Here is a 115343-nt window from a genome sequence, read left to right on the forward strand (position 1 = left end):
CGGAGGGCAGCTGCACCACGCGGCCCGTCTCGTGCCCGTGCAGGGCCAGCTCGCGGTCACGCCGCTGCAGCGCCAGGCAGACGCGCTTGGTGATGACGAACGCGAGGACGGGCCCGACGAAGAACAGGATGCGGAACGCCCAGGTGATGTCGTTGATGGACAGGTCGAAGTGCGTGGCGATCAGGTCGTTCGAGCCCGCGGCCACGAGGATCAGGAACTCGACGACGATCGCGACGCCGATCCCCGTGCGGACCGGGACGTTGCGCGGCCGGTCGAGGACGTGGTGCTCCTTCTTGTCGTTGGTCGCCCAGGCCTCGATGAACGGGTAGACGGCGAGCAGCCCGAAGAGGATGCCGGGGATCACGAGCCCGGGGATGAGGACGTTCAGCGAGAGCGTGTACCCGCCGATCACGACCTCCCAGCCCGGCATGAGGCGCAGCGCACCCTCCATGAAGAGCATGTACCAGTCGGGCTGGGCGCCCGCGGAGACGGGGGAGGGGTCGTACGGCCCGTAGTTCCACACCGCGTTGATCGAGAGGAACGCGCCCATCAGCGCGAGGACGCCGAAGGTGATGAAGAAGAAACCGGCCATCTTGGCCACGTAGTTCGGGAACGCCGGGTAGCCGACCACGTTGTTGTTCGAGTGCCCGGGCCCGGGGTACTGCGTGTGCTTGTGCACGACCATGAGGATCAGGTGCACGGTCACCAGCGCGATGATCAGGCCGGGGATCAGCAGGATGTGCACGGTGAACAGCCGCGGGATGATGACGGTGCCGGGGAACTCGCCGCCGAAGAGCCCGTAGCTCGCGTAGGACCCGATGATCGGGATCGCCTTCGCCACGCCGTCGGCGATGCGCAGGCCGTTGCCGGAGAGCACGTCGTCGGGCAGCGAGTAGCCGGAGAAGCCGGCCAGGAGCGCGAGGATCAGCAGCGAGAAGCCGACCAGCCAGTTGAGCTCGCGCGGCTTGCGGAACGCGCCCGTGAAGAACACGCGGAACATGTGCACCACGGCGCCGCCGATGAAGACCAGCGCGGCCCAGTGGTGCATCTGCCGCATGAGGAGGCCGCCCTTGACCTCGAAGGACATGTAGACGGTGGACGCGAACGCCTCGGACATCGCGACGCCCTGCATGCTCTCGGGCTGCGCGTCCTCGGGGTAGGTCGTGTGCGCCATGGACGGGTCGAAGAACATCGTCAGGAAGATGCCGGTCAGCACCAGCACGACGAAGCTCCACAGCGCGATCTCGCCGAGGAGGAACGACCAGTGGTCCGGGAAGATCTTGCGGGCGAGGAGCTTGACCGCCTTGCCCGCGGAGACCCGGGTGTCGAGGTAGTCCGCCGTCGCCGCCATCGGCTTGGAGGGCTGGTACCCGCGCGCGCGGGTGGTGGACGTGCTCACTTCAGACGCTCCCAGAAGCTCGGGCCGATCGGCTCGCGAAAGTCGCTGCGCGCGACGAGGTAGCCCTCGGTGTCCACCGTGATCGGCAGCTGCGGCAGGGGCCGCTTGGCGGGGCCGAAGACGACCTTCGCCTCGTCGCCGATGTCGAACGTCGACTGGTGGCACGGGCACAGCAGGTGGTGGGTCTGCTGCTCGTACAGCGCCACGGGGCAGCCGACGTGCGTGCAGATCTTCGAGTACGCGACGATGCCGTCGTAGGACCAGTCCGCCTTCTCCGGCGACTCCTTCAGGTCGCGCGGGTCGAGGCGGACCAGGAGGACGACGGCCTTCGCCTTCTCCTCGTAGTAGTGCTCCTCCTCCGTCAGCCCGTGCGGGATGACGTGGAAGACGGAGCCGATGGTGACGTCGGAGGCCTTGATCGGGGTGTCCTCCGGGTCACGAGCCAGGCGGCGGCCCACGGAGCCGTCCGGCAGCGAGCCGAAGGTGCCCTCGGGGGTGTCGCCCCAGATGGTGTGCCTGAACTTCGAGACGTTCCAGTCGTCGCCGAGGTTGCCCACGAGCGGGACGAGGATCGGCAGCGGCGCGAGGGCGGCGGCGCCGGCCAGCGCCCCCTTGAGGACGGGCCGGCGGGCGATGCCGGAGTCGTTGACGCCGTCGACCATCATCTGGGCGGCCACGCGGCGGCCCTCGTCGTCCAGGCGCTGCGCGTGGCGCAGCTCCACCCGGACCGTGTCGTTCATCAGCGCCTTCGCCCAGTGGATGGCGGCCATGCCGATGCCGAGCATGCCGAGGCCGAGGCCCGCGCCGAGCACGGCGGTGGACAGCCGCAGGTTGAACAGCGTGCCGTCCAGCGGGATGAGGAAGTACGCCACGAGCGCGGCGACGGACGCGAGCACCGAGACGAGGAAGAGCAGGACGACGATCCGCTCCGCGCGCTTGTTGGCGCGCGGGTCGACGTCGGTCAGCCGGGGCTTGTGCTGCTCCAGGCCGGGGTTCGGGAAACGCTCCGGCACCTCGGGGGAGGCGGTGGCGTCGTACTGGTCGAGGGTGCTCACGAGGACTTCGCTCCGATCCACACGGCGAAGCCGATGAGCCCGCCGATGCCGATGACAAACGCCCACACGAACTCGGCGACGGGGCCGAGCGCGCCGAGCTTGAGGCCGCCGGGGGAGGTCTCGCGCTGCTCGTACAGGAAGGCGATGATGTCCTGCTTGCCCTGCGGGTCGATGTTGGCCTCGTTGAACACGGGCATCGACTGCGGGCCGGTGAGCATGGCCTCGTAGATCTCGGTCGGCGTGGAGTCGTCGAGGGACGGGGCGTACTTGCCCTCGCTCAGCGCACCGCCGGCGCCGACGGCGTTGTGGCACATGGCGCAGTTGGTGCGGAAGAGCTCCATGCCGCGGGCGGGGTCGCCGCCGGCGGGGTCGACCTGCTCCGCGGTGGGGATGGCGGGACCGGGGCCGAGGGAGGCGACGTACGCCGCCATCTGGGTGATCTCCTCGGTGTTGAACTGCGCGGGCTTCTCCTCGGCCTGCGGGGAGTTGTTCGCCATGGGCATCCGGCCGGTGGAGACCTGGAAGTCCACGGAGGCGGCGCCGACGCCGATGAGCGAGGGGGCGATGTCCGTGCCCTGGGCGTCCAGGCCGTGGCAGGTCGAGCAGTTGGCCTGGAAGAGCTCCTTGCCCTGCTGGGTGTCCTGGGCGTTGCCCGTGGTCGCCGCGGTGGCGGGCTTCGGGGCGAGGGCGGCGTACAGGCCGCCGATCAGGAGCAGGGCGAGCAGCACGAGGAGGGCCGGGGCGTACCGGCTCCTCCTGCTGGCGGCGAGTGCCTTCACGATGGTGGTTCCTCGTTCGGGTCGGGGGCGGGCAGGTCGGTGAGGAAGGGCGCGCGCGCCGGTCACCTCAGGATGTAGATGATGAAGAACAGGGCGATCCAGACCACGTCGACGAAGTGCCAGTAGTACGACGTGACGACCGCGCTGCCCGCCTCGAGGTGCCCGAACCGCTTCGCCGCGAAGGCGCGGGCCAGGACGAACAGGAAGGCGACGAGACCGCCGATGACGTGCAGGGCGTGGAAGCCGGTGGTGATGTAGAAGACGGAGCCGTAGGAGCCCGAGGAGATCGTCAGCCCGTGCTCGACGAGCTCCGCGTACTCGGTGACCTGCCCGGCGACGAAGAACGCGCCCATGAGGAAGGTCAGCGTGTACCACTCGATCATGCCCCAGCGGGCCACGTTGAGCAGCGAGCCCGTCCGCGAGGCCTGGAAGCGCTCGGCGGCGAAGACACCCATCTGGCAGGTGACCGAGCTCAGCACGAGGACGGTGGTGTTGGCTGCCGCGAACGGGAAGTTCAGCACGCTGGAGGAATCGGCCCAGATCTCCGGACCTGCGACGGAGCGGTGCGTGAAGTACATCGCGAAGAGACCCGCGAAGAACATCAGCTCGCTGGAGAGCCAGACGATGACGCCGACCGACAGGGTGTTCGGGCGGGTCACCTGCACGTGGGCAGCGCTCGGGGCGACGGTGGTGGTTGACGACACGCTGTCATTATGGCCCAGGTCAAGGCCTGGATCGCCAGTCAATGACCGGGCGAGTCGCCCCGGAGGGGCGGGACGAGCGTGGTTCCGCCGAAAACCTGCGCGGCGGGGCCTCGGTCCCGCGCCGGTGGCGGCCCCGTGGGCGGGCGACATGTCCGGTCCGCCCGGTTGCCGGCGGGTGTCGTCAGGCCCGTCGCCGGCGCGCCGGACGGCGCCCGCAGGCGGCACGAGGTGCCCGGCCGGCGGCGCCACGGGCCCCGCGAGGTGTCCGGCGGGCGGGGCGCCGCGGGGCCAGGTGCCCGTGCCCACTAGCATGAGCGCCAGGACGGTGACGCGTGCGCCCCGCCCGCGACCATCAGCACCGGCGCGGCCCCATCCGCGCCGCACGGGACCTGCCCTGGAGGACGACGATGACGAGCACCCAGACCCCACCCGCGCCCACGGCGGAGGAGACGGGGACCGTCGACCTGCTCATCTACAGCGACGACGTCGACACCCGGCAGGCGGTGATGGCCGCCGTCGGCCGGCGCGCCGCGAAGGACCTGCCGCTGATCCGGTGGACGGAGGCGGCCACCCACGCGGGCGTGGTGAAGAAGGTCGAGGAGGGCAGCTTCGCCCTGCTCGTGCTCGACGGCGAGGCCGCCAAGGTGGGCGGCATGGCCGTGTGCCGCCAGCTGAAGAACGAGGTCTACAACTGCCCGCCCGCGCTCGTGCTGACCGCCCGGCCGCAGGACGCCTGGCTCGCCGCGTGGGCCGAGGCGGACGCGATCGTCTCCGCCCCGCTGGACCCCGTGGAGCTGCAGGAGGCAGTCGCCTCCCTGCTGCGCCGGGTCGCGAAGTGACCGCGGCGCAGGACGGCCGGCACGACAGCGAGCCGACCTGGCCCGGCCTGCTGGTCCAGCTCGTCAACCGCCGCGACCTCACGGCCGACGAGACCGCGTGGGCGATGGACCAGGTGATGGAGGGCCTCACCACCCCCAGCGTGCTCGCGGGGTTCCTCACCGCGCTGGCCACCAAGGGCGAGACGGTCGACGAGCTGCGCGGCCTGGCCGACGCGATGCTCGACCACGCCCTCCCGATCGACGTGCCGTCCGAGGTGGTCGACATCGTGGGCACCGGCGGTGACCGGCTGCACACCGTGAACATCTCCACGATGGCGTCGCTCGTCATCGCGGCCGCCGGCGTCGGCGTGGTCAAGCACGGCAACAGGGCTTCCAGCTCCTCGTCGGGCTCCGCCGACGTGCTGGAGGCGCTCGGGGTGGACCTGAACCTGGAGATCCCCCGCGTCGAGGAGGTCTTCCGCGAGCTCGGCATCACCTTCCTCTTCGCCAACCTCTTCCACCCGTCCATGCGGCACGCGGCCCTGACCCGCAGGGAGCTCGGCATCGGCACGGCGTTCAACCTGCTGGGGCCGCTGACGAACCCCGCCCGCCCGCGGGCCGGCGCGATCGGCGTCTCCGACGCGCGCACCGCCCCGCTGGTGGCCGGGGTGCTCGCCGGCCGCGGGAACCGCGCCCTGGTGTTCCGGGGCCGCAACGGCCTCGACGAGCTCAGCGCCACGGCGGTGAACGAGGTGTGGGAGGTCCGCGACGGCTCGGTCACGGAGCACACCCTGGACGCCGTGGCCGAGCTGGGCCTGACGCCGGCGACGGTGGAGCAGCTGCGGGGCAAGGACCCGCGGTACAACGCGGGCGTGGCCCGGGAGGTCCTGGCCGGCAGGACGGGACCGGTGCGCGAGGCCGTGCTGCTCAACGCCGCCGCGGCCCTCGTCGCCGACGGGACCCTGCCGGGCACCTCCGGCGAGGGCGGCCTCGCCGACCGCCTCACGTCCGGCGTCGAGCACGCGACGCGCGCCGTCGACTCCGGCGCGGCGGCCGACCTCCTGGAGCGCTGGGTCGCCCTGACGCGCTAGCCCGCGCCGGCAGCAAAAGCCCCCGGGACGGGACCGTCCCGGGGGCTCTGCTCGTCCGGGTGGCCGGCCACGCGGTCCCCGCGAGCCGGTCCGCCTGCGGCACGCGGCCGGCCCGGCGGGCCGTCAGTCCAGGCCGATGTGGAAGGCCTGCTCGAGGTCGTGCTGGGAGTACGCCTGGAAGGCGATGTACGTCTTGGTCCCGACCACACCGTCCACCTTGCCGAGCTGGTCGGCGACGACCTTGGCGAGGTCCTCGTGCTCGCGCACCCGGGCGATCGCCACGAGGTCGACGTCCCCGGTGACCGAGTAGACCTCGCTGATGCCGTCCAGGTCGGCCACCTCCTGGGCGACCTCGGGGATCTTCGCGACGTCGGCGTCGATGAGCACGATGGCGGTCAGCATGTTCGCTCCTTGGGCTGCGGGCCGCGCCGGGGCTGCGCCGGACGCGGGTTGGGACGCTTCCATCATCCCCTGGCCGGGAGCTGATGTCGTGCAGCCCCGCGCACGGGGCACGCCAGCGGCATCACACCCGGCTCGACCTCCACCAGGCGCACGCCGGGCTGCTCGAGCCAGGAGGCGACCAGCTCGGACTCCTCCACGGGGGCGGCGCCGCACGCCGTCGCCGGCGGTGGGACGGCCTCCGCCGTCGCCCGCAGCGCCTGGGCGACCGGCATCGGGTCCGCGCCGGGCTCGCTCGCCGCCGTCCCGGCGAGCCTGCCGTGGCGCACCAGGACGAACTCCCAGCCGCCCCGGTCCCGGCGGCGGGCCGCGAGGATCTCCGGCGTGGTCACGAGGGGCCGGAGCCGCTCGCTGCGGCGGGCGCCGGCCAGCAGCGCCTGGAGACGGTCGCGGTGCGTCGCCGCCTCCTCGTAGCGCTGCTGCGCGGCCAGCGCGCGGATCTTCCCGCGCAGCACGCCCACGACGTCGTCCACGTCTGTGCCGAGCACCGTCCGGGCCCGGGCCACGACCCCGGCGTAGCCCGCGACGTCCTGGCCGCCCACGCACGGGGCCCCGCACCGGCCCATCTCGGCCAGCGCGCAGGCGCTCGCGCCGGCGCGCGGGACCAGCGGGAGCCGAGCCGTGCAGCGGCGCACGGCCACCGCCTCCTGCACCGCCTCGAGCGCCTCGGTGGCGGCCCGGTGGGAGGTGAACGGTCCCAGGGCGGCGCCCAGCTGCTCGGCCGGCAGGTGGCGCACCAGGCTCAGCCGCGGGAAGGGCTCGTCGGTGAGGCGCAGCCAGGGTCGCCGCTCCGGACGGCGGGAGCGGCGGTTGTAGGGCGGGTCGAGCTCGGCGATGAGCCGGAGCTCGCGCACCTGCGCCTCGAGCACGGTCGCGCACGGGATGGTGCGGACCCCGGTGGCGACGTCGAGCATCTCGCCGATGCGCGCGCGCTTCTCCGCGGCGGTGAAGTAGCTCCGCACGCGCCGGTGGAGGTTGACCGCGGTGCCGACGTAGAGTACCTCCCCGCCGGGGCCGACGAACTGGTAGACGCCGGGGCCGTGCGGCAGCCCGTCGGCCATCGTGGCCTTGCGCCGGCGCTTCTGGGGGACCGGGTCGCTGGCGGTGTGCAGGTCCTCGAGGTGGGTGACGCCCAGCGGCCCGAGCCGGCCGAGCAGGGCGTGCAGGACGTCGACCGTCGCGCGGGCGTCGTGCAGCGCGCGGTGGTCGGGGGTGACGGCGGTGGAGAACAGCGCCGCCAGGGTGGACAGCTTGTGGTTGGGCGCCTCGTCCTTGGTGACGACCCGGCGGGCGAGCTTGACGGTGTCCACGACCGGCGGGCGGGGCCAGGTCAGGTCCATCCGCTCGGTGGCGTGGCGCAGGAAGCCTGCGTCGAAGCCGGCGTTGTGCGCCACCAGCACCGCGCCGCGGCCGAAGCCGGCGAACTCCAGGAACGCCGGCAGGACCTCGGCGATCGGCGGGGCCTGGATGACCATCGCGTTGGTGATGCCCGTGAGCACGGTGATGGTCGGCGGGATGGGCATCCCGGGGTTCACCAGCGTCTGGAACTCGCCCAGCACCTCGCCGCCGCGCACCTTCACGGCGCCGATCTCGGTGATCTCCGAGCCGGCCGGCGAGCCGCCGGTCGTCTCGAGGTCGACCACGACGAAGGTCACCTCGTGCAGGGCGGTGCCCAGGTCACCGAGCCCGAGCTGGACGGGCGTCCCGCTGACGCCGGCCGACCGGGTCGCGTCGTCCAGGGGGAGTCGGCCGCCCGGGGCGGCCGCGAGGAGCGAGCGCTGCATGGGCGTCACCGTACGTGCGCCCACCGACACGGCCCGGGAGGCGGCCGGGTGTGCCGCCGCCTCCCGAGCGCCTACTGCCCGGCCGTGGCCTCGAACTCGCGCTTGGTCGAGGCGTCCGCGTAGAACGCCTCGATGGTGCCGGCGAAGTCGGCGAGGACCTTGTCCCGCTTCACCTTCAGCGACGGCGTGAGGTAGCCGTTCTCGACCGTGAAGTCCCCGGGGAGCACGTGGAAGGCGCGGATGGACTCCGCGCGCGAGACCCGGCCGTTTGCGCGGTCGACGGCCATCTGCAGGTGCTCGCGCACGAAGGGGTCCTCGGCGGCCTCCTCCACGGTGAGCGGCTCGCGGCCGTGGTTGGCGAGCCAGCCCGGCAGCATCTCGGCGTCGAGGGTGATCAGTGCGCCGATGAACGGGCGCTGGTCGCCCACGACCACGCACTGGGAGACGAGGGCGTGCGCCCGGATGGAGTCCTCGAGCGGGGCCGGGGCGACGTTCTTGCCGCCGGCGGTCACGATGATCTCCTTCTTGCGGCCGGTGATGCGCAGGTACCCGTCGGAGTCCATGGAGCCCAGGTCACCGGTGCGGAACCAGCCGTCCGTGAACGCCGCCGCGGTGCCCTCGGGGTCGTTGTGGTACCCGCGGAAGACCGGGATGCCCTTGACGAGGATCTCGCCGTCCTCGGCGATCCTGACGGCGGTGCCGGGCAGCGGCGGGCCGACGGTGCCGATCTTGATCTTCTCGGGCCGGGTGACGTTGGTCGGCGCCGTCGTCTCGGTCAGGCCGTAGCCCTCCAGCACGATGAGCCCCACGCCGCGGTAGAAGTGGCCGAGCCGCTCGCCCAGCGGTGCGCCGCCGGAGACGGCGTACTCCGCCTGGCCCCCCATGGCTTGGCGGAGCTTGTGCAGCACGAGCTTGTCGGCGAGCCGGTGCTGCGCGCGCAGGACGGCGGACGGCCCGCCGGCGTCGAGGCTGCGCGAGTAGGCGATGGCGACCTTCGCGGCCCACCGGAAGATGCGGAGCTTGAGCCCGCCCCCCGTCTTCTGCTCGGCACCGTTGTAGACCTTCTCCCACACCCGGGGCACCGAGAGGATGAACGTGGGCCGGAAGGTCGCGAAGTCGGCGACGGCCTGCTTGGTGTCGGGCGTGTGCCCCAGCGGCCGGCCGGCGAGGAGCACCAGCACCTCGACGAACCGGGCGAAGACGTGCGCCAGCGGGATGAAGAGCAGCGACCGGGCGCCGGGCGGGGCGAAGACGACGTTGATCGCCTCGATGGCCTCGAGGGAGAGGTTGACGAAGTTGCCGTGCGTGAGCTCGGCGCCCTTCGGCCGCCCGGTCGTGCCCGAGGTGTAGATGATCGTCGCGAGGTCGTCGAGGCCGACGGCGGCGCGGCGCTCCTCCAGGACGGCGTCGGGCACGTCCCGCCCGAGCTCGGTGAGGGTCGCGAGCGCGCCGTCCTCGATCTGCCACACCTCCCGCAGCGCGGGCGTGCCGCCGTCCTCGTGCCGCGCCTGCTCCACGGTGGCGGCGTTGTCGGCGTTCTCCACGAACGCGACCACGGCCCCCGAGTCGGAGAGGATCCACTGCGCCTGCGCGGGCGAGCTCGACTCGTAGATCGGCACCGGCACCGCGCCGACGTGCCAGGCCGCCAGGTCGATCAGCGTCCACTCCAGGCGGGTGCGGCACATGATGCCCACCGCCTGGCCGGGCTCCACCCCGGCGGCGACGAGCCCCTTGGCGATCTCCTCCACGCGCGCGAGGGTCCAGGTGGCGTCGTGCTTCACCCACTGCCCGCCCACCTTCTCCTCGTACAGCACCTGGGTGGGGCGCTGCCGGGCGTGGTCGACCAGGTAGTCGGTGATGCTGCGCGAAGGGTCGACCTCGACCCGGCGGGGTACCGCGAACTCGTCCATGCTGTCTCCATCGGCAGTAGGGCATGCGCAAACAGCCTATCGGCCCAGGTCACGGCATGGACAGTTTCCGCCCGACGGCGCGGCGTGCCTCTCGCGCACCGCGGGGGCGAGCCGGGACGATCAGGAGCAGCCAGGACGACGAGGAGAGACAGCATGCAGGCAGTGGGCGTGGACATCGGCGGCACGAAGATCGCCGCGGGCGTCGTCGACGAGGACGGCGAGGTGCTCGCCAGCACCCAGCACGAGACCGACCCGGACGACCCCGCCGAGATCGAGCGTGCCGTGGTCGCGGCGGTGTCCGAGCTGCGCGCCGACTTCGAGGTCGGGGCCGTGGGCGTCGCGGCGGCCGGGTTCATCAGCCCGCGTCGCGACGCGGTGCTCTTCGCGCCGAACATCGCGTGGCGCGACCACCCGCTGCGGGACCGGCTCTCCGCCGGGATCGACCTGCCCATCGTCGTGGAGAACGACGCCAACGCGGCCGGCTGGGCGGAGTTCCGCTTCGGGGCCGGCCGCGACGCCGAGCACATGGTGATGGCGACCGTCGGCACGGGGCTGGGCGGCGCGATCATCGTCGACGGACGCCTCCTGCGGGGCGCCTTCGGGGCCGCGGGGGAGATCGGCCACATGCAGATGGTCCCGCACGGCCACTACTGCGGCTGCGGGCACGAGGGCTGCTGGGAGATGTACGCCTCCGGGCGCGCCCTAGGCCGGGCGGCGCTCGCCGCCGTGGTCGCCCAGCCCGACCGGGCCGGCGCGCTCGTCGCCGCGGCCGGCGGGGCCGGCAACAAGATCAAGGGCGTGCACGTGACCGCCGCCGCCGAGGCGGGGGACCCGCTCGCCGTCGAGCTCCTCGCCGAGCTCGGCTACTGGCTCGGCGCCGGGATCTCGGACCTGGCCGCGATCGTCGACCCCGAGGTCGCGGTCGTCGGCGGGGGCGTCGCCGCGGCGGGGGACCTGCTGCTCAAGCCCGCTCGCGAGTCCTTCCGGGACCACCTCTCGGCCCGCGGCTACCGCGGCGAGCTGACCATCCAGCTCGCGGAGATGGGCAACGAGGCCGGGATCGTGGGCGCCGCGGACCTCGCGCGGCACTGAGCGCGCCGCCGGCGACGCCCGGACGACCCCACCGGCTGGTGCGTCGACCGCGCCGGCTGGTGCGGTCACACGACCGCGCCGTCGTCGCGGTCGTCGTCCCGCCGCGCGGGCATGCGCCACAGCAGCAGCGCGACGCCGCCCACCAGCGCCGCGCCCAGGCCCCCCAGGACGCCGTCCGGGAGCGGGCGCCAGACGACGGCGAGCACGAAGCCGAGGAGCACCGAGCCGACGGCGAGCACCCAGCCCAGCGTCAGCGCCGGGTCGGCGTGGGTGAGCGGCTCGGGCTCCGGCGGCACGTAGCCCTCGTCCTCGTCGTCCTCGGCGGGGGAGTAGTCGCGCGGGCCGGGGAGCGGGACCGGCGCGGCCGGGCCGGACGGGCCGGCCCGGAGCTCGGGCGCGGCCTCGCCGGCGGGCGTGGGCGAGGCGGCCGCGGCCGCGTCGGGGCCGGACCTGCCGAGGCGCGTGCCGCCGTCGTCGGCGGGCACCTGCAGCTCGCCGAGCTCCGCCGTCAGCTCCGCCCACCGGGCCGCGACGGTGGCGTCGTCGAGGGACTCGTGCGGGTCCTGCTCGCCGTCACGGGTAGGTCCAGGCATGACAATCACTCTAGAGTGAACACCCGACGCCGCGGTGCTCAGCGGGCGGCGGCTCGCGAGCGGACGGCGGAGGTCAACCAGGGTGTTCTACGGGTTCATGAAGGCGACGCTGGGGACGCTCCTGCGCGTCGTCTACCAACCGTGGATCCGCGGCGCGGAGAACATCCCGGCCACGGGTCCGGCGATCCTGGCCTCCAACCACCTGGCCGTCATCGACTCGTTCTTCCTGCCGCTGATGATCAGCCGGGAGATCGTCTTCCTCGGCAAGCAGGACTACTTCACCGGCAAGGGCCTCAAGGGCCGGTTCGTCGCCGCCTTCATGCGCGGCGTGGGCACCATCCCGGTCGACCGCTCGGGCGGCAAGGCGTCCGAGGCTGCCCTCTACACCGGCCTGCGCCGCCTGCGCGAGGGCGGCCTCTTCGGCATCTACCCCGAGGGCACGCGCAGCCCCGACGGGCGGCTCTACCGCGGCAAGACCGGCGTCGCCCGGCTCGCCCTGGAGTCCGGGGCGCCCGTCGTCCCGGTGGCCATGATCGGCACGAACATCGCCCAGCCCATCGGCAAGCGCATCCCCACGCTCCACCGCATCGGCGTCGTCATCGGCGAGCCGCTGGACTTCAGCCGCTACCGCGGCCTGGAGAACGACAGGTTCGTGCTGCGCTCGATCACCGACGAGATCATGTACGAGCTCATGCGCCTCTCCGGCCAGGAGTACGTCGACATCTACGCCGCCACCATGAAGAACCGCCTCGCCGCGGCCAAGAAGGAGCCGGGCAGGAAGCACGCCGAGGCGGTGGCGGAGGCCGCCGCGCAGGCGCCGGTGGGCGCCCCCGGCGGGCGCCCGGTGCCCGACGTCGCCGTGCCGGAGCCCGACGAGGCCGAGCTGGCCGCGGGCGCGGCCGCCGCCGCTGCCGCCGCCCACCGCCTCGCGGCCCAGGACGGCGGGGAGGGCGCGGGCGGGCAGGACCAAGAGGCCCGAGCCGGGCGCGGCTAGGCACCGCCGCGCCGCGCCGCGCGCCCCGTGGCGGTGGGGGTGCGCGCCCCTAGGATGAGGCACGGGCCGGCAGCCTCGCGGCGCGACCGTCCCGGCCGGGCGCCCGCCCCGGCCCCGCCAAGTTCAGCAACGGAAGGTTCTCGATGTCGGTCCGTCGTGTTGCCCTGCTCACCGCCGGTGGCTTCGCCCCGTGCCTCTCCTCTGCCGTCGGGGGGCTGATCGAGCGTTACACCGAGATCGCCCCCGAGATCGAGATCGTGGCCTACCAGCACGGCTACCACGGCCTGCTCACCGGCAACAAGATCGTCGTGGACGACGAGGCGCGCGCCCGCGCGGGGGTGCTGCACCGCTTCGGCGGCAGCCCGATCGGCAACTCCCGCGTCAAGCTCACCAACGCCAGGGACCTCGTCGCGCGGGGCCTCGTCCAGGAGGGTGAGAACCCCCTCCAGGTGGCGGCGGAGCGCCTGCGCGAGGACGGCGTCGACGTGCTGCACACGATCGGCGGCGACGACACCAACACCACCGCCGCCGACCTCGCCGCGTACCTCGAGGAGAACGGCTACCACCTCACGGTCGTCGGGCTGCCCAAGACCATCGACAACGACATCGTGCCCATCCGGCAGTCCCTCGGCGCGTGGACCGCCGCGGAGGAGGCCAGCGAGTTCGCCCAGAACATCATCGGCGAGCACCGGGTCAGCCCCCGGATGCTGATCGTCCACGAGGTCATGGGCCGGCACTGCGGGTGGCTCACCGCCGCGGCCGCCCGCTCCTACCGCGGCTGGCTGGACACCCAGGAGTGGGTGCCCAGCATCGGCCTGAGCAAGGAGCGCTGGGACATCCACGCCGTCTTCCTGCCCGAGATGCAGATCGACGTCGCCGGCGAGGCCGAGCGGCTGCGCGGCGTCATGGACGAGGTGGGCAACGTCAACATCTTCCTGTCGGAGGGCGCCGGCGTGCCCGAGATCGTCAACGAGCTCGAGGCGGCGGGCGAGGAGGTCCAGCGCGACCCGTTCGGGCACGTGAAGCTCGACACCATCAACCCGGGGCAGTGGTTCGCGAAGCAGTTCGCCGAGCGGATCGGCGCGGAGAAGGTCATGGTGCAGAAGTCCGGGTACTTCTCGCGGTCCTCCCGCGCGAACGGCGAGGACCTCCGGCTGATCAAGTCGATGACCGACCTCGCCGTCGAGTGCGCGCTCAGGAGCGAGTCCGGCGTGATCGGCCACGACGAGGAGGACGGCGACCGGCTCAAGGCCATCCCGTTCCCCCGGATCGCGGGGGGCAAGGCGTTCGACGTCTCCCAGCCGTGGTTCGGCGAGCTCATGGCGGGCATCGGCCAGACCGTCGTGCCGGCGCACGCCGCGGCGCACTGACGCACCTGTGGTCGCCGGCCCGGGCGGCCGGCGGCCACCGCCGCCGCGGCGGCGCTCGGCCGGCGAGCCGCTTCCGGCTCATGGACGCGCGTCCGGGAGGGGGCCGCGCGGCACCTATCCTGTCCTGGTGAGCATCAAGGCACCTGAGGACGTCCTGGCCGGGCTGCAGCACTGGCGGAACCTGCCCGCCGCGCACCAGCCCGAGTGGCCGGACGCGGCCGAGCTGAGCGCCGCGACGACCGAGCTGCGGGAGTGGCCCCCGCTGGTCTTCGCCGGCGAGGCGGACAGCCTGCGGGGGAAGCTGGCCGCCGCCCAGCGCGGCGAGGCCTTCCTCCTCCAGGGCGGCGACTGCGCGGAGACCTTCGCCGAGTCGACGGCCGACCGGATCCGCAACAAGATCCGCACCATCCTGCAGATGGCCGCCGTCCTCACGTACGGCGGCGGTCTCCCGGTCGTCAAGATGGGCCGGATGGCGGGGCAGTACGCCAAGCCGCGCAGCAACAACCTCGAGACGCGGGACGGCGTGACGCTGCCGGCCTACCGCGGCGACGCCGTCAACGGCCACCCCTTCACCGAGGCGGCCCGCACCCCCGACCCGCAGAGGCTGCTGCGCGCGTACCACCACTCCGCCACGACGATCAACCTCATCCGGGCGTTCACCCAGGGCGGCTACGCCGACCTGCGCCTCGTGCACGACTGGAACCGCGGGTTCATGTCGAACCCCGCCTACGCCCGCTACGAGGTGCTGGCCGGCGAGATCGACCGGGCCATGCGGTTCATGAACGCCGCCGGGGTCGACTTCGACGCCCTGAAGACCGTCGACTTCTACACCTCCCACGAGGCGCTGCTGCTGGAGTACGAGTCGGCCATGACGCGCATCGACTCACGCACCGGCACGCCGTACAACACCTCCGGCCACTTCCTGTGGATCGGCGAGCGCACCCGGCAGGCCGACGGCGCCCACGTGGACCTGCTGTCCCGGGTGCGCAACCCGATCGGCGTCAAGCTCGGCCCGACGACCACCGGCGACGACGCGCTCGCGCTCGTCGACCGTCTCAACCCCGACGGCGAGCCGGGCAGGCTCACGTTCATCACCCGGATGGGCGCCGGGAGGATCCGCGACGTGCTCCCCGGGCTCGTCGAGCGGGTCACCGCCGACGGGCGCCCGGCGACCTGGGTGTGCGACCCCATGCACGGCAACACCATCACCTCGCCGTCCGGGTACAAGACCCGCGAGCTGGCCACCGTCCTCGACGAGGTCCACGGCTTCTTCGAGGTCCACCATGCCCTGGGGACCGTGCCGGGCGGCCTGCACGTCGAGCTCACCGGGGACGACGTCACCGAGGTGCTCGGCGGCAGCGAGGAGGTCGACGACGCCGCCCTGGCGCGCCGGTACGAGACGCTGGTCGACCCGCGCCTGAACCACCAGCAGTCGCTGGAGATGGCCTTCGACGTCGCCGAGCTGCTGCGCGACCGCTGAGACCGTGACGCCGGACGCCGTGTCACCCGACGCCGTGCCGCCAGGCGCCGGCCTCCACCGGACCCTGCCGCCGGGCCAGCACCTGGTGCGCGAGGCGCCGGTGATGCACTACGGGCCGGTGCCGAGGCGGCGGCCCGACCGGTGGCGGTTCACCGTGGGCGGCGCGACGGAGAGCGGCGAGGAGCACACCTTCACCCTCCCGCAGCTGCTCGGACTGACCCGGGCGGAGGTGGTCGCGGACCTGCACTGCGCGACGGGGTGGTCGGCCGCGGACCTGTCGTGGTCGGGCGTCCTCGCCCGTGATGTCGTCGACCTCGCGCCGCCCCGGACGGACGTCGAGCACGTGCTGGTCTTCGCGGAGTACGGCTACAGCGCGACCGTGCGGCTGGAGGACCTGGTCTCCGGCCGCACGCTCCTCGCGACCCACCACGACGGTGCGCCCCTCAGCGACGAGCGCGGCGGGCCGATGCGGCTGATCCTGCCCCACCTGTACTCCTGGAAGGGCCCGAAGTGGGCGCGGGGGTGGAACTACCTCACGGAGGTGCAGCGGGGCTTCTGGGAGGAGCGCGGTTACCACCTGCGCGGGGACGTGTGGTGCGAGGAGCGGTACACCCACCAGGAGTGACGCGGGCCGGGTCATTGCACCAGGGCCCTGGCTACCCCGCGGCCCCACGGAACACCCGCGGCCGCCGCTGGTGAGCGCGGGCGCCGTCGTCATCAGGGACCCGCACGCCCGGTGGCGCGCCGGGTCGGGGCCTGAGCGGCCGGCCGCGGCGCCGGGGTCAGACGACCGTGAGCGTGACGACGCTGCCGCGCGGCAGCATCGTGCCCGCAGCGGGGTCCTGGGCGCGCACCGTGCCGAAGAAGCCGCCGAGGATCTCCTCCACGTCGACCTCGAAGCCGGCGCTCTCGAGCGCCTGCTGCGCCTGCTCGACCTGGCGGCCCACGACGTCGGGCACCGCGAAGAGCTCGGGCCCGCGCGAGACCACGAGCGAGACGGCGTCGCCGCGGTAGAGCTGCGCGGAGCCCGCAGCGGGGTCCTGGCTGATGACGCGCCCCGCGGCGACGTCGTCGGAGAAGGCCTCGGTGACGCTGCCGACGACGAGGCCCGCGTCCTCGAGGGCCGCGACGGCGGACTCCCGGGTCTGCCCGGTCACGTCTGGCAGGTCGACGGGCTCGCGCCCGGCCGAGACGACGAGCGCCACCGACGTCGTGTGCGGCACCACCTCGCCGGCGGCCGGGTCGGTGGAGATCACCGCGCCCGCGGGGACGCTGGCGTGGTACTGCTCGCTCACCTGTGGCTCGGGCAGACCGGCGTCGCCCAGCGCGGCGACCGCGTCGGCGAGGGTGGCACCGGCCGTCTCCGGGACGGTGACCATGAGGATGCCCTCGGAGACGGACACGGTGACCTCGGTGCCCTTGCGCACCTCGTCGCCGGCCGCGGGGTCGGTCGCTATGACGGTCCCCTCGGGCACCGTGTCGTGGTGCGTGCGCGCGACGTCCGGAACCAGCTCGGCCTCGCGCAGCGCCGTCACGGCCTCGTCCTCGGTCAGACCGGTGACGTCGGGGGTCGGGACGGCCTCGCCCGGTCCCGCCTGGAACCACCACAGCGTGCCGGCGCCGGCGGCGACGAGGAGCACCAGCAGGGTGACGACCAGGCGGGTCCAGCGGAAGGGGCGCCGGGCGCGGGACGCCGGGGGCTCGGGGGCCGGCGCGATCGCGCCGATGGGCAGCGCCACGGTGCCCCGGCCGCCGGGGAGCTCGGTGGCCCGCGTGGCGTCCGGCTCCGCGGGGGCGGCCTCGGCGGCCACCGCCTCGGGTGCCGCGACGTCGGCCGCCGGCCGGCCGGCCGTGGCGATCTCGGCGCGCCGCTCCAGCGTGGCGGGGTCGAGCGCGGCGAGGCAGCGGCGCACGAGCGCGAGGGCGGCGTCGGCGTCGGCGGGGCGCTCCTCCGGGGAGCGCGCCGTGAGGGCGGCGACGACCTCGTCGACCTCGACCGGCAGCCACCGGACGGCGGCCGAGGGGGCGGGCACCACGGAGTTCACGTGCTGGAACGCCACCTGGATGGGGGCCTCGCCGGTGAACGGCTGCGAGCCGGTGATGAGCTCGTAGAGCAGGACGCCGACGGCGTAGACGTCCGCGCGCGGGTCGGCGTGGCCGTCGGTGACGATCTCCGGGGCGAGGTAGGCGACGGTGCCCAGGATGGTCCCGGTGGACGCGGCGGTCGCCTCGCTGACCGCGCGGGCCAGCCCGAAGTCGGCGACCTTGGGGCGCCCGTCAGCGGCGAGCAGGACGTTCTCGGGCTTGATGTCGCGGTGGACGAGCCCCGCGCGGTGCGCGCTGCCGAGGGCGTCGAGGATCTGCCCCACCAGCCGGAGCGCCTGGCCGAGCGGCAGGGCACCCTGCCGGCGCAGCACGGTGCGCAGGTTGGGGCCCTCGACGAACTCCATCGTGAGGTAGATCGCGTCGCCCGCGTTGCCCTGGTCGTGCACGGCGACGACGCCGGGGTGGCTCAGCCGGGCCGCGGCGCGGGCCTCCCGCCGGAAGCGGGCCACGAAGTCGGCGCTCTCCGCCAGGTGCGGGTGCATCACCTTGACGGCCACGGTGCGCTCGAGGCGACGGTCGACGGCGCGGTAGACGGTGGCCATCCCGCCGCGGGCGACACGCGCGGTCACCTCGTACCGGTCGTCGACCAGGCGGCCGATCATCGGGTCGAGGGTAGCGGTGTCCACAGACGCCAGCCTAACCGGCGCCGGACGCAGAACCCCCGGCAGCCGGGCATGTCGTCGGCGACATCGTGCCGCGGGGCCTGGCCGCCAGGGTGGGCGCCCGGCGTCAGAAGCGCTGCATGTGGGCCTTGACGCTGGCCACGTAGCGCTTGGTGTCGGAGAACATCCCGTTGCGCTTCACCGAGCCGGCGCCCTGGTAGTAGCTGGCGATCGCCGTGTCCAGGTCGGGGCTCGTCCGGACGAGCTGGCGGATGATCGCGACGCCGGCCACCACGTTGTCGTACGGGTCCAGCAGGTTCAGGTCGCGGCCCACCAGGTCCGAGGCCCACTCGCCCGAAGACGGGATCACCTGCATCGTGCCGATGGCGTTGGCGGGGGAGACGGATGCGTGGTTGAAGCCGGACTCCTGGTAGGCGTGCGCCTGCGCCAGGACCGGGTCGACCCCCATCTGCCGGGCGACGCTGGCGACCATGGCCTGCATCTCGGCGCGGGAGGGCACGCCCATGGCGAGCAGCTGGCCCTTGTTGGCGTTGGCCGCGGCGACGGTGGAGTCCGGGTACACCCGGCCCAGGAAGGTGTTCGGCACGAGCTGGTTCGACACCGGCGTGGCGGCGGTCGGGGCGGCCGTGCCGGGGACCTTGAGCGTCTGGCCGACGTAGATGAGTCCCGCGTTGCCGAGCTGGTTCGCCTGGACGATCGCGCTCACGGTGGTGCCCCAGGACTTGGCGAGCCCGGAGACGGTGTCGCCGGCGCGGACGGTGTAGGTGCTCGCCGCCGGGGTGGCCGCCGCCGGGGCGGCCGGGGTGGGCGCCGACTTGGCCGGCGCGGCGGCGGAGCCGCCGATGGTGAGGGTCTGGCCGACGTAGATGACGGCCTTCGGGCCGAGGTCGTTGGCCGCGACGATCGCCGAGACCGTCGTGCCGTACCGCTGGGCGAGCCCGGAGACGGTGTCGCCCGCCACCACCTTGTGCGTCGTCCCCGACGACGGCGCGGCGGCCGGAGCCGCCGGCGCGGGGGCGGGAGCCGCCGGCGCGGGCGCGGGAGCGGCGGCAGGCGCCGAGCTCCCCGGGATGGTCAGGCGCTGGCCGGCGAAGATCAGGTGCGCCGAGCGCAGGCCGTTGGCGCTGACGATCGCGGACACGGTGGTGCCGTACTGCTTGGCGATGCCGGACACCGTCTCTCCCGCCCGGACGGTGTGGGTGCCGCCGGCCGTGGCGGCGGGCGCCGGGGCGCTCGTCGCGGCGGGTGCCGGGGACGTGCCGGGGGAGGGGACCCTGAGCATCTGGCCCACGCGGATCAGCGCGCGGGAGTCCAGCCCGTTCGCCTGCACGATCGCGCTCACCGACGAGCCGGTGCGCAGCGCGATGTGGGAGACGGTGTCGCCCGCCTGCACGCGGTAGGTCATGAACGGCGCCGCGGCTGGGGCGGCGCGCAGCGCCGTCGCACCGACGGTCGCGCCGTGGAGGTTCGTCGCGGGCAGGCTGGGCGCGGCCTGCGCCTGTGCCGCCGGGACGGCCACGCCCACCGCGGTGGAGGCGGCAAGGGCCAGGCCCACGCCGGCGCGGCCCGCGTTGTTGCGTGCGGCGGTGCGGGATCGTTCGGCCTTCGACATCGGTCCTCCATCGAGATGTACAGAAGTGACGGCGGGAGCTGCCCGCCGCCGACCACTCCGACGCCCCCCGTCGACCGTGGCTCGGTGACTTTCTAGACTGCTGTTGCTCATGGTACGGCTGTTAACGGGTGTGACAGTAGCGACTGATGTGTCCAGGAGACAACCCCCGTCCCGAAACGGGCCTAATCTGGCACCCGTGACGACTGCCCACGAGGAGCCTTCGGGCTGGTACTCCGTCCCCGAGCTGGCCGACCTGTTCGGCGTACGGCTGCGTGACGTGCGGACGATGCTCAGGGAGAGACGCCTGCTGGCCGTCCCGCACGGGCCCAACGCGGCGGCGTCCGTGCCCGCGGAGATGGTCCTCGGGCCGGAGGAGGCCGAGGGGCCGTGCCCGCTGCCGTCGCTGCGGGGCACGCTCATCCTGCTGGGCGACGCGGGCCTCGGTGACGACGAGGCGATGCGCTGGCTCTACACGGCCAACGACGAGCTCGGCTCCACGCCGATGACCGCGCTGCGTGAGCGCCGCACCCATGCGGTGCGGCGGGTGGCGCAGACGCTGGCGTTCTGACCGCGGCGCCGGGCGTCGGCGCCTGGTGGGCGCGGCCCTTCTGCCAGCGCCGTCGGTGCGTCAGGCGCTGCGGCGGGTGAGCGCGGTGGCGAGGCTCTCGAGCAGCCGCGCCGCCTCGGCCGGAACCCCGGCCTCCCCGAGGGCGCGCAGGCCGGCGTCCTCCCGCTCGGCGATGAGCTCCTCGTGGGCGTCCAGGGCGCCGGACCGGCGGATGAGGTCCTGCAGCGCGGCGACCTCGCCGGCGGTGAGGTCCGCGTGGCCCACCCGCGAGCGCACGAGCTCGCGGTCCGCCGGTGTGGCCCGTGCCATGGTCATCGCCAGCAGCACCGTGCGCTTGCCCTCGCGGAGGTCGTCGCCGGTGGGCTTGCCGGTCACCGCGGGGTCGCCGAAGACGCCGAGCTCGTCGTCCCTCAGCTGGAAGGCCTCGCCGAGCGGTCCGCCGACGGCGCGCAGGCGCTCCAGGAGGGCGTCGTCGGCGCCGGCGAGCGCCGCGCCCAGCAGGAGCGGGTGCTCCACCGAGTAGCCCGCCGACTTGTGCCGGATGACCTGCCGCGCCCGCTCCACGGCCCCGGCGTCGTCGTCGCCCCACGGCACGTCCTGCGAGCGGACGTCCAGGTACTGACCGAGGGCCACCTCGGCGGTCATCACGTCGTAGATCTCGCGGGCGCGCCGGCCGGCGTCCGCGGGCACGAGCGCCCGCGCCCGCTCGAGCTCCATGGCCGAGACGGCGAGGAGCAGGTCGCCGAGCACGATCGCCGAGGCGCTGCCGTAGTCGTCCGGGTCCCCGAGCCACCCCCGGCCGGAGTGGTCCGCGGCGAACCGCCGGTGCGCCGCCGGCAGCCCGCGGCGGGTGAGCGAGCGGTCGATGACGTCGTCGTGCACCAGGGCGGTGCCCTGGAAGAGCTCGAGCGCAGAACCGGCCAGGACGACCGGGCGCGTCGCCTCCTCGCCGCTTCCGCCGCCGGCGGCCAGCCATCCCGCCGCGCACAGCTGCGCGCGCAGCCGCTTGCCGCCGCCGAGCAGCTCCCGCGCCGGGGCGACGAAGTCGGTCAGCGCCGCTCCGACGGCGGCGAACCGCCCGGTGTGCTCGTCCAGGGCCACCAGGACGCGGTCGGAGACCATGTCGCGGACGTCGGCTACGGAGACTGGCATGGGACGAGCCTACGGGGGCGCGCACCCGGGGCGTGCGCGCACACCCGCGGGGCTCGTCCGGGGCGGCACCGCGGGCGCGTGGCTCCCCGTGCGCGCCCACGAGACCGTCCACAGGAGGCTCGGGCTGGCGTGCGTCCACACCGGCGGGGCGGCCCCGGCGGCCCGGGCGCTGCGATGGCGGCATGGACAAGATCCTCCGGCTGCGGGAGCCGCGTGACCTCCTCGCGCTCGTGCCGTACCGGCTCGGGTTCCATCCCGAGCGATCCACCGTCCTGGTGTCGGTGGTCGTGACCGCGGCCGGGCGCGACGAGGTCGGCCTCGTCGCACGCGTCGACACGGCCGACCTCCTGCACCCTGTCGGCGGTCCAGGGGTCGCGCGCGGGCTGGCCCGGCACCTCGAGGAGGACGGAGCGGACGCCGTCCTGGCCGTCTTCTACACCGACCTCGACGCCGGGGAGCGGTCGCTCTCGCCCGAGCTGGCGCAGGCCAGGGAGGTCCTGCAGAAGGCGCTCGGGCGTGTGCTCGACCCGTGGGCGGTGGGCCCGGACTCATGGGGCCACCTGGCTTGCGCGGGGTGCTGCCCGGCCCAGGGCCGTTCCCTGCAGGACCTCACGGGCTCCGAGGTCGCTGCGGTGATGGTGCTCGCCGGCAGGTCCGCGGCGCGCCGGCGCGACGACCTTGCGGTCGGGCGCGCCGCGGCCGGACCGCGCGCGGTGGCAGCGCGGGCCGCGGAGCACGCGGGGGTGGCCCGCCGCCAGGAGCGGCCCGGGGCGCGGCGGCTGGACGCCTCGGGGCGGTGGGACCGCGCCCTCGGGGCGGCGGAAGCGCGCGTGCCGGGTCCCGCGGTGCTCGGCGGGCTGCTGGACTCCCTGGCGGACCGGGTGGTGAGGGACGCCGTGCTCGCCCGCACCCTCGACGGCGGGAGCCGCCCGGTCCGCCACTACCTGGACGCGCGCCAGGTCGCGCGAGCGTTCGACGCCGCGGGGCCGCCCGTCCCGGGTGCGGTCGAGCCGGCGATGGCGCTCGCCGGCGCCGTCGCGGCCCACGCCCCGGACGGCGGCGCCGCGCCCGCCCTGGGCATGCTCGCGTTCCTGGCGTGGTGGTCGGCCGACGGCGCCCGGGCCGACGTCCTCGCGCGCCAGGCGCTCGACGAGGAGCCCGGTTACGCGCTGGCCGAGCTTGTGGTGACCGCCCTGCTCCAGGGCATGCCACCACCGTGGTACCGGCGCCGCGCGTGACGCGCGCGGCGCCCCAGCCGGGAGCGCCGTCCGCCGGTGGCCGTGCGCGGCCACCGGACCGGGCCTGGGACGGCCGGTCATCTAGTACCGTCGCTCACGATTCAGCCGACGGATCGCGGGCGGCGCCCGCGCGGATGGGGGACTGCATGTCGATCGTGGTGGGCTACGTCTCGACCAAGGAGGGCGACGCCGCTCTGGCCGCCGCCGTCGCCGAGGCCCGCCGCCGCGGGAACAAGCTCGTCGTGGTGCTCTCCAGGCGCGCGCAGGACGAGGACCCCGCGGCCCTCGAGGCCGAGGCGGACACCGTCCGTGACCGCCTCGACGACGCCGACGTCTCGTACGAGGTGCGTCAGCTGCGCCGCGGGTCGGACGTCGCCGACGACCTCGTGTCCACGGCCGTCGAGGACGGCGCCGAGCTCATCGTGATCGGCCTGCGCCGCCGATCCCCGGTGGGCAAGCTCATCCTCGGCTCGAACGCCCAGCGCATCCTGCTCGACGCCCCCTGCCCGGTGCTCGCCGTCAAGCCCGAGCCTGCGCCCTGAGTCCAGCGGCGCCGCCGCGCAACCGGCGGTGGCCGCCGGACCGATCCGCCCCAGAACAGGAGCCACAGATGCCCTACCCGACCGACCGGAAGTACACGACCGACCACGAGTGGATCACCGTCGACGACGACGTCGCGAGGGTCGGCATCACCGCCTACGCGGCCGAGGCGCTCGGCGACGTGGTCTACGTGGACCTGCCGGAGGTCGGCGCCACCGTGAGCGCGGGGGAGAGCTGCGGCGAGATCGAGTCCACCAAGTCGGTCTCGGACCTGGTCGCGCCCGCCACCGGCGAGGTCCTGGAGGTCAACGCCGCAGCCGTCGACTCCCCGGAGTCGGTCAACGCCGACCCCCACGGCGAGGGGTGGCTGTACGCGATGCGCGTGACGGAGCTGCCCGAGGACCTCCTGGACGCCGAGGCGTACACGGCGCTGGTGGAGGGCGAACCCGCCTGACGTCCGACGGCCGCGCGGCCCCGGGATCGGGAATGCGTCGGCGGACAGGGGCGTTGGACATGCCGTACGCCCGCGACGCACCGGCGGCCGCCGTCGGTGCTCTAGGCCGCCCTCCCGGGAGGTGTTGCACGGGAATCGGATAACCCGCGCCCAAGACCGCCCCCGGACGTTATAATTGTAGGGCTGCCGCGTTGTCGCCGGCTCAGCCGCGTCCCCCGCCGAAAGGTTCTCTGTGTCGTCCACCCCTGCCTCCAAGTCCACCCGCACGACCCGGACCACCCGGCCCGCTGGTGCGGGGGCCGCTGCTGAGGCCTCGGTCGAAGAGGCCACCGGGGAGGCCGCCGCCACGAAGAAGACCTCGCGCACGGCCGCGGCCACCGGCGAGACCTCGGCCACCGCCAAGAAGCTGGCCGCCCGCAAGGCGCCCGCCCGCAGCAGCGCCAAGTCCGCCGCCAAGCCGGCCGCCCGGGCGACCAACCTCAAGGCCGTCCCCGACGCCGCCCAGGAGACCAAGCCCGGGGACGAGGAGCCCACGGTCGAGGAGACCGGCTTCGTCGTGTCCGACGCGGACGACGACGACGCCCCGGTCCAGCAGGTCGTCACCGCCGGCGCGACCGCCGACCCGGTCAAGGACTACCTCAAGCAGATCGGCAAGGTGGCCCTCCTCAACGCCGAGCAGGAGGTCGAGCTCGCCAAGCGGATCGAGGCCGGCCTGTTCGCCGAGGAGAAGCTGGCGAACGAGGGCGACAAGCTCGAGCCGAAGCTGCGCCGCGAGCTGCAGTGGATCGCCAACGACGGGCACCTCGCCAAGAACCACCTGCTCGAGGCCAACCTGCGCCTCGTCGTCTCCCTGGCCAAGCGCTACACCGGCCGCGGCATGCTGTTCCTGGACCTGATCCAGGAGGGCAACCTCGGCCTGATCCGCGCGGTCGAGAAGTTCGACTACACCAAGGGCTACAAGTTCTCGACGTATGCCACCTGGTGGATCCGCCAGGCGATCACGCGTGCGATGGCCGACCAGGCCCGCACCATCCGCATCCCCGTGCACATGGTGGAGGTCATCAACAAGCTCGCCCGCGTGCAGCGCCAGATGCTCCAGGACCTGGGCCGCGAGCCCACCCCGGAGGAGCTGGCCAAGGAGCTCGACATGACGCCCGAGAAGGTCGTCGAGGTCCAGAAGTACGGCCGCGAGCCGATCTCCCTGCACACCCCGCTCGGCGAGGACGGCGACAGCGAGTTCGGCGACCTCATCGAGGACTCCGAGGCGGTCGTGCCCGCGGACGCGGTGAGCTTCACGCTCCTGCAGGAGCAGCTCCACGCCGTGCTGGACACCCTGTCCGAGCGCGAGGCCGGCGTCGTGTCCATGCGGTTCGGCCTGACCGACGGCCAGCCGAAGACGCTCGACGAGATCGGCAAGGTCTACGGCGTCACGCGCGAGCGCATCCGGCAGATAGAGTCCAAGACGATGTCGAAGCTGCGCCACCCCAGCCGGTCCCAGGTGCTGCGCGACTACCTGGACTGATTCCCTAAGGGGGATCGGGTTGTCAAGCGGTCCGCCTGTTGACGGGCTGTGTGGGCCCGGTCAACGATGAGGAGCGAGGAAGGTCGCCCCGTTTGCCGACACTGCGTGTGTCTGGCTGTGACTGTCCGGTAGGGACTGTCTGGGGGGCCTTCCTCGCTTTCTTGCTGCGGCGGCGGGCGCGGACCTCGGCCGGCACCGTCCAGTGCTGGCGGACGATGGCCTTGGCCTCCTCGGCGCTCACTGGGCGCCCGTCGGTGTCGCGGATGACGTAGGGCTCGCCGCGTCGCATGACGGTCCAGAACCGTTCGGCCAGGTGGGCGGCGACGACGCACAGGGCGCCGAGGTGGTCCTTGCCGCGTTCGACCATCTGGACGTAGTACAGGCGGGCGAGCTGGGGGTCTTGGTGGCGGGCGGTGTCCGCGGCGCGGATCAGGGTGGTGCGCAGCAGCGAGGAGCCGGCCTTGGACATCGGCTGGCCCTTGCGGTCGGTCTCGCCGGTCTCGGAGGCCCTGGGGGCCAGCCCGGTGTAGGAGCGAAACGCCTTGGCGTTGCGGAACCGGGCTGCGTCCCCGGTCACGGCGACCAGCGCGGGACCGCTGATCTCGGCGACGCCGGGCAGAGAGCGGGCCAGCTCTTCTGGGTCGACCTGCTGGTAGTAGGCCTCGCGGTGCTGGGCGTGTTCGGCGAGCTCGGCCTGGACGGCGCGCAGCAACCGCACCTCGGTGGCGATCTCGGCGGCGAGGTCGGCGAAGGCCACCGCGGGGTGCTCGCCGTACAGGGCCAGGGAGGCGCGGGCGGCCTCGAGCCATTGCTGGGCCCGGTCGCGGCCCTGGTGGCCGTGCGAGGCCCTCGTGATCAGCGTGGTCAGGCGCGTGAGCCCGGCCCTGGTCAGCGCCCGCGGGTCGGCGTAGCGCTCCAGGACCGCCAGATCGGCGACGCCGAGGTCACCGGTCAGCGGCGACATCGGCAGCACCTGGCGGGCCAGGTCCTTGATGCCCCGCTTGTGCTCGGCCCCGGCCCGGGTGAGCCGGTCGGTGGCCCGCACCCGCCGGTCCAGCCCGGCCCGCTCCGCGCCGGGCAGCTCCAGGGGTCGCAGCCCGGCCGGGTCGAACAGCGGCAGCCGGGCCAGGGTCTCGGCGTCGATGCCGTTGGTCTTGGTGTGCCGGGACAGGAAGCGGCGCAGGTCGGCGGCCTTGGCCGAGCTGACCCGGTGGACCAGGTGGCCGCGGGTGGCGAAGAACACCGCGATCGGCAACCACGCCGGCCCGGTCGGCTCCATCACGACCTCCAGCCGGGTGCCCGCCTCGGCGCCGGCCAGCGCGGCCTGCTCGATGCCGGTCAGGCTCTCCACGGTCGGCCAGGCCTTGCGCCTGGCCACCGTCGCACCGGTCTCGTCCAGCACCCGGACCGTATGGGCGGTCGCGATGCCCAGGTCGATGCCCACCAGGCGCCGTGTCGCCATCTGATCTCCCCTTCGTCGGTGACGGTTGACACCGGCCCGTCCGGGGTGGAGCGACGCACTACGGCCACGGTCCCAAGGAAGACACGCGGCCAACCGCGGCTCCCACTCATGTGCTGCAACCGGCACCGGCCTCGGCGGACCGGGCCACTTCCCTCAACCGGGGCATCCGTGGCCGGCCGGGAGTGGCAATCAGGCCAACGGGGCAAGCACTCCACGCGGAGCACCTCCCCAGAGCGGATCTCGACGCCACCACCCGGACCAACCGGGATGACCTACGCATACCCTGGGACCCCGACCACGTGGTGGCTCCACGCCGCCGATGTCCCTTACATGAGCAGGACGACGACGAGGCCCGCACCTTCCCCGGAAGGCGCGGGCCTCGTGCTGTCCGGTGGCGGGAGCCGTCGCGGCGCGCGGCGCTCAGCGCTCGTGCGTGTGGCGTGCGGTGGCCACCTGGAAGATGCCGAAGCACATGAGCCCGACGGTGACCACGCCGGTCAGCACCGCGCCGAGGGGCAGGGCCAGCAGCGCGCCGAAGGCAGCGTCGACGCCGCCCGCCTCATCGGGGTCGTGCCGGACCGCCGCGGCGAGGACCAGCCCGCCCAGCACGCACACCGACACGCCCCGGGCGACGTTGCCCACGCGGCGCACCCGGCGGTCCAAGGCGGGGTCGAGGTTCCCGGCGAACGTGCCCGTCCAGCCGCGATAGACGAACCAGGCGCCGAGGCCGACCGTCACGATGCCTGCGCTGGCCACCAGCACCATGACGAGAGGCAGCGCGCGACCCGCGGTCGTGCTCGCCAGCTCCCCCGAGGCGCCTGCTGGGAGGCCTCCGGGCGGCTGGACGAGCCGAGGGCGACCTGGAGCGCGAGCCAGCCGAGGAGGAACCACAGGACGCCCAGGGCGGCGCAGGCGAAGCGGCCCAGGGAGCGCAGCCACCGGGGCGCCGGGGCGGCCGGCGTCAGGCCTGTCTCGCGGGAGGCGTCCTCCACCTGGCCCGACGGCATGGGCACACAGAACCACGACGATCCCCGGCATCCCGGGTCTCGGGGGATCGGCATGCCGCCGCCCGGCACGCAGAAGGCCGCCACCCGGTCGGGCGGCGGCCTCCTGGAGCTGCAGGCGTCAGCGGGCGGCGGCGTTCTTGTCCTCGTGGAGCCTGTCGGTCTCGTCGTGGATGCTCTTCGCGACACCGGCGAGGGCGTCGGCGTGCCGCCGCGCGTGGTGGGCGCAGAAGAGCAGCTCGCCGGACTCCAGCTGCACGCGCACGTACGCCTGCGCCCCGCAGGCGTCGCACCGGTCCTGAGCGGTGAGTTCTGGCGTGGTCGTTGTTGCGGTCATGTGAGCATGCAACCAGACGCGCCCGAGATCCATGCCGCCGAATCGGCGCGGTTCGCTCCCGGCGTAGTCCGGCAGGTCGGCCGGCGAGGGACGCACGTCCCCACCAGCGCGCCCGCGGGGCCTCACCGGGGTCCCGCCGGGGAGATTTTTCCCCACCAGACGCGGGTCGGTGCCGGTCCGTGTGGGTGGGCGAACCTAAGGTAGGGCGCGTGTCAACCGCCACCGCGAACGCCGCGTCGAGCTACACCGCCCGCCACCTCTCCGTGCTGGAGGGGCTCGAGGCGGTGCGCAAGCGCCCCGGCATGTACATCGGGTCCACCGACTCCCGCGGCCTGATGCACTGCCTGTGGGAGATCATCGACAACGCTGTCGACGAGTCCCTCGAGGGCCACGCGAGCAACATCGAGATCATCCTCTACCCGGACAGCTCGGTGGAGGTGCGCGACGACGGCCGCGGCATCCCGGTGGACACGGTGGAGTCCGTGGGCCTCAGCGGCGTGGAGGTGGTCTTCACCAAGCTGCACGCCGGTGGCAAGTTCGGCGGCGGCTCCTACGCCGCCTCCGGCGGCCTGCACGGCGTGGGCGCGTCGGTCGTCAACGCCCTGTCGGCCCGTCTCGACGTCGAGGTGGACCGGGGCGGCAAGACGTACCGGATGAGCTTCCACCGCGGCGAGCCGGGCACCTACGACGACAGAGCGGGCCTGTCGCCCGAGTCGCCGTTCGAGCCGTTCACCGCGTCCTCGGAGCTGGCCGTGGTCGGCAAGGTCCCGCGCGGTCGCACGGGCACTCGGGTGCGGTACTGGGCGGACCGGCAGATCTTCCCGGCGTCGGCGCACTTCTCCTACGAGGACCTCATCGACCGCGCCCGGCAGACCTCCTTCCTGGTCCCGGGGCTGACCCTCACCGTGCGCGACGAGCGGCGCCTGCCCGGCACCCCGGGCGAGCAGGGCTCAGCGGAGGAGGTCTTCCGGCACGACGGCGGCGTGGTGGACTTCGTCGACTTCCTCTCCCCGGACGGCTCGGTCACGGACACCTGGCGGCTGCGCGGGACGGAGACGTTCAACGAGACCGTCCAGCAGCTCGACGACAAGGGGCACCTGCGGCCTGTGGACGTCGTGCGCAGCTGCGAGGTCGAGGTGGCCCTGCGCTGGGGGATCGGCTACGACACGACCCTGCGGTCCTTCGTCAACATCATCGCCACCCCCAAGGGCGGCACCCACCAGGCCGGGTTCGAGCAGGGCCTGCTCAAGACGCTGCGCAAGCAGATCGAGACGAACGCGCGCCGGCTGAAGGTCACCGCCAAGGACGGCAAGATCGAGAAGGAGGACGTCCTCGCCGGGCTCACCGCCGTCGTCACGGTCCGGTTCCCCGAGCCGCAGTTCGAGGGCCAGACGAAGGAGGTGCTCGGCACCGCGCCGATCCGCTCGATCGTCGCCAAGGTCGTCGACCGGGAGCTGACCGCCCTGCTGACCTCGTCCAGGCGCTCCGAGAAGACCCAGGCCGCGGCACTCCTCGACAAGGTCGTCGGCGAGATGCGGGCCCGGGTGTCGGCGCGCATGCACAAGGAGATCTCGCGGCGCAAGAACGCCCTCGAGACCTCCACCCTGCCGGCCAAGCTGGCCGACTGCCGCAGCGAGGACATCGACCACACCGAGCTGTTCATCGTCGAGGGGGACAGCGCGCTCGGCACCGCCAAGCTGGCCAGGTCCAGCGACTTCCAGGCGCTGCTGCCCATCCGCGGCAAGATCCTCAACGTCCAGAAGGCCTCCCCGGGCGAGATCCTGAAGAACGCCGAGGTGGCCTCGATCATCCAGGTCATCGGTGCCGGCTCCGGCCGCACCTTCGACGTCTCCCAGGCGCGCTACGGCAAGGTCGTGCTCATGACGGACGCCGACGTCGACGGCGCCCACATCCGCACTCTGCTGCTGACGCTGTTCTTCCGGTACATGCGCCCGCTGGTCGAGGCCGGCCGCGTCTTCGCCGCCGTCCCCCCGCTGCACCGCGTGGAGATGGCGGGCAGCGGCGGGAAGAAGGGCGAGGTGATGTACACGTACTCCGAGGCCGAGCTGACCGCCGTGCTGAAGAAGCTCGAGCGCTCGGGCAAGCGGTACAAGGAGCCGATCCAGCGCTACAAGGGTCTGGGTGAGATGGACGCCCACCAGCTCGCGGAGACCACGATGGACCCCGCGCGGCGCACTCTCCGGCGCATCTCCATGTCTGACGAGGCGGCCCTGAACGAGGCCGAGCGCGTCTTCGAGCTGCTGATGGGCAACGAGGTCGCCCCGCGCAAGGACTTCATCGTCGCGGGCGCCCACGCCATCGACCCGGACCGCATCGACGCCTGACGACGTCCGAGGAGCTCGGGCCGGCCTCACCGATCCGGGGTCGCGTGAGGTCGCCCCTGTCCGCCTAGGTCGGCCGGGAGGGAAGCGACGAGGGCGGCGACGCGGTCGAGGACGCCGGGGACCTCCGCGGCGCGGCTACGCCCGGAGGAGCGCCCTGAACCGCCATCTGCCGAGGTCGGTGGCGGCGAGCACGGGTGGCTCGCGTGCCCGGTATCACCGCCCGGGCGCCGGGTTGGGCGCGCGGTGCTCGCCTAGGATCGGGACCATGCCATCCGCCGTCGACCGCCCCGCCGGGCCGCTCGCCGAACGTCTGCACGTCCCGGACGTCGCCGAGCTCCCGCCGCCCCACCTGGGACTGACGTGGCGCGCGCTCACCCCGGCTGATGACGAGGCCGTCCGCGCCCTGGCGGACCGCTGCGCGCCCGTCGACCGGCCTGTGCGCCGGCAGCTCCCGGGCCAGCAGGTGGCCGCGCTCGCCACCTTCGGGGACGTCGTGGCCCACTCCCTCGGCGGCTTCGACGGTGCCGGGGAGCTGCGCGCCATGGCGCTGGTCTACCTCACCCCCGGCGCCGAGCGCGTGCTCACCGCGTACCTCAGCGCGTCCATCGACCCCGGGTGGCGCGGCCGCGGGATCGGCCGGGCGCTGCTCGACTGGCAGGACGCCCGCGCCCGCCAGCTGCTGGCCGCCGACGGCCGGGACCTCCCGGTGCGCATCGCCGCCTACGTGGACGAGCACCTCGCGGACCGGCGCAAACTCTACGTGGCCGCCGGGTTCAGCCCCAAGCGGGTGGTCCAGCGGATGAGCCGCCCCGTGGCCGGCCCGCTGCCGGAGGCGCGGCCGCCGGCCGGCGTGCGGATCGTCGACTGGTCGTCCGAGCTCGACGAGGCGGTCCGCGGCGCCCACAACGAGGTGTTCGCGGTCCGCTGGGGGGCCGAGCCGATCGGCCCCGGGCGGTGGGCCCTCGACCGCCGTGACCTCGTGCCGTCCTGGAGCAAGGTCGCCCTGACCGAGGACGGCGAGGTCGCCGGGTACGCGCTGACGTGCCGCCACGAGGAGACCCCCGCGGCCGGCGAGGGCTGCACCGAGAAGATCGGCGTGCGCGGGCCCTACCGCCGGCAGGGCGTCGCCAGCGCGCTGCTCTGCGCCGTCGTGCGCGCCCTGGCCGCGGACGGGACCGAGGTCGCCACCCTCGAGGTCGACGCCGTCGAGGGCTCGGGGGACCACCGGTTCTGCGAGCGGCTCGGGTACGAGCGGCGGGGCGCCCGGATCCTGTACACCATCGAGACGTGACGACGCCGCGCCGTCCCGGCACCAGACGCGACGCCCGCGCAGCCGACCACGTATGGTCTTCGACGTGTCCGCCGCGGTCGTGAGCCCGGGGGAGGGGACGCCCGGGCGGGCGTCTGCCCCCCTGTCCGAGCGTGCCCGGGCCCCCCAGACCCTCGCCACGCCGAACGGCGTGCCCGGCCTGCGCTGGGGCGCGCTGGACGTCGCGGACCTCGCCGCGCTCGAGAGCCTGATCGGCCGTATCGAGGAGGCCGACGACCCGCCGTACCGCACGTCCGCCGAGGAGGCGCGGGAGTACTTCGAGGCCACCCACTCCTGGAGCGCCCTGGGCGCCTGGGACGAGGCCGGCACACTCCGCGCCTTCGGCTTCGTGCGCATCCGGCGGGGCGACGAGACGCTCCTGCGCGCGTTCTGCTCGGGCGGGGTGGACCCGCACTGGCGCGGCAGAGGCGTGGGCAGCGCCCTCATCGACTGGCAGGTCGGCCGCGCGCGGCAGATGCTTGCCGCCTCCGGCAAGGAGGCCCCGGCGCGCATCGTCGTCCACGTGGACGAGGGCATGGCCGCGCTCGAGCGGCTCCTCACCGCCCGTGGCTTCACGCCGCGCCGGTGGTACATGGAGATGCGCCGCGACCTGTCCCGGCCGATCCCCGAGGTGACGCTGGGGCCGCACCTGGCGGTGGTGCCGTGGTCGGAGGAGCTCGACGACGCCGTCCGCCGGGCGCACAACCGCGCCTTCGGGGACCACTGGGGCTCCCAGCCGCACACGCCCGAGTCCTGGCGGCAGGGCCGCACCCACTTCGCGCCCGCCTGGAGCTTCGTCGCGCTCGACCGCAGCTCCGACCGGGCCCAGGTGGCCGGCTACATCATGTCGGGCCGCTACGAGCAGGACTGGGCGGCCATGGGCTGGACCGAGGGCTACACGGAGATGATCGGCGTGCTGCCCGAGTGGCGCGGCCGCCACGTCGCCTCCGCGCTGCTGACGGCGGCCATGCGGGCGTACGCGGCCGACGGCATGGAGTACGCCGGCCTCGACGTCGACGCGGACAACCCCACCGGCGCCGCCGGGCTCTTCGTCCACCTGGGCTACGAGCGCACCCGCGGCTCCGCCATGTACTCGATCGAGATATAGGGCGGACGCCGCGGTCAGGTGCGCCGTGAGGTCACCGGCAGAAGTGACCGCTCGGCGGCGCGTCAGCCGATCGCGGCGACGGGCACCGGGAGGGCGTGCCCCGAGCCGTCGCGGCGCTCGTCGACCGGGGGCAGCTCCACGGCCTGGCCGCCGGCGCCGACGGCGCGCGCCGGCTCGGGCCCGACCCACGCCAGCTGCAGGCGGTCCTCCCCGCGCAGGAAGCGGTGCGCCCGGACCCCGCCGGTCGCCCGGCCCTTGGCGGGGTAGCGGTCCAGCGGGGTCACCTTGGCGCTGCCCGGGACCGTGCCGGGCAGCGCGTCGGACGAACCGGCCACGGTGACGAGGACGGACGCGGAGACCGAGTCGCCCGCGACCACGCCGAGGTGGATGACGGTCGCGCCGTCGGCGAGCCGCACGCCCGCCACGCCCTGGCCCGCGCGGCCCTGGGGCCGGACCACGGAGGCGTCGAACCGCAGCAGCTGGGCGTCGGAGGTGACGAGCACGAGCTTGTCGGCGTCGTTGGCGTGACCGGTGCCCACCACCCGGTCGCCGTCGCGCAGCGAGATGACCTCCCAGGCGTCCCTGTTCGCCGGGTGGTCCGGGTTGACCCGCTTGACCACCCCGCCGGCGGTCGCCAGGACGAGCGGCGGCGCGCCGGCGTCGAGCCTGGCCAGGCCCACGATCTCCTCGCCCTTCTCCAGCGTGAACAGCTCGGTCACGGGCACCCCGCCCGACAGGCTCGGGGCGGCGCCGGTGCTGGGCAGCGCGGGGGCGTCCAGCACGTCCACCCGCACCAGCCGGCCGGCCGAGGTCACCGCCGCCACCTGCCCGCGGGCCGTGCTGGGCACGGCGTGCGCGACGGCGTCGTGGGAGCTCCGCGGCCCCGTGCGCAGCGGCGCGTCCGGCGAGGAGGTCCGCGCCAGCAGCCCGGTGCCGGAGAGCAGCACCCAGCACGGCTCGTCGGCGATCTCCAGCGGCAGCGCGCCGGCGCGCCCGGACGGGCCCGCGGCGGCCGTGGTCGCCGGTCCGCCCGCGTGCTCGAGCAGCACCGTGCGCCGGGGCGTGCCGAAGCTCTTGGCCACCTCCGCCAGCTCGTCCGAGACCAGCTGGCGGAGCAGCTCGTCGGAGTCGAGGATCGCCTGGAGCTGGGCGATCTGCCTGGCCAGCTCGTCGGCCTCCGCCTCGAGCTCGAGGCGGGAGAACTTCGTCAGCCGGCGCAGGCGCAGGGCGAGGATGTACTCGGCCTGCTGCTCGGAAAGGTCGAAGACCTGCATCAGCCGCGTGCGCGCCGCCTCGGCGTCGTCGGAGGAGCGGATGACCGCGATGACCTCGTCGATGTCCGCAATGGCGATGAGCAGGCCGGCCACCAGGTGGGCGCGCTCGTTCGCCCTCGTCAGCCGGTGCGCGGTGCGGCGGCGCACCACGGACAGGCGGTGGTCGACGTAGACCTGCAGCAGCTCGCGCAGGCCCAGGGTGCGCGGCTGGCCGTCGACGAGGGCGACGTTGTTGATCCCGAAGGACTCCTCCATCGGGGTGTGCTTGTAGAGCTGCTCGAGCACCGCCTCGGGGTTGAAGGCGTTCTTGACCTCGATGACCAGTCGCAGCCCGTGGTGGCGGTCGGTGAGGTTCTGGACGTTGGTGATGCCCTGGAGCTTGCGGGCCTGGACGGCGTCCTTGATCTTCTCGATGACACGCTCGGGCCCCACCATGTACGGCAGCTCGGTGACGACGATGCCCTTCTTGCGGGGCGTCACGTTCTCGACGCGGGCGGTGGCCCGGGTTCGGAAGCTGCCCCGGCCGGTCGCGTAGGCGTCGCGGATGCCCTCGAGCCCGACGACCTTGCCGCCCTCGGGCAGGTCCGGCCCCGGGACGAACCGGATGAGGTCCTCGAGCGTGGCGTCGGGGTGCGCGACGAGGTGCCGGGCAGCGGCGACCACCTCGACGAGGTTGTGCGGCGGCATGTTGGTGGCCATGCCGACCGCGATGCCGGTGGCGCCGTTGACCAGCAGGTTGGGGATGGCCGAGGGCAGCACGCCCGGCTGCATGATCTGGTTGTCGTAGTTGGGGACGAAGTCGACGGTGTCCTCGTCCAGGTCCGACGTCATGGCCAGCGCGGCGGGCGCGAGCCGCGCCTCGGTGTACCGGGGGGCGGCGGGGCCGTCGTCGAGGGAGCCGAAGTTGCCGTGCCCGTCGACCAGGGGCAGCCGCAGCGCGAAGGGCTGGGCCAGGCGCACCATGGCGTCGTAGATGGCGCTGTCCCCGTGCGGGTGGAGCTTGCCCATGACCTCGCCGACGACGCGGGCGGACTTCACGTGCCCCCGGTCGGGCCGCAGCCCCATCTGGTCCATCATGAAGAGGATCCGTCGCTGGACCGGCTTGAGGCCGTCGCGCGCGTCCGGGAGGGCGCGCGAGTAGATGACGGAGTAGGCGTACTCCAGGAAGGAACCCTGCATCTCCGCGGAGACGTCGATGTCGACGATCTTCTCCGGGACACGCTCGGGCGGCGTGGGGGTCTTACGGGCCATGAGGGCGATTGTCCCCGATGCCGGCCCGTTGCCGGCGCACCGACCGCGGTGTGGTTGGCCTCATGTCGCTACGCTCGGCGCCATGGAGCGCGGTGCGGACCCGGAGTACCCCTGGCACTGGGCCGCCGACGTCATCCTGCGCGACGGCGCCACTATGCACATCCGCCCGATCCGTCCCGAGGACGCCGAGGCGCTGCAGCGCATGCACGTCGCCCAGTCCGCCCAGTCCATCTACTTCCGCTTCTTCGCGCCGCTGCCCCGCCTGGGCGAGCGGGACCTGCACCGGTTCACGCACGTCGACCACCATGACCGGGTCGCGCTGGTGCTCGTGCAGGGGGAGGAGATCCGCGCGGTGGGCCGCTTCGACGTCGTCGAGCCGGGCGTCGCGGAGGTCGCCTTCAACGTCGCCGACACCGAGCAGGGCCGCGGGCTCGGGTCCGTGCTCCTCGAGCACCTCGCCGCCGCGGCCCGCGAGCTGGGCATCGAGCGCTTCGTCGCCGACGTGCTGCCCGCCAACGCCCGCATGATCCGGGTCTTCACCGACGCCGGCTACGAGGTGACCCAGCGCATGGAGGACGGCGTCATCTCGGTGTCCTTCAGCATCGAGGAGACCGAGCGGTCCTGGAAGGTCATGGCGGAGCGGGAGCGCCACGCCGAGGCGCAGAGCATGCGCGGCCTGATGCAGGCCGGGTCCGTCCTGCTGCTCGCCATGGGGCCCGCCGACGAGGAGGGGCAGGTCCTCGCCCGGCACGTGGCCCGCTCCCTGACGGCCTCGCAGTTCACCGGGCCCGTCCACCTCGTCGGCCTGGCTGACGCCGCCGTCCCGGCCGGCAGGGGCGGGGCGCCCGACGGCGGGCCCACCGCCGTCCCGGCGTCGCACGGCAGCATCCGCCGGTACGCGACGCTCCAGGAGGTGCCGCCCGGCGTCGACCTCGCCGTGGTGGCGGGGCCGCCGGACGCCGTGGTCGCCGCCGTCCCCGCGCTGCACCGGCTCGGCGTGCGGGCGCTCGTCGTCCTCTCCCACGGCTTCGGGGAGTCCGGCCGTGAGGGCATGGCGCGCCAGCGCGAGCTGCTGCGCCGGACACGGGGGGCCGGCATCCGGCTGGTCGGGCCCGCCTCCTACGGCGTCGTCGGCGTGGGCCCGGCGGGGCGGTACAACGCGACCCTGTGGACGGAGGAGGAGGCGCCGGGCACCGGCGGCGTGCGGCCCGGGCGGGGCGGCGGGATCGGGCTGTTCACCCAGTCCGTCGCCGCCGGCCTCGGGCTGCGCTCGACCGCCGCCCGCCGGGGGCTGCCGGTGACGACCTTCGTCTCCGCGGGCAACCGGGTCGACGTCTCAGGCAACGACACCCTGCAGTTCTGGTCCACGCACGACGCGACGGCGGTCGGCACGCTGTACCTGGAGTCCATCGGCAACCCGCGCAAGTTCTCCCGCATCTCCCGCCGTGTCTCGGCGGCCAAGCCGGTCGTGGCGGTGGTGTCCGGGCAGACCGGTCAGGCCACACCGCCCGGCCACGCGGTGCGCACCTCCCGCCAGCCCCGGCGGGTGCTCACCGAGCTGGTCCGCCAGTCGGGCCTCGTCCGGGCGCGCACCACCCGCGAGGCGCTGGACATCGCGGCGCTGCTGCTGTGCCAGCCCATCCCGGCCGGGCCGCGCACCGCGATCGTGTCCTCCTCGGAGACGCTCGCCGGGCTGGTCGCCGACGTGCTGCGCGCCGAGGGGCTGGAGGTCGCCGGCCAGCCGGTGCCGCTCGCGCCCATGGCCGGCGGGGAGGAGTACGACGCGGCGCTGCGGGAGCTGCGCGAGCGCGAGGACTTCGACGCCGTCGTCGTCGCCCACTCCCCGGCGCTCGGCACGCGCGACACGGACGTGGCCGCGGCGGTGGCCCGCGCGGCGGCGGCGGACGGCCGCACCTGGGTGGCGAGCGTCTACGGGCTGCACGGGCTGACGCCGGAGCTGACCCACGACGGCGTGGTCGTGCCCTCCATGAGCACGGTCGAGGACGCCGTCACGGCCCTGGCCGGCGCCGTGGGGTACGCCAGCTGGCGCACCGGCGCCGGCGACCCGCTCGTGCACCCGCCGGGGATCGACCCCGCCGCGGCCCGGCGCGTGCTGGCCCCCGTGCTGGCGTCCGTGGGCCCGGGGGAGCGGCGGGAGCTGGACGCGCCCACGGTGGCGGCGCTGCTGGCCTGCTACGGGATCGACGTGCTGCCCGCGACCCACGTCGCCGGCGAGGCCGAGGCGGTGGCCGCGGCGGAGCGGATCGGGTGGCCCGTCGCGCTGAAGACGGCGGACCGGGTCCTGCGCCACCGCGTCGACCTCGGCGGCGTGCGCCTGGAGCTGGGGGACCCCGACGCGCTGCGCGAGGCCATGGCGCAGATGGGCCAGCGGGTCGAGCAGCTGCTCGGCCGCCCGACCACCTTCGAGGTGCAGGCCATGGCCCCGCCCGGGGTCGCCTGCGTGGTGCGAGGTACGGAGGACGACCTGTACGGGCCGGTGGTGGCCTTCGGGCTGGCGGGCGACGCCACCGAGCTGCTCGAGGACGTCTCCTACCGCATCCCGCCCCTGACGCGGCGCGACGTCAGCGAGATGGTCCGCTCGGTGCGCGCGGCGCCCCGGCTGCTGGGCCACCGGGGGCTGCCGGTCTCCGACGTCGCGGCCGTCGAGGACGTCGTCGCCCGGGTCTCCATGCTCACCGACGACCTGCCGGAGGTCGCGGAGGTGCTGCTCAACCCGGTGATCGTGGGCGAGCGGGGGGCGTGCATCACGTCGGCGGTGGTGACGGTCGCCCACCCGGTGCGCCAGGACGCCGGCAGGCGGGCGCTGCCGGTCCCGCCCGAGGAGGTCCCGGCGGGCGGCTGATGCCCGCCGACACGCGTCACCACCAGCGGGGGACGACGCGGGCGCGGCGCAGTGGGATGATGTCGGGGTGCCGGACCTCAACCTCGCCGACCAGCTCCGCTCCGAGCTCGACCTCGCGGGCTACTACCCCGACCTCGTCGCCGGGGTGATCGACGTCGCGCTCGCGGACGAGCGGGTCGTGTCCTACCTCGTCCACCCCGAGACCACGTTCGACGAGACGGAGGTCTTCCGGCACCTCACCGCCGTCGTGCTCACGCCCACGCGCCTGGTCGTGGCCCACGTCGACGACGGCCCCGGCCCCGACGGGCGCCCGTCGGCGCTCGCCACCACCGAGTCCGTGCCGCTGCGCGAGGTGCGCTCGGTGGCGCTGACCCACGGGGTGAGCGACCCGGCCCGCACGCGGACCATGCGCACCCAGGAGCTCACCGTCGCGATCACCTGGGGCACCGCCGACCAGGTCGACCTCAAGCCCGACCACTGCGACGACCCCGAGTGCGACGCGGACCACGGCTACGTCGGCACCATCACCCCGGAGGGGCTCGAGCTGCGCATCAGCGCCCAGGCCGAGGGCGCCGGGGCGCTGAGCGGCGCGCTCGCCTTCGCCCGGGCGCTGTCCGCGGCCACCGCCGGGAGCACGGGCCGCGCGTGATCGACGAGTTCCTGCCGCCCGCCCCGGACGGCCTGCACCTGCGCGCCGTCATGCCGGCGGCGCTCGACGCCGTCGGCCTGACCACCACCTCGCACGGCCGGGCCAGCGGCGAGGACCGCGCCCTGCTCGGCCTGCCGGCCGCCGACAAGGTGTGCGTCGTCCTCGTCGACGGTCTGGGCGCCCGGATGATCGCCGAGCGCGGCGGCCACGCGCCGTTCCTGCGCGCCCGGCTGCCCGAGTCCCAGGTGCTCACGAGCACGTTCCCCTCCACCACCGCGGCGGCCATCACGGCCGTGGGCACCGGTGAGCTGCCCGGCCTCACCGGCATGCTGGGCTTCTCGGTGCGCGACCCCTCCGACGGCGGCGTGCTCAACCTCATCCGGTGGGACGACACCGCGCTGACCCCGCGGTCCTGGCAGCGCTGCGACACGCTCTTCGAGCAGCTCGCCGCGCGGCGGGCGGGCGGCGAGGACCTCCGCGAGGTCGTCAGCGTGGGGCCCGCCCGGTTCGTCGGCTCCGGCCTGACCGAGGCCGCCCTGCGCGGCGCGAGGAACGTCTCGGCGGAGTCGCTCGCCGACCGCGTGGACGCCGCGTGCGCGCAGCTGCGCCGCGCCGACGTCGCCGCCGTGTACCTGTACTGGGGCGACGTCGACCACGTCGCCCACGAGCAGGGCTGGGGCTCGCTGGAGTGGGGCGAGGAGGTCGAGTCGGTCGACGGCGAGCTGTCGCGGCTCGCGCGGCGGCTCCCGTCCGGGACGCTGCTGCTCGTCACCGCTGACCACGGCATGGTCGACGTCACCGACCGCATCGACGTCGCGGCCACCCCCGCCCTGGCCGCCGACGTGGAGCTCGTCGCCGGCGAGCCGCGCGCCAACCACGTCTACACCGCCCCGGGGACCGCCGAGCGGGTCGCCCGCCGGTGGGCCGACGTCCTGGGGGAACGGGCCTGGGTGGTCGAGCGCGCGGAGCTGATCGACATGGGCCTGCTCGGGGTGGTCGCGCCCGACCGGCTCGACGTGGTGGGCGACGTCGTCGCCCTCATGCGCGGGCGGCACGCCGTGCTCGACTCGCGCACGCAGACGCCCGGCTCGCTGTCGCTCGTCGGCATGCACGGGTCCCTCACCCCCGACGAGGTCGAGGTGCCCCTGATCTCGGTGGTGGTGTAGTGGCGCAGCTCGTCTTCTTCTCCGGGACGATGGACTCCGGGAAGTCCACGCTGGCCCTGCAGATGGACCACAACCACGCGGCCCGCGGCCGCGAGGGGCTGATCTTCTCCCGCAACGACCGCGCCGGGCAGGCGGTGCTCTCCTCCCGCCTCGGCCTGGCCGTGCCCGCCGTCGAGGTCACCGACGACCTGGACTTCTGGGACGAGGTCGTGCGACGGCGAACCCGCGGCGCCCGGGTGGACTACCTCATCTGCGACGAGGTGCAGTTCTTCAGCCCTGAGCAGGTCGAGCAGCTCGCCCGCCTGGTCGACGAGATGGGCGTCGACGTCTTCGGCTTCGGCATCACCACCGACTTCCGGACGCGGCTCTTCCCCGGCTCCGCCCGCATGCTCGAGCTCGCCGACCGCGTCGAGCGGCTGCAGGTCGAGGCCCTGTGCTGGTGCGGGGCGCGCGCGACCCACAACGCCCGGACCGTCGGCGGCGTCATGGTGACCGAGGGCGAGCACGTCGTCGTCGGGGACACCACCGACGCGCTCGAGGTGGTCGAGGAGCCCGAGGTCGGGTACGAGGTGCTCTGCCGGTTCCACCACATGCGCAAGGTGACGGCCGCCCGCGCGCACGCCGCGAGCCTCAGCCCGCTGACGCTGCCGCTGGGGGACTAGTCGCTACTCGGGCTTGGCGCCGAAGACGATCTCGTCCCAGCTCGGGACGCTGCGCCGGGTGGTCCGGCGCCGCCGGGGCTGTGCCTCCGTCTTCAGGGGCCGGGCGGCGGGAGCGTCGGCGGGCGCCGCCGGGGTCGCGCCGGCGGGGTTCTCCACCGGTGCGGCGGCGGCGGGCGCGTGGTCGGCGGGCAGGGCGGGCGCGGTCCCCGGCTCGGGGCCGTCGCCGGCATCGGGCCGGGCGGCCGGCTCACGGCGGGGGAGGGCCAGCACGTGCGCGTCGGTGGCGTCCTCCGGGCGCGACGCCGCCGGGTGGGCCCCGTAGGCCTCGGGGCCGGGGGCGTCGTCGTCGTCGTCCTCGGGGCCCGGCAGGACCTCGGCGCGGGTGCCGCGGTGCGCGGCCAGGTCGGCCAGGAGGCGGTCGGTGGGTGCCTCGTCCGGCTGCTCGAGGACCCGGGGCGCCGGGGGGAGCGCGGGCAGCCCGGGCGCGTCGGCGTCCTCCTGCAGCCGGCTGCGGGCCCCCACCGGGGTCAGGTGCCGGCGAGGGTGCGCCGTCGGGCCCACCTCGGTCTCGGACAGCCAGCGCGACTCGTCGTCGACGGCGTGCAGCGTGTGGGCGGAGAGGTCGACGTGCCAGCGGGCCTCCCGCTCGCGGCCGCCGGCGACGAAGGTGACCAGCACCTCCCACGGGCCGCCGGGGCGGCGCACCGCGTCCCACTGGAGCGTGGCGGTGGGCACGCCGCGGGCGGCGAGCCGGTCGACGACGAGGTCCCCGAGCCGCGGCGCGTCGGAGTCGTGCCCGAGCCGCTGGGCCTGTGCCTGCTGGACGACCCACGCGCGCTCGGCCAGCACCGGGCCCTCGTAGCGGCGCACGTGCTCCACGCTGAGGCCGGACTGCTCGGCGACCTCCTCGACGCGGGCGCCGGCGCGTATGAGGGTCTGGATGTCCTTCGGACGCAGGCTCGCCTCGCCGGCGCGCATCGCCTCGAGACCGGGCCGGTCCCGGCGCACCGCCGCACGCAGCGCGTCGTCGATGGGCAGGCGGTAGCGCCGCCCCTCGACGTCCGACAGCGTCAGGTGCTCCCCGTCACCGTGCAGCCCGAGCAGTTCGAGCTCAACCATGGGTCCTCCTTCGAGGTTCTTCCCACGAAGGGTGCCACCCGGGCGGCCGGGCGGCCGGGATTGGCGGCGGTGTGTTCGGTGTGGGGAGTTCTACAGTCGGTCCAGGGCCTGAAGTGCCCTTCCCGGACCCGATCGAGAGGCACGACGTGAGCAACCCACCCACCATCCCGGCCGCCGGCCAGCAGCGCGAGGACGGGGCCGCCGACGAGCACGCGCGGAGCGCGAAGATGCGCGCGGCCGCCGGCGAGCAGGCGCCCGGCACGTCGATGCCCGCGGGCGTGACGCCGGGACTGGTCGCCGAGCTCAAGGCGCTGTGTGAGTCGCTGGCGCGCGAGGCGGGGGAGCTCGTGCGCGCCCGGTCGGTGGACACCGTGGCCGTGGCGGCCACGAAGACGTCCGTCAACGACGTCGTCACCGCCGTCGACACCGAGGTCGAGCAGCTGCTGCGCAGCCGCATCTCGCAGGCGCGCCCGGACGACGGCGTGCTCGGGGAGGAGGAGGGGTCCGTCGTCGGCACCTCGGGCCTGACCTGGGTGGTGGACCCCATCGACGGCACCGTGAACTTCCTCTACGGGCTCCCCTCGTACTCGGTGTCCGTCGCCGTCGTCGCCGGCGACCCCGTCCCGGAGCGCTGGACGCCGCTCGCCGGCTGCGTGCACGCCGTCCGCCAGGGCACGTCCTGGTCGGCGGGCCTGGGCGAGGGCGCGTGGCGCGACGGCGCCCGCGTGCGCATCAAGGACGCGGTGCCCCTCGGGCAGGCCCTGGTCAGCACGGGCTTCGGGTACACGGTCGAGCGGCGGCGCGAGCAGGCCGCCGTCATCGCCCAGCTGCTGCCGCAGGTCCGCGACATCCGGCGCATCGGCTCCGTGGCGATCGACCTGTGCCTGGTCGCGGAGGGCCGGCTGGACGCCCACTACGAGCGGGGCCTGAACCCGTGGGACGTCGCGGCCGGCTCGCTCGTGGTGACCGAGGCCGGCGGCGTGCTCAGCGGCCTGCGCGGCCGCCCGGCGTCCACCGCCATGACGGTCGCCGGCCCCGCCGGCCTCGTGGCCGAGCTCGCCGCCGCGCTGGAGGCCGCGGGGGCGCCGGCGACGCTCTGAGGGCCGCCCGGCCGCGGAGGCGCCCTCTGGAGGGCGCCGGGGCTCCGGCGACGTCCGAGGGCCGCCGCGTCCGGGCGGGGCGCTGAGGTGGGCGGGCCCTGTGAACTCAGTCACCCGCAACCGTTCCGCACCGGTTTCCTCTGGGCAGACGCGGCACCGGTGGTGCACAATCTGGCGACCGCGGGAACAAACGAGCCTGCGGAACGTTGTCCGGGTACCTGGCGCGCAATGCGCCCAGACCCATCCACCCCACTGAAGAACCGGAGCGTGACGCCGAGATGGCGACCGACTACGACGCACCTCGCAAGAACGAAGAGGACCTCAACGAGGACTCGATCGAGGAGCTGAAGGCGCGCCGCGCTGAGAAGAACTCGGGCGCGGTCGACGAGGACGAGGCCGAGGCCGCGGAGGGCTTCGAGCTGCCCGGCGCCGACCTGTCCGGCGAGGAGCTGTCGGTGCGGGTGCTGCCCCGGCAGGCTGACGAGTTCACGTGCGCCAAGTGCTTCCTCGTGCACCACCGCAGCCAGCTGGCCTACGAGGACAACGGCCAGCTCGTGTGCTCGGAGTGCGCCGCCTGAGACAGGCGACCCCTCAGCGCCGGCCCAGCGCAGCGACGAGCTGTGCGGGCCGGCGCGTGCATATCAGCCAGTAGGGCGTGGCGTCCCGCGGGTCCTCCACCGGGAGCCGCACCGCCCCGTGCACCCAGCCGCGGTGCACCACGTACGCCCGGGCGTCCGCCTCGGTGCCCAGCGCACGGCGCAGGCCGTCGTCGTCGAGGACGGCGGGAGCGCCCAGGACCTCCACCGGGATGACCGCCCCGCCGGCGCGCAGCCGGGGCGCCCCCGGAGCGCCGCCGTCCGCGGGGTCGCCGCCGCGGACCACGCTCACCACGGGCGAGGAGCGCACGAGCAGGAGCGAGACCGCCACGGCCACGACGAGCCCCGTGGCCAGCGCCGGCATCTCCCCGGTGAAGGGCAGCGCGACGAAGAACGCGCTGCCGCCGACGACCAGGGAGATGACGTGCATGCCCGCCGAGGGCGTCAGCCGCTCGCGGTACAGCTCGGAGGAGGGGGCGCTCACACCCCTACTCTGCCAGGCCCGGGCGCGGCGCACGCCGCCGCCCTGCACGGCGCCAGCCGGGTGTGGGGCCACGCGGGTACAGTCGGGCACGACATCCCGGCCCCGGCCGGAGCACGATCACGAGGAGACCGTCCGATGGGCTTGTTCACGCGACGCAGGCGTGAGGCCACCGACCCCGCGCCCGCCGGGCATGCGCCCGAGGAGAGCGGCGCGGAGACCCCCGCCGAGCCGGCCCGCGGCCCGTTCGACGTCGCCGACGTCCCCGAGCTCGGCCGCCGGCTCGACCTCGGGGCGCTGCGCGTCCCCGCCCGCCCGGGGATGCAGCTGCGCCTGGAGATCGAGAAGAAGACGAAGAACATCGTCGCCGTGACCCTCGGGCTGGCCGGCTCCGCCATGCAGCTGCAGGTCTTCGCCGCCCCCCGCACGACCGGCATCTGGGACGAGCTGCGCGAGGAGATCGCGGCCTCGGTCGCCAAGCAGGGCGGCACCACCGACGAGCTCACCGGCCCTTTCGGCCGTGAGCTGCTGACGCGGCTGCCCGTCAAGGGCCCCGACGGCCAGGCCACGCACCGCCCGGCGCGGTTCGTGGGCATCGACGGCCCGCGATGGTTCCTGCGCGCCGTGCTCACCGGCAAGGCCGCCGTCGACGCCGCGGCCGCCGCCGAGCTCGAGGAGGTCCTCGCGGACCTCGTCGTCGTGCGCGGCGCCGAGGCCCGCGCCCCGCGCGACGTCCTGCTGCTGCACGCCCCCGGCCAGGGCGGCGCCGTCAAGCCCACCGCTCCGGCCGCGCCGGACCTTGACGTCACACGCCGCGGCCCCGAGATCTCGGAGGTCCGGTGAGCCCCCTGAGCGGCCTGCTCCACCGGCTGACCGCCAGCCGGGAGGAGATCGACGCCGACGAGGAGCGGCGCACCAGCCGCCTGCTCGGTGCCACCCCGGTCGCCGAGGTGGCCCCGCGCCGCCGCGGCAGGGTCGCCGGCGTCATCTCGTCGCTGACCTACCGCCCGCAGGGTGAGGCACCCGCGCTGGTCGCGCGGCTCTTCGACGGCACGGGCTCGGTCGACCTGGTGTTCCTGGGGCGCCACGAGGTGCCGGGCATCGAGCCTGGGCGCCACCTCGTCGCCGAGGGCATGGTCGCCGAGCACGCCGGCCGCCCGGTGATCTTCAACCCCGCGTACGAGTTGGTCGGCGGCGAATGAGCACCGTGGACCCGGAGGACGCAGGTCGCGACGGCGTCGCCCGCGACAGTGCTGCCGCACGCGCCGCGGACCCGCACGACGCGGACCCCCGCGCCACGGAAGCGGCCGCCGCGCACGCCCCCGCGGCCGGTGACGACCGCGGGCCCGCCGCGGTGGCCGGCCGGACGGGCGGCGTGCAGCAGATCCTCGGCGAGGACTTCTCGGTCGCCCAGGCCGTCGGCGGCGTGCGCGGGCTGGCCGAGGCGGTCGCGCCCGGCCTGGTCTTCGTCGTCGTCTTCATCGCCACCGGCGCGCTGATACCGCCGTTGGTCGCGTCCCTCGCGGTCGCCGTCGCGGCGATGGTGGTGCGGCTGGTCCAGCGGACGCCCGTCACCCAGGCGGCCGGCGGGCTCGTCGGCGTGGTCATCGGCGTGGTGTGGGCGTGGCGCTCCGGAGAGGCGCAGGACTACTTCGCCTGGGGGCTGTGGACCAACGCCGCGTACGCCGTCGCCCTGGTGCTGGCCCTGCTGCTGCGCTGGCCCGTGGTGGGGGTCGTGGTCTCGCTGCTCAGGGGCCAGGACTTCTCCTGGCGCACCGACCCCGCGCAGCGCGCCCGGCGGTCGCGGTACGTCCTCGCCACCTGGCTGTGGGTGGTGATGTTCCTGCTGCGCCTGGTGGTCCAGGTGCCGCTGTACCTGCAGGCCGAGGTGGCCTGGCTCGGGACCGCGCGGCTCGTCATGGGCCTGCCGCTGTGGGCCCTCACTCTCTGGGCGACGTGGGTGCTGGTGCGGGAGCGAGGAGCTGCTGCAGCTCGCTGAGGTTCTCCTCGGCGTCCGCCGCGACCACGAGCAGGAGCTCGTCGCCGGCCTCCAGGGTGTCGTCCGCGGTCGGGGCGATGGGCAGGTCCTCGCGGATGACGGCCGCGAGCACCATCCCGCTCGGCCACTCCACGCGACCCACCCGCGTCCCGACGACCGGCGAGGTCTCCGGCAGCGTGATCTCGTGCATGCTGGCGCCGGACTGGTGGAAGCGGAAGATCCGGACGAGGTCCCCGACGGAGACCGCCTCCTCCACCAGCGACGTCATGATGCGCGGGGTGGAGACCTGCACGTCCACGCCCCAGGCGTCGTCGAACATCCACTCGTTCTTCGGGTTGTTGACGCGGGCGACCACCCGCGGCACCCCGAACTCCGTCTTGGCCAGCAGCGAGACGACCAGGTTCACCTTGTCGTCGCCGGTGGCCGCGACGACGACGTCGCACCGGTCCACCTGCGCCTCGGCCAGCGCCGTGGGCTCGCACGCGTCGGCGAGCAGCCACTCGGCCTCGGCGACGCTGGCGATGCGCATCGCGGCCGGCTGGCGGTCGATGAGGGTGACCTCGTGGCCGTGGCCGAGCAGCTCGCGGGCGATGGACCGCCCGACCGACCCGGCGCCGGCGATGACGACGCGCATCAGTCCTCCTTGGCGGGCGCCTGGGCCAGCGTGCGCTGGACCGCCCCGATCCGGTCGGTGGCCACCGTCAGGTGCACCATGTCGTTCTCCTGCACCACCATGCCGCGCTGGGGCACCACCCCCTGGCCGAGCCGGGTGAGGTAGGCGACGCGCCCGCCGGTGATCCGCTCGAGGCGGGAGAGGTCCTGGCCCACCCAGCCCGGGTGGAGCTCGCAGGTGATGATGGACACCCGCGAGGAGGCGTCCTGGTACTCCGAGACGGCGCCCATCGGCAGCATGCGGCGGAGCACCTGGTCGGCCGTCCAGCGCACGGTGGCGACGGTGGGGATGCCCAGGCGCTGGTAGACCTCCGCGCGGCGGGGGTCGTAGATCCGGGCCACGACCCTGCGCACGCCGAACGTCTCGCGGGCCACGCGCGCGGCGATGATGTTGGAGTTGTCGCCGTTGGAGACCGCGGCGAAGGCGTAGGCGTCCTCGATGCCCGCCTGGGCCAGGGCGTCGCGGTCGAAGCCGAGGCCGGTGACGCGCCGCCCCGCGAAGTCGCCGGGCAGGCGGCGGAACGCGTCGGGGTTCTGGTCGACGACGGCCACGGAGTGCCCGTTGTCCTCGAGCTGGCCGGCGAGGGAGGCACCCACCCGGCCGCAACCCATGATCACGAAGTGCACGGCGACGACGCTACCGCGTGGGGCTCCTCACCAGGTCACGCGCGCCCGCCGGGCGTGACCGGGCCTAGCATGGTGCCTCGTGCCGGACATCACGGAGGCCGTCAAGCGGGCGCTCGTCGGCAGGCCGATGCGCAGCGAGCGCCTGGGACACACGCTCCTCCCCAAGCGCATCGCGCTGCCGGTCTTCGCGGCGGACGCGCTGTCGTCGGTCGCGTACGCACCGGACGAGATCCTGCTGACGCTCGCGCTGGCCGGTGTCGCGGCGACGACGTTGTCCCCGTGGGTGGGGCTCGCCGTCGTCGTCGTGATGATCACGGTGGTGGCGTCCTACCGGCAGACGGTGCACGCGTACCCCTCCGGCGGCGGCGACTACGAGGTCGTGAGCACGAACCTCGGCCGGCGCTCCGGCATGGGTGTGGCGTGCGCGCTGCTGGTCGACTACGTGCTGACGGTGGCCGTCTCCATCTCCTCCGGGGCCCAGTACCTGGCCTCCGCCGTCCCCGCCGCGCACGGGCACGAGGCCTCCATCGGCGTCGCGCTCGTCGTCGTCCTGGCGGTCCTCAACCTGCGTGGCGTGCGGGAGTCCGGGAGAGGCTTCGCGTTCCCCGTGTACCTGTTCATGGCCTCGATCGGCCTGATGGCGCTGGCCGGGTTCTTACAGGCCGCCCTCGGGACGTTGCAGCCGGCCGAGTCCGCCTTCTTCGGGATCGTGCCCGCCGCGGAGTACGAGCAGGGCCTGATGGGCCTGGCGGGCGCGTTCCTGGTGCTGAGGGCGTTCTCCTCGGGATCGGCCGCGCTGACGGGCGTCGAGGCGATCAGCAACGGCGTCCCCGCCTTCAGGAAGCCCAAGTCACGCAACGCCGCAACCACGCTGCTGCTGCTCGGCACCATCTCGGCAACCATGCTGATGTCGATCCTGTTCCTGGCCGGCGAGACGGGCGTGAAGTTCGTTGAGAACCCGGCCACCCACCTGGTCCTCGACGGCGAGCCGGTGGGGACGGCGTACCGGCAGGACCCGGTCATCGGCCAGCTCGCGGGCGCCGTCTTCGCGGACGTACCCGTCCTCTTCGTCCTCGTCACCGTCGTGACCGGCCTCATCCTGGTCCTTGCCGCGAACACGGCGTTCAACGGCTTCCCGGTGCTCGGGTCGATCCTCGCCCGCGACGGCTTCCTGCCGCGCCAGCTGCACACCCGGGGCGACCGCCTCGCCTTCTCCAACGGGATCGTGCTGCTCGCGGTCGCGGCCATCGCGCTCATCCTGGCGTTCGACGCGCAGGTGACCCGGCTGATCCAGCTGTACATCGTGGGCGTGTTCATCTCCTTCACGGCGAGCCAGCTCGGCATGGTCCGGCACTGGACCCGGCACCTGCGGGTGGAGACCGACCCCGCCGTGCGCGCCCGGATGACCCGCTCGCGCGTCGTGAACACCGTCGGCCTCGCGATGACCGGGGCCGTGCTCGTCATCGTGCTGATCACGAAGTTCACCCACGGAGCGTGGATCACGCTGGTGCTGATGTCGGTGCTGTACGTGGCGATGAACGGCATCCGCCGGCACTACGACCGGGTCGCGCGCGACCTGGCCGTGCCCGACTACGCGGCAGCCCGGGCGCTGCCCTCCCGGGTGCACGGGATGGTGCTGGTGTCCAAGCTGCACCAGCCGACCATGCGGGCCGTCTCGTACGCGCGGGCGACCCGGCCGAGCACGCTCGAGGCCGTGACGGTGCGGGTGGACCCGGAGGAGACGGAGTCGCTGCGCGCCGCCTGGGAGGCGGCCGACATCCCCGTGCCCCTGACGGTGCTGGACTCGCCGTTCCGGGAGGTCACCCGGCCGATCGTGGAGTACGTCCGCTCCGTGCGGCGCGAGTCCCCCCGGGACCTCGTGGTCGTGTTCGTGCCGGAGTACGTGGTGAGCCGCTGGTGGGAGCAGCTGCTGCACAACCAGAGCGCGCTGCGGCTGAAGAGCCGGCTGCTGTTCGTCCCCGGCGTCGTCATGGCGTCCGTGCCGTTCCAGCTGGACGAGGTGGACAACCTCGGGGCCGGCCCGGGCACGGACCAGCCGCCCGTCCGGCGGGGGTCGTCGTGGTGACCCGCGGCGGCGACCAGCCGGCCGGCCGCGGGCCGCGGCGCGCGGGGTACCGCGGCCCCCGCCGGGGTGCCCGCCCGGGCGGCGACGAGCGGCCGCGCCGGGGACGCTCCGGCGACGGCGCCGCCGGCGACCGCGCCACCCGCGACCGCGCCGTCGCCCCGGTGAGGCGCGACCGGGACGAGGCGCCGGTGGAGGCGGTCGTCACCGCCGGCCCGCCCGCGCACGGCGGGCACTGCGTGGCGCGGATGGACGACGGCCGCGTGGTGTTCGTGCGCCACACCCTGCCCGGCGAGCGGGTCCGGGTGCGGGTGACCGAGCAGCGCTCCCGGTTCTGGCGCGCCGACGCCGTCGAGGTCCTCGAGCCCTCGCCCGACCGTGTGCCGAGCGTGTGGCCCGAGGCCGGGCCCGGCGGCGTGGGCGGCGCGGAGCTCGCGCACGTGTCGCTGCCCGCGCAGCGCGCCTGGAAGTCCCAGGTGCTCGCCGAGACGCTGCGGCGGATCGGCGGGCCGCAGGTGGCCGAGGACGTCGCGGCGCTGGTCCCTGGGGGTGTGGCCGTCGAGGCCCTGCCCGGCGACGACGAGCGCGGCGGGCTGGGCACACGCACCCGGATCGAGCTCACCGTCGACGGCGCGGGGCTGGCCGGCATGCACCGGTTCCGTAGTCATGAGGTGGTGGCGCTGCGCGAGATGCCGCTCGCCGACCCGGCGTTGCTCGACCTCGGCCTGCTGGGGGAGGGCTCGCCGTGGCGGCGGACCTGGCGCCCCGGCTCCCGCGTGGAGGCCGTCGCGCCTTCGGTGGGCGAGCCGCTTGTGCTGGTCGACGGCGAGCCGGTGACCCTGCGTGAGCGCTCCGGGCCGGCCCGGCGCGCCGTGCGGGAGCGGGTGGACAGCTCGGTCGGCGAGCTGGCCTACCGGGTGAGCGCCGCCGGGTTCTGGCAGGTGCACCGGCAGGCGCCGCCGACGCTCGTGGAGGCGGTGCTCGCGGCCGCGACGCCCGAGCCGGGCGAGCGGGTGCTCGAGCTGTACTCGGGGGCGGGGCTGCTCACGCTGCCGCTGGCGCGTGCGGTCGGCGAGGGCGGCGCCGTGGCCACCCTCGAGGGTGCCGAGGCCGCCGTGCGCGACGCCCGGCGCAACCTCCACGACCATCCCGGCGTGCGGCTGCACGCCGGCCGGGTGGACGCCGCCGCGGTGCGGGACCTGGGGGAGGGGGCCGACCTCGTCGTGCTCGACCCGCCCCGGGTGGGCGCCGGCGGAGCGGTCATGGCCGCCGTCGCGGGCCTGGGGGCGCGGACGGTCGTCCACGTCGCCTGCGACCCAGCCGCCCTGGCGCGCGACCTCGCCGCCGCGCGGGAGCACGGGTACGTCGTGAGCTGGATGCGTGCCTTCGACCTGTTTCCGCACACCCACCACTTCGAGGTCGTGGCGGCGCTGCGGCGGGTGTGACGCGGCTCGGCCCGGAACCCAGGCCGGCCGGTGCCTGGTCTTTGAGGACCGCGGCCCGCCGCCGGCGCCTGCCGTCGCTGGGACCGCGGCCGGCGGCCGACTGCGCCGCCGAGGCTGCAACCGGCCAGCAGCCCGGTGGGCTGCAACCGGCCAGCAGCGCCGGTGGGCTGCAACCCGCCAGCAGCGCCGGTGGGCTGCAACCGGCCAGCAGCGCCGGTGGCTGCAACCCGCCAGCAGCCTGGTGGGCTCTCGTGACCTGCGTTGATCATCGAGCGTGTCGGTGGACACAGACACCCACGGGGAACTATCTTGATATCGAGATATCCGTGGTGCGGTCGTCGTGGGACGATGGCCGCATGACGCGCGAGGTGGCGCACGCCACGCTCTGCCGCACGCCAGCACGAGCCGAGGAGCAGATGTGAGCACTGACAGCTTCAAGTCCAAGGGCACGTTGGAGGTGGGAGGCAAGTCGTACGAGATCTTCCGCCTCTCGGCCGTCCCGGGTCTCGAGCGGCTGCCGTACAGCCTGAAGGTCCTCGCGGAGAACCTGCTGCGCACCGAGGACGGTGCGAACGTCACCGCCGACCACATCCGGGCGCTGGCCGAGTGGGAGCCGGGCGCCGATCCCAACACGGAGATCCAGTTCACCCCCGCGCGCGTGGTGATGCAGGACTTCACGGGTGTGCCGTGCGTCGTCGACCTGGCCACCATGCGTGAGGCCGTCACCGAGCTCGGTGGCAACCCCGAGCGCATCAACCCGCTCGCGCCCGCCGAGCTGGTCATCGACCACTCCGTCGTGATCGACGTCTTCGGCCGCGAGGACGCCTTCCAGCGCAACGTGGAGATCGAGTACAGCCGCAACAAGGAGCGCTACCAGTTCCTCCGCTGGGGCCAGACCGCCTTCGACAACTTCAAGGTCGTCCCCCCGGGCACGGGCATCGTGCACCAGGTGAACCTGGAGTACCTCGCCCGCGCCGTGATGACCAAGGAGGTCGGCGGCGTCGTGCAGGCGTACCCCGACACCTGCGTCGGCACCGACTCGCACACGACGATGGTCAACGGCCTCGGCGTGCTCGGCTGGGGCGTGGGCGGCATCGAGGCCGAGGCGGCAATGCTGGGCCAGCCGGTCTCCATGCTGATCCCGCGGGTCGTCGGCTTCAAGCTCTCCGGCTCCATCCCCGCCGGGGCCACCGCGACGGACGTCGTCCTGACCATCACCGAGCTGCTGCGCAAGCACGGCGTGGTGGGCAAGTTCGTGGAGTTCTACGGCGAGGGCGTCGCCGAGGTGCCGCTGGCCAACCGCGCCACCATCGGCAACATGAGCCCCGAGTTCGGTTCCACCGCCGCGATCTTCCCGATCGACGACGTGACGATCGACTACCTGCGGCTCACCGGCCGCTCGGAGGAGCAGGTCGCGCTGGTCGAGGCCTACGCCAAGGAGCAGGGCCTGTGGCACGACCCGTCCCGCGAGCCCGAGTTCTCCGAGTACCTCGAGCTCGACCTCTCCACCGTCGTGCCGTCCATCGCCGGGCCCAAGCGGCCCCAGGACCGCGTGGCACTGTCCGCCGCGAAGGAGTCCTTCGGCAACGCGCTGCTGGACTACGTCGAGGACGGCCAGGAGGAGGAGACCGGTCTCGACGAGAGCGTCGCCGAGACGTTCCCCGCCTCTGACCCGATCGCCGCGGCGGAGCACACGGACGGCACGGACCGGCCGCACGAGCACCACACGGGCCCCGTGAGCGACCGGCCGCACAAGCTAGTGCCGGTCACGCTGGAGGACGGCCGCCAGACCGAGATCGACCACGGCGCCGTCGTCATCTCCTCGATCACCTCCTGCACCAACACCTCGAACCCCTCCGTCATGCTCGCCGCCGGCCTGCTGGCCAAGAACGCCGTCGAGCGGGGCCTCCAGGTCAAGCCGTGGGTGAAGACCTCCATGGCGCCCGGGTCGAAGGTCGTCTCGGACTACTACGACAAGGCCGGCCTCTGGCCGTACCTCGAGGACCTCGGCTACCACCTGGTGGGCTACGGGTGCACCACCTGCATCGGCAACTCCGGCCCGCTGCCCGAGGAGATCTCCGCGGCGGTGAACGAGAACGACCTCGCGGTCGCGTCCGTGCTCTCCGGCAACCGCAACTTCGAGGGACGCATCAACCCCGACGTGAAGATGAACTACCTCGCGTCGCCGCCCCTGGTCATCGCGTACGGCCTGGCCGGCACCATGGACTTCGACTTCGACAACGAGCCGCTGGGGAAGGACAAGGACGGCAACGACGTCTTCCTCAAGGACATCTGGCCGAGCGCGGCCGACGTGGACGCCACCATCGCCAGCTCCATCGACAGCGAGATGTTCACCAAGGACTACGCCGACGTCTTCGCGGGCGACGAGCGGTGGCGCTCCCTCGAGACCCCCGAAGGCAACACCTTCAAGTGGCAGGACGACTCCACCTACGTGCGCAAGCCCCCGTACTTCGAGGGCATGGCGCGCGACCCGGAGCCCGTGCAGGACATCAGCGGGGCGCGCGTGCTGGCCAAGCTGGGCGACTCGGTGACCACCGACCACATCTCCCCGGCGGGGTCCATCAAGCCGGACAGCCCGGCGGGCAAGTACCTGGCCGAGCACGGGGTCGCCCGCCGCGACTTCAACTCCTACGGGTCCCGTCGTGGGAACCACGAGGTGATGATCCGCGGCACCTTCGCGAACATTCGGCTGCGCAACCAGCTCCTCGACGGCGTCGAGGGCGGGTACACGAAGAACTTCCTGAGCGGCGAGCAGGACACGATCTTCGACGCCGCCATGGCCTACGGCGACGCCGGGATCCCGCTCGTGGTCCTCGGTGGCAAGGAGTACGGCTCCGGCTCCTCGCGCGACTGGGCCGCCAAGGGCACCCGGCTGCTCGGCGTGCGGGCGGTCATCACGGAGAGCTTCGAGCGCATCCACCGCTCGAACCTCATCGGCATGGGCGTCCTGCCGCTGCAGTTCCCGGCGGGGGAGTCGGCGGAGTCGCTCGGCCTGGACGGGACCGAGACCTTCGACATCTCCGGCGTGACCCAGCTCAACGAGGGCGTGACGCCGAGGACCGTGAAGGTGACCGCCACGAAGGAGGACGGCAGCAAGGTCGAGTTCGACGCCTTCGTGCGCATCGACACGCCCGGCGAGGCCGACTACTTCCGCAACGGCGGCATCCTGCAGTACGTGCTGCGCCAGCTGGTGACGGCCTGAGCCAGGCCGGCCCAGCTCGGCCCGTGCGTGAGTGACGCTGCCACGTCACCCTGATGAGGGCCGGGGCTGACGCTGCGGCCCCGCCCTCGTGAGGCCGGGCCGACGCCGGAAGCGGGCCCCATCCTTCGGGACGGGGGCCCGCTTCGTGTGCCTTCCATCCCCGCTATGCGGCTGCTCGCCGTCACCTCCCCGGCGAGCGCCCAGGGTGCGAGGAAGACGTCCCAGGCGTCTGCCTCACGTCTGCCGGGCGCCGGGCGGCAGACGACGTCGCGGACGTGACTGCTCGCGGCGGGAGTGTGGCGAACCAGTCTCGGCAGGCGCTGGGCCGCCGTCGCCGGGAGCGGCCCCGCTCGGTCCCACCATGCCCAGCATCGGCCTGCGGTCCGATGTCAGTGGCTCGCCATAGTCTGTACGTATGTTCGAAGCGTGCGATGGTGCACTCGAGAGCGGGCCTGTTGGCGCAGGCGAGCCACCGGGCGCCGCAGCGCCCGCCCCGGAGCCCTGCTGCGACGTCGCAGCGGACGGCGGCACCTGCGGGCACATGGACGCGTGGCTGGCCGCCGAGGTGGCGGCCGACGCCGCACAGGATGCCGCGAGGTGGCGTGAGCTCCGCGCCATGGAGCACTTCGACCTGGTCGCACTGGCGCGGGACGGCTGGGATGACGCGATAGCAGCGCTCGGCTGGGTGGACGAGGAGGCCGCAGCTTCGGCGCCGCCGGCCGATCACCTCCGCCTGAGCGTGGCCGAGATGGACCGGATCTCCGCGCCACGGACGGACGAGTCCCGCGTGCGGCCCGGGGCGGTGGCGCAGGACCTTCATCCTGAGGTGCTGGCCGAGATGGCCGCGGACGCGGGCCTCGCAGCGGTCCTGGAAGGCGTGGACCCAGAGTCTCTCGGCACGTTCGAGGCGGTGGAGGTCGTCGCCGCCTTCAAGAGGGTGGAGGCCTGGGCGGCCGGGCAGGCGGCGTTGGCCGCGGCCGCGCTCTCCAGGATGTCGAGGATGAGTGCGCCGATGCCGGGCGGTAGCCCCTGGGACCCCCTCGTGAACGGCACCGCCGAGGAGCTCGCCATGCGTCTGGCGACGACTCGAGCCGAGGCCGCCCGGTTGGTGAAGGTCGGCCAGGGACTGCGGACGACCTTCACGGACACGGCAGCCGCGCTCTCGGCCGGAGTCATCGACTGGCGGAAGGCCTGCACGATCGTCTCCACGCTCTGGGACTCGCCCTCGCCGGTCGCGTGGACGGTCGAGCAGGAGGTGCTCGAGGGAGCCGCTCACCGCACGCCGACGCAGCTGAGCCGTGACCTGGCGAAGGCGCTCGTGGCCGTCGATCCGGAGGAGGCGGAGGCGCGCCACCGCCGGGCACGACGCAAGCAGCACGTGACGCATCCGCGCCCGTTGCCGGACGGGATGGCATCGATGTACATCCTGGCGGGAGCCGAGGACGCGGTCCCTTTCGACCTTCTGCTGACGGCTGCCGCAGCGGCTGCGCAGGCGGACGGCGACACCAGGAGCACCGACGAGCTGCGGGCCGAGGCGCTGTTCGCCATGGCCGCCGGCGCGATGCACACCGGCGTCGTCGGTGTGCCCGAGGGGCACTGCACGTGTCCGTCGCACCCCGCGGCTGCGGAGGCAGCGCCGGGCGTGGCAGCGGCCGGCGGTTACTCGCACTCGGGCACCGAGGCGGGCGCTCCTCCGGCCGGCGACTCGGACCCGGGCAGTCCGACCGACGCCGACCAGACCAGCACCCGAACCGGGCCTGCGGGCACCATTCCCGTTGAGGGACAGCGCAGAAGGCTCGAGAGCTGGGCGGTCCCCGGCGCTCAAGACCCCGGGGCGACCGCCGCTCCTGACGCTCCCGCCGCTCCTGACGCTCAGGCCCCTCCTGACGCTCACGCCGCTGCCGACGCTCACGCCGCTGCCGAGACGCACGACGCCGCCGACGCCCCGCGGGACGCTGCGTGCGCTCCGAGCTCAGCCGGTCAGCCGGGTCTGCCGGCCCTGCATCTCCTGCTGCGACAACGTCGTGGCATGCGCCTGGGTCCCCCCGGTTCGTACCGGACGGAGGTGCGCGTCACCGTGCCCCTCAACCTGCTGCTGCCCCCGGCACAGAATTCGTCCGCGCTCGCAGGTATGGGTACGAGCGGGAGCGAGCGGAGGGACGAGGACTTGCCGTTCGATCGTGCGCCCCTCGAGGCCGTACCCGAGCTGGCCGGCTACGGGCCCATCGCCCCGGACCTGGCAAGGGCGCTAGCGGCCGGCGGCACGTGGCGCCGGCTCGTCACCGACCCGGTGTCCGGCAGCCTGGTCGACATCGGGCGCAGCCGGTACAAACCGCCCCGCGAGCTGGCTCGATGGGTTCGTGAACGGGACAGGACGTGCGTCTCGCCCGGCTGCACGGTGCCGGCTTCACGGTGCCAGATCGACCACACCGTTGCCTGGTCGCAGGGCGGCGTGACCGCGCACCACAACACGGGCCCGCAGTGCGGCCGGGACCACCAGCTCAAGACGGCGGGCCTCTTCAAGGTCACCCAGCCCACGCCGGGCGTCTTCGAGTGGGTCACCCCGTCCGGGCACGCGTACCGTCGCGAGGTGGACGGCAGCGTCACGCCGCTGCGCGTCAGCCCGTTCGCCACGCCGCAGTACTGACGCCCCCGGCCGGTCCCGCGGGCGGTGAGCCATGGTGGGCGCCGGCCCTCCGCCCGCCGTCGTGGGCGATCCCACTGCTCCGAGGCGCGCGCCAGGGGTCCCGTATGTCGCACCTGCGTCCGCCCAGTTCTAGAGTGGGACGTTGGTGCGTGCCGAGCGGCTGCCCGCGCCCGAGGGAGGAGCACCATGACGTATCTGGAGCGCATCCGGCGTCCCGCCGATCTGCGTCGACTCGCTGCGGACGAGCTCGAGGTGCTCTCCAAGGAGATTCGGGACTATCTGGTCTCAGCCGTGGCCAAGACGGGTGGGCACATGGGGCCCAACCTCGGCGTCGTCGAGCTCACCATCGCCTTGCACCGTGTCTTCGACTCGCCCCGGGAGCGGATCGTCTTCGACACCGGCCACCAGGCGTACGTGCACAAGCTGCTGACCGGGCGTCAGGACTTCTCGGACCTCCGGCAGCGCGGCGGCATCTCGGGGTATCCCTCCCGAGCCGAGTCCGACCACGACGTCGTCGAGAACTCGCACGCCTCCACCGCGCTGAGCTGGGCGGACGGCATCGCCAAGGCCAACGAGCTCCGCGGCCTGGGGGACCGGTCCGTCGTCGCCGTCATCGGGGACGGCGCGCTCACCGGGGGCATGGCCTGGGAGGCGCTCAACAACATCTCGGAGGGGCAGGACCGCTCCCTCGTCATCGTGGTCAACGACAACGGCCGCTCCTACGCGCCGACCATCGGTGGGCTGGCCCGGCACCTCGACGCCCTGCGCACCGCGCCGAGCTACGAGAAGGTGCTCGACTGGGGCAAGCGCACGCTCCAGCGCTCCGGCACGCCCGGCCGCATGGCCTTCGACGCCCTCCACGGCATGAAGAAGGGCCTGAAGGACGTCATCGCGCCGCAGGGCCTTTTCGAGGGCCTGGGCATCAAGTACGTCGGGCCCGTGGACGGGCACGACATCGCCGCCATGGAGGTCGCGCTGGCGCGCGCCAAGTCCTTCGGGGGACCTGTCATCGTGCACGCCATCACGGAGAAGGGGCGCGGCTACACCCCGGCCGAGGAGGACGTGAAGGACCGCTTCCACGCCGTCGGTGTCATTCATCCTGAGACCGGGCTCCCGGTCGCCCCCTCACGCTTCGGCTGGACCGCCGTCTTCGCGGAGGAGCTCGTGGAGATCGGGCGACGGCGGAGCGACGTGGTGGCGCTGACCGCCGCCATGCTGGCGCCGGTGGGTCTTGCGCCCTTCGCCGAGGAGTTCCCCGAGCGGGTCTTCGACGTCGGCATCGCGGAGCAGCACGCCGTCACCTCGGCGGCGGGCATGGCGTTCGCCGGCCTCCACCCGGTCGTCGCGCTCTACGCAACCTTCCTCAACCGGGCGTTCGACCAGGTCCTGATGGACGTGGCGCTGCACCGCGCCGGCGTCACGTTCGTGCTCGACCGCGCAGGCCTCACCGGCGACGACGGGGCGTCGCACAACGGCATGTGGGACATGGCGATGCTACGGACGGTCCCGGGGCTGCGGCTGGCGGCGCCGCGCGACGAGGCCACGCTGCGTTCCGAGCTGCGGGAGGCCGTCGCCGTGGAGGACGGGCCCACGGTCGTGCGCTACCCGAAGGGCGCGCTGCCGGCCGCGTTGCGGGCGGTGTCCCGCCACGGCAGCGTGGACGTCCTCGCGCGCCACGGCGGGGTGCCCCGGGTCCTGGTCGTCGGTGTCGGCGCCATGGCGCACACGGCCGTCGCGGTGGGTCGGGCCCTTGACGCCCAGGGGATCGGCTCCACGGTTGCCGACCCGCGGTGGGCACTGCCCGTCTCGGACGACCTCCTCGCACTGGCGCGCCAGCACGACCTCGTCGTGACCATCGAGGACGGGCTCGCGACCAACGGCGTCGGTTCTGCCCTCCGGGACGCCCTCGCGGCGGCCGGCACCGAAGTCCCGGTGCGCAGCCACGGCGTCCCGCTCCGGTTCCTCGAGCACGCCTCCCGCAACGAGCTTGTCGAGGAGCTGCACCTGCGCGGGCAGGACATCGCCCGCGAGGCGGCCGCCACCGTCGCGGCGCTGGTTCCCGACGCCGGCGAGGGCGCGTCGACGCAGCAGGTGCCGCCCGGGCACTGACGGCAGGACGGCTGGCGTGAGAGGCCCTTCCGCATGCTCCAGACGCCCCACAACCTGACGCGCGCGGGCTGCTGACGCACCCGAGCTGCGCCTCTCGGCATCCGCACGGGCTCATGCCCCGACGGCTGGCAGGCTCGCCTCGCCCGCCGCGTGGAAGCGCCGCCCGAGCACCGCTTCGGACGTGCCCGTGCGGTCCAGGTACGGCGTGAGGCCGCCGTTGTGGAGCGGCCAGCCGGCGCCCAGCATCATCGCCAGGTCGACGTCGGCGACGTCGTCCACCACCCCGTCCTCGAGCAGCAGCGCGGTCTCCTCGGCGAGGGCCCGCCGCACGCGGTCGAGCAGGCCGGCGGCGTCGAGCGGGTTCCCGGTGCGCCGGGAGCCGAAGAGCGCCTCGATGCCGGGATCCACGGGCGAGGTCGCGGTGGGCCGGCCTTCGAAGGTCACGAAGGACCGCCCGCTGCGGACGACCTCCGCGAGGCCGGGGGAGTCGGGGTAGCGATCGCCCAGCTCGCTGCGCAGCGTGACCAGCACGTGCTCCGCCACGGCCGGTCCGACCAGCTGGAGCAGCTGGAACGGTCCCATGGGCAGGCCCATCGGCACGAGCGCGCGGTCGGCGTCGGCGACGGTGGTGCCCTCCTCCAGGGCGCCCAGGACCTCGCCGAGGAGGCGCACCAGGAGCCGGTTGACGACGAAGCCGGGGGCGTCGGAGACGGCGACGGGCGTCTTCCGGCACGCCTGGGCGATCGCGAACGTGGTGGCGTACGACACGTCGTCGGTGCGCTCCGCCCGCACGACCTCCACGAGCGGCATCTGCGCCACCGGGTTGAAGAAGTGCAGCCCCACCACCCGCTCCGGGTGCTCGAGGTCCGCGGCCATCGCGGTCACCGACAGCGCGGAGGTGTTGGTCGCGAGGATGGCATCGGTGGCCACCACCTGCTCCAGCTCGGCGAAGACCTGCTTCTTCACCTCGAGCTCCTCGAACACGGCCTCGACCACGAGGTCGGCCCCGCGGAGGTCCTGGACGTCGGTCGTCACCCGCAGCAGGCCGCGCAGCTCGGCGGCACGCCGCTCGTCGAGGGCCCCGCGGCGGACGGCCTGGTCGATCTGGCCGTGCACGGCGGCCAGGCCGCGGCGTGCCCGCTCGTCGTCGAGGTCGCGCATGGTGACCGGGACGCGCAGCGCGCGGACCAGCAGCAGCGCCAGCTGTCCGGCCATCAGCCCGGCCCCCGCGACGCCCACCGAGCGGATCTCGCGCGGCTCGACGCCCTCGGGCCTGCCCTTCGGGCGGCGGGAGCGGCGGCCCACGAGGTCGACGGCGTAGAGGCTGGCGCGCAGCTCGTCGGTCATCACCAGGTGGGTCAGGGCCTCGTCCTCGTTGACGAAGGACTCCGCGCGTGAGCGCGTGCGGGAGGCCGCCACCGTCCTCAGGGCCAGGGCGGGGGCCTCCGCGCCGCCCGCGGCGCGGGCCTGCACGAGCCCGTGGCGCGCGTCCACGGCGGCCACCCAGGCGTCGTCGCCGGCCGGGTCGGCCGGGTGCGGCGAGGCGGGCCCGGCGACCAGCCGCCGCACCGGGATCTGACCGTCGATGGCCTGCCGGAGCCACTCGATCGCGGCGCGCGGCACGCCGCTGCGGGCGAGGGACGAGACCTGCTCCACGGATGGGCCGGCGGGGCCCGCGCCCGCAGGGGCACCCGCGTCCGTGGCGTCGGCGCCCGCGCCGGCGGGGCCCGCAGCGGCCGCGGGACCCGAACTCGCCGTGCGCGCCGCGCCGGCGGCTCGCTCGGCCGCGGCGGCTCCCTCACCCGCCGGCCCGCCCTCGCCGGTGACGGAGACGACGCCCTCCCGAGTGGCCGGCGTGGTGAGGACGACGTCGACCAGGCCCAGCGCCAGCGCGCCGCGCGCGTCGAGCAGCCGGTTGTTGCGGGCCGGGTTGTCCACGATGATCTGTAGCGCCGCGTCCGGCCCGAGCAGGCGAGGCAGGATCGTGCACCCGCCCCAGCCTGGGACGAGGCCCAGGTAGGTCTCCGGGAGCCCGATGGCGCGCACGTCCTCGGCGACCGTGCGGTAGTCGCACGCCAGTGCCAGCTCGAGGCCGCCGCCCAGGGCCGCGCCGTTGAGGTGCGCGAGCGTGGGCACGGGCAGGTCGGCCAGGGCCGCCACGATCTCGTGCCCCAGCTCTGCCACCGCGCGGACCTCCGCGGCGTCGCCGGCCTCGCGGATCCACTTCAGGTCCGCACCGGCGAGGAAGGACCGGCCCGTGCCGGTCACGACGACGGCGGCCAGGTGGCCCTCGTCCGCACGCTCGCGGGCCGCGGCGAGGGCGTCGGCGACGTTGCGCAGCCCGCGGGGGCCGAGGCTGCACGGCCGTTCGGTGCCGTCCTCCGGAGCGAGCGTCAGCACCCGGACGGTGCCGAGGTCGGTCACCTCGATGTCGGTGGTGCGGACGATGGTGACGCGCTCGGTGTACGGCGCGGGCGTCGTGGCGGCCACGGGCTCTCCTGGATAGACGGCACTGTCGGTATCGGGTAACCGGTCAGGAGCCTACCGGGGCCGGCGCCTCGCCGTCGTGGCACTCACGGCTGGTGACCGGGCCGCCGCCACCGGCAGCGCCGCGGCGGCGCGCGCTGACCGCGGCGACGCTGACCACCTGGGCGTGGCGGCCCGGCCGGAGCCCCCGGCCGAGGGTCAGGCGACGTCGGCGACGGCGCGCGCCAGCGGCCCGGAGACCAGCTCCACCTGCCACTCGCGGGCCCCGAGGGCGGCGAGGCGGTCGCCCACCTGCGCCGGCGTGGGCCGCGGGCCCGTCTCCCAGGCGAAGCGGCGCTGCGTGGCGGGGCTGAGCAGGTTCTCCTGCGGCAGCGACAGCTGCTCGGCCAGGCCGCGCACACATGCGCGCACCGCCTCCAGCCGTGCCGCCGCGTCGGGGTTCTTCTCGCCCCACGCCCGCGGGGAGGGCAGCTGGTCCGGGTCGCGCGGCGCGCGGCGGGGCGGCAGCTGCGACTCCGGCAGTGCCAGCGCCCGGCTGATGGCGGCCTGCCAGTAGGCCGCCCGCTGCCGGGTGCCGCGGCCGGAGAACTCGCGGATCCGCACGAGCTGGCCCTCGGTGCGCGGCAGCGCCAGCGCCGCGGCGACGATCGCCGTCGCGGGCAGCACGCGGCCGGGGGAGCGGTCGCGCTGCCGGGCAAGCTCCTCGCGCGCCAGCCACAGCTCGCGCGCGACGGCCAGTCCCCGGGGGCTGCGCACGGCCTGCAGGCCCGAGGTGCGGCGCCAGGGGTCGACGCGCGGCGCCGGCGGCGGGGCAGTGCGGACGTGCTCGAACTCCTGCAGGGCCCAGGTGAGCTTGCCGGCCGCCTCGAGCTGGGCGGTGAGCGTCTCGCGCAGCTCGACGAGGAGCTCGACGTCGAGGGCCGCGTACCGCAGCCAGGACTCCGGTAGGGGCCGGGTGGACCAGTCCGCCGCGGAGTGCTCCTTGGCCAGCTCGTAGCCGAGGTTCTCGGCGACGACGGCCGCGAGGCCCACCCGTTCCCGCCCGAGCAGGCGCGAGGCGAGCTCGGTGTCGAAGAGCGCGGCCGGGACCAGGCCCAGCTCGTTCAGGCACGGCAGGTCCTGGTCGGCGGCGTGCAGCACCCACTCAGCCGGGTTGAGGACCTCCGCCAGCGCCGACAGGTCGGCGAAGGGGACGGGGTCGAGCAGCACCGTGCCGGAGCCGGCGCGGCGCAGCTGGACGAGGTACGCCCGCTGGCCGTAGCGGTAGCCGGAGGCCCGCTCGGCGTCGACGGCGACCGGTCCGGTGCCGCCGCGGAGCGCGGCGACGGCCGCCTCGAGCGCCGCCGGGGTGTCGGTGACGGCGGGGACGCCCTCGGCCGGCTCCGTCAGCGCGATTGGCGGCAGCGCGCCGGTGCCCGGGAGCGCGACGGGCGCGGCGCCGGCGGTGCCGCCAGCGGGTGCGCCGTGTCCGGCGGCGGGTGCGGGGTCCGCGGGTGCGCGCGGGCTGCTGCGGGCCGCGGGCGCGCGGCCACCGGGGGCGGCGGCTCCCGCCGCGGAGACGGAGGCATCGGTCGGCACGGCGACCACGGTACGTCCACGCCCCGCCGCGATGCCCTCGGCACGCTCAGCGGCGCGGCGTGAGGGCGGTGACATTCGGCGGCAGCGGCTCCAGCCCGGCGGCCGCGCAGGTGAGCGCGGCCCAGGCCTGGAGGTGCGGGCCCAGGTCTGCCGTGGTCGGCGTCCACGAGGCGCGGATCTCGATCTCCACCGAGCCGCCGCGCAGCTCCAGGCCGCCGAAGGTCTCCGAGAGCACGCGCGTGACGGTCCCGGAAAGGTGGTGGAAGCCCACGCCGGCCTCGGTGAGGGCGTCCGTCAGCCAGGTCCAGCCCACCTCGCCGAGCAGGGGGTCCGCGCCCAGCTCCTCCTCCAGCGTGGCCTTGGCCATGACGATGACCCGGAACGTGCCGTGCCAGGCCTCCTGGCCCGCCGGGTCGTGCAGGACGACGAACCGGCCGTGCCCCAGGAAGGCGTCCGGGTCCATGGTCCGGGGAGCGGCGTTGACCTCGCCGGTGAGCGCCAGGGCGTACGGCGCGATCCGCGAGGGCGCCGGGACCTCCTCCAGATGGAGCTCCGGACGCAGGCGGTGCCCGCGCAGGCTCTCCAGCGCGGCCTGGAAGTCCGGTGGTGCCACCGGGACGTCTTCCCTCACACGCCCAGGCTAGGTGCGCGGGGCCGCGCGGGGGAGAGGCGCGCCGGGGGCCGGTGACTACACTGACGCGGACCCCTCGGGACGCCGATCCGGACCTGCCGGGACGCGCCCGCACGACAGCTGCCGAGCCCGGGCCTGCCAGGCCGCGGCCCCCAGACGCGCGAGAAGGACCGCCCACCCATGACAACCCGCCCCATCACGCCGGTCATCCTCGGAACGGACGTCGGCGTGTACTCGATGGCGCGGTCCTTCCACGAGGCCTACGGCGTGCGCTCCCTGGTCGTCAGCGAGGGCCCGCGCGGCCCCATCGACCACTCCCGGATCATCGACAACGTCTACATGGGGCCCGGCGCCGACGACGAGCGGCTCCTGGCCACCCTCGACGGCATCGCCGCCGCGCACCCGGACGGCAAGCCGGTGCTCATGGTCAACGTCGAGCACCACATCGACCTGGTGCGGCGCGAGCGGGCCTGGCTGCAGGAACGCTTCGTCGTCCCGACGCCCCCGGACGCCGTCATCGAGCGGGTGGGCGACAAGGGCGTGCTCGACCGGGTGCTGCGCGCGGAGGGGGTGGCCAGCCCCGCGCACGTCGCGGTGGACATCCCCAGCACCGACCGCCGGGACTGGGCCGGCATGCTGGGCGACCTGGCCTTCCCCGTCGTGGTCAAGCCGGCCACGTCCGGCGAGTACGAGACGCTCACCTTCCCCGGCCGGAAGAAGGTCTTCTCCGCCGGCACCGCCGAGGAGGTGCTGGACATCCTCGGGGCGGTCAAGGAGGCCGGCTTCGGCGGCGAGATGCTCGTCCAGGAGCTCGTCCCCGGTGACGACACGTTCAACCGGGTCGTCAACGCCTACGTCGACAGCAACGGCGAGATGACCATGGCCGCGTCCGGGCAGGTGCTGCTCGGGCTGCACCAGCCGGCCTTCCTGGGCAACGCCGCGATCACGCTCGTCGAGTACGACGCCGAGCTGGTGTCCACCGTCCGGCGGGTGCTGCAGGCGGTGGACTACCGCGGCTACGCCAGCGTCGACCTGAAGATCGACCCGCGCGACGGCGTCCCGCGTCTGCTCGACATCAACCCGCGCATCGGCCGGTCGAACTACTACATCAACGTGGGAGGGGCGAACCCGGTGCGGGTGATGGTCGAGGACCAGGTGCACCACCGCCGGCACGCCCCCGAGCTCGCCACCGAGACCGGGGTCTTCCACTACGTGCCGACGTTCGTGCTGCCGCGCTACCTCACCGACAAGGCGCTGCTGGCCAAGGTGCGAGGGGTGATGCGCCGCCGCCGCGCCGTGCACCCGCTCGACTACCCGGCCGACCGCAACCCCCGCCGCTCGCTGTACCGGCTGCTGCACGGCGTCAACCAGGTGCGCGCCCTGCGCACGTACTACCCGCGCCCCACCGGCACCGGCTTCTGAGCACGCCCGGCCGCCGACCCATCGACGACCTTCCGCAGAGGAGCTCCATGACCGTCACGGTCCGACCCCTGGACGACGAGACGTACCTGCGCCTGGCGGGCGACGTCCCGCTGCCGCTCGAGCAGGCGCCCGCCTGGGACGCCTTCGACCGGGCGGTGCCGGGGCGCCGCCCGTGGCGGCGGCTGGGCCTGTGGGAGGGCGAGGAGCTGCTGGCGCTAGTCTCCCTGACCGAGATGCGCGGCCGCGGGTTCCGGTACCTGTGGGCCAAGCACGGGCCGGTGTGGCTCGCCGAGCAGACCCCGGCGCGGGAGCGGGCGGCCCGCGAGGCGCTCGTCGCCGGCGTGCGCCGCGCCGACCGTGGCCTGGCGTTCGTCCGCCTGCACGCGCGGCACCGCGCCGACGACCTGCACGAGCTGCTGCAGACGGTGACGTTCGACCGGACGGTCGTGCTGGACCTCGCCCGCGAGGAGGAGGAGATCCTCGCCTCGATGAAGAAGCGCGGGCGGCGCGACGTGCGCAAGGCGCTGCGCGACACCACCATGACCGCCGGCGAGGAGACCGGACTGAGCCGCGAGCGGTTCCACGAGCTGTACCAGCTGCTGGTGGAGACGAGCGGCCGGGACGGGTTCGGGATCTCCGACGAGGACGTCTACTGGACGATGCTCGACTCCCTCGGGAAGCACGCCCGCATCTTCGTCGCCCGCCGGGAAGGCCGGCCGCTCGCGTGGGGCATCGTCACCGTGCACGGCGCCCACGCCAGCTACTACTACGCCGCCTCGAACGCCGAGGGCCGCCGCTCCGGCGCCGCGGACCTGCTGATCTGGCACATGGCCACGGCGCTGCGCGCCTCGGGCGTGCGCGTCCTCGACCTCATGGGCATCGACTCCGACCGGGCCCCGCAGCTCAGCGGCGTGCGCGACTTCAAGACCAAGTTCAGCGAGGAGGTCACCGAGGTCGACGGCGCCTGGGACGTGCCCGTGCACCGCGCCTGGTACCGGGCCCTGGTCGTCGCCCTCGCCGCCAAGCGGGGCGCGGTCGGCATCGTCCGGGAGGCGCCCGGCCGCGCGCGGGTGCTCGCCGCCCGGCTGCGGCCAGCCCCCAAGGAGGTCGCAGCGGACGCCGGTGGCACGGCGGGTGTGGACGCTAGTCGCGAGGCGGGTGCGGGCGCCGGTGGCGAGGCGGGCGCCGGTGGCGAGGCGGGCGCCGGTGGCGAGGTCACGGACGCCGGCAAGGCCGGTGCGGCCGTCGGCGAGAGCGCCCCGCAGGGCAGGCCCGCAGCGGCTGCCGGTGGGGACGCCGGGAAGCCCGCCAGCGGCTCCTGAGCCGACGGAGAGGTCGGGGACCCGTCAGGGCGCCTGAAGGGTGGCGCGCCATCCCTGCCGTCAGGGCGCGGCCGCCGTATCCCGGACCTTCGTCCGTGGCGTGACCGACACGGTCCGCCCAGCCCACTGCGGCGACCGCCACAACTTAATTACGGCACGTGACGCTTTCGTATATGTAGGTTAGGGTCACCTTCGTTAGGTGATCCTCCCTACTGATACCTGGAGACCTCGTGCGTCCGATCTCCCGCCGCGGAACCGTTGCCACCGTCGGCACGACCGCCCTGGCCCTCACCCTCGCCGCCTGCTCGTCCTCGACCGCCTCCGACTCCCCGGCCGAGGCCGAGACTGAGGCGGGCACGGTGACCGTGGAGCACGCGCAGGGCGCCACCGAGATCCCGGCGGACCCGCAGCGGGTGGTGGTGTTCGACATGGGCACGCTGGACACGCTCGACGCGCTGGGCCTGGGGGAGGAGGTCGTGGGGGTGCCGAAGGCGTCGGTGCCCTCGTTCCTGGGCGAGTACGAGTCGGCGGACCTCGCCGACGTGGGCACCCTGCAGGAGCCCGACCACGAGGCCCTCGCCCGGCTGGACCCGGACCTGGTGCTGGTCGGCTTCCGGTCGGCGGCGGCCTATCCGGAGCTGAGCAAGGCCTTCCCCACGGTGGACGTGACGTACGAGTTCACCGAGGGCCTGGCCGGGGCGGAGCGGTCGGCGGCGCTGGTCGGGGAGATCTTCGGCAAGGAGGCCGAGGTCGAGGAGCTGGTGGCGCAGCTCGACGCGCAGGTCGAGGAGATCCGCCCGGCCGGGGAGGCCGCGGGGACCGGGATGGTGCTGCAGACCTCCGGCGGGGAGGTCACGCTCAACGGGGCGGCGTCGCGGTACGGGCCGATCTTCACCGACCTGGGCGTGGCCGAGGCGCGGACCGGCGTGGCGGCCGCGCAGCACGGGGAGGTGGTCTCCTTCGAGCTGATCCGGGACGTCAACCCGGACTGGATCTTCGCCGTGGACCGTGACGCCGCCATCGGGCAGCCCTCGGGGCAGGCCGCGGAGCAGGTGCTGGACAACGAGCTGGTCGCCGCGACCACGGCGTGGCAGACCGGCCAGGTGGTCTACCTCGACGGGGAGCGGTGGTACGTCGTCATGCACGGCCTGAACAACATCCAGGCCATGCTCGACGAGATCGGCGGAGCCCTGGCCAAGTGACGGCCGCACCCACCGCCGCCGGGCGTGGTGTCCAGGACACCGCGCCCGGCGCGGCTGTGCCCGCCGTAGCCGCGGTGACCGCCGTGCCCGCGCACGTCGCCGTCGTGCCCGGCGTCGCGGCGCGACGTGACGGTGCGCCGGAGGTCCGGGGGAGGTCCCTGCCGCAGGCGTCCGGGCCGGGGCACGGGCACAGCAGCCTCGCCCGGCCCGGCGCGCGCTGGCAGCGGCTGCAGCTGCTCGGTGGTCTGCTCGCGGTCCTGGTGCTCGCCGCCGTCAGCCTGTTCGTGGGCGTCTCGGACCTCAGCCCGGTCGACGTGCTCACGGGTGAGCTGGGCGCGGAGCAGGTGCAGACGCTGCTGGTGTCGAGGGTGCCGCGGACGCTGTCGATCGTGCTGGCGGGCTCGGCGATGGCGGTGGTGGGGCTGGTGATGCAGCTGCTGGTGCGCAACAAGTTCGTCGAGCCCTCCACGGCGGGGACCACGGAGTCGGCGGTGCTGGGCCTGCTGGTGGTGACGATCGTGGCCCCGGGGCTGCCGCTGGTGGGGAAGATGGGCGTGGCGGCGGTGTTCGCGCTGGCGGGGACGGCGTTGTTCCTGGGCATCTTGCGGCGGATCCGGCTGCGTTCGGTGGTCGTGGTGCCGCTGGTGGGTCTGATGCTCTCCGGGGTGGTCGGGGCGGTCTCGACGTTCGTGGCCTACCGCGCGGGCCTGCTCCAGGCGGTCTCGTCCTGGACCACCGGGGACTTCTCCGGCATGGTCCGGGGCCGCTACGAGCTGTTGTGGGTGGTGGGCGCGTGCGCGGTGGTCGCGTACCTGGCGGCGAACCGGTTCACGGTGGCGGGGCTGGGGGAGGAGTTCACCACCAACCTGGGGCTGAGCTACCGGCGGGTGCTGGCCCTGGGGCTGGCGATCGTGGCGGTGACCTCGGCGGTCGTCGTCGTGGTGGTGGGCGCGCTGCCGTTCCTGGGCCTGGTGGTGCCCAACCTGGTGAGCCTGGCGATGGGGGACTATCTGCGCCGGTCGCTGCCGTGGGTGGCGCTGGCCGGGGCGGGGTTCGTGCTGGTGTGCGACCTGATCGGGCGCCTGGTGATCTTCCCGGCGGAGATCCCGATCGGCGTGGTCGTCGGCGTGGTGGGCGCCGGGCTGTTCTTGTACCTGCTGCTGCGCCGGCCCGCCGATGCGCGCTGAGCCGGCGCCGACCCGGCCGGCGGGCCGGCCGGGCGGGCGCCAGCACCCCGCCGGGCCGGGGTTGCGGCTGGCGGTGCTGGGCGCGGCCGCGGTGGCCGTGGGGGTCTTCTTCGTCGCGTTCGGGGCGCTGGACGCGTTGGCGCTGATGGGGCCGATGCGGGCGCGGCGGCTGGCGACCATGGTGCTGGTGGGGGTGGCGGTCGCGGTCTCGACGGTGCTGTTCCAGACGGTGACGGAGAACCGGATCCTGACCCCGGCGATCATGGGCTTCGACGCGCTGTACGCGCTGATCCAGACCGGGGCGGTGTTCGCGCTGGGCTCGACGGCGGTGATCGCCGTGGCGCCGGTGGCGCGCTTCGGGCTCGAGGTCGCGGCGATGCTGGTGTTCTCGGCGCTGCTGTTCCGGTGGCTGTTCGGCGGGGCGCGCCGCTCGCTGTACCTGCTGGTGCTGGTGGGGATCGTGTGCGGGACGTTCTTCCGGTCGCTGTCGGCGTTCTGGCAGCGGGTGCTCGACCCCAACGAGTTCCTGGTCGTCCAGGACCGGCTGTTCGCCTCGTTCACCGCGGTCGACCCGGCCCTGCTGGCGGTGTGCGCGGTCGTGGTGGCCGGGGCGTGCGGGTGGGTGTGGACGGCGCGGCGGGAGCTGGACGTGCTGCTGCTGGGCCGGGACAACGCCGCCGCCCTGGGCGTGGACCACCACCGGCGCACCCTGGCGGTGCTGGTCGCGTGCGCGCTGCTGGTGTCGGTCTCCACCGCCCTGGTCGGGCCGATCACCTTCTTCGGGCTGCTGGTGGCGAACCTGGCCTACCAGGTCGCCGGCAGCCACCGGCACGCCGTCGTGCTGCCCGCCGCGGCCCTGCTGGCGGTGATCACCCTGGTGGGCGGGCAGGCGGTGCTCGAGCACGTGTTCGGCCTGGACACCGTGCTGTCCGTCATCATCGAGTTCCTGGGAGGCATCGTGTTCATCGCCCTGCTGATGCGAGGGGCCAAGCGGTGATCGAGACCCACGCGCTGACCAAGCGCTACGGCGCCGCGGTGGTCGTGGACGACGTGTCGTTGTCGCTGCCGGCCGGCGGGGTGACGTCGATCATCGGGGCGAACGGGGCCGGGAAGTCCACCGTGCTGGGCATGATCGCGAGGCTGCTGCGGATGGACGGCGGCACCGTGTCCGTCGACGGGCTGGACGTGGCCCGCACCCCCTCGGCGGAGCTGGCCAGGCGGCTGTCCATCCTGCGCCAGGACAACCACCTGGCGGTGCGCCTGACCGTGCAGGACCTGGTCGCCTTCGGCCGCTACCCGCACACCCGGGGCCGGCTGACGGCCGACGACCGCCGCCACATCGCCGCCGCGATGGACTACCTGGACCTGGGCCCGCTGGCCGGGCGGTTCCTCGACGAGCTCTCCGGCGGGCAGCGCCAGCGCGCGTTCGTGGCCATGGTGCTGTGCCAGGACACCGACTACGTGCTCATGGACGAGCCGCTGAACAACCTGGACATGAAGCACGCGGTGGCCATGATGCAGCTGCTGCGCCGCACCGCCGACGACCTGGGCAAGACCGTCGTCGTCGTCGTGCACGACATCAACTTCGCCTCCTGCTACTCCGACCACATCGTCGCCATGAGGGACGGCAAGGTGCTGTGCCAGGGCGGCCCGCAGGACATCATCACCCCCGAGCGGCTGCGCGCCATCTACGACATGGACGTCACCGTCGAGGTCATCGGCGGCCGCCGCATCGGCATCTACTACCAGTGAGGCTGTGGCCCACGTCGCGCGGGTCGGCGCCGGGCCCCGGCCTGCGCGCCGCCTAAGGTGTAGGCCTGCCACGAGCCCGGCGCCCGCGCGGCGCACCGGGCTGGCGAACACCCTCGGCGCTCCTGGCGCACCCAAGCACGGACCCAGGCAGGGCCGGCGGCGGCAGGCACCGGGGTGACCGGCACACGGATGACCGAGCCGGGGAACGACCGGCACACGGATGACCGGCCCGGCGCGCCGGGGCGGCACGGACAGGAGAGGCGGCGGGTGAGCGAGACAGCGCGGACGGGGGTCCCCGAGCGGCCGGCCCAGCAGCAACCGGCACGCACCGATCTCTTCCGGTACCTCACCACCGACCTCGCCGGCGAGTACCGCGCCATCATGGGCCTGTTCACCGGCACGCTCCTCGCGGACCTCTCCGCGGCGGAGGTCAGCGCCGGGCTCGCCGGCGCCGGCGTGGTCCTGTCCGTGGACGACGTCACCGCGCGGTGCGAGCAGCTCGAACGTTGGGGCAACCTCGTCCGCGGCATCCGGGACGCCCGCGTCGCCACGGTCCACGACTACGTCCGCTCCCGCGCCCGCTACCAGGCGTCGAAGCTCGGCGTCCGGGTCCACCGCGAGGCGGAGGCCCTCCTCGCCGCCGGCGACGGCGCCCGCGAGGTGGCCCGCGAGCTCCTCGGCGTCACCGCGGAGACCCTCGAGCGCCTCACCGGCCGCCTGCGCGCCGCCACCCCGGCCAGGCCCGCCGACGCCGAGGCGCTCTCGGGCGACGTCACCTCGGTGTTCAACAACCAGCGGCTCTTCTCGGACAGCGTCCGCGACTTCTACGCCTACGTGAACACGGTCCTGACCCGCTACGACCTCGCCGGTGAGGAGTACCAGCAGTTCAAGGGCCTGCTCCTGGACTACATCGACATGCTGACCGCGGACGTCGCCCACCACGCGCCCGTCGTCGCGCGACGGTTCTCCGAGCTCGCGCCCTACCTCGACGACCTCCTCGCCGCCCTCGCGACCCTCCCCACGCTGCAGGCGCCGGACTCGCGCACCGAGCGGCTGCCCGGCCGCACGCGGGAGGACTGGGAGCAGATCCGCGCCTGGTACGTCGGCACGGACGGCCGCTCGGGGCCTCAGACCCTGCGGATGGCCGCCGACCAGGCCCTCGGGCAGCTCCTGGCCAACGCCAAGCGGATGCTCGCCGGCGCCGGGACCGGCGTCAGCCGCCGGGCCGACCTGCTCAAGCTCGCCACCTGGTTCGACGCAGCCGAGCCGGAGGACGCCCACCGCCTGTACGCGGCGGCCTTCGGCACCTTCCCGAGCCGGCACCTGCTGGGCGGCCCGGAGGAGCCGGACCCGCGCGACGGCGCCACGACGTCCTGGTGGTCCGCCACCCCGGTGGAGGTGCCGATCAGCCTGCGCGAGCGCGGCGACCGCAGCGCGCGCGGGCGCACGGCCTCGGTGCCCGACCCCGGGCTGGACCGCGAGCGGCTGCTCGCCCAGGCCGAGGAGGAGGCCGACGCGCGGGCCACGGCCGTGGACGAGCTCGTCACCGCCGGCGACCTCGACGGCGCCCGGCTCTCCCGGCCCGCCCTGAACCTGCTCCTCGGCCGGCTCACGCGCCTCCTCGGCCAGCACCCCCAGCTCGACGGCCCCGCGACGTCCACCGACACCGACCTGGGGCTCGAGCTCGCCGCCCGGCCCGACCCGGCCGGGCGCACCGTCCTGCACACCCCGGACGGCGCGCTCACCGTGCACGGGCTCGTGCTCACGGCGGCACCGACGGCCGCCCGCCAGGAGGTGCCGGCGTGACCGCCCGCACCGCGGAGCTGGACGCGGCCGAGCGGCGCGAGGCGGCGCGGGCCCTGCTGCGCGCCCCGGTGCTCACCCGCGGCCGCCACCAGGAGGAGCTCGAGCTGGTCCGGCGGCACGCCCCGGCGCTGCGGCAGACGTTCGCCGCCGCCCTGGGCTACCGGCTGGTGGTCGAGTCCGGCTTCGCCCGGCTCGTCAAGCACGGCCTGGCACCGGACGCGCCGGTGCGCCCGGCCTGGCGACGGGCGGGCGGCCAGCCCTTCGCGCCCCGCACCTACACCTACCTCGCGCTCGTCTGCGCCGGTCTCCTCGCGCCCGGCAGCGCGGAGCAGGTGCTGCTCAGCGTCCTGGTGGAGCAGGTCCGCGCGGACGCCGCGGCGGCCGGCGTGACGGTCGACGACACGCTCGCCGACCGCCGCCACCTCGTCCAGGCCGTCGCGCTGCTCATCGACTGGGGCGTGCTCACGGAGACCGACGGCACGGTCGCGGGCTGGGGCGACCGGCACGACGAGGCGCTGCTCGACGTCAACCGCGCGCTGCTGCCGCACCTGCTCGCGCGCCCGCTCCGCGACGTCCGCTCCGCCCAGGACCTCCTGGGCGAGCCCGCCGCCGACGACCTCGGTCTCGAGACGCCCCGGCGGACCCTGCGCCGCCGCCTCGTGGAGGACCCCTTGGTGCGGCGGGAGGACCTCACGGAGGCCGAGCAGGTGGTCCTCTCCCGCGAGCGGGCCGCGCTGTCCCGCTCCCTGGCGGACTCCTTCGGCCTCACCCTCGAGGTCCGTCAGGAGGGCGCCCTGGCCTACGACGTCGCCGGCGAGGTCACCGACCTCCCCTTCCCGGGCCAGGGCACGGTCTCCCACGTCGCGCTCCTGCTCGTCAACGCCCTCGTCGACGACCTGGACGCCGGGCCGGGGTCCACCGCCGTCGTCGACGGCCGCGCGGTGCCCGGAGCCCTGGCCCCGTGGCCGGCGGTCGTGGACGCCGTGCACCTGCTCGTCGAGCAGTACGGCTCCACGTTCGGCGAGGCCTACGCCGCCGACCCGGCGCTGCTCCAGGCGGAGGTCGTCGCCCGGCTCGAGGCCGTGGGCCTGGCCCGCGGCACGCCCGCCGGGCTCGTGCTCCACCCGGCGTGCGCCAGGTACCAGCCCGAGCCCCAGCGCGCGCCCCGCCGCCCGGCTGCCCGGCCCGTGCCCGCCGACGACCCGCAGCAGGACAGCCTCTTGACGTCCCTCGAGGAGAACCGATGACCGAGCAGCCGACCGCGCCAGGCGCGGCGAAGGACCACCCGTACCGCTGGCGGCTGCACCGGGCCGGGATCGTCAACGTGTGGCACTACTACGCCGAGACCTTCGACTTCTCCGGCGGCCGGATGATCCTGCGCGGGACCAACGGCTCCGGCAAGAGCCGGGCCCTGGAGATGCTGCTGCCCTTCCTCCTCGACGCCGACCGGCGCCGGATGGACTCCACCGGCTCGGGCAAGGTCCGCCTCGACGAGCTCATGAAGGTCGGCGCGGAGGGCCAGGGCAACCGGCTCGGCTACCTGTGGCTGGAGCTGCTGCGCCACGTCGACGGCGCCGGCCCCGAGCACCTCACCCTCGGCGCGCTCGTGCGCTGGTCCGCCAGCTCGGGCGACGCGCGGGTCTGGTACTTCACCACCCCCCTGCGGGTGGGCCGCGAGCTGGAGCTGCTGGACGCCGACCGCCAGCCCATGTCCCGGGAGCGGCTGACCGAGCTGGTGGGCGCCGACCGGGTCACCGACAACCCGGAGGCCCACCGCGAGCGGGTGCGGTCGGTGGTGTTCGGCCTCACCGGCCCCGGAGCCGGGGAGCGCTACGACGGCCTGCTGCAGCTCATCCGCACGCTCCGCTCGCCGGACGTGGGGAACCGGATCGAGGAGGGCCACCTCCCGCGGATCCTCGCCGACGCCCTCCCGCCGCTGTCGGAGGCGACGCTCGACGACGCGGGCGGCCGCCTGGACGACCTCTCAGAGTCGCGCGAGTCCCAGCGCCGCCTCGCCACCGCGCTCGAGCACGTGACCACGTTCCTCGACACCTACGGCCGGTACGCGGCCGCCACCCTCGGCGGGGCGGCCGCGCAGACCCAGGCCGCGGCGCGGGAGGCGGAACGGGCGGCCGCCGCCGCACGGGACGGCGCCGCGCGCGGCGAGGAGCTCGCCACCCGGCACGCCGAGGCGGAGGCCGCAGTGACCGCGCTGAGCACCGAGGTCGACGAGCTCGCCGCGGCCGTCGCCGGCGTGAAGGACTCGGCGGCCTACCGCGCCGGCCGCGACCTCGTGCTGCGCGACCGCAACGTCGCCACCCTCGCCCAGCACGCCCGGTCCCAGCTGGCGGCCGCCGAGGACGCCCGGCAGGCCGAGGCCGACGCGGTCGCGGGCGCGGACGACCTGGCCCGGGAGATCGCCGCGGAGTCGGCCGAGGCCGCCGGCACGCTCGCCGCGGCCCGCGACGGCCTGGCGGGCGCGCACCTCGCGGACGCGCTGCCCACGGTCCCGGCGACGGACCTGCGACCCGCCGCGGCGCTGAGCGAGCCCGTGCGCACCGACCTCGAAGGCGCGCCCGCCCGGCTCGAACGCCCGGTGCCGCTGGTCGTCGCGGCGGACGCGGACGGGCTGGAGCAGGCGGCCGCCCGCGTGCGCGAGGTGGCCGCCGCGGCGGGCGCCCGTGCCGGCGAGGCCGGGAACCGGCTGCGCGGCGTGGAGGACGTGGCGCGCGCCCGCGCCGAGGCGGCCCAGGCTGAGCACGCCGCCGCCGACGCCGACGGGCGCGCCGACGCCGACGAGGTCACGGCGCGGGAGCGGACCGCGGAACGCGACCGCGCCGCCGGCGAGCTCGCCGAGGCCTGGTCGGCGTGGACGGCCCTGCCGCGCACCCGGGAGCTGCTCGGCGAGGTCGACTGGGCCGCCGGCCCCGTGGGACGGCTCACCGACGGCGGCGCCCCCGGGGAGGACCCCGACGAGACCGACGCGCCCTCGCTGCGCGAGCTCGACCGCGCCGCCACCGAGGCGGCCGAGCGGGCCCGGGACGAGCTCGCCCGCACCGCGGCGGGGCTCGACACGGCCGAGAAGGACGACGCGGCGACCCGCAGCCGCCACGGGGCCGAGCGGCGCGGGCTGCTCCAGGCCCGCGACCCCGAGCCGCCGGGGGCCCCGTGGGCGGGCGCGCTGCCCGAGGGCACGGTCCCGCTGTGGCGGGCCGTCGACTTCGCCGAGGGCCTGACCGAGGACGAGCGGGCCGGCCTCGAGGCGGCGCTGCTCGCCTCCGGGCTCCTGGCCGCCGGGGTCGGCCCGGACGGCTCCCTGCGCGCCGGGGACGGCCAGACCCTCCTCGTGCCCGCCGCCCCGCCGGCCCAGGCGCCCCTGCGCGCCGCGCTCGTGCCCGACACGGCCGGGCCCGTGCCGGCGACCGCCGTCACGACCGTCCTGGCCCGGATCGGGCTGGGCAGGGACAGCCACGTGACGTGGGTGGACGTGGACGGGTCCTGGGGCAACGGCCCGCTGCGCGGCAAGCACACCGCACCCGCCGCCCGGCACGTCGGCACCGCGGCGCGCGAGGCGGCCCGGGCCGCCCGGCTGCGCGAGCTCGACGGCGCCCTCGCCGAGCTGGACGAGCGGGCGGCCGACCGGGCCGGGGCGCGCGAGCGGCTGCGCACCGCCCGCGCCGAGCTCACCGAGCACGTGCGCGGCGCGCCGTCGACGGCGCCGCTCGCGCGGGCCCGCACCCTCGCCCGTGAGGCGGGCCGGCAGGCCGGCCGCAGCCGCGCCGACGCCACCCGGCTGCGTGAGCGCGCCGTCGCCCTGCACGGGGCGTCGCAGGAGCAGGAGCGCACCCACCGCGACCTGTGCGACCGGTCCGGGCTGCCGCACGACGCCGACGGCCTGCGCGCCGTCCGCGAGACGGCCCGCTCCGCCCAGGATCTCTGCGCCCGCGGTGCCGCGGCCCTGCTGACCCTGGCCGGCCGGTGGCGCCGCCACGCGGAGACGCTTCAGCGGCTGGAGGCGTACCGGACCAAGCGCGAGGCCGCCGAGCGGCGCGCCGAGGACGCCTGGGCCGAGTGGCACCGCGAGCAGGCGGAGGTCGCCGCGCTGCAGGAGAACCTCGGCCAGGAGGCGGACGAGGTCCGCCGGCGGCTGCACGCGGCCGAGGAGTCCCACGCCCGCGCCCGCAGGGAGCTGGCCGCCGCCCGCGAGGCGGCCCAGCGGCTCGGCGAGGAGCAGGCCGTCGCCCGCCGGGACGCCGAGACGGCCGCCGACGCCGCCGCGGCGGCGCAGCGGCAGCTCGCCGCCGCGGTGGACCGGCTGCGCCGGCTGGTCGCCCTGCCCGGGCTGCTCGCCGCCGCCACCGGCGACACGGAGGCCGAGCCGCCCGCGCTGGCCGCCGCCGACCCGGTGACGCCGGCAGGGGCAGAGGAGGCGGCCGCCGTCGTGCGCGACGCGGTCGCCGGGGCCGGCACCGCCGACGTCAACGCGCTCATGCGCGCCCGCCAGAAGCTCGAGGCCGCGCTGCAGGGCGGCGTCGACGTGCTGCACACCGTGACCGAGGACGTGCACCTCGTGGAGCTGGTCGACGGCGCCGGCCGGCTGCCCGTCGCCCGGGCCGCCGGGCAGCTGCGGGACCGCGTGGCACGCGCCCGGGAGGCGCTCACCGGCCGGGAGCACGAGGTCTTCACCAACTTCGTCCTCGGCGGGGTGGGCGAGGAGCTGCGCCGCCGGCTCGCGCAGTCGGAGCAGCTGGTGGCGGCGATGAACGAGAGCCTGCGCAGCATCAGCACCTCCCACGGCATCGGCGTCCGGCTGGCCTGGGTGCTCGACGCGCCCGAGGGCAGCCGCGTGCACCGCATCCGCGAGCTCGTCGCCGCGGCGCCGGGGGAGGAGGACCGGACCGACGAGCTGACCACCCTGCTGCGCGAGCTGGTCGAGGAGCAGTTCGCCCTCGACGAGACGGCCGGCTACGCCCAGCACCTGAAGAACGCGCTGGACTACCGCGCCTGGCACCACATGCGGGTGACGATCCTCGGGCCAGGCCCGCAGGACCGCCGGGAGCTGCGCGGCCGGGCGAAGCTCTCCCAGGGCGAGACCCGGTTCGTCAGCTACGTCACCCTCTTCGCCGCCGCGGACGCGTACCTGTCGGGGCTGGGCGACCGGGCGCTACGGCTGGTGCTGCTCGACGACGCCTTCGCCAAGGTCGACGAGCCCACCATCGGCGAGCTCATGGGCCTGCTGGTGCGGCTGGACCTCGACTTCTGCATGACGGCGCACAACCTGTGGGTGACCTACCCGCAGGTGCCGTGCGCCGACGAGTACGAGATCCTCCGGTCCGAGGGCACGCCCGCGGTGGCGGTGCACACCCACTGGGACGGCCACGCCCGGCACCTGCTCACGGCCTGAGGGCGCGGCCACGCAGCCGCAGCAGGTCGCCGGGCCGTGCCGCCGCGAGAGCCCGGCCCGTGACGCGGCCGCGCGGCGGTCAGCCCCGCACGACGGCGACGCAGTGGCCCTCGAGCCGCACGCCGCGCGCGCCGTCGCCGGCCAGGCCCGCCTCGCCCCAGGAGAGCAGCAGCTCGGGGTCGGGGCCGTCGTCCTCGGCCAGCGGCACCGTCACGGCGGCGTCGCTCAGGCCGACGACGACGGCGAGCCCGCCGCGGCGGAGCAGCAGCCAGGCGCCGTCCTCCGCGACCTCGACGGCGGTGGCCGACCGGTCCCCGGAGGCGATGTCCGGGACCTCGTGGCGCAGGCTGATCAGGCCGCGGTAGAACTCCAGAAGCCTGGCGTGCTCGGGCGCGTCCCGCTCCGCCCAGTCCAGCCGGGAGGCGGCCACCGTCCCCGGGTCCTGCGGGTCCGGCACGGCGACCTCGCCGCCGTAGAGCTCGGCCCACCCGTGCGTGCCGAACTCCTTCTGCCGCCCCTGCCGCACGAGCTCGCCGAGCTCGGGCTCGTGGTCGGTGAAGTACTGGAACGGGGTGGTCGCGCCCCATTCCTCGCCCATGAAGAGCATCGGTGTGTAGGGCCCGAGCAGGACCACCGCCGCGCTGCCCGCGAGCTGGCCGGGGGTGAGCACCCGGCTCGGCCGGTCGCCCAGCGCCCGGTTGCCCACCTGGTCGTGATCCTGGGAGAAGACGACGAAACGGCGGGCGTCGACGTCCGGCGGCACCGGCGCGCCCCAGTCCTTCCCGCGGAAGGTGGAGTAGGTGCCGTCGTGGACGAACACCTCCCGCAGCGCCTTGGCGAGGGTCCCGGGGCCGCCGAAGTCGACGTAGTACCCGTGCCGCTCCCCGGTGACCAGCGCGTGCAGGGCGTGGTGCACGTCGTCGTCCCACTGGGCCGTCATGCCGAACCCGCCGGCGGAGGTGGGCGTGACCATGCGGGCGTCGTTGAGGTCCGACTCGGCGATGAGCGACAGCGGCCGGCCGACCTCGCGCTCGAGGGCGGCGACGGCGTCGGACAGCTCCGCGAGGACGTGCCGCGGCGAGTCGTCCACCAGGGCGTGCACCGCGTCCAGGCGCAGGGCGTCGACGTGGAAGTCCCGCAGCCAGCGCAGCGCGTTGTCCACCACGAACGCGCGCACCTCCGCCGCGTCGTCGCCGTCGAGGTTGACCGCCGCGCCCCACGGCGTGGAGTGCCGGTCGGTGAAGTACGGGCCGAAGCTGCCCAGGTAGTTCCCGGACGGGCCGAGGTGGTTGTAGACGACGTCGAGGCAGACCGCGATCCCGCGACCGTGCGCGGCGTCGACGAAGCGCTGCAGCGCCGCCGGGCCGCCGTAGGCCTCGTGCACCGCGTACAGCGCCACGCCGTCGTAGCCCCAGCCGGCCGCGCCGGGGAAGGCCGCCACGGGCATGAGCTCGACCATGTCCACGCCCAGGTCGGCGAGGTGGTCCAGCCGCGCCACGGCGGCGTCGAGGGTGCCCTCGGGCGTGAACGTGCCGACGTGCAGCTCGTAGATCACCGCTCCCAGGCTGGAGCGCCCGGCCCAGCCGCCGTCGGCCCACTCGTGGGCGGTGGGGTCGAAGGTGCGGGAGGGGCCGTGGACGCCGCGGGGCTGCCAGGCGCTGCGCGGGTCGGGCAGGGACGGCCCCCCGTCGAGCGCGAACGCGTAGTCCGTGCCCGGCGCGAGCTCGTGCCGCGCGCGCCACCAGCCGCCCTCGGCGGCCTCCATCGGCTCCCGCCGTCCGGACGCGGGCAGCACGAGCTCGACGGCCGACGCGGCCGGCGCCCAGACCTCGGGGAAGGAATTCCTCATCCGATCCTCTCCAGCAGCGCGACGGGGTGGGCGGCGAGCAGGTCCCCGAGCCGGCGCGAGCCGCCGGGCACCGTGGCACCCGTCAGCACGTCCCGCCAGGCGCCCTCGGGCAGGACGACGGCCGCCTCCGGCAGCGCCTGCGTCGCCGTCGTCGAGGCCCACAGGCGCGTGACCACCGCGACCACCCGCGGCCCCTCGGCGTCCGTGCGGGCCAGCGCGACGGCGTGCCCGGTGGTGGTCGGCAGCGGCTCGTAGCCCGCGCCGGTGCCGACGAAGGCGTCCGGGCGGTCGCGGCGCAGGCGCAGCGCCGCGGCCGTGACCGCCAGCTTCTCGTCGTCCAGGCCGCCCGGGCGCGCGCCGCCGTCGAGCGCCGCGAGCCGGTCGGCGAGGGCGGCGAAGTCCACGGGGCGGCGGTTGTCGGGGTCGACGAGCGAGGTCTGGGTGATCTCGGTGCCCTGGTAGACGTCGGCGACGCCGAGCACCGTCAGCTGGAGCAGCTTGGTGCCCAGCACCGAGCGGCGCACCGCGTCGGCGGTGCGGGCGACCCAGCCCTCGAACGCCGTCACCACCGCCGGGTGCTCCAGCAGCGCCTCGGCGTAGCCGAGCATCGCCTCCTCCCGCGCGGTGTCGGGCGCCGTCCAGGTGGTCCAGGACTTCTGCTCGCGGGCCGCCTTCGTCAGGTACGCCCGCAGCCGGTCCGGCTCGACGGGGCCGGCCGGGCTCCACGTCCCGGCGAGGGTCTGCCACAGCAGGTTCTCGGTGCGCCCGTCCAGGTCCGCGGGACGGATGTCGGCGGTGGCCTCGCGCAGCGACCGCACGAGGGCCGCCCACTCCTGGGCGAACTCCGCCAGCACGCCGATGCGCGAGCGCACATCCTCGCCCCGCTTGGTGTCGTGCGTGGACCCGGCCGTCATGGTCGCCGGCCACGCGGCGCCGGTGCGGGCGGCCCAGCCGTGCAGCTCGTCGGGGTCGACGCCGAAGCGGTCTGGCGCGCCGCCCACCTCGCACAGGCTGACCAGGTGGGTCCACCGGTAGAACGCGGTGTCCTCCACGCCCTTGGCCATGACCGCCCCGCACACCTGCGGGAAGCGCACCATGAGCTCGGCGCGGCGGGCCTCGTGCGTGCGGCCGGCGCTGCCCGCCTCGGCGCCGAGCAGGAGGCCGACGACGACGTCGAGGGTGTCGTGCCGGTCGGGCTCGAGCCGGGTGCGGGCCACCTCGGCCGCCTCGCGCAGGGTGCGCTCGCTCGCCGGCGGCGCGGGCTCGCCGGGGACGATGTAGGCGCGGTAGCGGTCGAACGCGACGAGCAGCTCGACGACGCAGTCGCGCAGCGAGCGGAAGGTGTGGTCCCGCAGCCGCACGTCGTCGTGGCAGATGTCGGCGAGCAGCGTGCTGAGGCGGTGCACCTCGGCGTACAGCGACGTCTCGACGATCTGCCGCTTGGCGTCCTCGACCACCGCGGAGAGGTTCGCGGCCTCGCCGGTCAGCTCGTGCTGCAGCGCTGCCAGGGTGGCGGACCCGGCGGGGTCCACCTGCAGGGCGTGCAGCCGCCAGGCGGCGTCGTAGCCGGTGGTGCCGGCCACCGGCCAGTCTGCGGGCAGCTCCTCGTCCGCCTCGAGGATCTTCTCCGCGACGATCCACGCCCCGCCGGTGGCCTCGTGCAGCCGGCGCAGGTAACCACGCGGGTCGGCGAGGCCGTCGGGGTGGTCGATGCGGAAGCCGTCGACCACGCCCGCGGCGTGCAGCTCGAGCAGCAGGGCGTGGGTGGCGTCGAAGACCTCGGGGTCCTCCACCCGCACCGCGGCGAGGGTGCCGACGTCGAAGAACCGCCGGTAGTTCAGCTCCTCGTCCGCCACCCGCCAGTAGGCGAGCCGGTAGTGCTGCCGGTCGACGAGCTCGGCCAGCGGTAGGTCCGCGGTCTCCGGCCGGACCGGGAAGACGTGGTCGTAGTACCGCAGCACGGGCTGCTCGCCGGCGTCGGGGTCGGTCGGCACGACCATGTGGTCCAGCGCGAGCTCGCCGGAGGCCAGCACGTCACCGATGCGCCCGCCGAGGACGGGCATGAGCACCCCGTCGTCGGAGTCCTCCAGGTCGATGTCGAACCAGCGGGCAAACGGCGACTCCGGGCCGTGGCCGAGCACCGACCACAGCGCCCGGTTGTGCCAGGCCGGGGTGGGGACGGCCATGTGGTTGGGCACCACGTCGACCACGACCCCCATGCCGCGGGCGTGGGCCGCCGCGGCGAGGGACTCCAGCCCCTCCCGGCCGCCCATCACGTCGCTGATCCGGCTGTGGTCGACGACGTCGTAGCCGTGCGTCGAGCCGGGCGCCGCCTGGAGCACGGGGGAGAGGTACAGGTCCGTGACGCCGAGGGAGTCCAGGTAGGGCAGGGCCGCCTCCGCCCGGGCGAACGTGAGGTCCGGGCCGAGCTGGAGGCGGTAGGTGCTGACGGGCAGGCGCCTGCCCTTCCCCGGCAGGTGCGCCTGGCCCGGTCCGGCGGTCGACGGCGCGGTCACTGCTCCTCCTCCCGCGGGGAGAGCAGCACCAGCACGCTGCGTCCCTCGACCCGCACCCGCGCGCCCGCCGCGAACCGCCGGCCCGCGGCCCGCCTGCTGCTGGTGTCGAGCACGTGCTCCCAGCGCGCGCCGAAGTCGGCGCCCGGGAGGGTGAAGTCGATCGCCCTGGCGTCGGCGTTGAGCAGCAGCAGCAGGTCGTCGTCGACGATCCGCTCGCCCCGGGCCCCGGGCTCGGGGATGGCCTGGCCGTTGAGGAAAACCATGAGGGAGCGGGCGTAGGAGAGGTCCCAGTCCTCGTCGGACATGTGCTCCCCGCCCGGGGTGAGCCACTCGATGTCGCCGAGCTCGGACTCCCCGCCGTGCTGCGGGGACCCGGCGAAGAACCGGCGGCGGCGCAGCACCGGGTGGTCCCGGCGCAGCGCCACCAGCTTGCGGGTGAACTCCAGCAGGCTCGCCTGGTCCTCGTCGAGGTCCCAGTCGACCCAGCTGAGCTCGTTGTCCTGGCAGTAGACGTTGTTGTTGCCCTCCTGGGTGCGGCCGAGCTCGTCGCCGTGGGCGATCATCGGCACGCCCTGGCTGATGAGCAAGGTGGTCAGGAAGTTGCGCTGCTGCCGGGCGCGGAGCCGGTTGACCTTCGGGTCGTCGGTGGGGCCCTCGGCGCCGCAGTTCCAGGAGCGGTTGTGCGACTCGCCGTCCGCGCCGCCCTCGCCGTTGGCCTCGTTGTGCTTCTCGTTGTAGCTGACGAGGTCGCGCAGGGTGAACCCGTCGTGCGCGGTGACGAAGTTGATGGAGGCCACGGGGCGCCGGCCGGTGTGCTCGTACAGGTCCGAGGAGCCGGTGATGCGGCTGGCGAACTCGGCGAGGGTGGAGGGCTCGCCCCGCCAGAAGTCGCGCACGGTGTCGCGGTACTGGCCGTTCCACTCGGTCCACAGGGGCGGGAAGCCGCCCACCTGGTACCCGCCCTCGCCGACGTCCCACGGCTCGGCGATCAGCTTGACCTGGGAGATCACGGGGTCCTGCTGGACGATGTCGAAGAAGGACGAGAGCCGGTCCACGGCGTGCAGCTCGCGGGCGAGGGTCGAGGCGAGGTCGAAGCGGAAGCCGTCGACGTGCATCTCCTCCACCCAGTACCGCAGCGAGTCGGTGATGAGCTGCAGGGTGTGCGGCGAGCGCATGAGCAGGGAGTTGCCGGTGCCCGTCGTGTCGAAGTAGTGGGCCTCGTCGCCCTCGACCAGGCGGTAGTAGGAGGTGTTGTCGATGCCGCGGAAGGAGAGCGTGGGCCCCATGTGGTTGCCCTCGGCGGTGTGGTTGTACACGACGTCGAGGATGACCTCGATGCCGGCCTCGTGCATCGCCTTGACGAGGCTCTTGAACTCCTGGACCTGCTCGCCGCGGGTGCCGTAGGCGGCGTAGCCGTTGTGCGGCGCGAAGAAGCCGATCGAGTTGTAGCCCCAGTAGTTGCTCAGCCCCTTGCCCTGCAGGTGCGGGTCGTTGACGAACTGGTGCACGGGCATCAGCTCGAGGGCGGTGATCCCCAGGTCGCTCAGGTGCTGCACGATCGCAGGGTGCGCCATGCCGGCGTACGTCCCGCGCAGCTCCTCCGGGATCTCGGGGTGGCGCTGGGTCATGCCCTTGACGTGGGCCTCGTAGATGACGGACTCGTGGTAGTCCCGGTCCGGCGGCCGGTCGTAGCCCCAGTCGAAGTAGGGGTTGACCACGACGGAGGTCATGGTGTGGCCCAGCGAGTCGTCGGTGTTGCGCTCCTCGGGGTTGTCGAACCGGTAGGAGAACAGGGAGGCGTCGCCGTCGATCTGCCCGTCGATCGCCTTCGCGTAGGGGTCGAGGAGGAGCTTGGAGGGGTCGCACCTCAGGCCCTGCGCGGGGTCGTACGGGCCGTGCACGCGGTACCCGTACCGCTGTCCGGGCTGGGCGCCGGGCAGGTACCCGTGCCAGACGTAGCCGTCGACCTCGGTGAGCTCGACGCGGGTCTCGACGTCGTCGTCGTCGAGCAGGCAGAGCTCGACGCGCTCGGCGACGCTGGAGAAGAGGGCGAAGTTGGTGCCAGTACCGTCGAACGTGGCGCCGAGGGGATAGGGGCGTCCCGGCCATATCTGCATCTGCCAAGGTTGGCATGAGCCGCCCACAGCGGCAGGACGAGAACCGTCGCCTGGATGTGAGGGATGTCACGCCGCGCGAGCAGCCCTCCGGCGCCGTGGCCGCACGCCGTCCGGATGTGTCGGAGGTTGCGCAGACGGCAGCGGCCGGCATGCGGTGACGGCGGTTCCGCGGGGAGGCGGGTGGGGGCGCCGGGACGGGCGGACGGCGGTGCGTGACCCTCCCTCCGGGCGTGGGATGATCCGGGCGACCTCAGGAGGTGTGCCGTGCCGGTGCTCGAGATCGTCGGGTGGATCGGGTCCGCCGTCGTCGTGCTGTCGATGATGCAGCAGCGGATCCTGCGGCTGCGGGTCATCAACCTCGCCGGCTGCCTGATCATGGTCCTGTACAACGGGGTCCTGGGCGTGTGGCCGGTGATGGCCCTGAACGTCGTCCTCGCCGGGGTGCAGACCTTCCACATCTACCGGCTGCTCGGGACCCGGCACTCCGGCGCCACCTACGCCGTCGTGCGGGTCGACCCGGCGGGGGAGTACCTGCGGCACCTGCTCGGCCAGCACCGCGCCGACATCGCGCGGTTCACCCCCGGCTTCACCGGCCCGGCGCGCGGCGGGGAGGCGTACGTCATCGTGCGCGGCGACGAGAACGTCGGCTACGTCCTGCTGCACGACGCCGGGGACGGGGTGGCCCAGGTGGACCTGGACTACGTCACCGAGAAGTACCGCGACCTCACGCCCGGCGAGTTCGTCTTCCACTCCTCCGACGTCTTGCGCGAGGCGGGCTACCGGAAGGTCGTCACCGCGCCGGGCATGCGTGAGCCGTACTACTCCCGCATCGGGTTCACCCCGGTGGGCAACCGCTACGAGCTCGACCTCGCCGCTGCGTAACCCCGGCGGGCGGTAGGCGTCCCGCCGCCCGGGCACGACGCCCGGCGCGGAGCCGGCACCACCCTCGCAGCCCGGATGCGCGCCCGCGCTCGACGCGGTTCCCTGGTGCCGTGGGCCAGTCCCTGCTGTTCGGTGCCGTGGCCTCCAGCGCCCTGCTGCTGGGCTCGGTCGCCGGCGTGTGGATCAACCTGCCCAAGCGCGTGCTCGCCGTCCTGCTCTCCTTCGCCGCCGGCGCACTGGTCACCGCGCTGGCCTTCGAGCTCTTCGAGGACGCCCACGAGGTCGGCGGCATCTTGCGGGCCGCCCTGGGCCTGCTGGCGGGCGCCGTCGTCTTCACGGCCATCAGCGCGCTGCTGGACCGGTGGGCGCAGGCCGGAGAGCGGGCGGCCGCGCCGCGGGCGGCGACCCGCGAGAGCGTGCCGGCCGACGAGTACGCAGGCAGCGCCAAGCTCGACACCGACGCCGCGGCCCGGGAGCGCGGGCCGACGGCTGCCTCCACCCGCGGCGCCGCGGGCCTGGCGCTGCTCGCCGCCGTCACCCTCGACGGCGTGCCCGAGAACGTGGCGCTCGGGGTCTCGCTCGGGGAGGGCACGGGCGGCCTGGCGCTGCTCGCCGCCATCTTCGTGTCCAACTTCCCCGAGGCGCTGGTCGGCAGCGCCTCGATGCGGGAGCAGGGCCGCTCCCCGGCGGCCATCATCGGGCTGTGGGTCGTGTGCGGGCTGCTGCTGGTGGCCGCCGTCGTCGTCGGCGCCGGGCCGCTGTCGGGCTCCGACCCGCAGACGATCTCGCTGCCGCTGGCTTTCGCCGCGGGGGCCGTGCTCGCGTCCCTCGCGGACACGCTGATGCCGGAGGCCTACGAGCACGGCGGCCCAGCGGTGGCGATCAGCACCGCGGCGGGGTTCGTCCTGTCGTACCTGCTGTCCCTGCTCTGAGGCGTCGCCCCAGCTACTTGGCAGCGGCAGCCGGCCGGTCAGCCCTTGACAGCCCCGCCGGTGATGCCGCGGACGAAGTACCGCTGGAGCGCGAAGAACACGACGATCGGGATCACCATCGAGACGAACGCGGCGGCCGTCACGTACTGCCAGTTCCCGCCGAAGTTGGTGGTGAGGTTCGCCAGGGTGACGGAGAGCGGGTGGTTCGCCGGCACGGGCCCGAGGTAGACGAGCGCGACGAGCAGGTCGTTCCAGACCCACAGGAACTGGAAGATCACCAGCGAGGCGATCACCGGCACGCTCATGGGCAGCACCAGCCGGAAGAACGTCGTGGCGTGGCTGGCGCCGTCGATCTCCGCCGCCTCGAACACCTCCCGCGGCAGCCCGCCGATGTAGTTGCGCAGCAGGTACACCGCGAACGGCAGGCCGTAGCCGGTGTGCGCGAGCCAGACGGCGAGGATGGTGCCGTTGAGCTCGTAGCCGCCGATGGCGGCGTCCCGGAAGAGGCTGAGCACGGGGATGAGGGTCACCTGCAGCGGGACCACGAGCAGCCCCACCACCACGAGGAACAGCCAGTCCCGCCCGGGGAAGTGCATCCACGCGAAGGCGTAGGCGGCGAAGGAGGAGATCAGCACCACGAGCACCGTCGCCGGGATGGTGATGAAGAGGCTGTTGAGGAACGAGTCCCAGAAGCCCGCACGGTTCAGGACGTAGTCGTAGTTCTGGAAGGTGAACTCCCAGGGCGGGACGATGGCCGTCCACCACCCGCTCTCGTTGGTCGCGGCAGCTGTGCGGAACGACGCGACGAAGAGCCCGACCGCGGGGATCGCCCAGACGAGCATGATGGCGACGAGCACGCCGTGCAGCGTGACGCGCGGGCGGCGCCGCCCGGCGACCTCGCGGACGCGGCCGCCGGTGGCGGGGAGCTCGACGCCGACGGCGACGGGTGCCTGGGCCTGGCTCATCGGCGCTCTTCCTGCTGGCGGAACCGCTTGACGTTGAGCAGCATGATCGGCACGGTCGCGAGCAGCAGGACGACGGCGACCGTCGCCGCTCGGCCCTGCTGGCCGTTGGCGAAGAGCTCCTTGTACATGCGGTTGGCGATGACCTCGGTGCCGAAGTTCCCGTTGGTCATCACGTAGACGATGTCGAAGGTCTTCAGCGCGAAGATGATCACGGTCGTGGCCACCACCGCGATCGTGGGGGAGAGCAGCGGCAGGATGACGTAGCGGAAGACCTGCCGCTCGTTGGCGCCGTCGATGCGGGCGGCCTCGAGGAGCTCGGGGCTGATGCCCTTCAGGCCCGCGGAGAGGATGACCATCGCCAGGCCGGTGAGCATCCACACGCCCACCAGGACGAGCATGACGTTGTTCCACGGCGCCGTGCTGAGCCACCCCACCCGCGGCCCGCCCAGCCCGGTGACCACCGCGTTGAGCGTGCCGACCTCGGGGTTGATCTCGTACATCAGGCGCCAGATCACCCCGGCGGCGACGAAGCTGATCGCCATGGGCAGGAACACGACCGACTTGACGACCACCTCGTAGCGCACCCGGTCCACGAGCACCGCGATGAGCAGCCCGAGGCCCACCACGAGCAGGGGCAGCAGCACCGCCCACAGGACGTTGTTGCGCAGCGCGAGCAGCGTGTCGTCGCGGGTGAAGAACCACTGGTAGTTCTCCAGGCCCGTGAAGGCGTCGCCGCGCCGGCTGAAGAAGCTGCGGATGACGGTGGCGATCGTCGGGTAGATGAGGAAGACGCCGAGGAACACCAGCGCCGGCGCGAGCCAGAGCCACGGCCGGACCCCCGCCGAGACCCGCTTGGGCAGGTGCCCGACGACCGCCTCCACGACCAGCACATAGGCGACGAGCACGGCCGGGACGACCAGCACGACGACCAGGGCCAGCACGACCCGGCTCTCGAGGAGGTCGGTCAGCTGCACGGGGTCTCCTTGGCCGTGGGAGGGGAGGGCCGGGGCGGCGACCCTCCCGCCGCCCCGGTCACGTGTTCACTCGCTGTAGGCGTCCGCCCGCACCTCGTCGAGGTTCTGCAGGATCGAGTCCAGGTCGCCCTGGTTCTGCGCGAACGCGACGATCGCCTGGTTGAACGCGTCGGTCAGGGCCGCCGGCATGAGGTCCGAGCCGTCGAAGCGGAAGGTCTCGGTCTCCTGGAGGATCTCGGCGGACCGGCGGGACGTCTCGTCCGGGTAGGCGTCGAGCGCCACGCCGCTGTTGGCGGAGATGAACCCGCCGCGCTCGACCCAGATCTGCTGGGCCTCGGGGGTGAGCAGGTACTCGATGAGCGAGCGTGCCTCGGGCGTGTCGTTGAACATGCCGACGAGGTCGCCGCCGCCGGTGACGCTGCCCGTGTACTCGGGGTCGATGTCCGGGAAGGGGAAGAAGTCGAACTGCTCCGGTGTCGCCTGCGCCTCGTTGACGAAGAAGTCGGTGATGAACGACGCCTGGTGGTGCAGCAGGCACCCCGGCGGGTCGTCGAACAGCGGGTTGCCCGCGGTGCCGAAGTTCGTGCCGACGATGTAGTCGGCGCCCTGGTAGGAGTCGTCGAGGACCTGCCCGAAGGTCTCCCAGGCCTGCCGGATCTCCGGTGACGTCCACTCCAGCTCGCCGCTGGTCCAGGCGTCGTAGACCTCCGGCCCCGACTGCCGCAGGACGATGTCCTCGATCCAGTCCGTGCCCGGCCACCCGGAGGTGGCACCCGCCTCCAGACCCACGCACCACGTCGCGGTGTCGCCCGTCCGCACGGAGTCCGCGGCCGCCGTGAGGTCGTCCCAGGTCTCCGGCGGCTCCGCCGTCCAGACGCCGGTGTTGTACCAGATAAGGCCCTTGACCGCGGCCTTCGTGAAGACGCCGACGAGGGTGCCGTCCTCCGCCTCGCCGAGCGCGGCGAAGCCGGGTGGCGTCGCCTCCGCGTAGGCGTCGACGTCGATGAAGTCCAGCGGCTGCAGGGCGCCCTGGTCGTACCAGTCCTGCATGGGCCCGGGGCCGGGCAGGCCGGCGATGTCCGGCAGGTTGCCCGAGGCGATGCCGGTGGTCAGCTGCTGGCTGAGGTCACGCGTACCGGTGTACTCCACCGTCACGCCGGTCTCCTCCTCCCACGGCGCGACCATGGCGAGGAAGGAGTCCTGCTCCGCCCCGCTCCACGAGCCGATGACCGACACGCTGCCGCTCAGCTCGCCGTCCTCGCCACCCCCGCCGTCACCACCGCCGCCCCCGCCGCCGCCGTCGCCGCAGGCGGCGAGCAGCAGCACGGTCGCAGCGGCCGCCGCGACGACGGTCCGGATTCTCCTGGGTGCTCTCATGACGCTCCTCCGCTGTGCCGGGCCGGCACCCGGCGCGACCGCCCGGACCGGCCGGGCACCACCATGTGCCCGGCCGGGGTCCCCGCGCGGGCGCCGACCTGAGGGCCGGCGATCCCTGTGCGGTGAGGACGTGAGGAAGGTGGCAGGCTGCGACGTGCGCGGGCTCCAGGTCCGCACGTGCTGCCGACAACGCTCACGCCCCGCCTCCCTGGGTCAGGCAGGGCGCCGTGCCCCCACGCGGGCGGTGGCCGGAGCGATCTGCGTTGACCGTCAAGTGGGGCCATGCTCTGCCGTCACGACAGGTGTCGTCAACATCCCTGGGGCCCTGCTGGTGGTCACGTTCCCGTAACGATTTTGCCGGGGTGGTCGCCGCCGGGCCCGTGCGAGCGTCCGCCCCTGGGGGCCTTGGCGACGGTCCTCTCACCGCCCGTCTCGTGCGGGGCACGGTCCGCCACGCCCTGGGCTGAGAAACCGCGCCGCGGACCTGCTTACAGGGAAGGCGGCGGGGCCAGCCGAGCTCGACGAGGTCGTCGAACACGGCCTCGTCGTCGCGGGCCGCCCGCAGACCGGCGGAGAGGACTCCGGGCAGCCCGGCGAGCACACCGGCGCACGCGGCGCCTCTCAGGTGCCCTCCCAGTAGTCGGCGCAGGTCGCGCCGGTGGCGTGCACCGGCGTCGGCGCCCCTCGAGCCAGCCGCTGTCCTGCCCGCGGACTCGCCGCTGGCCACCGCGTAGTAGATGCCTTCACCCGTCAACGGGTTGACGAGCGCGGCTGCGTCCCCCGCGAGAAGGATGCGACCGTCCGGCTGGCGCCACCGCGCGCCCGACAGCGGCAGGTGATGCCCCAGCCAGTCCCTCGCTCCCTGCGCGGCCCCCGGCACCAGCGCGTCGAGCTGGTCGATCATCGCGCTGCGCGTCGGAGCCACGCGGTCGCCAGTCAGCAGCTCGCCGAACCCGACGTTCGACCACCCGTCCCCGCGGTCGAAGGCCCACGCGTAGCAGGGTGATCGTGCCCGCCCGAACCGGATGATCTGCCGGCCGTGGCGGGGCCCGGTGGTGGGTGGTAGCCACGGAGCGCCAGGGCTCGCCGCCCGGCCCCAGGCAGACCGAGGGTCCGTCGGAGCGCCGAGTAGGCGCCGTCCGCAGCGACGACGACCCTTCCCTCGATGCGGCCGTCGAGAACCACGCTGTCCGAGCCGGCTCGTGCCTCTCGTACCCGGTGCCGGCGGAACTCCGCGCCGGCGGCCACGGCGGTATGGAGCAGCCGGGCATCGAGGACGGCTCGGGGGAGGACCCACGCCCCGCGACGCATCTGCCGCACGACGCTCACCGGACCACGGCCGAGCTCCAAGGTCCGCAGCGGGACCCGGTCGTCGAGCAGTCCGGACACCCCCAGCCCGCCGAGCACGTCGAGCACGTGCGGCGCGATGCCGTCACCGCACGCCTTGTCCCTCGGAAACTGCGCGCGGTCGAGCACCAGGACTCGTGCGCCCGGCCGTTCCCGCAAGGCGGCCAGCGCAGCGGTTGCACCCGCGGGTCCAGCCCCGACGACGACGACGTCCCACACCCCAGCCAGTCTCCCGCCGCGAGACTCGTCGTGCCATCTCGGCCAGACGGCGCTCATCGTCCAGGGCTGGGCGACGACCGACGCCCGACCACGGGCATCAGGCCAAGGGCACACCGCCCTGGCGCGCGGGGCCGGCCGGCCGTGATCCTCGAGACGGTCCCACGCTCGGGGATCGAGGAGGACCATCAGGTAGTGACAGCCAGGACCCGGCGGACGAGAGGAAGCGACGATGGCGCTCTATCTATCGCGGTTCAGCTACACCGCGGAGACGTGGGCGAGGCTGATCGCCAACCCGGAGGACCGCCGAGCGGCAGCGCAGACCTACATCGAGTCCGTCGGTGGAAGTCTCCATGGATTCTGGTACGCCTTCGGCGCGCACGACGGCTACGCCCTCTGGGAAGCACCCGACAACGTGTCCATGGCCGCAGTGGCGCTCGCGATCAACGGGGGCGGTGCCCTGAGCTCCCTCGAGACCACCGTGCTCGTGACCGTCGACGAGACGATGGACGCGCTGCGCAAGGCCCAGCAGATCGCCTACCGAGCGCCCGGCGCGTAACCGGAGTACTACCGCCCCACGACCTCGACCGTGTTGTCCAGCGATCCCAGGCCGTCGGAAGTCACGCTGACCCGATCACCGGCCTTGAGCGTGATCTCAGGTTCGGGGACGATGGAGGTACCGGTGAGGAGGACGACGCCGGCAGGAAACCGCAGGGCCCGGAAGAGCCAGTCGACGAGATCCTCGGGTCGGCGGCGCATCTGCGAGATCCGGACCGAATCCTTGTACAGGAGCGTGGCGTCCCGGTTGATGGTGAGCCTCATCTCGATGACATCGAGGTCGGGCGCCTCGGCGACCGGGACGATGCAGGGGCCCAGCGCGCAGCTGCCCTCGTAGACCTTCGCCTGGGGCAGGTACAGGGGGTTCTCTCCCTCGATGGAGCGGGAGCTGACATCGTCGCCTAGGACGTACCCGACGATCCGGCCTGCGTGGTCGGCCACCACGGCGAGCTCCGGTTCCGGCACGTCCCAGGTCGAATCCGCACGGATTCCGATCGGCTCCCCGGGGCCGCGCGCCTGTCCCGGCAGGGCCTTCAGGAACAGCTCGGGCCTGTCGGCGTCGTACACCCGGTCGTAGAAGTCACCCGTGACGGCTTCCTCCTTCCTCGCTTCGCGGCTGCGCTCGAACGTGACGCCGGCCGCCCACACCGGCTGGGCGTCGGCGGGGGCGACGGTCCGGGTGCCTTCTCCGACCGCGTCGGTGCCGCGCATGCCGGCGATGTCCGCCAGGGCGGGGCCGGTGGGGCCGAGAAGGTCGGCGAGCGTGAGACCGGGGTCCAGGAACCGCTCGGGCCCCTGGTGGGGTGGGCCGACCGCGAGCCGGCGTGATCCGGCGACCTCGGTATGCCACAGTGCCATGGTGCTCACACCCTGGGTGCGATGGTGACGGTGTGCAGGGAGGTGTAGAAGTCCCGGGCCGCCTTGCCCTGCTCGCGGGGCCCGGCGCTGGAGGCCTTCTCGCCGCCGAAGGGCGCGTAAAAGTCGACGCCCGACGTCGGGGCGTTTACCCGGATCAGACCGGTGTCGATCTTTGCCACGAGGCTGAGCGCGCGGTCGAGATCGGTGGTGAACACGGACGTGACTAGCCCGTAGGCGACGCCGTTGGTGATGGCGGCGGCCTCGTCCACGTCCGCGGCCGGGATGATCGCGCAGACGGGGCCGAAGACCTCCTCGTGGAGCAGCTGGGCGTGGGCGGGAAGGTTGTCGACGAGGGTCGGGGCCACGAACCATCCCGGTTCTTCCCGCGCCGCACCGCCTCGGAGGAGCCGGCCGCCCAGTGACCTGGCCTCGGCAGCCGCCTGGTCGACTCGGGCGCGCGCGCTTTCGCTGATCACCGGTCCCACCAGGGTGGCGGGGTCGTTGGGGTCGCCGACGGGAAGGCGCTCGACGGCGCCGACGAGGGCGTCCGTGAACGGTCCGGGGTCGCCCACGACGATGGTGCGCCGCGTGGCGGTGCACTTCTGCCCGGCGTACGTCATCGCGGCCCCGGCGATGGTGGTCGCTGCGCGCTCGACGTCGGCGTCCGGCACGATGATGGAGGCGTTGAGCCCGCCCATCTCGGCCTGCAGCGGCGTGCCGAGCTCGGCCGCCAGCCCTGCGATGTCGCGGCCGACGGCGACGGAGCCGGTGAAGGAGACCACGCGGCTGGACTCGACGACGGCCCGCCCCGTCGCACCGCCGCCGGGCAGGACCGTGAAGGTCTGTGGTGGGAGCGTCGCCCCGACCAGTTCCGCCAGCCGCAGGGCGATGCCGGTGGCCTCCGGCGAGGGCTTGAGAAGGACCGAGTTGCCGAAGGCCAGCGCAGGCGCGGCCTTCCACAGCGGGATGGCGACGGGGAAGTTCCACGGGGTGATCAGGCCCGTAATGCCTCGCGGCCGGCGGTGCGTATAGAGCAGGGCGCCGGGCGGGCTGCCAGGGAGGACCTCGCCCATGGGGTCCAGCGCCTGCTGCGCGAAGTAGCGGAGGATGGCGATGCCCCGCTGGACCTCTGCAGCAGCCTCGGATCGCGGCTTCCCCACCTCGCGAACGACCAGGCCGGTGAGCTCCTCGGCGTGGCTGTCCAGCGCTCCGGCGGCCGCCTCGAGCGCCCCCGCACGTTCGAGGGCGGGCACTGCCGACCACCTGGCGTACGCGTCGCTGGCGCGCGTGGCCGCCTGCCGAACCGCTTCCGGCGAAGTCGCCGGGACCTCCACGACGACGTCCGCAGGGTTCTGCGGGGAGCGGCTGACCACGGGCTCCTCTGGTCCGGCACCGGACAAGGTGGCTCACCTCTCCGCGTCGTCGCCGGGACCGGCCTGCGGACGCGGGCGTGAGGAGGACGTGATGTCGTCGATCTCCTCCGGCGAGTAGCCCAGCTCCGCCAGGATCTCGCGCGAGTGCTCCCCTACTGCCGGCGGTGGCCGATGGATCCTCGGTTCGCCGCTGCTGTACCTGATCGGATGCCTGAGGAGCCGCACCCGGCCGGCGCGGGGGTCGTCGACCTCCTGGACGGGGCTCAGGTGCTGCACACCCGGGTCGGTGAGCATCTCGGCGTAGTCCAGCACGGGCGCGCACCACACGCCGTGGCCGCGCAACTCAGCCACGAGCTCGTCGCGCTCCCGGTCGGCGACCAGCGGACTGATGATCCGGTAGATCTCGTCCCTGCGCCCCATCATCGAGTCCCGGTCGGAGAGCTCCGCCAGTCCTGGCGGGGCCCCCAGCGCGGCGCTGACGGAGGTGATGGGGCTCAGGGACAGGACGACGTAGCCGTCCCTCGTCGGGTAGACGCCGTAAGGCGCCTGGTGGAATGCCGAGCCGATCGGCGTCGCCGGCTGTTCGACCGTGCCACCGTTCATGTAGTACACGACGGGTTCGAGCTGGAGGTCGAGCGCGGCCTCCACCATGGTGACCTCGACCTCCTGGCCCTTGCCGGTGCGTTCCCGGTGTAGCAGCGCACCCAGGATGCCCGCGGCGAGGAGCAGCGCCGCGTGCTGGTCCACCACAGCCGCGCCGGCGGGCCGGGGGACCTGGTGATCTTGCCCGCCGGCCCAGATCAGGCCCGTCAGCGCCTGGATGAGCAGGTCCTGGCCGGGGAGACGTCGGTACGGGCCGTCGCTCCGGCCGTACCCCGACGCGGACGCGTAGATGATGTCCGGCTTGATCTCCCGCACCCGGTGGTAGTCGAGCCCGAACTTCTCCATCACCCCGGGGCGGTAGTTCTCGATGACGATGTCGGCGGAAGAGATCAGGCGGCGGGCGGCGTCCTGGGAGGTCGGCTCCCGCAGGTCCAGCGCGATGCTGCGCACGTTGCGGTGGGTGAGCAGGAAGCACGCGCTGACCTCGTTGAGGAACGTGTTGCCGCCTGCCCAGGCGCGCTCCCACGAGCCGCGGACGGGCGGCTCGACCTTGATGACCTCTGCGCCCATGTCACCGAGGTACTGGGCAGCCGCCGGGCCGAACAGCCACTGGGTGAAGCCGACGATGCGCACCCCGTCCAGGAGCGCCAGACGCTCATTCACTGCTTGCTCCCTCGCCCGCCGGCCGGCGCGCGGTGGTCCGGGGCCCGTCGAGGAGGGTCTCGAGGGGCAGCCGGTCAGCCAGCACGAGATAGGCCAGCGTGAAGTAGAAGTCGCCCCACGCGGTAGCGCCGTCGAGCCCGGTGCCGTGGGGGATGGAGTAGGAGGCGTGCTGCAGGATGCCGTCGACGTCCTCCGCCGGGTTCACGTGCCGCGCCAGCGCGGTCAGCAGCTCTCGCGCCCGCGCCCGGTTGGCCCGGCGCGAGGCTTCCAGGGGCACCGAGCCGGCCAGCACCAGGGCGCCGAGCCCGGCGATCGCACCCGCGCTGGCGTCGCGGGGTGCCGTCTCGTCCTGCACCCCGAAGTCCCAGGGCGGCAGGCTGTCCGCGGGCAGGTGGCCCCAGAAGTAGTCGGCGGCGTGCTCGGCGGCTGCGAGCATCTCCGCGTCCCCCGTCGCGGCGTAGGCGAGGGCGAACCCGCACACCGCCCACGCCTGGCCGCGTGACCAGCAGGACCGGGAACCGGCGCCCTGGAACGTGCCCTGCTCGAGCAGCGCCCCCGTCCGTGGGTCGAAGCGGTTGAGGTGGTACGTCGACCCGTCATCGCGGAAGAAGGTGGCCCGGCTCGTCCGGGCGTGCCGGTGGGCAACCTCCCGCAGGTGCCCCTGGTCGTTGGCCGTACCAGCCCACCACAGGAGCGGGAGGTTCATCATGGTGTCGATGGTGCTCGTGCCGGCGCCGGTCTGATGGCCCACGGGTCCGAAGGCCTGGATGTAGCCGCCTCGGTCGTTGAAACGCTCCGCCAGGGTGCGGGCGGCGACGCGGGCGGGATCGATCTCCCGGTCGGAGACGTAACCCAGCCGGTTTCCGAGCACGAGGCTGGGCCAGAAGATGAAGCCCAGGTCGTGGGTGGTGCGGTCGGCCGCCCGCGGCGCGAGCACGGGCAGGCGGTCGCGAGCGGCGTCGGCGGCCCCGACGATCCCGGTGCGGGCCGCGAGCCACATGAGGCCGAACCAGAAGCCGAAGGTCCAGTTGCCGTGCTCGTAGTCCTCGCCTCGCCAGCTGCTGGCCTGATCGGCGGCCAGGAGGCGCCACCGGCAGTGCTCGCTGAAATGGGGGAAGAGATGGGAGTCGCGTGCGGCCCCGTTGCGCGCCTCGCGCGCCAGGGCGCCGACGAGTCGCTCCAGGTCCGGGGTCATCGCAGCGTCCCGCGTCGGCCGCCCCTGTGCGCGCTCAGGGCGACCGCCATCACGATGATGAGGCCGGTGAAGATCTGCTGCTGCGGCGTGGAGAACCCGAGCAGGATGACCCCGTTGTTCACCAGGCCGACGAGGAGCGAGCCGGCGATCGCGCCGACGACGAACCCGCGGCCGCCGCTGAGGGCTGTCCCGCCGATGATCACCGCGGCCAGGGTGGTGAGCAGGTCGGCCGCGCCGAGGTCGTACCGGGCGGTGGCCAGCTGTCCGGTGTAGAGCAGTCCGGCGAGCGCCCCAGCCATCGAGCTCAGCACCAGGACCGCGATCTTGATGCGTCCGGTGCGGATGCCCGAGTAGCGGGCGGCCGTCTCGTTACCTCCGGTCGCTAGGACGGCCTTGCCGAACGGCGTTCGGCGCAGTGTGATCGCGCCCAGCGCGCCGATCCCAAGCGTCCAGAGCAGCAGCACCGGGACCGGCCCCACGCTGCCGCCGCCGAACACCGCCCGGTAGGTCTCGTTGACGATCGGGATGGCACGCTCCTGGGAGATCAGGCGTGCGGTGCCCTCGAGGACACCGATCATCCCCAGCGTGACGATGAACGACGGGATCCCGACGAGCACCGTGATGGCTCCGTTGACCAGGCCGACGAGGAGGCCTACCGCGAGTGCCGCCGCGGCGGCAACCACCGCCGCGCCGCCATCCTCGAGCAGCATGCCGGCGACGAGCCCCGAGACCGGTGGGACGGAGGCGAAGGACAGGTCGATCTCGCCGGCGCTGATCACGAAGACCGTGGCGACGGCCATGACCGACACTGCCGTCGTCTGGCGGACGATGTTCATGAAGTTGCCGGCGCTCATGAAGCCGGTGTCCCGGAGCAGTACCCAGAAGACCCCGATCAGCGCGAGGACGACCAAGACGAGGAGCAGCGAGCTCTCTGCGGAGAAGAGGGCCGATCTGAGCCACTCGGCGGAGCTTCTCCATGAGCGCGTCCGTGGTGGTTGGAGTTGGTGCCCCCCGCCGTCGCCGAGCTGCTGGCGGGGCCGGGTCGGCTTCGTCTCGGCCATGGCTGTAGCACCCTTCGGTCCGTCTACCCACGCGTGGTGGCCCGCACGGCGGACCCGGGCTGGATGAGATGTGTGATCTCGGGTTCGGTCCGGCGCTCGGGCCAGTTGGGGACGACGTCACGGACCCTGCCGTCGGCGAGGACGAGGATCCGGTCAGCAACCCTGGTCAGCTCGCGCAGGTCGGACGTGACCCACACCGCACCGTTGCCTGCACCGACGAACGCCCGGACACGGTCGAGGATCTGGCCGCCCGCCCTCACGTCGACCCCGAAGGTGGGCTCGTCCAGCATGAGGACGTGGCCGCCGGCGTTGAACGCCTTGCCGAGCACCACCTTCTGCTGGTTCCCGCCGGAGAGACGCTCCACGGGCTCTCCGGGAGCGGGCGTCTTGATGTCCAGCTGCTCGATCGTCCGGCGCGCCAGCTCGGCGCTGCGCCGTGGGTCGTAGAGCGGCCCGGTGCGCACACGACGCAAGATCGATAGGACGAGGTTGTCCTCGACCGAGTGGGACAGGACCAGCCCCTCGGTCTTCCGGTCCTCGGGGATGAGGTAGAGCCCGGCCCTGATCGCCTCGGCCGGTGAGGTCGGGGCCGCGATGCGGCCGGCGACGCGGATGGTGCCGCCCTGTCGTGGGACGATCCCGAACAGGGACTTGAGCAGCGTGGAACGACCGCTGCCGGCCAGGCCGGCCACCCCGAGGATCTCCCCCGCCCTGACGACGAAGGACACCTCCGTCAACTTGCCCGCGATGTTCAGGTCCGCGACCTCGAGGACGGCCGGCTGCGCCACCCCCACCTCTTCCGCCGCACGGTGCGCCGGCGCGTCCTTGAGCGCGCCGCCGGCGATCGCCTCCACCACGCTGCCCATGTCCGTCTCCACCAGCGCGGTGTCCATCACCACGCGCCCGTCACGCAGGACCGTGATGGTGTCGCACAGGTCGAACACCTCCTGGAGGCGGTGGGAGACGTAGACGATGCCGGTGCCGGAGGCGGCGATCTGCCGGACGACCGTGAAGAGCCGTCGCACCTCCCGCTCGGTGAGCGCGGCGGTCGGCTCGTCGAGGATCAGCACCGACTTCGCCAGACGGAGCGCCTTGGCGATCTCGACCATCTGCTGGTCCCCGACCCCCAGCTGCTTGACGGCGAGGTCCGGCGGGATGCGGACGCCCAGCTCGTCGAAGATGCGTCGCGTCTGGTCCACCTGCGCACGCCGGCGGATAAGACCGAGCCGCTTCTGCTCGTCGTTGAGGAAGACGTTGTCGCTGACGGACAGCTCGGGGAGCACGCTGCGCTCCTGGAAGACCATGCCGATCCCGCTGCGCCGCGCCTCGACGGGCCCGTCGAAGTGGTGCTCCGTCCCGTTCACCAGCACGCGCCCGGCCGTGGCGGAGGTGGCGCCGTCCGCGATCTTGAGCAGCGTGGACTTCCCCGCACCGTTGGCGCCCACCAATGCGTGCACGCTGCCCGACCGCACCCGGAGGTCGACGCCGTGCAGCACCTCCGTCGTCCCGTAGACCTTGACGATCCCAAGCATCTCCAGGGCGAAGGGGCGTGCAGACGACGCGGAGGTCATGGTTTCCTCCAACGGTTCCGGACCGGGCAGGAGTACGTCCGGGCGCTCAGCCCTCACCGTCCAGGCAGCTCTGAGCCTCGCCCGGGAGCGGCACCACGCCGCCGTAGGCGAGGTTCCAGCCTTCTTCGAGGTTGTCCTCGGTCACGGCGAAGACCGGGACGACGATGTACGGCGGAACGTCCTCACCGAGAGCATGGAGTGCCGCGGCGATGGCGCCGGTACGGCCCCACTCGTAGACGAGCTGCGATGACATGACAAAGATGGGGCCGCCGCACGCGATGTGCTGCGCGCCGGTGAAGCCGAGGTCGATGTGGGCGACCGCGACCTCCTTCTCGGCGCCCTGGATCCCGGCCAGCACACCCTCCGCGGGCAGGTCCCACGGGGCGAAGATCACGTCGAGGTCCGGGTACCGGGTCAGCATCGCGGAAGCGATGGGCTGGGTTCGTGCGGGGTCGGACATCGGTTGCTCGGTGACGAGCTCGACGTTGGTCTGCGCGATGGCGTCGCGGAAGCCCTGCTCGCGCTCGTTGACGAGCTTGTACGTGCGGTCGAAGAAGATCATCCCGAGGTTGGCGCCGTCGGGGAACCGGTCGGCGACCGCGCGGGCCACCGCGGCACCGTTGCCGTGCGTGTCGTACGAGACAAGGGTGACGAAGTTCTCTGGCTCGCCCGTCGTCCACCCTCCCGGTGCGTTGGCGAAGGACACGATGGCCGTGCCGGCGTCCACGGCGGGCTGCAAGGCTGCCACGTCGGCCGTGGGGTCCACGCCGCTGTAGAAGATGATGTCCGGATCCAGGGCCATGACGTTCCGGACGTCGGTCTGCAGGGTTGCCTGGTCGAAGTTGTAGTTGGTCACGGCCACCATCTCGATGCCGAGCGCGTCCAGCGCGTCCTCCGCGCCGGCGAGCACAGCCTGGTTGTAGGCGCCCGAGGACCAGTTGAGGAAGGCTGCCTTCAGCCCCCTGTCCCGAACCTCCGCGACCTGGTCGTCGGTGAGGCTCACGTCGTTGTACCAGGTGGGCTCCTCGCCCACGTTCCCGCGGGTCTCCAGTGACTCGATGTCCGGAAGGGTGAGCCACTCGGGCAGTTCCTGCCGCTCCAGAGTCTCCGCGTCGCCGGCCGGCCCCTCACCGCCCGCGCCGCCGCCGGCCTCCCCGCCGCCGTCACCATCACCGCCGCCGGCGCAGGCGGCGAGCAGCGCCGCCACCGTGGCCACCGCCAGGTGTGCACGGCGACGCCGGTTCTTGCTCACCGGACGCTCCGCCTTCCGGTGCTGCTGGATCAACATCTCTGCACCTCTCCGCAGCGTCGGCGCTCCGGTGCTGCCTGCCAAAATAGAACAGCGTCTTGTTGTGCGAGACAGCCCCAGGTTAGGCTTGTCGCACGGGGTCTCGTCAAGGCCCCGGATCCCCACTTCTCGGGTCGGAAGGGACACCGCGTGGCGCACACACCACCCGGCCCCTCACGCCGCCCGCGCGCCGGGCATGTCGACGCGGGCACCGCCACCGTCCGGGGGGACGGCAGCCGGGGCGCGGTGCCGGTGGAATCAGCCCGTCGGGCGCTGCGCGTCCTCAGTTGCTTCGGCCCCGACCACGCCGAGTGGGGGGTCACGGGCCTGGCGGCCGCGCTGGGGATGCACAAGAGCACCGTCCACCGCCTCCTTCTCACGCTCGAGGAGGAGGGCTTCGTGCGCCAGTCCTCGGGCCGGTACGTGCTGACGTGGCGGCTGCTGGAGATCGCCGCGGGCATCCCGCTCAGGGACGGGCTACGGCAGACGACGCTCGACCATCTCGCCCGGCTGGTGACCAAGTCCGGGGAGACCGCTCACCTCGCTGTGCTCTACGCCGGGCAGGTGCTCTACGTGGAAAAGGTGGAGGGGACGCGCCGGCTGCGTATGCCGTCGGCCGTCGGCCGCCGGGTACCGCTCCACTGCACCGCCTTGGGCAAGGTGTTGCTCGCCGGGCTCGACGGCGCCGAGCGGCGCAGACTTCTCTTCGGCGAACCGCTGCAGGCCGTGACCGTCCACACGATCGTCGACCCGGAGCAGCTCGAGCAGCACATCCTCGAGGTGGCGCGACAGGGATACGCCATCGACCACGAGGAGATCGAGGAAGGGCTCATGTGCATCGCCGCACCCGTGTACGGCGACAACGGCACGTGCGCGGCCATCAGCATCGCCGGGCCCGCCTCCCGGCTGCAGGCACAGCTGGAGCAGCACGTCACGGCGGTGCGCGAGACGGCCGAGGAGCTCTCAGCGGAGCTCCGGCCGTGGACGCCCCAGCTTCGCGAGATGTGGACCACGAGCGGGGCCAGGGTGATCCCTGACTAGGGCGTGTCTCTTAATGTCTTGAGCCAGATGGTGATGGCCCGGAGGACGACGCCGCCGCGGTAGGTCAGGGCGAGCTTGTCGTAGCGGGTGGCCAGGGCGCGCCATTGCTTGAAGACGTTGAAGGAGCGTTCAACGACGTTGCGCCGCTTGTAAGCCTCGGTGTCGTAGGTGACCGGGCGTCCACCCTTGGATCCTCGGCGTTTGCGGTTGGCGACTTGGTCGGAGCGTTCGGGGATGACGGCCTGGATGCCGCGCCGGCGCAGCAGCGCCCGGATGGCCTTCGAGGAGTAGGCCTTGTCAGCCAGCGCCCGCACCGGCGTGGTGCGGGCGCGTCCGGGACCCAGCCTGGGAACTTCCAAGGCGCCGAGGACGTGCTCGAACATCGGTGAGTCCCCGCCCTGGCCGGGGCCGAGCAGCATCACGAGCGGGCGCATGTTCCCGTCGCACAGGTGGTGAATCTTCGTGCTCAGCCCGCCGCGGGAACGGCCGATGGCGTGATCAGGCGGCTCCTCGCGCAGTTTCGTGTAATTCGACAGGTCCCCCTGTGTCCCGGGGCAGGTTCGTGGCGTGCTGGTGGGCACGGTTGATCGTGGAGTCCACCGAGACCTCCCAGTCGATCAGCCCGGCGGCGTCGGCGTGGGCGAGCAGCGTGGTGAGGACCTTGTCCCAGGTGCCATCGCCGCTGAACCGGCGGTGTCGCTTCCACACCGTCTGCCACGGCCCGAAACGCTCGGGCAGGTCCCGCCACGGGATGCCGGCCCGGTAGCGGTAGATGATTCCCTCCACCACCATGCGGTGCTCCCGGAACGGCCGCCCCCGCCGCCCGCCCGAGGACGGCATCAACGGCTCGATCAACTCCCACTGGGCATCCGTGAGCTGGGCAGTACGCGACACCCTCGCAGCGTTTCAGACAGACAGCGCAGCCTTTAGGAGACACGCCCTAGGGCCCAGCCCCAAGGACCGAAGGGGGCACCGCGGTGTTCCTGGCATCGACGCTCTCCGACGGCGTCGCAGTGGTGACCATTGAGCGCGCCCATAAGGCCAACTCCCTGCCGCAGGCGGCCAAGGCCGCCGTCGCCGCTGAGGTGGAGCGGTGGACGCGGGACGCCGGCGCGGACGCCATCGTGCTCACCGGGGAAGGTGGTCAGACGTTCTGTGCGGGCAGCGACATCAACGAGATGCGCTTCTTCGGCATGGCCGAGATGGATCGCATGCTCGTCGAGGAACGCAGGATGTACCTTGCGGTGCTGAGCTGCCCGAAACCGGTGGTCGCCGCGGTCAACGGGTTCGCCCTCGGCGCCGGCCTGATCCTCGCCATGTCGTGCGACTACACGGTCGCGGCCCCGCACGCCGTCTTCGGCGCACCGGAGCTGACCATCGGGGTGGCCGCCCCGCTCGAGGGCCTCCTGCTCCCGTACTTCGTGGGCTTGGCGCGCGCCCGGGCCTTGTTCTACACAGGAGCCCGGCTGAGCTCCGAGGAGGCGGTCGCCGTCGGGCTCGTCAACGAGGTGGCCCCGGCGGACGGGCTGATTCCTCGGGCGGTCGAGGTGGCCCGCGCCATCTCTGGTCTCCCGGGGAGCGGCTTCCGGGTCCAGAAGGCGCTCCTGCACCGCCTGCTCTCGACGGGTGACCTCGAGACGGTCATCCGGGAGAGTCATCACCTCACCGCCCGGCAGTTCGCCGGACCCGAAACGGGCGAGGCGATGAGGCAGTTCCTAGATCGGCGTCACGGTGGGGCGACCCCGAAGCACACCCGACCCGGCGGTGCCGAAGGACTCGTGGCCGACGAGCGGCAGTGGCTCGACGACGAGGCGCGGCACATCGAGATGCGATCGGCGGCACTCGCCGGAGAGGCCGCCTGGCACCCTGCCGACCAGGAACCTGGCGAGCAGGGAAGGGCTGGAGCGGGAAGCGCGCCATGACCGAGCCCCGTGAGCTCACGATCGCGGGCGCGGCGGCCGAGATCCACACCGGAGCGCTGTCGTCCGTGGGGCTCGCCGTCTCCTGCCTCGACCGCATCGACGAGCTCAACGGCGATCTCAACGCCTTCATCCACCTCCGGCCGCACGACGACGTCCTCGCCGACGCGCGCCGGGCCGACGACCGACGCCGGAAAGGTGGCACGCTCGGCCCTCTCGACGGGATCCCGGTGGGCCTGAAGGCGAACTACGCATGCACCGGCCTCGTCACGTCGGCCGGGTCGAGGATCCTCGGCGACTGGCGCCCGACCCGGGACGCTGCGGCCGTGACGGCGTTGCGCCGGGCAGGTGCGGTCATCCTCGGGATGACCAACATGCACGAGTTCGCCGACGGGCCCACGAACGACAACCCCCACTACGGCCGCGCGCTCAACCCGCACGACCCGTCACGGATGCCCGGCGGCTCCAGCGGCGGCTCCGCCGTCGCCCTGCAGACGCACATGTGCCTGGGGGCCACCGGTTCGGATGACGGCGGGTCGATCCGCATTCCGGCGGCATTTTGTGGAGTGGTAGGTCTCAAGCCGACTTACGGCCTCGTCAGCGTGGAGGGCATCGTGCCCTTCTCCCACTCCCTGGACCACGCCGGGCCGATGGCGCGGACCCCGGGCGACGTGCTCGCGCTGCTCCGGGCCATGACCGGCGACGAGGTCGGCGGCTTCGCCGCACCGCGCCCGAGGAGGGTGGCCGTCACGTGCGCCGACTTCTTCGGCAGACACTTCCAGCCCGGCGTTCGGCGCGCATTCGAGAACGCCGTGGAGGGCCTCAGGAGCATCGGGTTCGAGATTCGTGACGTGACACTGCCGCGGATGCACCGGGCGGCGGCCGCGGTGCTGACGATCCTGTTCTCCGAGGCCGCGGCGATCCATCACCACTACCTGGAGACGCGCCTGCAGGAGTACGGCCCGGACGTCCGCCTGAGCCTCCTGTCGGGCCGGCTCTACAGCGCCGTCGACTACGTCAACGCGCGGGAGACCCGCGCGAAGTTGCGCCAGGAGCTCGACCTCGTCCTGGAGGAGGCGGACATCCTGGTGACCCCCACGGCGGTGCTCGAGCCACCGCGCTGGGACGCGCCCATGATCCGCACCGACGAGGGCGAGGTGGAGCTCCTCGAGGCGATCATCCGGTGCACCGCACCGTTCAACCTCACCGGCCACCCTGCCATCACCGTGCCCTGCGGCACCGGCGACGAAGGGCTTCCGGTCGGCCTTCAGATTGTCGGCCCGCGCAATTCCGAGGCCATGCTCGTGCACGTTGCGGATACCTTCTCGGCGGCGCGCGAGAGTGCGTGATCCAGCGGTCTCGGCGGGAGCAGACACGCCGTCGCCAAGATGGTCGGAGTCGTGGCGCGAACCGGGTCTCGTTCGACGGCTCGTCTCCGTTGTCATCGGCTGCGCTACCGACCTGAGTCGGCGTGGACCGGGCGCCACCGGTCACCGGGCTTTGTGACGTAGTGCGTGATCACGTGGCGCCAGGGGATGACGGCGAGAACGATGACGACCCAGAGGCAGGCGAAGGTCGTCTCCCAGGTGGCCGGGTCCATGCGGTCGGCGGTCCACAGCGGCAGCGCCACGACGGCGAGCCAGATCAGCTTCCAGGCCGTCTCGAACAGCAGCAGGGGCAGCATCTGCACCGGGTACCGGATCCCGAGGAGGGCCAGGAGCGACATCGCGACGAGCATGCAGACGACGACGCTGTCCATGAGGGGCCACGGCTGGGCGTGGTTGACGAGCACCGGCCACCGTGTCACGGCGAGCCCGACCGCGATGATGAGGTACCCGACCCTCAACGCGTAGAGGCGCCACAGCGGCACCCGGTCCGCCGGCGTGGTGCCCTTCGAGTCGGTTCGGCCTGGCTCGGTACGTGCCAGCCGGCGCGGCGTCGCGCCCACAACGGGATGCATCACAGCTCTCCTTCGACTCGTGTTGACCTCGGTGCGACCGTGGGGGTCGAGCGCAGGGTGATGACCTCGTGCCCGCGCAGCGCCTCCAGGAAGGGCTGGAAGCTGCCGGTGAGGAGGCAGCGCACGATCGGACCGTCGGTCTCGACCTCGCTGACGCCGGCCGCCCACTGGATCTGTACTGCGGTCGGTCTGCCGACGAATCGGATCTCGACCCGCTGGGTGGGATGTTCGGCGCTCACGGACACGACGCTAGGGAGGGCGCCGGGCGCTGCCATCAGTGGAATCCCGGGTCGAGTACTGAGTAAGTGGGACGTCGTCGTCCCAGAGCCCGGTGACGTACCGCCAGCCGGGTCGCCCGTGGGCGTTGACGCTGCCTTTCCGGAAGCAGGATCAGCGACACGAGCGAAAGCGAGGCGTGCTGCGCTGGATCACAAAGTGGTGTCAACCGCGTTGACGCCGCGCGGCCCACCGGCAGGCCGAGGCACCGCCCAGCCTTCCGCCCTTGTCGTCCTGACTGGGCCGATACGGCGGGGCGCCCGTGGGGGAGCGGAGGTGCACCCGGAGCACAATGCCGGGGAGTGGGAGAGAACGGTGATGTGTGCCGCCGTCAAGCGGAGAAGGAAATGACTGACTCACCTTCGATGACTTCCGGCGGTGAGATGGTCAGTGACGGTAGGTTCGTGCGCATGTACTCGGCCGCCGCCCGGACCGACTCCTGAGTACCGGAGGCGTCCTGATAGATGCTGACGCTGAAGGCACCATCTGATGTCTTCACCAGGTGGTAGGCGACAAAGCCAGGTATTTCACGGATCAGCTGCTCGACGTCGTCTTTCCGGCGTACCAGCTCGTCGGCGAGCTCGGGGGCGCCCTTGTAGTGCCTGATCACGACGTCCATCGGTATCTCCTGACGCGAGTGTGGGCGTGAGAGGTCGCGCGTCTGCCGGCCATCACCGTACCCTCCGCGACGGTAGACCGCCCGCGGCACCAACACCGCCGCCGCGTGCCGCGCGTCGACGCACACGGCGACAGCGACCGGCGTCTGGAAGCCGCCGTCTCGCTCTGGGGCCGAGCGCCGGGGTCGACTCCCTGTGCTGGGTCGAAGGATCAGGAGTCGCCCCCGGGCAGAGAAGGTGCAGCCGCCTACTGACGCCAGTCCGCGCTGAGTCCGCAAAAAATCGGAACCTGCTGTTGGGGCCGGCAGGTCGCGACTGGCGGCTATCGCGTCTGGGTGGTGCTTTGGGTGCCATGCGTCACGGGTAGCGGCCGCATCCTGTGCGGATCCGCTGTGCTCCACGGCGCCGTATGGGCCCGCCGCATACCGAAGGAGCTGTGAGGCCCGTGGTCGTTCCCCATGCCGTAACTGCCCCGCTGGGGTACGCGTTGGGGTACGGCGTGCTCGAGACGCCGGAAGAGCCGCCCGGATCTCTCCGGGCGGCCCCTCTGACCTGCGGTCTTGCTTGTGGGCGATACTGGGATCGAACCAGTGACCTCTTCCGTGTCAGGGAAGCGCGCTACCGCTGCGCCAATCGCCCAAGTTGTCGGCATCCGAGGTGGCGACGGGATTCGAACCCGTGTGTACGGCTTTGCAGGCCGCTGCCTCGCCTCTCGGCCACGCCACCCTGAGGCTGTGTGCCCACCGGGGGGTGGTGCCTCCGAGCGGATGACGGGACTCGAACCCGCGACCCTCACCTTGGCAAGGTGATGCTCTACCAACTGAGCCACATCCGCACGCGCTCCTCCGGCGGGCTTTCGCTCTCCGGCGGTGCTCCAGAACTTTAAACCAGGACCGCGGCGAAAGTCCAAATCCGGAGGGTGGTCTGGGGGCGTGAGGCGTGACACAGTGCCCTCATGGTCTCCGAAAATCGCGTGATCCTCTGGTTCGACGGGCGGCTCCGGGACCGGGGGAGCCCCTGCTGCGGGCGACGGACCACGGTCTGACGGTCGGCGACGGGGTGTTCGAGGCGTGCGAGCTGCTTGGTGGCCGCCCGTTCGCCCTGACCCGCCACCTCGACCGGCTCGAGCGCTCGGCGCTCGGCCTCGGGCTCCCCGCGCCGGACCGGGAGCTGGTGCGCCGCGCCGTCGAGGAGGTCGCCGCCGCCTGGGGGCAGGACCTCGGCCGCGTGCGGGTGCTCTGGACGGCGGGGGAGGGGCCGCTGGGCACCGATGCCGCCTGGGGTCCGCCGACGCTCGTGGTCGCCGCCTCCGCGGTCGGGGCGCCCAGGGCCGCGCGCGTGGAGGTGGTGCCCTGGGTGCGCAACGAGCGCTCCTCGATCGCCGGACTGAAGACAACCTCCTACGCGGAGAACGTCCGGGCGCTGGCGTGGGCCAAGGAGCGCGGTGCGGACGAGGCGATCTTCGCCAACACGCGCGGCGAGCTGTGCGAGGGGACCGGCACGAACGTGTTCGTCGAGCGCGACGGCGCCCTGCTCACCCCGCCCCTGAGCTCCGGGTGCCTGGCGGGGGTCACCCGCGCCGTGGTGCTCGACTGGGCGCGCGAGGAGGGGGTCGACGTGCGGGAGGTCGACCTCGACGTCGCCGAACTCCGGAGCGCCGCGCACGCGGCGCTTACCTCCTCGACCCGCGGGGTGGTGCCCATCAGCGCCGTCGACGGGCGCGAGCTCGCGCAGGGACCGCTCACCGAAAAGGTGGCCGAGATCTACACCCGCCGGCACCTGGACGAGCCCGACCCGTGACGCGGGGCGGGGGACCGGAGGGGCTGAACCGCAGGAACGCGCGGCTCGGGACGGCGTGTGGGCTTCATCTCACCGCCTGGCGGGCCTCCCGGTTTCACGATCCGGCCCAGCGTTCGCTAACATCTCATCTCGCAACGCAGGGCCCCCGGGCCCCGCACGGGCGATTGGCTCAGTGGTAGAGCGCCTCGTTCACACCGAGGAGGTCACTGGTTCGAACCCAGTATCGCCCACCATCACGATGGGGCCTCTGACCAGCGAAAGCGCAGGTCGGAGGCCCTTTCTGTGTCCGCCCCAGGTGGACACGAGAGGACCCGAATGCCCCCTGTGGGCCCCTGGTGGGCCCACTGGGTGCCCACGGACTGGTGATCGACAGACACCTAGTCCGTGGGAGGCGAGAAGCCAATGGCAACCGGAAGCAGGCGGGGGTTCGGCAACACCGAACGTCGCAAGAACGCGAGGACCGGCAAGACGACCGGGTGGCGTGCGCGGTACCGCGGGCCGGATCTGGGCCGGTACAACCAGACCTTCACGACCAAGATCGACGCCGAGGCGTGGCTGTACTCCGAGGAGGCGCTGATCGCGCGGGGGGAGTGGATTCCGCCCGACCAGCGGGTGGCGCGGGTCACGGTGACCCTCAACGAGTACGTCGCGGCCAACATGAAGGTCCGCAAGCTCGCCCCCCGCACCCACGAGGAGTACGAGACCTACGTGGAGAGGTTTCTCACCCACGACGAGCTCGGCAAGAAGTCGCTGCGGGCGATCTCCGCGCGCGACATCACCTCCTGGTACACCAGGGTGCAGGAGCAGACCGGCAAGACGATGACCGCGCGCGTGTACGGCTTCGTGTCCTCGGTCTTCAACGCGGCGGTGCGCGACCGGCTGGTCGATCACAACCCGTGCACGATCCGTGGTGCCTCCGAGGCGCCGCGCAGGTCGAAGAAGACCGTTGCCACACCGGAGCAGATCGCTGAGGCACTGCTGCATCTCGACGAACGGTACCGGGCCATGATCCTGCTGGCGGCCTGGTCGGGTCTGCGATCCGGGGAGTTTCGCAACCTGCGTCGCCGCAACCTCGACCTCGTCGGCCGCAGGGTCGTCGTCGAGGAGCAGATCCAGAACCTGCGCGGCCAGGGCAAGGTCGTGCGCGGGGTCAAGACCGAGGCCGGCGCGCGGATCGTGCACTTGCCGGCATCGGTGACGCACATCCTCGAGACACACATGGGGGCGTTCTCCCAGGCTGGTCCTGACGGGTTGGTCTTCCCTTCCCGGGTGGGCACGCCGATCTCTCAGTCGGTGCTCTACAAGGTGTGGGACGAGGCGCGACGGGCGATCGGCCGGCCGGACCTGCGCATCCACGACCTGCGGGCGACCGCGGCGACTCAGGCGGCGCGGACCGGGGCGACGATCGCGGAACTGCAGGCGCGCCTGGGGCACACCACCCCGAACGCGGCCATGAAGTACCAGGCGGCGGTAGCGGCGCGCGACGCTCACATCGCCGATGCGCTGGATGACTTCATCTTGGTGCCGGTCGACCTGACGGCGCGGAAGAAGAAGTCGCCCACGCCCGACGGCGGGAAGAGTTCCCAGGCGAAGGCCACCGGCGCCAACCGGTCCAGGTGAGCGCTGTGGGCCGTCCGGAGGCCCACGGGTTCGACGAGCGTAGGCCCACGGCGTCGGGCACCGACGGTCGACGGACGGCTGGTGACACGGCACGTGACCAGGACCGATGCGCCGCCCGGTGTTTGCGTGGGCCCACCGACCCGGATTCGTAGGCCCACAGGGGCCCCGCAACGACCAGTGTCGCCTGGGGCCCTGGGGGCGGGGAGTGAGTCTCAGGCGACGGTGCGCGTCGTGGTGATAGTTGTGATCAGGCACCGGGCGACCTCGTCGAGGTCGACGCGGACCATCCGGCCGATGCGATAGCCGGTGAGGGTGCCGTCGGCGATCCGCCGGCGCAGCGTCTTCGGGTGGACGCCGATGTGTTCGGCGGCAACTGCCAACGAGACGAGGTTGGCAGGGAGCACAGCGCTTCGGACGGTGGTCGTTTTTGAGGACCGCATGGTGCTCATCTCCTGTCTCGATGGTGAATCTCATCAAGGGTCGGTTCCGACCCCGCTGGGCCCGAGGAAGGTCAACCGCGGCACGCAGACGGGGCACAGGCACGCGTGCGGACGCTGTAGATCGCGGTGTCTATGCACCAGGACGATGGCGGTAACGGCGTGCGTCGCCAGTCCATGTGAGGACTCATGTCGCATCTGCCGTCAGGCTGGCTAACTCGGATGGGTGAGCCGGGCGATCGCGAGCTTCTGCTCGAGGCCCCCGCGCTTCGGCGTACTGGGCCACGAAGGCCTCGAAGTCCGCAGCCCGGTCGGTGATGGGCTGCTCTTCGACGAGGGCTACTGGTGCCTCGCCGGGCCAGGTGGTGGCGCGGGTGGGCCGGTCGCGGTCAAGGCGTGTGCCGCAGGTGGCAACTAGGGCGTGTCTCCTAAAGGCTGCGCTGTCTGTCTGAAACGCTGCGAGGGTGTCGCGTACTGCCCAGCTCACGGATGCCCAGTGGGAGTTGATCGAGCCGTTGATGCCGTCCTCGGGCGGGCGGCGGGGGCGGCCGTTCCGGGAGCACCGCATGGTGGTGGAGGGAATCATCTACCGCTACCGGGCCGGCATCCCGTGGCGGGACCTGCCCGAGCGTTTCGGGCCGTGGCAGACGGTGTGGAAGCGACACCGCCGGTTCAGCGGCGATGGCACCTGGGACAAGGTCCTCACCACGCTGCTCGCCCACGCCGACGCCGCCGGGCTGATCGACTGGGAGGTCTCGGTGGACTCCACGATCAACCGTGCCCACCAGCACGCCACGAACCTGCCCCGGGACACAGGGGGACCTGTCGAATTACACGAAACTGCGCGAGGAGCCGCCTGATCACGCCATCGGCCGTTCCCGCGGCGGGCTGAGCACGAAGATTCACCACCTGTGCGACGGGAACATGCGCCCGCTCGTGATGCTGCTCGGCCCCGGCCAGGGCGGGGACTCACCGATGTTCGAGCACGTCCTCGGCGCCTTGGAAGTTCCCAGGCTGGGTCCCGGACGCGCCCGCACCACGCCGGTGCGGGCGCTGGCTGACAAGGCCTACTCCTCGAAGGCCATCCGGGCGCTGCTGCGCCGGCGCGGCATCCAGGCCGTCATCCCCGAACGCTCCGACCAAGTCGCCAACCGCAAACGCCGAGGATCCAAGGGTGGACGCCCGGTCACCTACGACACCGAGGCTTACAAGCGGCGCAACGTCGTTGAACGCTCCTTCAACGTCTTCAAGCAATGGCGCGCCCTGGCCACCCGCTACGACAAGCTCGCCCTGACCTACCGCGGCGGCGTCGTCCTCCGGGCCATCACCATCTGGCTCAAGACATTAAGAGACACGCCCTAAGTCGCGTAGCCGGTTGCGGGCTTCGGCGAAGTCCTCGAGGAAGCCGATCGGGGCTGAGCCGGAGGCGTCCGGATCGTGGGCGGTGAGGAAGTGAGTGTGCAGTGCGGACAGTTCCCACAGCAGTTCGGGATGGCGGTGCCACAGCGGCGGGATGATCGTCGGTGGGATGCCGAACTCGTGGCGGAGCCAGTTCACCCACTCGTCCAGGGTGCGCAGCTCGTGCTCGGCACGTCGCGGAGAGAGGAACCGCCAGTCGATGGGGGCCGGCGGCGCCGGGCGGGCGGGGTCGAGATCGTCGAACTCCTCGTCGTTGTAGTCCTCCGCATCGCCCGATTCCGGCAGGTGCATCGTCCCGGGCGCGTGGGGTCCGCTGCCTCCGTTGAGGGATGTCGGCGGGACTGTCGAGATTGGTCCGGGCGGCGGCTCATGCGCCTCCGCAGCGGTGTCTGGCGGTGTGGTGGGGAGGATCCATGGGACTTCGCCGCTGGTGTGTCCGCTCATCGTGCTCACCGGCTGATCGTGGGCGCATGCTCTGCGCCGGCGGTGCGCGAGCGAGAGGACGGCGCCGACGCCGGCGGGCCCGCGCCGTTGTCCGTGCGGGCGGTCTGGGGTGTTTGTTCGGCTTGGTGCACGCCCGGCGAGGCGTCGACGTCGTGTGCGGGTCGGCGGTCGACGGTGTAACGGGTGCGCGCCAGGTCGTGCCCGATGCGCCGGGCCACGAACACCGCGCGTGGGTTGGCGTGCCCGTCACGTTCCATCGGGTAGTTCTCGACTTGGCCGTGGGCGACGAACGTGTCGCCCTTGCGGAAGATGTTCGCGGCCCGCTCCGCGGTCCGACCGGACAGCAGCAGGTCGTGGAAGGAGCTGTCCAACTTCGTGAAGGAGCCGTCGTCCTCCCGGCGCCAGTGCTCAACTCCGACCCGGTAGTGAACCCGGGTCTCGCCCCTTTCGGTGAACGACACCTCTGGTGTCGAGGCGATGAACCCGGCCAGGCTGTCCTGCGTAGGGATGGTCATGGCGCCCTTCCTGCGCTCGCGGCGGTGACCTTGATGGTCACCGCTTCCGACCTACAGGTGTGCGACGTTCAACATGTAGCCACGGCTAAGGTCGCCGTCATGGCCTCGCGAGCGTCAAGCGACGAGCACTACGTGATTGACCTGTGTGATGCGGTGCTCAGCGTGAAGGGGCTTCGCCAGCATCGGTTCCCCTGGCTGCTGGGAGATCCGTCTCCGAAGACCGGGCGGCGGGTTGCTCTCCCCGTCGATGCGTACTGGCCGGGCTTCGACCTCGTCGTGGAGTTCTATGAGCGCCAGCACGACGAGGCCGTAAGTTTCTTCGACAAGCCGGAGCGGCTGACGGTCTCCGGTGTGCATCGCGGTTTGCAGCGGGCGCTGTATGACGGGCGTCGCCGCGAGCTGGTGCCTGAGCATGGGTTGAAGCTCGTGATCATCACGCTTGACGCTTTCGAGAGCAGACGAGGGAAGATCGTTCGGCGGCCCAGCGATGATCGACTCGCCGTCGTGTCTTTGCTCGAGGCTGTCCGTTCCTGATGCCCTAGGCCCGGCGCAGCTGCTGCTCGATGGTGGCGCGGTCTGCGGCTATCCGGGCAGCGTCGGCGCGCGTGGTCCAGGCCCGCAGGTTGGTGATCATCGTTGGTGCGCTGCGCAGCAAGACCATGGCGGTGCCGAACGGCAGCATGCGGATCGTTTCGGGCGGCATGATCGGCACGCGCCGGGTGGATCGCTGAATCGAGCGTGCGCCGTGGTCGCCGATCGAGACGGAGTCGGTGAGCTCGTCGCGTTCGCCGATGAGCGCGGAGACGTCGTGCAGGTCTTTGGCGACCGATGCCCCGCCGAGGATGATCTTGACGATGGAGGCGTCCCAGATCGCGCCGGTGTTGTGGTCGCCCCACTTCGCGCGTGCCTGGGATAGCGACTGCAGGACCGGCATGGTGGTGATGCCGGTGCCGCCGCCTTCGGCCATGAGCACGGGCAGCGACGGCAGCGGCGAGAGGTTGCCGATCTCGTCGAGCGCCAGGAGCAGCGGTGGGTCGAGCCGTGCACCCGGGGAGGCGGCGGCCAGTGCCCGTGCGGTCTCGACGAGGTCTTCTATGAACGCCGCGACCAGCGACCAGGATGCCGACGCGCCGGCCCCGGTGGACAGCAGGTACAGCGTGCCGTTGCTGGTAAGGAACTCAGCGGGGTCGAAGTGCTCTCCCGGCGCGGGGCTGACGGCGTCCAGGACGCGTGGGTCGGCCAGGCAGGTCAGCGCGAGGGACACGCCCATCCAGATCGAGTCACGGGTTCTGGGGTCGGAGTGGATGGTGGACTCCAGGGACTCGGCCCACCCGGGGGCAGCGTCCGGCTGCGAGGAGAGGATGGCGACGGCGTCGGCGGCGGCCGACGGCGAGAGCGACCAGGCGAACAGCTCGCGCGGCGAGCACTGGCCAAGGGCGGCGGCGTGCAGGAGAGCTTGGAGTGCGGTGCGGGTCTTGCCTTCCCAGAACCCGCCAGACTCGACCCCGCCGGTGGACAGGCCGGTGGCCGAGGAGAATCCGGCGGCGCGGATCATCGCGGTGAGTGGGTTCTCGCACCCGCGCACCGGTGACCAGCGCAGCCCGCTGGGCAGTCCCGATGCCAGGTTCTGAGGGTCGAACACGGCGACCGGGCCGCGGCGTTCGCGGGCCGTCATGGTCGCGGTGAGGTTGTCCGGGCGGGTCGAGGTGGTGATGACCGCGCCGGGGGCGTCGAGGATGGCGTTGATGACCACATGCAGGCCCTTGCCGGAGCGGGGCGGGCCGAGCAGCAGGATCGAGTCCTCGACCGAGGCCCAGACCTGCTGGCCGCGGCAGGTGCCGAGCTGGTAGCCCACGTCTGCGGGCTTGGGCTTGATCAGGGAGGGGCGCAGCGCGCCGGACCGGGCCAGGAGCGCCTTCTGCGATGCGAGTCGGGCGACGTCGTGCGCGGTGCCGGTGCCGGCCAGGCGGCGCGGGTCGCGCACTCCCCGGCCGCGCGTGCGCCGCCCGAGTCGCCACACTCCCCACGCCGCAGCACCGAGGGCCGCGAGCAGGAGGCCGACGACGGCCCAGTACACGATCGGGTTTAGGCCTGGGGTGTCCAGGACGTCGGCGGGGGAGCCGGGGCGGAGCAGGACACCGACGCCGGCAGTGAGACTGGTCGGGGGCGGCTCGAGGCCGGACACGACCGCGGCGAGAAACCCGGCCGCGCCGAGCAGGACGCCGAGGACGACGGCCGTGACGACCAGCACGAGACCGAGGTTGACCAGCTCGTCGCCGCCACGGGGGCTCGGTGCGCTCATTACACCGCTCCTGCCGCGAGGGTCTGGTCGGTGGGGTCGTGCACGACGAGAGTCCCGGACGTCCGCCCGAACAGCACGATCACCTCGGGTAGCCGGGTCAGCAGCGCCGGCGGCAGCGGCACTTCGGCGAGCCCCTGGGCGTCGGCGGGTGCCGTTGCGACCACGACGGCGAACGCGACCTCCTCGCCGGGCAGGAAGCCGCTGCCGATGACGCCGAACGGCAACTTGGGTCCCCGGCTCGCCGCTTCGGCGAGCGTGTGTGCCGCCGGCTCGATGGGCGCGGGCGGAGCCTGGAACGGCACGGGCATGACCAGGTCGGTGAAGTGCCCCCCTCGGGGTTGAGGGCCACCACATGCACGGCCTGGTCCAGTTCCAGAGCGATGAGCCGGGCGATGTCGCGCGGGTCGCGCGGGTTGATCGGGACCGGCGGTTCGGGCACCTGGTGCGGTTCGCCGTCGAGCGTGACGCTATAGCTCCAGTCGTCGGCATAGGTGATGTGGACCTTCTTGAGGTCGGCCTGGACGTCGGGGTTGCGACGCTTCACCGGGTCACCACCGTCGAACGGGTCGTGCGGTGATCCCGTGATCGGCCCTGTCGCGGCGGAGTTGCCGCGGCCGCCTGGCGGATCGCCTCGAGGCCGGGGGGTTCGCCGTTGCCGACCTGGGCGGTGGCGAGCTTGTCCAGGATCGACGCGGCGGTCGTGCGCACTCGCTCGGCGGTGGATTTCACCACCTCGATCGGGCTCTTGCCCGGCACCGAGGATGCCCATGAGGCGACGTAGGGCACGGTGTAGGTCGTGGTGTCCAGGCCGTGGGCGGCGCCGATCATCAGGGCGACCGACTCGGCCTCGACCTCGGCGATCCCGCGGTGCAGGGCCGCGTCCGGGTTGTCCGGGCCGTGCAGCAGGACGTGGCCCAGCTCGTGGGCGAGTGTCTTGACCTGGGCCGCGGCGCCCATGTCTTGGCGCACCGATACGACCTTCG

Annotated in this window: 95 protein-coding genes, 4 tRNA genes and 1 pseudogene (2 of these 100 cut by a window edge); 50 read left to right on the top strand and 50 right to left on the bottom strand. The window is 73.5% G+C overall.

Annotated elements, in window-relative coordinates; all coding sequences use genetic code 11:
- The 4 genes from ACF0H8_RS10625 to ACF0H8_RS10640 all read right to left on the bottom strand — a co-directional run.
- Positions 1-1351, bottom strand: the 5' portion of a protein-coding gene (locus tag ACF0H8_RS10625; protein ID WP_395290868.1) for a cytochrome bc complex cytochrome b subunit. Its footprint begins 371 nt before the window's first position; only the first 1351 of its 1722 coding nucleotides appear in the window; the start codon lies at positions 1349-1351; its stop codon lies beyond the left edge, outside the window.
- Between the two features lie 44 nt (positions 1352-1395).
- Positions 1396-2454, bottom strand: coding sequence for a Rieske 2Fe-2S domain-containing protein (locus ACF0H8_RS10630; protein WP_395288899.1), 1059 nt, complete (start codon positions 2452-2454; stop codon positions 1396-1398).
- Positions 2451-3233: a c-type cytochrome gene (locus tag ACF0H8_RS10635; protein ID WP_395288900.1), complete on the bottom strand. Its 783-nt coding sequence runs from the start codon at positions 3231-3233 to the stop codon at positions 2451-2453. Before ACF0H8_RS10635 ends, ACF0H8_RS10630 begins: the two co-directional genes overlap by 4 nt.
- Before the next feature lie 62 nt (positions 3234-3295).
- The gene (locus ACF0H8_RS10640) at positions 3296-3937 is read right to left on the bottom strand and encodes a heme-copper oxidase subunit III (protein ID WP_395288901.1); all 642 of its coding nucleotides are present in this window, start codon (positions 3935-3937) and stop codon (positions 3296-3298) included.
- 407 nt (positions 3938-4344) lie between these two features.
- Here ACF0H8_RS10640 and ACF0H8_RS10645 point away from each other — a divergent pair, with 407 nt between their 5' ends.
- Positions 4345-4776, top strand: a complete 432-nt coding sequence (locus ACF0H8_RS10645; protein WP_395288902.1) for a hypothetical protein — start codon at positions 4345-4347, stop codon at positions 4774-4776.
- Entirely contained in the window at positions 4773-5846 is a 1074-nt protein-coding gene (trpD, locus tag ACF0H8_RS10650; protein ID WP_395288903.1) for an anthranilate phosphoribosyltransferase, read from the top strand. The genes ACF0H8_RS10645 and trpD overlap by 4 nt, the downstream gene beginning before the upstream one ends.
- A gap of 123 nt (positions 5847-5969) precedes the next feature.
- On the opposite strand, the gene ACF0H8_RS10655 is transcribed toward trpD, so the two are convergent.
- The 3 genes from ACF0H8_RS10655 to ACF0H8_RS10665 all read right to left on the bottom strand — a co-directional run bounded on the left by ACF0H8_RS10655 (position 5970) and on the right by ACF0H8_RS10665 (position 9999).
- Positions 5970-6248, bottom strand: coding sequence for an Lrp/AsnC family transcriptional regulator (locus tag ACF0H8_RS10655; RefSeq protein ID WP_395288904.1), 279 nt, complete (start codon positions 6246-6248; stop codon positions 5970-5972).
- Positions 6249-6310: 62 nt separating this feature from the next.
- The gene (locus tag ACF0H8_RS10660) at positions 6311-8089 is read right to left on the bottom strand and encodes a DEDD exonuclease domain-containing protein (RefSeq protein WP_395288905.1); all 1779 of its coding nucleotides are present in this window, start codon (positions 8087-8089) and stop codon (positions 6311-6313) included.
- A gap of 71 nt (positions 8090-8160) precedes the next feature.
- On the bottom strand, positions 8161-9999 hold the full coding sequence (locus ACF0H8_RS10665; RefSeq protein WP_395288906.1) for an AMP-dependent synthetase/ligase: 1839 nt from the start codon (positions 9997-9999) through the stop codon (positions 8161-8163).
- A 153-nt stretch (positions 10000-10152) separates the two neighbouring features.
- On the opposite strand from ACF0H8_RS10665, the gene ACF0H8_RS10670 reads away from it, so the two are divergent.
- Positions 10153-11091: an ROK family glucokinase gene (locus ACF0H8_RS10670; protein ID WP_395288907.1), complete on the top strand. Its 939-nt coding sequence runs from the start codon at positions 10153-10155 to the stop codon at positions 11089-11091.
- Positions 11092-11156: 65 nt separating this feature from the next.
- Here the strand turns inward: ACF0H8_RS10670 and ACF0H8_RS10675 are convergent, their stop codons facing one another.
- Positions 11157-11684 (bottom strand): hypothetical protein, encoded by a 528-nt coding sequence (locus ACF0H8_RS10675; protein ID WP_395288908.1) that lies wholly within the window; start codon positions 11682-11684, stop codon positions 11157-11159.
- An 82-nt stretch (positions 11685-11766) separates the two neighbouring features.
- Between ACF0H8_RS10675 and ACF0H8_RS10680 the strand changes: the two genes are divergently transcribed.
- The 4 genes from ACF0H8_RS10680 to ACF0H8_RS10695 all read left to right on the top strand — a co-directional run bounded on the left by ACF0H8_RS10680 (position 11767) and on the right by ACF0H8_RS10695 (position 16153).
- Positions 11767-12678 (top strand): lysophospholipid acyltransferase family protein, encoded by a 912-nt coding sequence (locus ACF0H8_RS10680; RefSeq protein WP_395288909.1) that lies wholly within the window; start codon positions 11767-11769, stop codon positions 12676-12678.
- A 143-nt stretch (positions 12679-12821) separates the two neighbouring features.
- Positions 12822-14048, top strand: coding sequence for a pyrophosphate--fructose-6-phosphate 1-phosphotransferase (locus ACF0H8_RS10685; protein WP_395288910.1), 1227 nt, complete (start codon positions 12822-12824; stop codon positions 14046-14048).
- Positions 14049-14175: 127 nt separating this feature from the next.
- Complete coding sequence (locus ACF0H8_RS10690; protein ID WP_395288911.1) at positions 14176-15528, top strand: class II 3-deoxy-7-phosphoheptulonate synthase; 1353 nt, start codon at positions 14176-14178, stop codon at positions 15526-15528.
- A gap of 19 nt (positions 15529-15547) precedes the next feature.
- Positions 15548-16153, top strand: a complete 606-nt coding sequence (locus ACF0H8_RS10695; protein ID WP_395288912.1) for a molybdopterin-dependent oxidoreductase — start codon at positions 15548-15550, stop codon at positions 16151-16153.
- A gap of 157 nt (positions 16154-16310) precedes the next feature.
- On the opposite strand, the gene pknB is transcribed toward ACF0H8_RS10695, so the two are convergent.
- Together pknB and ACF0H8_RS10705 are read right to left on the bottom strand one after the other, a co-directional pair.
- Positions 16311-18260: a Stk1 family PASTA domain-containing Ser/Thr kinase gene (gene pknB, locus ACF0H8_RS10700; RefSeq protein WP_395288913.1), complete on the bottom strand. Its 1950-nt coding sequence runs from the start codon at positions 18258-18260 to the stop codon at positions 16311-16313.
- A 103-nt stretch (positions 18261-18363) separates the two neighbouring features.
- A complete protein-coding gene (locus tag ACF0H8_RS10705; RefSeq protein ID WP_395288914.1) occupies positions 18364-19869 on the bottom strand; it encodes a LysM peptidoglycan-binding domain-containing protein in 1506 nt (501 codons plus the stop codon).
- 196 nt (positions 19870-20065) lie between these two features.
- On the opposite strand from ACF0H8_RS10705, the gene ACF0H8_RS10710 reads away from it, so the two are divergent.
- On the top strand, positions 20066-20437 hold the full coding sequence (locus ACF0H8_RS10710; protein ID WP_395288915.1) for an Rv2175c family DNA-binding protein: 372 nt from the start codon (positions 20066-20068) through the stop codon (positions 20435-20437).
- A gap of 60 nt (positions 20438-20497) precedes the next feature.
- Here the strand turns inward: ACF0H8_RS10710 and ACF0H8_RS10715 are convergent, their stop codons facing one another.
- Positions 20498-21589 (bottom strand): polyprenyl synthetase family protein, encoded by a 1092-nt coding sequence (locus tag ACF0H8_RS10715; RefSeq protein ID WP_395288916.1) that lies wholly within the window; start codon positions 21587-21589, stop codon positions 20498-20500.
- 182 nt (positions 21590-21771) lie between these two features.
- Between ACF0H8_RS10715 and ACF0H8_RS10720 the strand changes: the two genes are divergently transcribed.
- The 4 genes from ACF0H8_RS10720 to ACF0H8_RS10735 all read left to right on the top strand — a co-directional run bounded on the left by ACF0H8_RS10720 (position 21772) and on the right by ACF0H8_RS10735 (position 25343).
- A complete protein-coding gene (locus tag ACF0H8_RS10720) occupies positions 21772-22827 on the top strand; it encodes a DUF4192 domain-containing protein (protein WP_395288917.1) in 1056 nt (351 codons plus the stop codon).
- Positions 22828-22973: 146 nt separating this feature from the next.
- On the top strand, positions 22974-23369 hold the full coding sequence (locus ACF0H8_RS10725) for a universal stress protein (protein WP_395288918.1): 396 nt from the start codon (positions 22974-22976) through the stop codon (positions 23367-23369).
- A gap of 68 nt (positions 23370-23437) precedes the next feature.
- Complete coding sequence (gene gcvH, locus ACF0H8_RS10730; RefSeq protein ID WP_395288919.1) at positions 23438-23821, top strand: glycine cleavage system protein GcvH; 384 nt, start codon at positions 23438-23440, stop codon at positions 23819-23821.
- Between the two features lie 232 nt (positions 23822-24053).
- Positions 24054-25343 (top strand): RNA polymerase sigma factor, encoded by a 1290-nt coding sequence (locus ACF0H8_RS10735; RefSeq protein WP_395288920.1) that lies wholly within the window; start codon positions 24054-24056, stop codon positions 25341-25343.
- A gap of 22 nt (positions 25344-25365) precedes the next feature.
- On the opposite strand, the gene ACF0H8_RS10740 is transcribed toward ACF0H8_RS10735, so the two are convergent.
- The 4 genes from ACF0H8_RS10740 to ACF0H8_RS10755 form a co-directional block, all read right to left on the bottom strand.
- Positions 25366-26805, bottom strand: a complete 1440-nt coding sequence (locus ACF0H8_RS10740) for an IS110 family transposase (RefSeq protein WP_395288921.1) — start codon at positions 26803-26805, stop codon at positions 25366-25368.
- Positions 26806-27225: 420 nt separating this feature from the next.
- The gene (locus tag ACF0H8_RS10745; RefSeq protein WP_395288922.1) at positions 27226-27561 is read right to left on the bottom strand and encodes a DUF1206 domain-containing protein; all 336 of its coding nucleotides are present in this window, start codon (positions 27559-27561) and stop codon (positions 27226-27228) included.
- Positions 27540-27812, bottom strand: a complete 273-nt coding sequence (locus tag ACF0H8_RS10750) for a hypothetical protein (RefSeq protein WP_395288923.1) — start codon at positions 27810-27812, stop codon at positions 27540-27542. The genes ACF0H8_RS10745 and ACF0H8_RS10750 overlap by 22 nt, the downstream gene beginning before the upstream one ends.
- A 118-nt stretch (positions 27813-27930) precedes the next feature.
- Positions 27931-28146, bottom strand: a complete 216-nt coding sequence (locus ACF0H8_RS10755) for a hypothetical protein (RefSeq protein WP_395288924.1) — start codon at positions 28144-28146, stop codon at positions 27931-27933.
- Between the two features lie 209 nt (positions 28147-28355).
- Between ACF0H8_RS10755 and ACF0H8_RS10760 the strand changes: the two genes are divergently transcribed.
- From ACF0H8_RS10760 to ACF0H8_RS10770, 3 genes are all read left to right on the top strand, one after another.
- Positions 28356-30491, top strand: a complete 2136-nt coding sequence (locus ACF0H8_RS10760) for a type IIA DNA topoisomerase subunit B (RefSeq protein WP_395288925.1) — start codon at positions 28356-28358, stop codon at positions 30489-30491.
- A 265-nt stretch (positions 30492-30756) separates the two neighbouring features.
- Positions 30757-31782: a GNAT family N-acetyltransferase gene (locus tag ACF0H8_RS10765; protein ID WP_395288926.1), complete on the top strand. Its 1026-nt coding sequence runs from the start codon at positions 30757-30759 to the stop codon at positions 31780-31782.
- A gap of 64 nt (positions 31783-31846) precedes the next feature.
- Positions 31847-32908: a GNAT family N-acetyltransferase gene (locus tag ACF0H8_RS10770; RefSeq protein ID WP_395288927.1), complete on the top strand. Its 1062-nt coding sequence runs from the start codon at positions 31847-31849 to the stop codon at positions 32906-32908.
- 62 nt (positions 32909-32970) lie between these two features.
- Here the strand turns inward: ACF0H8_RS10770 and ACF0H8_RS10775 are convergent, their stop codons facing one another.
- The gene (locus ACF0H8_RS10775) at positions 32971-35433 is read right to left on the bottom strand and encodes a DNA topoisomerase (ATP-hydrolyzing) subunit A (protein ID WP_395288928.1); all 2463 of its coding nucleotides are present in this window, start codon (positions 35431-35433) and stop codon (positions 32971-32973) included.
- 82 nt (positions 35434-35515) lie between these two features.
- Between ACF0H8_RS10775 and ACF0H8_RS10780 the strand changes: the two genes are divergently transcribed.
- The 4 genes from ACF0H8_RS10780 (at position 35516) to ACF0H8_RS10795 (ending at position 40773) form a co-directional block, all read left to right on the top strand.
- Complete coding sequence (locus ACF0H8_RS10780) at positions 35516-38296, top strand: GNAT family N-acetyltransferase (protein WP_395288929.1); 2781 nt, start codon at positions 35516-35518, stop codon at positions 38294-38296.
- A 67-nt stretch (positions 38297-38363) separates the two neighbouring features.
- Entirely contained in the window at positions 38364-38945 is a 582-nt protein-coding gene (locus ACF0H8_RS10785) for a DUF5998 family protein (RefSeq protein WP_395288930.1), read from the top strand.
- On the top strand, positions 38942-40111 hold the full coding sequence (locus ACF0H8_RS10790) for an alkaline phosphatase family protein (protein WP_395288931.1): 1170 nt from the start codon (positions 38942-38944) through the stop codon (positions 40109-40111). The genes ACF0H8_RS10785 and ACF0H8_RS10790 overlap by 4 nt, the downstream gene beginning before the upstream one ends.
- Entirely contained in the window at positions 40111-40773 is a 663-nt protein-coding gene (locus ACF0H8_RS10795) for a thymidine kinase (RefSeq protein ID WP_395288932.1), read from the top strand. Before ACF0H8_RS10790 ends, ACF0H8_RS10795 begins: the two co-directional genes overlap by 1 nt.
- A 3-nt stretch (positions 40774-40776) precedes the next feature.
- Here ACF0H8_RS10795 and sepH read toward each other — a convergent pair whose 3' ends face one another.
- Positions 40777-41892, bottom strand: a complete 1116-nt coding sequence (gene sepH, locus ACF0H8_RS10800; RefSeq protein WP_395288933.1) for a septation protein SepH — start codon at positions 41890-41892, stop codon at positions 40777-40779.
- A gap of 146 nt (positions 41893-42038) precedes the next feature.
- Here sepH and ACF0H8_RS10805 point away from each other — a divergent pair, with 146 nt between their 5' ends.
- Both ACF0H8_RS10805 and ACF0H8_RS10810 read left to right on the top strand, forming a co-directional pair.
- The gene (locus ACF0H8_RS10805; RefSeq protein WP_395288934.1) at positions 42039-42992 is read left to right on the top strand and encodes an inositol monophosphatase family protein; all 954 of its coding nucleotides are present in this window, start codon (positions 42039-42041) and stop codon (positions 42990-42992) included.
- 278 nt (positions 42993-43270) lie between these two features.
- Positions 43271-43570, top strand: a complete 300-nt coding sequence (locus tag ACF0H8_RS10810) for a DUF4193 domain-containing protein (protein WP_395288935.1) — start codon at positions 43271-43273, stop codon at positions 43568-43570.
- A 13-nt stretch (positions 43571-43583) separates the two neighbouring features.
- Here ACF0H8_RS10810 and ACF0H8_RS10815 read toward each other — a convergent pair whose 3' ends face one another.
- Positions 43584-44072 carry a DUF3093 domain-containing protein gene (locus ACF0H8_RS10815; RefSeq protein WP_395288936.1) on the bottom strand — a complete coding sequence of 163 codons (489 nt, stop codon included), beginning with the start codon at positions 44070-44072 and terminating at the stop codon, positions 43584-43586.
- Positions 44073-44207: 135 nt separating this feature from the next.
- On the opposite strand from ACF0H8_RS10815, the gene ACF0H8_RS10820 reads away from it, so the two are divergent.
- Genes ACF0H8_RS10820 through ACF0H8_RS10830 form a run of 3 tightly spaced genes read left to right on the top strand, consistent with a single transcriptional unit; the run spans position 44208 to position 46068 of the window.
- Positions 44208-44912: a DUF3710 domain-containing protein gene (locus tag ACF0H8_RS10820; RefSeq protein WP_395288937.1), complete on the top strand. Its 705-nt coding sequence runs from the start codon at positions 44208-44210 to the stop codon at positions 44910-44912.
- Positions 44909-45271 carry an OB-fold nucleic acid binding domain-containing protein gene (locus ACF0H8_RS10825; protein ID WP_395288938.1) on the top strand — a complete coding sequence of 121 codons (363 nt, stop codon included), beginning with the start codon at positions 44909-44911 and terminating at the stop codon, positions 45269-45271. Before ACF0H8_RS10820 ends, ACF0H8_RS10825 begins: the two co-directional genes overlap by 4 nt.
- Complete coding sequence (locus tag ACF0H8_RS10830; protein WP_395288939.1) at positions 45268-46068, top strand: DUF3159 domain-containing protein; 801 nt, start codon at positions 45268-45270, stop codon at positions 46066-46068. The genes ACF0H8_RS10825 and ACF0H8_RS10830 overlap by 4 nt, the downstream gene beginning before the upstream one ends.
- On the opposite strand, the gene ACF0H8_RS10835 is transcribed toward ACF0H8_RS10830, so the two are convergent.
- Positions 46010-46702 (bottom strand): potassium channel family protein, encoded by a 693-nt coding sequence (locus ACF0H8_RS10835; RefSeq protein WP_395288940.1) that lies wholly within the window; start codon positions 46700-46702, stop codon positions 46010-46012. The two genes, ACF0H8_RS10830 and ACF0H8_RS10835, sit on opposite strands and share 59 nt — an antisense overlap.
- On the bottom strand, positions 46702-47352 hold the full coding sequence (locus tag ACF0H8_RS10840; protein ID WP_395290869.1) for a potassium channel family protein: 651 nt from the start codon (positions 47350-47352) through the stop codon (positions 46702-46704). The genes ACF0H8_RS10835 and ACF0H8_RS10840 overlap by 1 nt, the downstream gene beginning before the upstream one ends.
- Before the next feature lie 142 nt (positions 47353-47494).
- Between ACF0H8_RS10840 and ACF0H8_RS10845 the strand changes: the two genes are divergently transcribed.
- From ACF0H8_RS10845 to dxs, 5 genes are all read left to right on the top strand, one after another.
- A complete protein-coding gene (locus tag ACF0H8_RS10845) occupies positions 47495-49453 on the top strand; it encodes an APC family permease (protein ID WP_395290870.1) in 1959 nt (652 codons plus the stop codon).
- On the top strand, positions 49447-50895 hold the full coding sequence (locus tag ACF0H8_RS10850) for a class I SAM-dependent RNA methyltransferase (RefSeq protein ID WP_395288941.1): 1449 nt from the start codon (positions 49447-49449) through the stop codon (positions 50893-50895). Before ACF0H8_RS10845 ends, ACF0H8_RS10850 begins: the two co-directional genes overlap by 7 nt.
- A gap of 418 nt (positions 50896-51313) precedes the next feature.
- Positions 51314-54118: an aconitate hydratase gene (locus tag ACF0H8_RS10855; protein WP_395288942.1), complete on the top strand. Its 2805-nt coding sequence runs from the start codon at positions 51314-51316 to the stop codon at positions 54116-54118.
- A 541-nt stretch (positions 54119-54659) separates the two neighbouring features.
- Positions 54660-56765 (top strand): DUF222 domain-containing protein, encoded by a 2106-nt coding sequence (locus ACF0H8_RS10860; RefSeq protein WP_395288943.1) that lies wholly within the window; start codon positions 54660-54662, stop codon positions 56763-56765.
- Positions 56766-56951: 186 nt separating this feature from the next.
- Positions 56952-58874, top strand: coding sequence for a 1-deoxy-D-xylulose-5-phosphate synthase (gene dxs / locus ACF0H8_RS10865; protein ID WP_395288944.1), 1923 nt, complete (start codon positions 56952-56954; stop codon positions 58872-58874).
- 111 nt (positions 58875-58985) lie between these two features.
- Here the strand turns inward: dxs and ACF0H8_RS10870 are convergent, their stop codons facing one another.
- The 3 genes from ACF0H8_RS10870 to ACF0H8_RS10880 all read right to left on the bottom strand — a co-directional run bounded on the left by ACF0H8_RS10870 (position 58986) and on the right by ACF0H8_RS10880 (position 63570).
- Positions 58986-61364, bottom strand: coding sequence for a 3-hydroxyacyl-CoA dehydrogenase NAD-binding domain-containing protein (locus ACF0H8_RS10870; RefSeq protein WP_395288945.1), 2379 nt, complete (start codon positions 61362-61364; stop codon positions 58986-58988).
- A gap of 195 nt (positions 61365-61559) precedes the next feature.
- Positions 61560-62939 carry an HRDC domain-containing protein gene (locus ACF0H8_RS10875; protein WP_395288946.1) on the bottom strand — a complete coding sequence of 460 codons (1380 nt, stop codon included), beginning with the start codon at positions 62937-62939 and terminating at the stop codon, positions 61560-61562.
- Positions 62940-62985: 46 nt separating this feature from the next.
- Positions 62986-63570: a DUF3000 domain-containing protein gene (locus tag ACF0H8_RS10880; RefSeq protein WP_395288947.1), complete on the bottom strand. Its 585-nt coding sequence runs from the start codon at positions 63568-63570 to the stop codon at positions 62986-62988.
- 180 nt (positions 63571-63750) lie between these two features.
- Here ACF0H8_RS10880 and ACF0H8_RS10885 point away from each other — a divergent pair, with 180 nt between their 5' ends.
- The 9 genes from ACF0H8_RS10885 (at position 63751) to ACF0H8_RS10925 (ending at position 77665) form a co-directional block, all read left to right on the top strand.
- Positions 63751-64992, top strand: coding sequence for an ATP-grasp domain-containing protein (locus ACF0H8_RS10885; protein ID WP_395288948.1), 1242 nt, complete (start codon positions 63751-63753; stop codon positions 64990-64992).
- Between the two features lie 47 nt (positions 64993-65039).
- Complete coding sequence (locus ACF0H8_RS10890) at positions 65040-66314, top strand: lipid II:glycine glycyltransferase FemX (protein ID WP_395288949.1); 1275 nt, start codon at positions 65040-65042, stop codon at positions 66312-66314.
- A 230-nt stretch (positions 66315-66544) separates the two neighbouring features.
- Positions 66545-67516 carry a siderophore ABC transporter substrate-binding protein gene (locus tag ACF0H8_RS10895; RefSeq protein ID WP_395288950.1) on the top strand — a complete coding sequence of 324 codons (972 nt, stop codon included), beginning with the start codon at positions 66545-66547 and terminating at the stop codon, positions 67514-67516.
- Positions 67513-68703 (top strand): ABC transporter permease, encoded by a 1191-nt coding sequence (locus ACF0H8_RS10900; RefSeq protein WP_395288951.1) that lies wholly within the window; start codon positions 67513-67515, stop codon positions 68701-68703. Before ACF0H8_RS10895 ends, ACF0H8_RS10900 begins: the two co-directional genes overlap by 4 nt.
- On the top strand, positions 68693-69700 hold the full coding sequence (locus tag ACF0H8_RS10905; protein WP_395288952.1) for an iron chelate uptake ABC transporter family permease subunit: 1008 nt from the start codon (positions 68693-68695) through the stop codon (positions 69698-69700). The genes ACF0H8_RS10900 and ACF0H8_RS10905 overlap by 11 nt, the downstream gene beginning before the upstream one ends.
- Entirely contained in the window at positions 69697-70455 is a 759-nt protein-coding gene (locus tag ACF0H8_RS10910; protein WP_395288953.1) for an ABC transporter ATP-binding protein, read from the top strand. Before ACF0H8_RS10905 ends, ACF0H8_RS10910 begins: the two co-directional genes overlap by 4 nt.
- Before the next feature lie 267 nt (positions 70456-70722).
- Complete coding sequence (locus ACF0H8_RS10915) at positions 70723-72261, top strand: TIGR02677 family protein (RefSeq protein ID WP_395288954.1); 1539 nt, start codon at positions 70723-70725, stop codon at positions 72259-72261.
- The gene (locus tag ACF0H8_RS10920) at positions 72258-73508 is read left to right on the top strand and encodes a TIGR02678 family protein (RefSeq protein WP_395288955.1); all 1251 of its coding nucleotides are present in this window, start codon (positions 72258-72260) and stop codon (positions 73506-73508) included. The genes ACF0H8_RS10915 and ACF0H8_RS10920 overlap by 4 nt, the downstream gene beginning before the upstream one ends.
- Positions 73505-77665 (top strand): TIGR02680 family protein, encoded by a 4161-nt coding sequence (locus tag ACF0H8_RS10925; protein ID WP_395288956.1) that lies wholly within the window; start codon positions 73505-73507, stop codon positions 77663-77665. The genes ACF0H8_RS10920 and ACF0H8_RS10925 overlap by 4 nt, the downstream gene beginning before the upstream one ends.
- A gap of 79 nt (positions 77666-77744) precedes the next feature.
- On the opposite strand, the gene treZ is transcribed toward ACF0H8_RS10925, so the two are convergent.
- Genes treZ through glgX form a run of 3 tightly spaced genes read right to left on the bottom strand, consistent with a single transcriptional unit; the run spans position 77745 to position 84147 of the window.
- On the bottom strand, positions 77745-79514 hold the full coding sequence (gene treZ, locus ACF0H8_RS10930) for a malto-oligosyltrehalose trehalohydrolase (RefSeq protein WP_395288957.1): 1770 nt from the start codon (positions 79512-79514) through the stop codon (positions 77745-77747).
- Entirely contained in the window at positions 79511-82030 is a 2520-nt protein-coding gene (treY, locus tag ACF0H8_RS10935) for a malto-oligosyltrehalose synthase (RefSeq protein ID WP_395288958.1), read from the bottom strand. The genes treZ and treY overlap by 4 nt, the downstream gene beginning before the upstream one ends.
- Positions 82027-84147 carry a glycogen debranching protein GlgX gene (gene glgX, locus ACF0H8_RS10940; protein ID WP_395288959.1) on the bottom strand — a complete coding sequence of 707 codons (2121 nt, stop codon included), beginning with the start codon at positions 84145-84147 and terminating at the stop codon, positions 82027-82029. Before glgX ends, treY begins: the two co-directional genes overlap by 4 nt.
- Positions 84148-84411: 264 nt before the next feature.
- Here glgX and ACF0H8_RS10945 point away from each other — a divergent pair, with 264 nt between their 5' ends.
- Together ACF0H8_RS10945 and ACF0H8_RS10950 are read left to right on the top strand one after the other, a co-directional pair.
- Positions 84412-85029, top strand: coding sequence for a hypothetical protein (locus ACF0H8_RS10945; RefSeq protein WP_395288960.1), 618 nt, complete (start codon positions 84412-84414; stop codon positions 85027-85029).
- Between the two features lie 110 nt (positions 85030-85139).
- Complete coding sequence (locus ACF0H8_RS10950; RefSeq protein ID WP_395288961.1) at positions 85140-85961, top strand: ZIP family metal transporter; 822 nt, start codon at positions 85140-85142, stop codon at positions 85959-85961.
- A gap of 38 nt (positions 85962-85999) precedes the next feature.
- On the opposite strand, the gene ACF0H8_RS10955 is transcribed toward ACF0H8_RS10950, so the two are convergent.
- From ACF0H8_RS10955 to ACF0H8_RS10970, 4 genes are all read right to left on the bottom strand, one after another.
- Complete coding sequence (locus ACF0H8_RS10955) at positions 86000-86926, bottom strand: carbohydrate ABC transporter permease (protein WP_395288962.1); 927 nt, start codon at positions 86924-86926, stop codon at positions 86000-86002.
- The gene (locus tag ACF0H8_RS10960; RefSeq protein ID WP_395288963.1) at positions 86923-87900 is read right to left on the bottom strand and encodes a carbohydrate ABC transporter permease; all 978 of its coding nucleotides are present in this window, start codon (positions 87898-87900) and stop codon (positions 86923-86925) included. The genes ACF0H8_RS10955 and ACF0H8_RS10960 overlap by 4 nt, the downstream gene beginning before the upstream one ends.
- Positions 87901-87966: 66 nt before the next feature.
- Positions 87967-89277 carry an ABC transporter substrate-binding protein gene (locus ACF0H8_RS10965; RefSeq protein ID WP_395288964.1) on the bottom strand — a complete coding sequence of 437 codons (1311 nt, stop codon included), beginning with the start codon at positions 89275-89277 and terminating at the stop codon, positions 87967-87969.
- 936 nt (positions 89278-90213) lie between these two features.
- Positions 90214-91029, bottom strand: coding sequence for an NAD(P)/FAD-dependent oxidoreductase (locus ACF0H8_RS10970; protein ID WP_395288965.1), 816 nt, complete (start codon positions 91027-91029; stop codon positions 90214-90216).
- A gap of 43 nt (positions 91030-91072) precedes the next feature.
- Between ACF0H8_RS10970 and ACF0H8_RS10975 the strand changes: the two genes are divergently transcribed.
- Positions 91073-91399 (top strand): GYD domain-containing protein, encoded by a 327-nt coding sequence (locus ACF0H8_RS10975; RefSeq protein ID WP_395288966.1) that lies wholly within the window; start codon positions 91073-91075, stop codon positions 91397-91399.
- An 8-nt stretch (positions 91400-91407) separates the two neighbouring features.
- On the opposite strand, the gene ACF0H8_RS10980 is transcribed toward ACF0H8_RS10975, so the two are convergent.
- From ACF0H8_RS10980 to ACF0H8_RS11010, 7 genes are read right to left on the bottom strand one after another with little or no spacing between them, the layout of a single operon-like run.
- On the bottom strand, positions 91408-92256 hold the full coding sequence (locus tag ACF0H8_RS10980; RefSeq protein ID WP_395288967.1) for a fumarylacetoacetate hydrolase family protein: 849 nt from the start codon (positions 92254-92256) through the stop codon (positions 91408-91410).
- A 5-nt stretch (positions 92257-92261) separates the two neighbouring features.
- Positions 92262-93629, bottom strand: coding sequence for an aldehyde dehydrogenase family protein (locus tag ACF0H8_RS10985; protein WP_395290871.1), 1368 nt, complete (start codon positions 93627-93629; stop codon positions 92262-92264).
- Positions 93630-93662: 33 nt separating this feature from the next.
- The gene (locus ACF0H8_RS10990; protein WP_395288968.1) at positions 93663-94895 is read right to left on the bottom strand and encodes a CaiB/BaiF CoA transferase family protein; all 1233 of its coding nucleotides are present in this window, start codon (positions 94893-94895) and stop codon (positions 93663-93665) included.
- A complete protein-coding gene (locus ACF0H8_RS10995) occupies positions 94888-96090 on the bottom strand; it encodes a glucuronyl hydrolase (protein WP_395288969.1) in 1203 nt (400 codons plus the stop codon). The genes ACF0H8_RS10990 and ACF0H8_RS10995 overlap by 8 nt, the downstream gene beginning before the upstream one ends.
- Positions 96087-97151 carry an ABC transporter permease gene (locus ACF0H8_RS11000; RefSeq protein WP_395288970.1) on the bottom strand — a complete coding sequence of 355 codons (1065 nt, stop codon included), beginning with the start codon at positions 97149-97151 and terminating at the stop codon, positions 96087-96089. The genes ACF0H8_RS10995 and ACF0H8_RS11000 overlap by 4 nt, the downstream gene beginning before the upstream one ends.
- Before the next feature lie 23 nt (positions 97152-97174).
- Complete coding sequence (locus ACF0H8_RS11005) at positions 97175-98722, bottom strand: sugar ABC transporter ATP-binding protein (RefSeq protein WP_395288971.1); 1548 nt, start codon at positions 98720-98722, stop codon at positions 97175-97177.
- A 46-nt stretch (positions 98723-98768) separates the two neighbouring features.
- Complete coding sequence (locus ACF0H8_RS11010) at positions 98769-100010, bottom strand: substrate-binding domain-containing protein (protein WP_395288972.1); 1242 nt, start codon at positions 100008-100010, stop codon at positions 98769-98771.
- A 150-nt stretch (positions 100011-100160) separates the two neighbouring features.
- Here ACF0H8_RS11010 and ACF0H8_RS11015 point away from each other — a divergent pair, with 150 nt between their 5' ends.
- Entirely contained in the window at positions 100161-101051 is an 891-nt protein-coding gene (locus ACF0H8_RS11015; RefSeq protein ID WP_395288973.1) for an IclR family transcriptional regulator, read from the top strand.
- Here ACF0H8_RS11015 and ACF0H8_RS11020 read toward each other — a convergent pair.
- Positions 101048-101945 (bottom strand): annotated as a pseudogene (locus ACF0H8_RS11020) (IS5 family transposase). The gene ACF0H8_RS11015 and the pseudogene ACF0H8_RS11020 sit on opposite strands and share 4 nt — an antisense overlap.
- A gap of 83 nt (positions 101946-102028) precedes the next feature.
- On the opposite strand from ACF0H8_RS11020, the gene ACF0H8_RS11025 reads away from it, so the two are divergent.
- Together ACF0H8_RS11025 and ACF0H8_RS11030 are read left to right on the top strand one after the other, a co-directional pair.
- Positions 102029-102973, top strand: a complete 945-nt coding sequence (locus ACF0H8_RS11025; RefSeq protein ID WP_395288974.1) for an enoyl-CoA hydratase/isomerase family protein — start codon at positions 102029-102031, stop codon at positions 102971-102973.
- The gene (locus ACF0H8_RS11030; RefSeq protein WP_395288975.1) at positions 102970-104319 is read left to right on the top strand and encodes an amidase; all 1350 of its coding nucleotides are present in this window, start codon (positions 102970-102972) and stop codon (positions 104317-104319) included. The genes ACF0H8_RS11025 and ACF0H8_RS11030 overlap by 4 nt, the downstream gene beginning before the upstream one ends.
- Positions 104320-104423: 104 nt before the next feature.
- Here the strand turns inward: ACF0H8_RS11030 and ACF0H8_RS11035 are convergent, their stop codons facing one another.
- The 6 genes from ACF0H8_RS11035 to ACF0H8_RS11060 form a co-directional block, all read right to left on the bottom strand.
- Positions 104424-104930, bottom strand: coding sequence for a hypothetical protein (locus tag ACF0H8_RS11035; RefSeq protein ID WP_395288976.1), 507 nt, complete (start codon positions 104928-104930; stop codon positions 104424-104426).
- Positions 104930-105169, bottom strand: coding sequence for a hypothetical protein (locus tag ACF0H8_RS11040; protein ID WP_395288977.1), 240 nt, complete (start codon positions 105167-105169; stop codon positions 104930-104932). The genes ACF0H8_RS11035 and ACF0H8_RS11040 overlap by 1 nt, the downstream gene beginning before the upstream one ends.
- 368 nt (positions 105170-105537) lie before the next feature.
- Positions 105538-105825 (bottom strand): hypothetical protein, encoded by a 288-nt coding sequence (locus ACF0H8_RS11045; protein ID WP_395288978.1) that lies wholly within the window; start codon positions 105823-105825, stop codon positions 105538-105540.
- A 565-nt stretch (positions 105826-106390) separates the two neighbouring features.
- Positions 106391-106462, bottom strand: a tRNA-Val gene (locus tag ACF0H8_RS11050).
- Positions 106463-106478: 16 nt separating this feature from the next.
- A tRNA-Cys gene (locus ACF0H8_RS11055) sits at positions 106479-106549 on the bottom strand.
- Positions 106550-106585: 36 nt separating this feature from the next.
- A tRNA-Gly gene (locus ACF0H8_RS11060) sits at positions 106586-106658 on the bottom strand.
- 224 nt (positions 106659-106882) lie between these two features.
- On the opposite strand from ACF0H8_RS11060, the gene ACF0H8_RS11065 reads away from it, so the two are divergent.
- The 3 genes from ACF0H8_RS11065 (at position 106883) to ACF0H8_RS11075 (ending at position 109243) form a co-directional block, all read left to right on the top strand.
- Positions 106883-107623, top strand: coding sequence for an aminotransferase class IV (locus ACF0H8_RS11065; RefSeq protein WP_395288979.1), 741 nt, complete (start codon positions 106883-106885; stop codon positions 107621-107623).
- Between the two features lie 158 nt (positions 107624-107781).
- Positions 107782-107856: transfer RNA gene (locus tag ACF0H8_RS11070), tRNA-Val, on the top strand.
- A gap of 169 nt (positions 107857-108025) precedes the next feature.
- Entirely contained in the window at positions 108026-109243 is a 1218-nt protein-coding gene (locus ACF0H8_RS11075; RefSeq protein WP_395288980.1) for a tyrosine-type recombinase/integrase, read from the top strand.
- A gap of 212 nt (positions 109244-109455) precedes the next feature.
- Here the strand turns inward: ACF0H8_RS11075 and ACF0H8_RS11080 are convergent, their stop codons facing one another.
- Positions 109456-109692, bottom strand: coding sequence for an excisionase family DNA-binding protein (locus tag ACF0H8_RS11080; protein WP_395288981.1), 237 nt, complete (start codon positions 109690-109692; stop codon positions 109456-109458).
- A gap of 452 nt (positions 109693-110144) precedes the next feature.
- Between ACF0H8_RS11080 and ACF0H8_RS11085 the strand changes: the two genes are divergently transcribed.
- A protein-coding gene (locus tag ACF0H8_RS11085; RefSeq protein ID WP_395287080.1) for an IS5 family transposase occupies positions 110145-111042 on the top strand; the annotation gives its coding sequence in 2 pieces (ribosomal slippage) (positions 110145-110504 and positions 110506-111042; 897 coding nt in all).
- Here ACF0H8_RS11085 and ACF0H8_RS11090 read toward each other — a convergent pair.
- Both ACF0H8_RS11090 and ACF0H8_RS11095 read right to left on the bottom strand, forming a co-directional pair.
- On the bottom strand, positions 111025-111552 hold the full coding sequence (locus ACF0H8_RS11090; protein WP_395288982.1) for a hypothetical protein: 528 nt from the start codon (positions 111550-111552) through the stop codon (positions 111025-111027). The two genes, ACF0H8_RS11085 and ACF0H8_RS11090, sit on opposite strands and share 18 nt — an antisense overlap.
- On the bottom strand, positions 111549-112058 hold the full coding sequence (locus tag ACF0H8_RS11095) for a single-stranded DNA-binding protein (RefSeq protein ID WP_395288983.1): 510 nt from the start codon (positions 112056-112058) through the stop codon (positions 111549-111551). The genes ACF0H8_RS11090 and ACF0H8_RS11095 overlap by 4 nt, the downstream gene beginning before the upstream one ends.
- A gap of 24 nt (positions 112059-112082) precedes the next feature.
- Between ACF0H8_RS11095 and ACF0H8_RS11100 the strand changes: the two genes are divergently transcribed.
- Complete coding sequence (locus ACF0H8_RS11100; protein ID WP_395288984.1) at positions 112083-112592, top strand: hypothetical protein; 510 nt, start codon at positions 112083-112085, stop codon at positions 112590-112592.
- 4 nt (positions 112593-112596) lie between these two features.
- Here ACF0H8_RS11100 and ACF0H8_RS11105 read toward each other — a convergent pair whose 3' ends face one another.
- Together ACF0H8_RS11105 and ACF0H8_RS11110 are read right to left on the bottom strand one after the other, a co-directional pair.
- A complete protein-coding gene (locus ACF0H8_RS11105; RefSeq protein WP_395288985.1) occupies positions 112597-114360 on the bottom strand; it encodes a type IV secretory system conjugative DNA transfer family protein in 1764 nt (587 codons plus the stop codon).
- Entirely contained in the window at positions 114360-114668 is a 309-nt protein-coding gene (locus ACF0H8_RS11110; RefSeq protein WP_395288986.1) for a hypothetical protein, read from the bottom strand. Before ACF0H8_RS11110 ends, ACF0H8_RS11105 begins: the two co-directional genes overlap by 1 nt.
- Before the next feature lie 44 nt (positions 114669-114712).
- On the opposite strand from ACF0H8_RS11110, the gene ACF0H8_RS11115 reads away from it, so the two are divergent.
- Positions 114713-114937 (top strand): hypothetical protein, encoded by a 225-nt coding sequence (locus tag ACF0H8_RS11115; protein WP_395288987.1) that lies wholly within the window; start codon positions 114713-114715, stop codon positions 114935-114937.
- Here the strand turns inward: ACF0H8_RS11115 and ACF0H8_RS11120 are convergent.
- Positions 114901-115343 carry the end of an ArdC-like ssDNA-binding domain-containing protein gene (locus tag ACF0H8_RS11120; protein WP_395288988.1) on the bottom strand. 631 nt of this gene lie beyond the right edge of the window, so the window shows 443 of its 1074 coding nt (coding positions 632-1074); the start codon falls outside the window, past its right edge; it ends in the stop codon at positions 114901-114903. The genes ACF0H8_RS11115 and ACF0H8_RS11120 overlap by 37 nt on opposite strands.

It is taken from the genome of Georgenia sp. AZ-5 (genome assembly GCF_043952095.1).
GTDB lineage: Bacteria > Actinomycetota > Actinomycetes > Actinomycetales > Actinomycetaceae > Georgenia.

Coding starts and splice junctions, on each gene's coding strand:
- treZ (WP_395288957.1), bottom strand. CDS start 79,514: ATGAGGAATTCCTTCCCCGAGGTCTGGGCGCCGGCCGCGTCGGCCGTC.
- ACF0H8_RS11095 (WP_395288983.1), bottom strand. CDS start 112,058: ATGACCATCCCTACGCAGGACAGCCTGGCCGGGTTCATCGCCTCGACA.
- ACF0H8_RS10830 (WP_395288939.1), top strand. CDS start 45,268: ATGAGCACCGTGGACCCGGAGGACGCAGGTCGCGACGGCGTCGCCCGC.
- ACF0H8_RS10840 (WP_395290869.1), bottom strand. CDS start 47,352: ATGGGTTGCGGCCGGGTGGGTGCCTCCCTCGCCGGCCAGCTCGAGGAC.
- ACF0H8_RS10975 (WP_395288966.1), top strand. CDS start 91,073: ATGGCGCTCTATCTATCGCGGTTCAGCTACACCGCGGAGACGTGGGCG.
- ACF0H8_RS10925 (WP_395288956.1), top strand. CDS start 73,505: ATGACCGAGCAGCCGACCGCGCCAGGCGCGGCGAAGGACCACCCGTAC.
- gcvH (WP_395288919.1), top strand. CDS start 23,438: ATGCCCTACCCGACCGACCGGAAGTACACGACCGACCACGAGTGGATC.
- ACF0H8_RS10995 (WP_395288969.1), bottom strand. CDS start 96,090: ATGACCCCGGACCTGGAGCGACTCGTCGGCGCCCTGGCGCGCGAGGCG.
- ACF0H8_RS10780 (WP_395288929.1), top strand. CDS start 35,516: ATGGAGCGCGGTGCGGACCCGGAGTACCCCTGGCACTGGGCCGCCGAC.
- ACF0H8_RS11110 (WP_395288986.1), bottom strand. CDS start 114,668: ATGCCCGTGCCGTTCCAGGCTCCGCCCGCGCCCATCGAGCCGGCGGCA.
- ACF0H8_RS11010 (WP_395288972.1), bottom strand. CDS start 100,010: ATGTTGATCCAGCAGCACCGGAAGGCGGAGCGTCCGGTGAGCAAGAAC.
- ACF0H8_RS10675 (WP_395288908.1), bottom strand. CDS start 11,684: ATGCCTGGACCTACCCGTGACGGCGAGCAGGACCCGCACGAGTCCCTC.
- ACF0H8_RS11075 (WP_395288980.1), top strand. CDS start 108,026: ATGGCAACCGGAAGCAGGCGGGGGTTCGGCAACACCGAACGTCGCAAG.
- ACF0H8_RS10750 (WP_395288923.1), bottom strand. CDS start 27,812: ATGCCGTCGGGCCAGGTGGAGGACGCCTCCCGCGAGACAGGCCTGACG.
- ACF0H8_RS10970 (WP_395288965.1), bottom strand. CDS start 91,029: ATGGTCCTCCTCGATCCCCGAGCGTGGGACCGTCTCGAGGATCACGGC.
- ACF0H8_RS10890 (WP_395288949.1), top strand. CDS start 65,040: ATGACCGTCACGGTCCGACCCCTGGACGACGAGACGTACCTGCGCCTG.
- ACF0H8_RS11115 (WP_395288987.1), top strand. CDS start 114,713: ATGCACGGCCTGGTCCAGTTCCAGAGCGATGAGCCGGGCGATGTCGCG.
- ACF0H8_RS11080 (WP_395288981.1), bottom strand. CDS start 109,692: ATGAGCACCATGCGGTCCTCAAAAACGACCACCGTCCGAAGCGCTGTG.
- ACF0H8_RS10775 (WP_395288928.1), bottom strand. CDS start 35,433: ATGGCCCGTAAGACCCCCACGCCGCCCGAGCGTGTCCCGGAGAAGATC.
- glgX (WP_395288959.1), bottom strand. CDS start 84,147: ATGCAGATATGGCCGGGACGCCCCTATCCCCTCGGCGCCACGTTCGAC.
- ACF0H8_RS10765 (WP_395288926.1), top strand. CDS start 30,757: ATGCCATCCGCCGTCGACCGCCCCGCCGGGCCGCTCGCCGAACGTCTG.
- ACF0H8_RS10670 (WP_395288907.1), top strand. CDS start 10,153: ATGCAGGCAGTGGGCGTGGACATCGGCGGCACGAAGATCGCCGCGGGC.
- ACF0H8_RS10955 (WP_395288962.1), bottom strand. CDS start 86,926: ATGAGCCAGGCCCAGGCACCCGTCGCCGTCGGCGTCGAGCTCCCCGCC.
- ACF0H8_RS10685 (WP_395288910.1), top strand. CDS start 12,822: ATGTCGGTCCGTCGTGTTGCCCTGCTCACCGCCGGTGGCTTCGCCCCG.
- ACF0H8_RS10655 (WP_395288904.1), bottom strand. CDS start 6,248: ATGCTGACCGCCATCGTGCTCATCGACGCCGACGTCGCGAAGATCCCC.
- ACF0H8_RS10720 (WP_395288917.1), top strand. CDS start 21,772: ATGGACAAGATCCTCCGGCTGCGGGAGCCGCGTGACCTCCTCGCGCTC.
- ACF0H8_RS10715 (WP_395288916.1), bottom strand. CDS start 21,589: ATGCCAGTCTCCGTAGCCGACGTCCGCGACATGGTCTCCGACCGCGTC.
- ACF0H8_RS10835 (WP_395288940.1), bottom strand. CDS start 46,702: ATGCGCGTCGTCATCGCCGGCGCCGGGTCGGTCGGGCGGTCCATCGCC.
- ACF0H8_RS10705 (WP_395288914.1), bottom strand. CDS start 19,869: ATGTCGAAGGCCGAACGATCCCGCACCGCCGCACGCAACAACGCGGGC.
- dxs (WP_395288944.1), top strand. CDS start 56,952: ATGACGTATCTGGAGCGCATCCGGCGTCCCGCCGATCTGCGTCGACTC.
- ACF0H8_RS10965 (WP_395288964.1), bottom strand. CDS start 89,277: ATGAGAGCACCCAGGAGAATCCGGACCGTCGTCGCGGCGGCCGCTGCG.
- ACF0H8_RS11105 (WP_395288985.1), bottom strand. CDS start 114,360: ATGAGCGCACCGAGCCCCCGTGGCGGCGACGAGCTGGTCAACCTCGGT.
- ACF0H8_RS11005 (WP_395288971.1), bottom strand. CDS start 98,722: ATGACCTCCGCGTCGTCTGCACGCCCCTTCGCCCTGGAGATGCTTGGG.
- ACF0H8_RS10885 (WP_395288948.1), top strand. CDS start 63,751: ATGACAACCCGCCCCATCACGCCGGTCATCCTCGGAACGGACGTCGGC.
- ACF0H8_RS11000 (WP_395288970.1), bottom strand. CDS start 97,151: ATGGCCGAGACGAAGCCGACCCGGCCCCGCCAGCAGCTCGGCGACGGC.
- ACF0H8_RS10980 (WP_395288967.1), bottom strand. CDS start 92,256: ATGGCACTGTGGCATACCGAGGTCGCCGGATCACGCCGGCTCGCGGTC.
- ACF0H8_RS10725 (WP_395288918.1), top strand. CDS start 22,974: ATGTCGATCGTGGTGGGCTACGTCTCGACCAAGGAGGGCGACGCCGCT.
- ACF0H8_RS10665 (WP_395288906.1), bottom strand. CDS start 9,999: ATGGACGAGTTCGCGGTACCCCGCCGGGTCGAGGTCGACCCTTCGCGC.
- sepH (WP_395288933.1), bottom strand. CDS start 41,892: ATGGTTGAGCTCGAACTGCTCGGGCTGCACGGTGACGGGGAGCACCTG.
- ACF0H8_RS10660 (WP_395288905.1), bottom strand. CDS start 8,089: ATGCAGCGCTCGCTCCTCGCGGCCGCCCCGGGCGGCCGACTCCCCCTG.
- ACF0H8_RS11030 (WP_395288975.1), top strand. CDS start 102,970: ATGACCGAGCCCCGTGAGCTCACGATCGCGGGCGCGGCGGCCGAGATC.
- ACF0H8_RS10905 (WP_395288952.1), top strand. CDS start 68,693: ATGCGCGCTGAGCCGGCGCCGACCCGGCCGGCGGGCCGGCCGGGCGGG.
- ACF0H8_RS11045 (WP_395288978.1), bottom strand. CDS start 105,825: ATGGACGTCGTGATCAGGCACTACAAGGGCGCCCCCGAGCTCGCCGAC.
- ACF0H8_RS10645 (WP_395288902.1), top strand. CDS start 4,345: ATGACGAGCACCCAGACCCCACCCGCGCCCACGGCGGAGGAGACGGGG.
- ACF0H8_RS10740 (WP_395288921.1), bottom strand. CDS start 26,805: ATGGCGACACGGCGCCTGGTGGGCATCGACCTGGGCATCGCGACCGCC.
- ACF0H8_RS10820 (WP_395288937.1), top strand. CDS start 44,208: ATGGGCTTGTTCACGCGACGCAGGCGTGAGGCCACCGACCCCGCGCCC.
- ACF0H8_RS10755 (WP_395288924.1), bottom strand. CDS start 28,146: ATGACCGCAACAACGACCACGCCAGAACTCACCGCTCAGGACCGGTGC.
- ACF0H8_RS10860 (WP_395288943.1), top strand. CDS start 54,660: ATGGACGCGTGGCTGGCCGCCGAGGTGGCGGCCGACGCCGCACAGGAT.
- ACF0H8_RS10845 (WP_395290870.1), top strand. CDS start 47,495: ATGCGCAGCGAGCGCCTGGGACACACGCTCCTCCCCAAGCGCATCGCG.
- ACF0H8_RS10810 (WP_395288935.1), top strand. CDS start 43,271: ATGGCGACCGACTACGACGCACCTCGCAAGAACGAAGAGGACCTCAAC.
- ACF0H8_RS11035 (WP_395288976.1), bottom strand. CDS start 104,930: ATGCATCCCGTTGTGGGCGCGACGCCGCGCCGGCTGGCACGTACCGAG.